This is a genomic window from Bacillus sp. TCT6 (genome assembly GCF_056033845.1).
The window spans coordinates 1,630,930-1,746,272 of the sequence record NZ_JBVYHX010000001.1 but is presented as its reverse complement, the minus strand read 5'-3'; the positions used below and the strand labels follow the sequence as shown (position 1 = coordinate 1,746,272).

Below are 115,343 nucleotides of genomic sequence, written 5' to 3'. Positions count from 1 at the left end.
TTCGGTTTCGTTTCTACGAATGATCCGTTGAACATTTCTTGCTTCGTAAATACGATGCCTAGTTTTTTCGCAAATTGCAGTAATTTACGTTCTTCTTGTTCTGTTACAAGAGAAACTACTGTTCCTTCTTTACCCATACGTCCAGTACGTCCTGAGCGGTGAATGTATTGGTCTACTGTGTCTGGTAACTCTAAGTGAATTACATGTGTTAAATCATCAATATCGATACCGCGTGCTGCAATATCAGTAGCAAGGAGAATCTCTAGTTTCCCACCACGGAATGCACGCATCGTCGCTTCACGCTCTTGCTTACTTGCTTCTGCATGAAGAGCTGCTGCTTTCATTTTACGGAATTGCAATTTCTGAGTAATTTCATCTAAACGGAATGGGTCATTTAAGAAAGCAACTGCTTTTACATCGCCCATATGCATAATTCTTCTTACGTAATCATTTTTTTCGCGTCGCTCACAAATGATATACGTATGTTCAACTAAGCTTTTTGACTCTGCACGTGTTATACGCACTAATTGTGGTTCAACTGCTAAATCGCGTGCAGCATCTTCTGCCGCTTTTGTAATTGTCGCCGAGAAGAATACTAATTGACGATCTCGCATTGTAGATTTAATTACATCTTGTACTGCGCCCATCATCTTTTGTTTTACAATTTGATCAAACTCATCAAATACAATCGTTTTTACTTCATGCATCTTTAACTTTTTCATTCGAATTAATTCTAAAATACGTCCTGGTGAACCGACAATTACTCTCGGGTGTTTCTTTAATTTTTCAACTTGGCGCTTAATATCTGCACCACCAATTAAAGATGCCCCTGAAATTTCAGTTCCTGCTGTAAACTTTTGAACCTCTTCATGAATTTGCATGACAAGTTCACGTGTTGGTGCTAAAACAACAACTTGTGGCTGTTTTACTTCAGGATTAATTTTATGTAAAAGGGGTAATAAGTACGCTAATGTTTTTCCTGTTCCAGTTGGAGATTCAGCTATAACGTCTTGTCCTTCTAAAATAGTTGGAATCGCTTGTTTTTGAATTTCAGTTAATTCTTTAAAACCAGCCTTCTCCCAAGCTTCTTGTAAAAATGGTTGCATATCTTTTATCATTTGTTTTTCTCCTTTATCTCTATTTTTGAAGAAAATGCTGTATTGTTCGCACCGTTTCTATCATGTGTGAAATAACAGCTATTAAATCATCAACATGGTCTTCTGTAATCGCTTTTTGAAATAGAACCTCTACCTTATTATGATATGAAATCGCTTGCTTATTATATTCGTATGAAACTTTCTGCATAATCATTCTTTCTTTTCCCCATATAGAACGCATTAAAGTTTCAATTTCTTCGCATCCTACTTCTGGTTGTTCTAACGGGAATGAAAATGCTAGCTTCATTTCACAACCTGGTGTAAACTGAGGCACTTCTAGTATTTCACCAGACAAGTTCTTTGCATCCACAGATAATGAAAATGTTGCTTCTACTAATGGTTCAAACGGTTCTGTTAATTGAAATGAGATATGATATATACGACTTAATGAAGCAAGGTCCATCATATCTTTTCGATCTGTTACAAGAATATCTCCATGTAGATCAAAATCATACACAGCACCTTCTACGATTACTTTTAAATTGTCAAAAGCAGTTGGATCAAACATAATTTCCTCCAAAAAACAGGCGCCTTTCGATGGAAAGGCGCCACTTGATGTATATATAGTTTACAGATAAACGAGATGAATTACAACCTTTTAGAATAAACCTACTGCTTTTCCATCTTCATTTACATCCATTTGAAGTGCTGCTGGTTGTTTTGGAAGACCTGGCATTGTTAACATTGTACCTGTTAACGCAACGATAAAGCCTGCACCGATAGATGGTTTTAACTCACGAATTGTAACGATAAAGTCAGATGGACGACCTAATTTTGTTGCATCGTCAGAAAGAGAGTATTGAGTTTTCGCCATACAAACTGGTAGGTTACTCCAACCTTCTCCTTCATATTGAGCTAATTGCTTACGTGCTTTCGGAGCAAATTCAATATCTTTTGCGCCATATACTTTTTGAGCAATTGTACGAATTTTTTCTTCTAAGGGTAATTCTAATTCATAAAGTGGTGCGTAGTTGTTTTCACCTTTTTCGATTTCTTTTAGTACTTTTTCAGCAAGATCAACTCCGCCTTGGCCACCTTTCTCCCAAACTTCTGTTAAGGATACTGCATAGCCACGCTCATTACACCACTCTTGTAAGTATGTAACTTCTGCATCTGTATCTGTAATGAATTTATTAATTGCAATTACGAAAGGCACACCGAAGCTTTGAATTGTTTCAACATGCTTCTGTAAGTTTTCCATACCTTTTGCTAATGCATCTACATTTTCTTCTTTTAATTGATCTTTTGCAACGCCGCCATGCATTTTAAGCGCACGAATAGTCGCAACAATAACAACTGCTTCTGGTTTAATACCAGCTGCACGGGCTTTAATATCTAAAAACTTTTCAGCGCCTAAATCAGCACCGAATCCAGCTTCTGTAATAACATAATCACCTAATTTTGCTGCCATTGTCGTAGCGATAACACTGTTACAACCGTGAGCAATATTCGCAAATGGTCCACCATGAATAATAGCTGGTGTATTTTCTAACGTTTGTACTAAGTTTGGCTTTAATGCGTCTTTTAATAATAGCGTTAACGCACCTTCTACACCTAAATCTTTAACCGTCACAGGTTGATTTGCAAAGTTATAAGCAACTACGATGCGAGATAGACGTGCTTTTAAGTCTTGAATATCTGTTGCAAGGCAGAACACGGCCATAATTTCAGATGCTACTGTAATGTCAAAACCGTCTTCACGTGGTACACCTTGTACAGGTCCACCAAGACCAATTACTACATTACGAAGGGCACGATCATTTAAGTCAACACAGCGTTTCCAAACGATTTTACGCGTATCAATTCCAAGTGTGTTTCCTTGTTGGATATGATTATCAATAAACGCTGCTAATGCGTTATTGGCAGTTGTGATCGCATGGATATCTCCAGTAAAGTGAAGGTTAATGTCTTCCATTGGTACGACTTGTGAAAAACCGCCACCTGCTGCTCCACCTTTTAATCCCATCGTTGGTCCAAGAGATGGTTCACGAAGTGCAATTACTGTTTTCTTACCAATTTTATTAAAAGCTTGACCTAAACCAACTGTTACTGTTGATTTACCTTCTCCAGCTGGAGTTGGGTTAATCGCTGTTACTAAAACAACTTTACCGTCTTTCTCATCTTGTAAGCGCTTAAAAATATCAAGAGATAACTTACCTTTATAATGCCCGTATGGCTCTAATTCATCTTCTAAAATATTTAAATCAGCTGCAATTTCTTGAATCTTCTTCATACTCGCTTCTTGTGCGATTTCAATATCGGATTTCACTGTTGTAGTAGTTGTCATATACCCTAGTCCCCCTTTAATTGGTTCTGATGATATTGTATCAGTTTTTTGTATTTTCTGCACTTATTTACCTCCTAAAAATTCTTTCATTTCTTTATACGTTTTTTAACATAAATACCCATAAGAATGTTAACGATTGTTGTAACTCTGTAGGTAGTTGACCTAGCATCTTCTCATTTACTCCGCGCTTATATACGCCGATGCCATCTACAACTTTAAAACCTTGTTCTTTCGCTAACTGTTCAAATTCCCAAGGCATCATTGTATTACAAACAACGTCTTTTCCGTACAAGCGGGGATAACTATTCTCTCGTGGCTTTGCTGTCGGTCCTAAAATTGCAATACATGCATATCCATTTTTCTTTAACACACGCTTTATTTCATTTAACGCTCGTAATGGCTCTTCCGTCCATTCTAAAGAATTAATTGCCATAATTGATTCAAATTGCTCATTTTCAAATGGTAATGCAGAAAGATCTCCTTTTATAAAAGATAAATTCGGTCCTTCTCCGCGCTCCTTACCTTTTTGAATCATCACTTCCGATAAATCTACTCCCACTGCTTTATAGCCTGCGCGACTTAATTTATATGTACCGTAGCCATCACCACAACCAACATCGAGCACTTGTGCTTCTTTCTTCACGTATTGTTCAAAAAATGGAATAATTGTACTTCTGCTCCCGCTGTCCCACATCTCTTGACTATTTTGATTCCAAAACTCTGCACTACTATCCCATTTCTTCTCCGCTGACTCGTGCCAATTAAATTTCGTCATACATTCCCCTACCTTCACGTATTATCATTCATTTCATTCTACATCATTTTCCAAAATTCCTGTTTTATCCCGCTTGCAGTAAGATACCTACCTCAAAATTCAATGGATGCGGACCAGTTAATGGGAGAGAACTGCTCATAAAAATCCAATTGTTGCTGGCTGATAATCAGTCCTAGTGGAAAAAATCCCACACTTTATCTTCACTAGGAGATGGATATGTTAACGATGGAATGCGTATTCTCCAATTTTTGCTTTACTTGGGTTTAACTCATACTCATGCTCTTCTCATTTTGAAAGATACTATAGATACACCCAATTGAAAGAGAGGGATGTACATGCGAAGAAAGAGAAATCATCATTTTAAAAGTGGTGAAAAAAACGAAGAGTATGCTGCTGAAATATCACCAGCTGGCATTCCAATTAGACATAAGCGTAAAGAAATTGCAAATGAGATAGAAGGTACAAATACCGGCGCAATGGTAGGCTATGTCGCTTTATTTCTTTCGTTATTCTCCATTGCTTTTTATCCAGTTACGCTCGGCTCCCTAGCAATTTTAGTTGGCCTATTAGCTGTCAATTTCGGAGCAAGAACACTTGGATATACAGCAATTGGTTTTGGTAGTTTTTCTGTTTTATTTACTTTACTTTATCCGCTTGCTTTGTCAGCGTTTTAAAAAAACACACCAAGTTATACTTGGTGTGTTCATTCATGATACAACATAATATGACCGCATCCACAACAATGTTTCGCTGTAATTTCTTGGAAAACAGGATAATTCTCTTCATCTCGATGCTCAATAAATACTTTTTCAAATCGATACATGTTTGGTGCATATGCCCAATCTTGTTTCGTACGTGCATATAACGTTGAGGAAAAAAACTCCTCACCACCGCAAACGATACATGTGTTCTTCATCGCTATCCCTCCTATGCTTGTCTTACTTCATCTATATGAACATAAGCATAAAAAAAAGACCTTCTATTACTAGAAAGTCTTCTCTGAAACAAAAAGAAATGTACCAAACATTCCTACTCCGCTATATTCTTTTGAAACACCAGCTTCTGTTTTAAATGTTTGCTTTACAGTCATAAAGAATACACCATTTCGTGCATCTGTACTTTCAAATTGTAGTTTTTCTTTTTTACCATCTACATTTTGCGTGCATTCAAAACTACTCTCATTACAATTCAACGCATACTTATCCTCTACATACACTTTAAAATCTGATTCTTTCGGACAAGTTATAAGTAATATTGCCACGAGAATAATACTTATAATACCCACAATTGTATAATATTTCTTCATTTGTACTCCTTTCAAATGACAAGAAAACTTGACTTCATACGCCAAGTTTTCTTAGTCAACAACCCATTGCCACTCTTGTTCTTTCTTATCAAAAATGAGCCAACCTGTTTCTGTTGCTTCCTCTTTCAATTCATCGATATTATCTAACACCTCATCCGTACTTTCATACGAACCAACTACATATACCGGAATTTCAAGACCTCTTCTTGACTCAATTTTCCCTGCTAGATCTATGTAAAGACCATCTTCCATTAGTGGAATAAGTCCCATAATCAATTCTTTTGAAATCGCTGGGAAAATTTTTGATTTTTGGAAGAAAGAAAAACGTTTCTTACCGAAAGCACCGAGTTTATACGGAATGACTTTACTTAACATTCCTACAAAATCAGCAATTCTACGATAATACACTTTGTTGTACCATCCGTCATCATGTGAAAAATAAACAAATCGATTTTTCAACAGCGGAAAGAATGTTCTTGCAAGTGGTTCTTTTTTGTGAGCCAAATATAATAATTCTGCAATTTCTTTCGGCTCTAATTCATCTAAATCGCTTGCATCATCAAAATCTACCCAACAAAATTCATCAAATTCATCAATCTCTGCTTGAATTAACTTATGTATATTTTCTTCCTCAACATATTCAAATAAAGTATGATAATGAAAATCCGTCCATTCAAAGTTGTGCTTCAAAAGCAACACTTGATGAAGCGGTGAAGGGATGTTACTCGCAAACTCTTTAAACGTAATTCCTGATGTAATAAAACAATGACCTCGACGATTACCATTAATATATATCATATTCTTTACTTGGTCAGATCCTCCAGACAAAGCACCTAGCCACCTTCGTTTTATATGTTTCAATTCTATAGCATATTTTAACATGAAAAATTTTAGAAACATAGAAAAAACTTCAAAAACTATTTACAATTTCATGTGTTTTATTACATAGTGATTACAAGAAAAAACGCCTGCTCACAAGCAGGCGTTTTTAAAGGATTTCATCAGGGTTTTGAGGATGATGATTTCCCTCTTTCTTTTCTTCTTTTTGGAACATCGATTGAATTTTATCAATTGTTTGCGGAGCTAATTCAATCATTTTTTCTGCTAAATGTGTCGCATTTTGTAAATGAAGAATATTTACTCCATCTTTATTCACCACAAGAAATGCTACTGGTGTAATCGAAACACCACCCGCGCTACCGCCACCAAATGCAGCGTTACCGTTCGCTCTTTGTCCATCATTCGTTTGGAAATCAGAACCTCCTGCTCCAAAACCGAACGCTACTTTAGAAACCGTTAACACCACACCACCGTCAGCCGTTTGAACAGGCTCTCCAACAATCGTATTTACATCAACCATTTCTTTTAAATTTTCCATTGCTGCTTTCATTAACCCTTGAATTGGATGATCCACCGTTCATAACCTCCTTTGTCATATCTTTCCTAGTTTTTCCGAAAGTTTGTGAACTAAACATAAAATTTTATATTGATTTCAAAAAACTTAAGTTGTAATATTTAGAAAAAATAAAAAAAGGGGCCAATTCGTTATGATGCGAAAATTAACAAAGAAAGATCATGAACAAGTATTCGCTTACCTAAAAGAAGAAGCCGCCCTTAACTTGTTTATTATTGGGGATATAGAAGCTTTCGGTTATGAAACAGACTTTCAAGAATTATGGGGTGTATTTAAAAAGAATGGAACATTAAAATCGATTTTACTTCGCTTCCATGATGCATTTATACCGTATAGTAAAGAAGAGTTTGTAGTAACTGACTATGAGGCATTTCTTTCCGCATATAAGCCGCTGAAACTCTCTGGCAAGTCAACTATTGTTGAACGATTTGAAACCGTTTCAAGTATACAGCTAGGTACGAAAAATGAAATGTATTTTTGTGAATGTCTAAATGCCGACAACTTCCCTAGTACGCCTGCCCAAGAAACAATTAAACTTGCCACACTAGATGATGTAGAGCGAATTATGCAATTACGAAGTAACATCGCTGAATTCCCGACTGCTAATGAATCAGAGAAAATATTAAGACAAGCTCTCGAAACCAATACAGGACGTACATATTATATTGAAAAAGATGGCGCAATCATCGCATCCGCCTCAACTTCCGCTGAAAATTCATTATCCGCTATGGTAGTTGGCGTATGCACACATCCGAATTATCGCGGAAATGGATATGCTTCACTCATACTACAAAAAATGATTCAAGAATTTACGAAAGAAGGCCGAACACTTTGTTTATTTTATAACAATCCAGCTGCTGGACGAATTTATAAACGTCTAGGGTTTAAAGACATCGGGATGTGGACGATGTATCGATAATAAGAGGTACTCTATAAGCGAAAATAGTTGTAACTTTGCAATAAAAGCTGATTACACAAAAACTTCACACCGTTATTATGAAGAAACTACTTGTAAAGCCATGCCCCTAACTAAAACATGTCATGTATTCAAGCTAATTTTAGACAGATAAACGCCCCAATTGTTGCATCTACTCCAGCAATTGGGGCGTTTACCCTCAAATTCTTTCCACTATATTTATGAAACATTTATCACACCTATGTCGCTATTATCTTTACGTGCAAATGCCCTTCTAAATATTACTGCGTCTTATTATACTGTGCTTTAAAATCAATATATTCCTGTTTCGCATCTTTGTTATTATCCTGTTTCCTATTAAAATAAGTTATAATTTGGAACATATTTTCTACTAATTTTCCATCCCCATTCTTTTTCTTATAATCTATATCAATACTTAATTGTAATATCTGTTTTGGATTTTTTGCAGAGTCAAAACTAAGTGAAATTGTTGATCCATCATATTCATCATAGTTAATTTTTAACTTATCATTAATAATACTTTGGAATTCGGATTCAGTTAGTCGATATCCTACTGAATTAGGCTGATCAAACTTTTTTATATCATCCCCGGGCTTCATCTTTAGTTTCCCTATCCCTTTTAAACGATCTACAATTAAGTTTACGTATGAAACATCTAGATTTGAATCCGAACTTTTCACCTGTCCATTTTCATACTTAACATGAGTACTATAAATAGTTTCTTTTTTATAATTCTCATTTGTCCTTTTTCCCTTGTCTTTTTCTATATCAGTCGCAACTGTTTGTATCGCCTCTCCATATAAACTTTTATCTTTTGTATTATATACACCTTCCGTAGTTTGACGAATTGTCTTACTGTGCTCTCCATCTTCTTTTTGCTCAAACGTACTATAAATACCTCTTTGTTCCACAAAAGCATACCCATCATCACTCGCAGACATAACCGTCTTCATATCACCTTCATCCAATGCCTTAACAAATGGCTCATACTCTATCTTTTCTTCAAAAAAACTACATGCTTGTAGTAGGCTGATTGTTATTATGATACTAATCATTTTAAAAACCCTTTTTTTGTTCATTTCATCATCACACTACTCTCTCTACATTTCCAACTAGATACTCTTTTATTCACATTACATAATTAAAATTTCTTTTAGCAATACAAATATTCTTCTTTAAATCATTACTTTTTTTACCATCAAAACTTACAATACACCCTTTCTTTATGCCTTACGTTTCGATTTACCTTTTTTATTTTTCTTTTGATAACTTGGAGTTTCTCTTTTATGTTGCTCCCACGTTTTATTAAATGACGGAAATTTAAACCTGCAATATGCTAATAGCTGAAATTCAGCTGCACCGATTGCTATCGTATACATTAAAAAGGTCCCTACTACATACATAAATAAATCATCAAACCCATAATCGTTATGAAAATATATCAAAATAAGAATAGTTACTGCGTATAGTGTAGCCCACTTCATCATCTTTCCTTTTGTTTTACTAAAGAAAGAAGCAGACCTCTCATCCATACTAAACGCACCTTCACTTGCCAATTTAAATGTATCTATTGTTGTTACGATATGAAAAATTACTGCTCCTAAAAGCAATAAACCCGCATACAGTATTGTAATCCAATCAATTGAATTATTAGCCATTTTAGTAACAGTCAAAGCAATAGGAGCTATTGTTGCCAATTGGAATGAACATAATAATACGACAAGGGTTTGTAGTTTTTGAAATTTAAATTGAGCTATCGGAAATGAATAAATGACGAAAAGAATTATTTGTATAATATATAAGAATACTTCTAACTTAACAATTCCTATATTAAAGAGAAGCATGCAGTAATCCCACCCGGCTGATAAAACAATAGAAAAAATGGTTATTGAACTAAATAGTATTCCTCCAAACATAAATCCTGTAGCCCCCTCAGGACTTAAACGATCATTACATGTCATCCTAAACTTATCTAAATCTTCTTCTTTTATATTCCACACCTTGACATTTCACCTTCTATACAGTTTAAATAATTTCCATTTACTTCAATTCTATTTCACTCTTATTTACTTTTCGATTTGGATTTTGTATTTCGCTTTCGAATTCTCCCTCGCATTCTCTCATTCTCTTCCCATGACATATTAAATGACTTGAATTTAAATCTACAGTACACCAATAGTTGAAATTCTGCCGCTCCAATGGCTACTGTATACAGTAAAACAATACCTACCGCATAAAGAACTAAAACATCAATTCCATAACCATTATGAAAATATATCAAAATAAACAGGATTAGCGCATATATTGTAGCCCACTTCATCACATCTCCTTTTCTTTTACTAAAAAATGAGATGGATCTTTCATCCTTACTAAACGCACCTTCACTCGCTTGTTTAAATGTATCAATTGTTGTCACAATATGAACGATAGCTGCTCCTACAAATAATAACCCTACACAAATTAAAGTCATTTGGTCAATTGAATAATCAGATATCCCAGGAAGAACTAACGCTGTAAATGTTATTGTACCTAATTGAAATGCATATAATAATACAACGAGCGTTTGGAACTTTTGAAATTTATAACGTGCTTTTGGAAATGAATATAGAATTAAAAAGATGAATTGTAAGCTATATAAAACAATTTCAGTTTTAACAATTGTTTTATCAAAAAAAGTATGATAATAATCCAAACCTCCTACAAAAATAAAAAACATGAATACTGAACTATAAACTATTCCTCCAAACATAAATCCTGTAGCACCTTCAGGGCTTAAACGATATTCACATGTCATCCTAAACTTATCTAAATCTTCTTCTTTTATATTCCACATCCTGGCTCTTCACCTTCTATACGTTTCAATTATTTTTCGAGCACTAAAATTTTATTAATATATTATTTATTTTTCGTTTTGAATTTCTTATTTTGTTTTCGAATTCTCCCACGCATTCTCTCATTCTCTTCCCATGACATATTAAATGACTTGAATTTAAATCTACAGTACGCCAATAGTTGGAATTCTGCCGCTCCAATTGCAACCGCATACATTAAAACAGTTCCTACTCCATACATAACAAAAAAATCAATTGAATAATCATTTTGAAAATACATCAAAATAAGTAGTATTAATACATATATTATAGCCCCCTTAATCATAGCTCCTTTTGTCTTACTAAAAAACGAGGTGGATCTTTCATCACTACTAAACGCACCTTCACTTGCTTGTTTAAATGTATCTAACGTTGCTACAATATGAATAATAACTGCTCCTACAAATAGTAGTCCAGTATACATCCTACCAGTTGAATTGTCAGCCATTTCAGAGACAATCGAAACTACAAATAATATCGTTCCAAGCTGAAACGCATATAATAATATAACGAGCGTTTGTAACTTTTGAAATTTAAAACATGCTTTCGGAAATAGATATATAATTAAAAATATAATTTGAATACTAAATAACACAATTTCAGTTTTAACAATAGTTCTATCAAAAAAATTATTGTAGTAATTCAAATCCCCTACAAAAATAACAAACATAAATATTGAAATATAAAATATTGTTCCAAACATAAAACCCGCAGCACCTTCAGGACTTAAACGGCCTTGACATGTCATCCTAAACTTATCTAAATCTTCTTCTTTTATATTCCACATCCTGACTTTTCACCTTCTATACAGTTTAAATAATTTTCAGGCACTAAAATTCCATTACATTCTTAACATTTTTAAGTACATAGATCTTTGTACAACTAAATTCAGATAATCTTTTAGGTATATCATTACCATATTAATTACCATAATCATCTAATCAGAATGCTTTTTGATGGTTCAAGTAGTGTCTTTTTTCCTCAAAAGTTCCAAATATTCTTCTTTCAATTAAGTATAACCGTCTTCTTGTCACCTTCATCCAATGCCTTTATTAGACTCTCATACTCTATTTTGATTTACCAAAACTATACGCGCTCAGTAAAACATAACTGTTATCACAGTAACTATTTTTCACTACCTCTTTACTCATATCTTCACAACATTTATCGTTCTCAAAATTCAATTAAAATATATTATTTTTGATTTATATACTCTTTTTCATAATTTACATATTCTTTTTTGGAACTTTGATTATTATCTTCCCTAGTATGATAATATGTTGAAATCTCTTGATTGCGTTTTATAAGCTTATCTTCTTTTTTTTCTTCATAATTTACCGATATTGTTATTTGTGTTATTCTCATTTGATTTTCTTTTGTATCATTAGGCGTATTAAATTCAATCATCAATATTGCAGAATCAAATTTATCATATTTTAAATTTAACTTATCATTCATGATGTTTTTAAACTGTAATTCAGTTAAATCATAGCTTATTATGCTCGGTTCACTAGATCTTTTTGTATCTTCACTCGATTTCAATTTACTAAGTTCATTTAATCCTCTAAACATTAATTTTACATATGAAACATTCATAGCTTGATCCTGGGCTACTGAACGGGATTTTTCATTTTTTAAATTTGTACTATAGACCGTTTCTTTTTTGTAATTTTGATTACTACCAACGTTTTTATCATTTTTTATATCAGTAACAACCTTTTGAGTTGTTTTCCCATATAAGTCGTCTTCTTTCACATTATATACTCCATGGGTTGTTTGATATATTATCCTGCTATGTTCACCATCTTCTTTTTCTTCATAAGTACTTTCGCTAGTCTCTTCTTTCACATAAGCATACCCATCATCACTTGCAGACATAACCGTTTTCATATCACCTTCATCCAATGCCTTTACTAATCTCTCATACTCTATTTTTCCCCCGAAACTGCACGCGCTTAGTAAAAACGTTACTGTCATTACAATAACTATTTTTTTAACTAACCTTTTACTCATGCCATAACTACACCTTTCCCCTTATTTTATACATTACTTATTATTCAAATATTGTTTTTTATACTCCTCATATCGGGTTTTAGAAGCTTTATCGTTATCTTCTTTAGTATTTAAATAGATTGCTATTTTTTGATCATGCCTTATTAATCGGCCTTCTTTATTCTTTTTTTCATATCCCATTGTGATGCTTATTGTAGTGAATTCCATTGGATTTTCTTTTGAATCTTTCGCCGAACTAAATTCCATTAATAATATTGCTTCATCAAATTTATCGTAGTCCACCTTTAACTTATTATTAATTATTTCTTGAAATTCCGATTCAGTTAAGTAATATGTTACCTTGGATGACTCACTAAATCTTTTTTTATCTTTTTTTGGTCTTAAACTATCTATTCCCTTTAATCTATTAAATATAAATCGAACATTCGAAACATCCAAATTTTGATCTGGACTTTTTGATTGATTATCTTCATATTTAATACTAGTTCTATATACAATCTCTTCTTTTTTTTGCTCACTATTTAATGAACTAGCAATTTCTTGCAAAGTTGTTCCATAGAACTTTTTTTCTTTAATATTGTATACTCCTCCTGTTGTTTGATATACAACGCTAATGCGATTATCATTTTCCGCCCCAAACGTGCTATCCCTAACCTCTTCTTTCACATAAGCATACCCATCATCACTCGCAGACATAGCCGTCTTCATATCACCTTCATCCAATGCCTTTACTAATCTCTCATACTCTATCTTCGTCTCCCCAAAACCACATCCACTTAATAAATTTGCTATTATTGACAGAACTATCATCATCTTGGCTTTCTTCTTTAACTTCATACTGACACCCCGTTGATTTCTCTAGGCATTTTTAAGCTCATTATGTTCCTTTTTGGAAAGTAATACATTTCACCCTTATTTACTTTTCGTTTTAGATTTTGTATTTCGCTTTCGCATTCTCTCATTCTCTTCCCATGACATATTAAATGACTTGAATTTAAATCTACAGTACGCCAATAGTTGGAATTCTGCCGCTCCAATGGCTACTGCATACATAACAACATTACACATAACATAACCAAACATTGTGTTTAATGAGTAATTATTATTTATATAAATCAAAACAAGAAGAATTAACACATAAATTACAGCACCTTGTATAACATGTCCCTTTGTTTTACTAAAAAACGAATCTGATTTGTCCCCACTACTAAATGCACCTTCGCTTGCTTGTTTAAATGTATCAACTGTTGTCACAATATGAACAATAATTCCACCTAATACTAATAGACCTACATAAACACGTGTATTGAGATCAATTGAATGCTCAATCATTCCAGAAAGAACAAATAACGTGCATCCGATAGTTCCAAGTTGAAATGCATATAATAATATAACGAGCGTTTGTAATTTTTGAAATTTATAACGAGCTTTAGGGAATAAATATAGAATTAAAAACATTACTTGCAAACCATATAACACTAATTCAATCCTAACAATTACCTTATCAAACAAGGTAGTATAATAATCTATTCCTCCTATAAAAATAATAACCATAAATAATGAAGTATAAAATATCGTTCCGAGCATAAATCCCGTCGCACCTTCAAGACTTAAACGCCTTCTGCATGTCATCCGAAATGCTTCTAAATCTTCCTCTTTTATATTCCACATCCTGACTTTTCACCTTCTATACAGTTTAAATAATTTTCATTCACTAAAATCCCATTACATTCCTAACTTTTTAAGTACATTTATCTTTGTGTAACTATATTCAGATAATATTATCTCTATATTAATTACCGTACATAATCAGAATACTTTTGATAGTTCAAATAGCCTTCTTTCTCCTCAAAAGCTCTAAATATTCTTCTCTCTTTCACTTAAGCATATCCCTCATACTCTATTTTTGTTTCCCCCGAAACTGCACTCACTTAGTAAAAACATTACTGTCATCACAATTATATCGAGATAATAAAGCTCTTTAATTTTATCTTCAGAAAGGTGATAACCTCCCATCAACAATATGCTAGGAGGTTATTACAGTTATTTTAAATTTGTTTTTATTTTAATGGATTCGATTTTTGCAAATAATAATGTTATTTAATTTGAGCAGCGAATATTAAAAACATACTGCTTAATAACTCGTAATTTTTCTAGTTGTTCATCGGTTGCTACCATCTCATATGAGTTATCTACAACCAAACGAATTTCAGTATCATTTTCTTTTACTTTTCGCAAGTCTTTTTCTGTACAATTAAACTCTCGAATGATTTCCCCTTGTGTGTTTACCAATCTAACGTAAATGTTTTTTTTCTCCTTCTTCTTAAACATCTGAACTCCCCCTTATTTGTTTCCTATCATAGATAACCCTATTGTAATTAAGAGAAAGAAAACGATAATAAGGAAAGTCTTCCCTTTGCTTACTTGTGTTGTACAACCTTCCAAGACAGCCCATATAAGAATTGGAAAAAGAAGAATACCTAGGAGAATATCGACCAACTTGTTGCTACTCTTCTTTAGTGGTTTTTCTTCTACTATCGGTTTTATCTGAACAGCTTCTTTTCTTATTTGTTTCGGTTTCTTTTTCTTACGTCTATGATTCACCCAACTTACTCCGCCACATTTTAAACTTAGCTGCAAATTGATCTTCCATTCTTCAAAACAAATCAGCTCCCTTAGAATGATTTATTATTATGAAAAGACTTTTCATAATTCACATAATCTTGCTTCGCTTTCCTCTTTAACTTCATACTGTCACCAGTTACTCTAGGCATTTTTAGTTTCATTACGTTCCCTTATTGTTCCTATCATAAATCCTAAAGCATCCTCAGGACTCCAACGATGTTTACATATCATCCGAAATTTATCTAAATCTTCTTTTTTTATATTCCATATCCAAGTTTTCCACCTTTAACTACCTTTACTTAAATCATATAGATTAAAAATAAAAACCTTCTCATTTTAACGAAAAGAGAAGGTTTTCTTACTGTTATACATTCATGCCATATTCAAAACTTTCCCTCTTCAAATAACGTATTATAGTTGTTAATCTTTGGAATTTTATTTTTGCTATTAATTTAGGCATTTTTACTTTTCTTAAAAAACACCAAATATGCAAATAATGACGAAATTAAGAGGAATACACCCGCCCCTATACCCTCATATATTTTAAAATAAACAGCAGCAATTATCACAAATATTGACATTATTATTATTAGAATCATTGTATATTTCATTATAAATTCTAACGCTTGATAGATAGATACTATTGTCCTTTGAAAAAAACTTTGCTCTGTTTCTGAAACATTCCGATCCTTAATCAAAATAACACCTTCCCCTCTTTACAAATTGACTTTTGAATAAACTTTCCCCTTCAAACTAGCAACAAAGCGAACTATAGCACGTAACTACTACCAATACAGAATGAGCCCGTTGAAAATCGCATGTCGAAATATTAAGTTAATTACATATAAATTTGAGAACGAAAAACCTCCTCATTCTAACGAGAAGAGAAGGTTTTATTTATGATATTTCCCCAAACCCTATTCAAAACTATCTCTTTTATGATATTTCATGATGTTTCCATATGTTAAAAGCCACAAGCTTAAAATATTATTCTTCATTAAATACAGCAATCTTCACTTCAACATACTGTAAAGACTCATCACCGCTAAACACATGATAAATTGGCGAGGCTAAATTCAGATTATTATCCTCCATATACAGAAGCATTTCACCATATACCTGCTCTGTTAATTTTTCATAATCTCCCGTATATCGTTTCATGAGCATCTCATCAACATAATAATAGCTCCTAAATTGAAGTGTTTCTGATGCTGGAATTTTATCTTCATTCACTGGCATGAATAATTCAACGTACATATTTTCATCAGATGGTATATTTTTCAAAGCATAAAACATCGGACCTTTTACTGTTAAATTCTCTGTTGCAATTTCTGACATAAAATGTTCAATTGCTTCTTCCATATCTTCGTAATGAAAATAGTACTCTTTCGAAACAACATTTGTATATGCAATACTTTGTCCTTCAATTATCATTTTATTGTTTCACCTACTTCTCTAATAGGAGCATAAATATCTAGCCACATGTCACCGTATACGTCTAAACATACGTGATAAAAACCATTATCTAACTTGATATGATGCTGTTCTGCAAACTCATGTATTAAATTATAAGCCTCCTCAATATCACCATCTTCATCAGTAAATCGAACACTTAATGCCTCTTCAATAATTAATCCATCAACGTATTCATATGCAGAATTCTCTCCCAATTTAACACGCTCATTTACTGGAACAGAATACGTATATTCACCGTACTCTGGTTCATTTTCCAATGGCTGATATTTAAAAAGAACAGGACCTACAGCATATATTCCATTATGAACAACTTGATTTCTCAGTGCGATAGCAGGTAATAACCAATCTTCTTTTTTTACAATTTGAGTAATACTAATTAAATTTAAAAGTGATAATGCTTTATATTGAATTTTCATAATACCTACTCCTTTTACTATTCTTTCTCTTGGCTATATATTCTTTTGTTTCTTCAAATGTCACTTACGCTCTCTTTCATATTCCTTCCACATTATAGTAAATGGCGAACATTTAAACCTACTATACTCATTTCCTTTACGCCTTACGTTTTGATTTACCTTTTTTATTTTTCTTTTGATATCTTGGAGTCTCTCTTTTATGTTGCTCCCACGATATGTTAAATGAAGGGAATTTAAATCTACAATACGCTAATAGCTGAAATTCAGCTGCACCAATGGCTATCGTATACATTAAAACAGTACCTATTACATACCCAATAAAAGTATCAAACGCATAATCATTATGAAAATAAATCAAAATAAGTAGGAGTAATGCGTATATTGAAGCAACTTTCATCATAGTTCCTTTTGTTTTACTAAAAAAGGAAGCGGATCTTTCATTCATACTAAACGCACCTTCACTTGCCTGTTTAAACGTATCAATCGTTGTCACAATATGAACAATCACTGCTCCAAAAAATAAGAAACCTACATATACTAATGTAATTCGATCAATTGTATAATCAGACATTCCAGGAAGAATTAGAGCCGTGAATAATATCGTACCTAATTGAAATGCATATAATAATACAACAAATGTTTGTAACTTTTGAAATTTAAATCGAGCTTTTGGAAATGAATATAGAATTAAAAAAATTATTTGTAAGCTATATAACACAAGTTCCATTCTAACGATTGTTTTCTCAAAGAAAGTAGTATAATAGTCCCAACCAAACGTTACTAAAGTACCAATAAGAAAAAACATCATTACTGAAACAAACACTATTGTTCCTATCATAAATCCAAAAGCACCTTCAGGACTTAATCGACGTTTACATGTCATCCGAAATTTATCTAAATCTTCTTCTTTTATATTCCACATTACCTATATGCACCTTTCTTGTAGTCTTATTACCAAAATATAGATCCAAGTTTGTGTGTTACTTTTTTAACTCCTTTTTTAGCAAGATCAATTGCATTGTCTTCTCCTCCTAAAAAAGACCATTTTTTATTAATTGCCCATGTAAGTCCTACGGCAACACCAGCTCCAACCACAGTTCCAAGCGGCGGAAGGAAAAACGACCCTGCTACAGCACCAGTGGCCATCGCTCCAGCATTTGCTCCAATATCTACAGCTGAATCTGTTGCTATATCAGCTACATCATGTAACTGCCAACCATCATCTTTAGTAGCGTCTACAACATTCCCTCCGACTGACACAACAGCCCCAAAAATACCTGCTCCTTTCAATACTGTGGCCGGTTTCCCCATACCTTTAAACATTTCTTTCCATTTTCCAGGATGTAAATCCTTTAAACCGTCTGCATAAGCAGTCTTAAATGCACTCAATCCTCTCTCCCCAATTGCAGTAGGCAATCCTTTCTTCTCCCAATCAACGTGGAAATCTTGATAACTTTGAAACTCTGGTAATTTTAAAATGGTTTTTCTTGCTTTTTTTATTTGTGCATTTGTTGTTTTTAAATCACCAAATTCAAATTCTAATTTATTCTTGATAAATCGAACTAAAACATCATCATTATTATCCATTGTAAGGATTTTTGCTACTTTAACCAAATCTTCTTTCTTTAATGTCGATAGTTCATATACTCCTTTCCCTTTTCGACCTTTAGGATCAAAAAGGACGTCTAAAGCATAATTCTTTTTAACATAATGCATGCGTATATAGGAAGCTAAAAGAGCCTTAGTTCCCTTAACACTAATGTCGAATTTGGTCATTGTATCTGCCATTACCTTAATGATATTTCCAATTGCCACGCTAGATATAAGCTTCCCTATTGCAGCGATAGACAAATTTCCATTATTCACTTTTATTTGTTGCATTCCCTCATCTATTTTATGCATTAATTCATCAAACTCTTGCAGGTCACTTTGTTTACTATTATAAGTCTCTAATTTTTCTAATGTATCACTGATTTCTTTTTGGCTTTTTACAGCGCCTTCAGTGATACTTGATGATGATGGGTATTGAGTTGCGACGATGTCACTAATCGTACCTACTGTTTTTTTTGCCTCTTCACTAGAGTGGCTGAATCCCTCACTATATCCATGAACTTTTTTCTTTACATCATCCAAATAACTTCCATGAATTTTTGCATCTGCATCACTGTCAACCTCACTGTTAAACTCCTCTATTGCTTTTTGAAATTGACTTTTTAACATTTCCGTTGTAACTGTAAATCCAGTGATAACAGCTCCATGAACTGTAGATAAATGATTCTTAATAGTATCAGCAGCTTTTCCTTGAAAAGAGTTAATTTGTGTAAAGTCCTCTATTTTTTGCTGCAATGTTTCCAAATGTTGATTTAACTCTTCAGCACTTGAATTAAAGCGCTCTTGCAGTTCTTTTACTTCTTGTAACTCTATGATTTTGCTCATATTTTCCCCCTCCTTTCCCTTTACATAGCACGGTGAGCTGAACTGTCTTTCAAATCTTTTCCAAGCTTTTCATCTTGCTGAACCATTTCTTGTCCTGTTTGCTGAATTCTACTAATATCTTTTTGTAGTATTTGTTCATATTGCTGCACTTTTTTCGATAACTTTTCAATCGCTTCACAATATTTTTTCAGTTTACTTAAATTCGTACGATGTAACTGCATACCATTAAATTTAGTCTTACCTAAATCACTAGCACCACTTTTCAAATCACTTACTTTCGCATCAAATACCCCTTTATTTAATTTAATTTCCCCCATTTATCATTTCCCCGCCTTCTGTACTTCTACTTGAATACTAGCGTCAACCATTGAAACACTTCTACTTAGAGAAAGAATACTAGACTCACATGTAGCGATTTCTCTTTCAAGCCGCCGTATAGCTTGATCGATGTCTTCTTGCACTCTCCCTAGTTCTCCGATAAACTTCCCTAAATTCGAAATGACTTGTTGTTCATATGTTTCTTTAAAAGTAGTTGCTCTTTGCCCTTTCCAACTACTCTCGTTTATTTCTAAGGACTTAAACTGCTCTTGATTTTGTTTAATTGCTTCAAGATTATTTACAAATTTCCCTTTAGCAGTTATTAGCCTTCTTAGTTTCATTTGTAGTTCAGCCAATTGCCCTTGTTGATGACTTATACTACTTAATAAACCAGATTTTTGACTATTTAATTCCTCTATCCCCATGCAAATCCCCCCTTAAATAGTTGGCACTTTAATTCTAGTAGCAAAACGATTTTCAACAAAATACCCTTCAAATGGATTTAATTTTGTACTACTTAAATCTTTATTAGATACATCGAAGACCATTTGGCCTGATGATTTTCTAAGTAAAATAACATGAGATTGCGTTTTTATTGTTTTTGAAACTAAGTCGTATCGACTGTCAATTGAATCAACATCACAGCCAATTACGAAGTGGATGCCCATAAATGCACCATTTGTTATTAATTCCGCTAAACTATATATATCGCTATCCTCTAAATTACTTAAAATATCATTTACATCTGCAATTACGATTACAATCGGCTTAAATTTCTTAATAAATTCTGCCGGGTTCACTGTTTCACTTGATGCTTCCTGTTCCTCTTTAAACGCCGCTTCTCTCGATTTATAAGCATTTGTAACTTGTTTAATCGTTTTCTCAATTCCTGTTTTTTCAGCTACATATAAAGCAGCGCTCTCTCTATAGTTTGAGAAATTGCGTGTTCTTGTATCAATTAAACCTAGGTCAAAGTGTCCACTGTCTGCTAACTGTTGAAGGAATTGATGAACTACATTTTCAACTTCATCTTTCTTGATTCCCCCTACAACAATATTAGACGCTTCCGTTAAATCTAATTCGAGAGGTGTAACGCTTTCTGTTTCTACACCAAATGTTAGTTTGCCTGCTTCAATAATTTTTCTTGTTTCTGGCCATGCAATAAATTCTTTGTATTCTAGAACTTCAGGTACCATAGGAATTGCTTTCGGTCTTTCTCCATCCCAGAAGGAATCCATCTCTTTTCCTTCAGCTTGTATATTTTCAATTCGAGTAAGGACATCTTCTCCATCTGTCGGTAAAGCTGTTTGGAAGATTGTTGGTTCGTCAATTTTAACTAAACCACGTCCTGCTAATTCTTCAATTTTCAACTCTGTTCTTCCTACAATCGCTCTAGATTCTGCCTCATCTATCATATATAGAGCAATTTGTAGTTTAATATTTGTATTTACTTGTACTCTCAATGCATTTTGACGTGTAGCTGTAAGCATTAAATGAATTCCTACCGCTGCCCCTTCACGTACAATTTGTGCAATAATGCGTTCAAAATCTTCGACAAATCCAGCTTCTCTAACAGCATCATAGTTATCTAATGTAATTAATATTGTTGGTAATACTTCTTTACTAGCTCTCTCATACATTTCAAGACTCGCAACGCCATATTTACTTAGCAATTGCTTTCTATCTTTTAATAGGTCTTCTATGCGACGAAGAAACTTCTCGCATTTTTCAACTTGGTCTAATGTAATGATGTCTGCCACATGCGGTAAAGATTTTAATGGCATTAAACCATTTGTTCCGAAGTCTAATAAATACACATGCAAATGCTCCGGACTATGCTGACGAGCTACATCCATAATGACTGATTGTAAGAATGTTGATTTTCCGTAGCCTGGACTTGAGAAGACCGCTACGTGTCCGTCTTTACTAATATCTAGTGTTAATGGTGTTTGTGATTGTAATTCAGGCTGATCTAGTAGACCAATTGTTGCTTGTAATGGTTTCTTTTCTTTCGTCCATGCTTCTTTGAACTGAATAGCATGTAAGTCTTGTAAATATACGCTTTCTGGAAGTGGTGGTAACCACGGTCTTGCTAATGCTTCAATTTCATTTATTTCTGCGTAATCGTGAATGTAGTCAATAACAGCATCCAGTTCAGATGGTACGCTTATTACTTCTTTACTGCTACCAAGTCCACTTAAGTCTTCACTTAATATTTCATATTGTCCTAGATCATTTATTGCATAGATTGTTGCGTCTAAATGTTCTTTATCCTCTTTGTTTTCTACATAGTCTGCTCCGCTCCAAGCTGATTGGAATAGTTCATAAATTTCATTATTCCCAACTTGTAAGTAAGCACGTCCTGGTAATGTAATTTCAGCAGCATCCGGTGTTTTTAAAATTTCATTACTATCTGACGTATTTTGAACTTTTAGTGCTAGTTTGAATTTCGAGTTACTCCAAATTTGATCATCTACAACACCACTCGGTTTTTGCGTAGCTAATATTAAATGGATTCCGAGTGAACGACCGATACGCGCTGTTGAAACTAACTCTTTCATAAATTCTGGTTGTTCTGACTTCAGTTCCGCGAATTCATCACTAATTAAAAATAGATGTGGCATCGGTTCACTTACTAAGCCTTCTTTATACAGTTTTTGATACTGATTAATATGGTTTACATCATTTTCCCCAAATAATCGTTGTCTTTTTTGTAATTCAGCTTTAATTGATGCGAGCGCTCTCATACTTTGTGCTCCATCTAAGTTCGTAATTGTTCCTAATAAATGCGGTAAGTTTTTGAATAAATTCGCCATACCGCCGCCTTTATAGTCAATTAGTAAAAAGGCTACTTCGTACGGATGGAAATTAACTGCTAGAGATAAAATGTACGATTGTATAATTTCTGATTTACCTGAACCTGTTGTACCTGCTATTAACCCGTGTGGTCCGTGTGCTTTTTCGTGTAAGTTTAAGTTTACGATATCTTCTTTCCCACGTAATCCAAGTGGTACAGCTAAAGATTTATGCGCTGCATTTTTCTCCCAGCGACTTGTAATATTCAGTTCTTTTACTTTTTCAACGCCGTACATTTCTAAAAATGTTACGCTTTCTGGAATACTATTTTTTAAGTTTTGCAAATGATTTAATGGTGCTAATGCCCTTGAAATATCTTCTAAATTGAACCCTTTTGGCACATGATTTAGTTTAAATTGACGGTTAACAAGCTCTCCTTGCTCTAAGATGATGTTCCCTTGTTTTGCATCTCTTATATCTATTACCGTTTTCACATGCTCCGGTAAACTTTGCATAACATCTTGTACAAATACAAGTGATACACCTAATTGACTCGGATCATCATTAAAGAATTCCATAACAACATGGTCTAATATTAGTTTTTCATCTGTAATGAGAACGACATAGTGCGGTGCAAAGTACATTTTTTCATTAGTAGAACTTTTTTCATCTAGTTTTAATTTTCGTTCTTTCAATATTTGATACAAACTATTTAACACTTGATCACGGCTACGATCATGGTATACAAATCCACGTACATTTATATCGCGAACACTTCCATGAGGTAACCAGCGCATCCAATCCCATTTTTCTTTTTCTTCTTCCGGAAAAATAGTAATAAACTGCAAGTCATAATAACTATGGAATAAAGCCGTTTGTGCAACTAATAATTGTAATTGCTCTAACACTAAAGAGCGTTGACCAATATAACCGACTGGTCCATTCATTAAATCTGTTACAACTGGTACATCTTCCAATGATAGATAACGCTGTCTTAGTTCACGTGCTATATCAATTAATTCATCTTTCGTTTGACTAAATTCTTCTTCATTAAATTGAATTTCAAAACTCGTATTAGCTTGTCCTGTTCCAACGCTAAATGTTAAGAAATCATGATGTAACATTGTTTTTTCATAAATTCGAGGATTTACTTGAACTGCCATATTACGTATTACTTCTACATTTGGATTGTGATAATGTAATGCGTGACGCTGTTTTTCACTTTCTGCATGTAAATCTTTCGTTTTTTGTTTTATATACTCTCTATAGCTTTTATCTCGTTCAACAATGTCGACTTTATATTGCTTCAAATTTTTAATATACGATGTGACAGAAACAATGATTGTTACTAATGTCATCGCAATCGATGCGATAATAAACATTCCATATTTCATGAAAATAGCAAGTAATACAGTTACGACAATCATGACAAGTGAAGGTGCAATGATTCTTGCTAAATGCTCCGTTGGTTTTGATGGCATACTTGAAGGCTTTGCAATTGTCATTTTCTCTTCTGGTTCACGGTAAATAATACGTGGTGAACGATGATAGTCTGGATAACCACTTTGATAATTCGTTTCTGATTCTACTAAAATAGGTAACGCAGATTTCACTTTATCTTCTGAAGAAAGTACTTGAATGTCTTCACTACCAATCTCCAATAAAATACCATCAAAATATAATACGTCTCCTGATTCCAACATAACGCTATCTTTTAACTTCGTATAATTATGAAATACATCCCCGCCATACACGTTCACTTTAAAAGAATCGTACAACGTTTCGCGAGATAGCATTAAATCTACACTAGTCCCGGTAATAGAAATATCATCGTAATCGTTTCGACTCACTGTAAGAGAAAGTTTCGTTCCGATATCAAACACTTTAGTTGTGCCAATAATAGATATAAAGATTTTCAAGCTCACATCTCTTGTTTTTCCAATCTCAACTTCCTTATTGAATTCTATTAATTGATCCTGTACCATCCAAGCATTTACTTCATTATTCCACTTTAACTCTATTTCTTGTTCTAAACTTGGATTCGTAATATCATTTGTCCACTCTTTTCCAATCGACACTATTGATTGCTCATTTGGATGTAATGTGCACTTATATATTTTGTCTCCATAAGTCAATACTAATAGTTGCTCCATCCGTGTTCACTGCTCCTTTTCAACTGTCTCATCAAGTGCTTACTCTTTTTTCTCTGTGTCCGACAAATTTTTATCGCTTGATGAATTGCCATATTTCTTTTTATATTCATCTAATTGTTGCTCATATGTTTTTAACTTTTGATCACGTTCTTCTCCTGATAAATCCGGATTATTTTTCAGTGATTCAATTTGTTTAACAAGGCCGTACATAATAAGCTGAGGATCATCAAGTGTCTTAGCTAAATCTAATGATTTATCAAAATTACCTTTTCCGTTATACATCCAATACAGCAAATACTTTTCATCACTTTTCAAACTAATGTTTTTCATAATCGATTTCTTTTGAGCTTCACCTAGTTTTTCAGCTGTAATGTATGCAAATGCTAACTCATATTTAGATGCAATCGGTAATGATTCAAATTCCTCTTCATTTAATTGCGTAATGACTTTGTCATAATCAGTTGCTATGAAACTTGCATTTGCTTCTAACAATTTATTTTGATAAGGAAATTTTATAAAAGTGAAATATATTAAAGGAGCAGCTAAAATAACTGTCGCCGCTATGAAGGAAAAAGCTAAGTATTTAAACGATTTATAGCTTTTTTTAGGTACTAACTGCATATTTTTCTCTGTTTTTGTTTGTTCCTTCTCAAAGCTGTCATCAAGAAACTGCAGTAATGCATCTAAGCTTTCCATTTGAGCAACGGTCTGTTCAAATGTTGTTTCTTTTGCATCTTTTAGTAACCCAGCATACAAATCATCAAAGTTATGTTTTTGGGAGAATAAAGCAATAATTAGACACTTATATTGTGTTAAAAATTGCTCTTCTGATAACGGGGTTGGTGGAACAATATCTCGAATTCCTCTATGTATAATACTTGGTATTAAATTAGCATTAAAAACTATATTGTCTGGATGTAAAAAGAACGTGATTCGTTTATTTAAATATTTACGAAACTGCGCAACATTCCGAAGTAGTCTTAATTTCTCATTTCTTCCAAAACGGCTAAGATTGTCCCACTTATATAATTTTTTATCTACTTGATATAGAAACGTAAACATATCATCCGCTTCTTCTATTGTTAATGGTACAAATTCAGATGATACGCCCGTAATTATATCGAATTGACGGAAGTCTTTTATACGTGTTTGAGATTTGGTCATCTCCAATTTCCAATTTTCTTTTTCTATTTGAAATTGATAGTTCATTGCATCAATTTGAATTATTTTTTCCGTCATGTTTATCCTCTTCTCCTTTTCTTTATAACCCGTAATAACTTATTTTCAAATAACTAAAAGTAAAAAATATTCTTTATAAAACTTGCAAAATATCTCCATCTGTTATTTGGTGATCAATTAAACGATCATTATCTGTTAAAACAATTGACTTATTTTTCACTTTAATTACAAAATGTGAACCTTCATGATTATCAATCTTTAGCGTATCTAATAAGTTTTTCAATAAATATTTAATAGATTGGTGATTCGGAATACGCAAATCGTATGTATTTCCATTCCATTTATTAAAATCTACTGTGACATTAATATGTGTTTGTATTGCCATCGCTTTACCTCCAACTTTTACGAAGAACCGTATAAATACCGATGCAAATAAGTAGAATGCCACCGCCAAATAATAATATTATTGTTATACTAATTGGCTCTTCATTCATTGTTTCATTACTCGCTACTTCATCTGCACTTTTTCTGACAATGTATTCACTGCTAAACAAACTATTTTTCGTATCTTTAACACTATTATTCTCTTTTTGTTTTATAAAAAGAGAATCTCGCAGAGCTTCCATATCTTTTTGTTCTTTCTTTTTCTTTTTCTCAATTTCTTCTTCTATATCTTGGTTAAATAACTCAATTGATGCTTTATCTAATTCTGTTTCCTTATGTTCCTTTTTATTTTTTTCTTGGTCGCTTTCTTCAAGTCGATCCACTTTAAACTTAATCTTCCCATCATCACCAAGATAACTGTCAGCCGCGCTCCTTATCGGTAGCGCGACAAACAGTAAAAGGATAGAGAGAAATGATAACTTAGCCACTATGCTCCATTGTTTGATCATTTACTTCTTTTTCCTCCCATTTCTTATGCCATACAAATAGATTACTAACCAATCCAATAATGGCAATTACAAACAATACGACAAAAATAACTTTCCCAGTATCTTTACCACTAATAAAATCATTTAGAAAACTTTCTATATACTGAAGCGGTGAGAATTGACGTATCTTTCCGACAGAAGACATTTGATCTACTTTACTTCCAACTGCCTCAGTTAAAAATAGGTACATGCTTAAAAATACTAATAGTATAAACATTCCTACCATTTTTATTTGTCGTAATAAGTAGGTTGAGACCAATACAAACGCCATCATAATAAATGTGATGAACGCAATCCATAGTAAACTTTGATCCTGACCGAACTTTAAAAGACGCCCAGAAATGATACCTATACTAATTCCTTCCACAATTGATATACCGAAAGCTACTACTGTAGTTGGTACATTCATATCAATTAATGAGAATTTCTCTTCAAAATGATCCGATTGCATTCGTTTCTTTTCTTGATTCGCAATTGCGTATGCTGTAAATAATGCAACAATGAAACAAGTTAATACAATTAAGTACGGTGTAAAAGCATTACCTGCTACAATTACTCCATCATTTTGCTTTTGAACTGGACTAGCTAAAAAGTCATATAGCATTTCATTTTGACGATCTCCAATACGACTATTCGCTAAAATTTTCGTAAAGTTTTTGGAGAATGATTTATCATCTTCCATTTTCTTTGTAAAGTCATTTAATAATAAATCAGCTTTTGAAACAATTGTCGTTCCGCTGTCTTGAATTTCTTTTGCTTGTCCATTAATTTGATCAAATGTTTTATATACATCGTCTGAAGTTGCTAAACTATGCTTCGAACTTTCGACCAATGACTGACTTTGCATCATTAATGATTTAATACCAGAATCTAACGATAAAACAGCCGTTTGCTCACCAGCATGATTTGTTGTTACTACTTGCTGCTCTTCAACTAGCTTTAAGCTATTCTCACGCCATTTCGCTAAACCTTTTACATACTCTCCTAAATTTTCATTCATACTAGTTGCTTGTTGCGTCGTTCCATTTAATTTCTCCGCTAGTAGCATAGAATTTTGATCCGCACTAGTAATGGATTGTTGGTAAGAGTTTATTTTTTGTTTTAAACCTGACATATCTTGCTTTATTTCTGTAGTAATACTTGATGAAACAAGATTTGAAATTAAATCGATTAAGCTTTGTTTATTTAATACGTAGTACAAAGATTGGTCCGTCGCAATTGCATCTAAACTTCCCTCTTCTAACTTAGGACCTACATCTTTCGTTCTTAAATCAATCCCATAATACATTTCGTAAAGGCTCATTAAACCTTGATAACTTTCAACTGTATCTACTGCTTCTTTTATTAATACACTAGAAGTAATATCTGGTATTTTTTCTGTTTTTTGATGTATAACTTGATTCGTTGTACTTTCAATAACTTTACCGTTATCTGTTCCCGTTTCGCCTCCTGGATTTCCTCCGGTTCCGTTATCTGTTCCCGTTCCGCCTCCTGGGTTTCCTCCGGTTCCGTTGTCTGTTCCCGTTCCGCCTCCTGGGTTTCCTCCCGTTCCGTTATCTGTTCCCGTTCCGCCTCCTGGGTTTCCTCCCGTTCCGTTATCTGTTCCCGTTCCGCCTCCTGGGTTTCCTCCCGTTCCGTTATCTGTTCCCGTTCCGCCTCCTGGGTTTCCTCCCGTTCCGTTATCTGTTCCCGTTCCGCCTCCTGGGTTTCCTCCCGTTCCGTTATCTGTTCCCGTTCCGCCTCCTGGGTTTCCTCCCGTTCCGTTATCTGTTCCCGTTCCGCCTCCTGGGTTTCCTCCCGTTCCGTTATCTGTTCCCGTTCCGCCTCCTGGGTTTCCTCCCGTTCCGTTATCTGTTCCCGTTCCGCCTCCTGGGTTTCCTCCCGTTCCGTTATCTTTCCCTGTTCCGCCTCCTTGGCTTCCTTCATTATTGCCTGTTGTGTTTTCCATTTTTTTGATAATAGGTTTTTTAGCATTGTGTACTAACGGCATTATGCCATACTGTGATTTATGAACCACATTTTCCACCTTGCTATTTTCCGTTTGTGTTCCTTTATCTTCTTTATTAGGTTCTTCTTTCTCAGGACTAGTTTCTTTTGTATGAGTCCCACTCAATTCCCATTGCCACATTACAGGAGAGAAAACATCTATATTGATGTTTGGATCTTTTAACTTCACATGCAGATCAATCTTTATATCCCCTTCATTACGAGGAGCTATTGTAATTTCTCCTGCTTCGCTTTGTAGAAAGTCACTTGTACGATCCACATCATCAATATATAAAGCTTCTGTACTTCCATCTAATTTAAATTCTTCTGGAATCTTTATCTTCAAAATTTGCGGCGATTCCATTTTAATTACTTTCGCAGTATCACTAAATGTAATTCTCTCTGTATAAAGTCTATCCTTCACTTCTTTAATTGCGTTTCCTAAAGATATTTTATTTACAGGATCATAATAAAAATTATTTTCTTTATTATATTTTTTTGTAAATTGAATTACATTTTGCAGTTGTAATTTCGTTGCATCTGGTAAATCACTTTGACCGATTTCTTCCATGTTTAAACTAGGTAATTTCGCAATTAAATTCTCGATTTGTTTCTTTATTCGAGCATCTGGTTGTTTCATTAATGTATTTATGAAGATTTCTTGCTTTCCATCATTCGACATAGATTGCTTTAACTTCTTAATTACCGTCTCTTGAATATCACTTTCTAACTTTCCAGCAAGTTCTGTATCATATTCAGATACTTGTTTTTTTACATCTGCTAAATATTTTTGAACTGCTGAAGCATCAGTTAAAATATTTGGTTCTTTCTCTGAAAACGTAAATTGATTTGAAATACTTTTATTAGCTGATTCCAATGCACTTAATTGCTTTAAAGCATCGCCTGTATTCATATCATTCATATATTGATTGAATTGATTTGTGAAATTATTCGCTAACAAATTGTTATCAGTTTGCATTTTTTGAAAGTTATTAAAACCATCTAAGTACGTACTGTTAGATTTATTCCCTTCATCTAACGCTTGACCGAAACCTTTTAAAACATCCTGAAATCCTTTGAAACTATTAACAGAAACACCTGTATAATCTTGTACTGTTTTAAATTGATTTGTGTAATTTGCTAACGGACTATGTATATCTTTTTTATACATAGTTGTTTGAACGTTTCCTTTTTCAATTATTTTACCTATATTATCTTGTGCACCTTGTAGCTTACCGATAATACTCGCAAAATAAACGTCGATTATTTGCTTATTGAAATCTTCTAAAATAACAGAAGCTGTATTTTCTGCCTCAGCTTTCAAATCCTTATTCCCAGTTGCATTTACTTTGTAGTTTAACGTTAATTTCTCCGGAATCTCTGAATCAATCGCAACTGCTTTCCTAGAAAAATCATTTGGAATAACAATCATCATATTGTAATTATTATTTTTCAATCCATTTTCTGCTACCCCGCGACTAACTACGTACCATTCTTGTTTCGTATTTTTATTTACATTTTTAACAAATTGATCTCCAAACGCTATTTTATTGCCCTCAAAAACAGTGCCCTGATCTTCATTTACCAACGCAACTGTCATTTTTGGTGTAGTATTCTCATTAGCTTTCTTAACATTTTGATTTAATGCTAAATAGGAGACCCCTGTTGATAGTACAAGAGCTAAAATAATAAACAACAAGATGCTCCATTTGAACTTTTTCACAACTTATCACTCCTGCGACTGCGAGTCTATCTAATGAAAGACTTCGTATCTTACTCTAGTTTTAAAGTAATTTAGCCATACAACGTATGGTTGCATGGCTAAATTATATATTTCTTTTTATCTGTCTTATTGTAGACCGAAATTACGAGAAAGATCTTCGTCATGTCTAGCAACAGCTTCTGCAGTTTTATTAAGCTGCATATTAATTTCTTGTAATAACTGTGCGAAGTTTTGTACTTTTGGCTTTAATTGATTGAACTGTTGGTCAAAACCTTCGAAAGCACGACCTTCCCATTCTCCTCTTAATTCATTTTGTAAGTTTTGTAGTTGACGTAAAATGTCCTCAATTTGATTTGCACCCTGTCCATATCGAGTAGCTTTCGATTTAAGTTCCTCTGGTGACATACGAATTTGTCCTGCCATTATTAAATCCCCCTTAAAATTTAAAAATAGTAAAATTAACCAATAATTAATTCTACAAATTGATTATATCAATAATTTAAAAATTTCTAAACAAAAAAATGATATTTTTCCAAAATTTATCTTTTACTATAATAACGATATATTGTATAATAGTAATTTATTTATTTTTTAAGCATACTCTATCAATCTACTATAAAATAAAGGCAAACCATCTATTTTATATATTTATAAAGACTTATTGGCTTTAAATTCCAGCGATAAAGTAGCCACTAAATCATTATTTTCTCTTCTCCCATTCCGACTATAATACTCACTTCAAAGTCATAATTACCTGCCTTTCAACAAACCCAAACTCTTCGTACATCTCTTTTGCAAAATTCCCAGCAAATACATTCAACCTAATTTCTGAATACTTCTCCTTTAATTCCTTAATACCAGCTTCCATCAGTTCTCGCGATAATCCTCTCCCGCGATATTCTGGGAAAACGTACAATTCATATATAAATCCAAGTTTTTCACGAGAAAAATAGTCTGTATTTTCCCCTATTAATATCCATCCCATTACTTTATTTTCTTCTTTAATGATTAAATAGTATGCTCCTTTTTCTACAATCGGCTTTGTAATTTCAATCGCTTTCTCGGTACTTAATTGACAATTCCCTCTCGTCCCTTCAAAAAGCGATTGAGCCGCATATTTTAATATTTCATTGGTATCTTCTTGATTCGCCTTAATTATCATTTTTCACAACTCCCCTTGAATAATAGGCATTACTATCCCTTGTTCAAGATTCTCCGCTTCCATAACAATTGCCGTTAATCCTTGTTCTGTACTTGTTTCATGAAGCTCTCCCTTCTCCCAAAACACAGCTTGTCCCGCCTCTATCTTTACCTTTTCCTTATTTGCCCCACACACATATCCTACTCCGTCCACAATAAGAAGCAGTTGAGATACAACTGCTTCATGACATCCGATTATTCCATTGGCTTGTAAATGCATAGCACCGATATGTACATTTCCTTGATGGTTTACTATTTTCGACATGATGAAATTAGATTGAAATACTGATAAGTGCTTTCCTACTTTTTCACTAAAATCAAAAGTTTTCATTACTAGTCCTCCTTATACGTATAAAACCATCCTTACTGTCTGCATCATATGTCCTTCAAAGTCTTCTTCAAATTGCTCTAATTCAGCAAAACCTTTCGCTTCATAAAAGCGTTTTCCTTTTTCATTTGCAGCTTCTACATGTATGTACAATTTCCGTATCCCATTTAATGCCTTAATCCCTCTTTGTAATAAAGCACTTCCGATCCCTTTTCCTTGCTGATCTGGTAACAAATAAATTGCCCCTAATTCTGCTTCGTTTTGTAGTCTAACAGGTGAAAAGTTCGCAAATCCTATTACTTCTCCCTCTTCTTCCGCAACGAATAAATGTGTATTTTTAAGGCGATATTTCATTTTTTCATCAGAATATGCCTCGTCTAAAAAACTATCTTGAATCTCTCTCGGGATAATGCCTTCATATGTATCATGCCAAGCTATTTTCGCTACTGATTGTACAGCCTGAATATCTTCTTGCTTCATTTCTCTAATTATATATGTCATCTCGATGTCTCCATTCTCTTTAAATTATATTCTGCTAATATACTAGAAGAAACGGCAGAACCATTTTCATAATTGACCTTAATTAATTTTAACTTTTCAATCGAAGCTGTTGTAACATCAAAATTCTCATATATATACTCCATCACACTTAAAAAATGAGTTGAATTCAAATGATTCGCAATCGTGCAATGCGGAACCCATTTTCCTGGTACATAATATGAATTTGAATTATCATGAAAAGTTTTGAAATGATCATGATAAAAATGATGAAGTCTCAATAAATCATCGGTAACAGTCGGCGCTAGAAAAACCGTACCGTTAGTAGGAAAAGTTCCAACAGAAGGAAAAGTGACTGCAGACATGTTTTCTTGAATAGCTACAAATTCCTTTAATTTTTCAATATACAAATTAACATCCAACTCATTATAATCCGCAATCGTTATATGAGGTTCTACTCCAGCTAATTGATTTGTTCCAATTACATTTGTTAATTTATTTTGTAATTCTGTAATTTTATTAGTAAACACACGATCAAATGTAGCAATGATAGCGTACAATCTTTCTCACCCCTTCGTTACACATAGCGCTTCCCATTCTTCACGAATCATGCCCATTCGAATAGAATCATAGTATGTTCCGTTATAATAACGACACTTTCGCATTCTACCTTCTAAGCTCATTCCTATTTTCTCTGCTACTTTCATCATTCGTTCATTGCCAGACCAAGTCGTGATTCCTACTCTACCAATCTCCATTTTTTCAAATAGCAAATCTCTATATAATTTCAATGCTTCTGTACCATATCCACCATTCCAGTATGTTGGCTCATAAATCACAACTCCCATCTCTAACCAACGCGTCATTTTATATTCCCAATAAAACCCGACTGTCCCAATGATTTGACCGTTATTTTCTATAATTAAATTTGACAGTGGTTCTTCTTTCAAACGATTTTGCATCTTCTCTTTATAAGAAGAGTATTCTTGCATTGAGAACGGGAAATATGGCGCATCCCATTTCTTCCATTCTGGGCTTTCTTCTTTAAATATGATATTCCATAATGTTTTTATATCCGATTCTTCTATTGTACGAATTGTAACTTTCTTCCCCTTTAATACAACGTTTTGCATAATTCCCTCCTGCATTCCTCTTTATTTCATATATAATTATAATGTTTTTTCAGAAAAATCAAAACTAATATCATATATTATATTGTATAATTTTGTTATTAGATACCAATTATTGATTTAGAAAGCTGGTGATTCAGTGAATAATCGATTTAGTATTGCTTTATTTCTCACTATTGTTACCACAAATATTATTCTATATTTCTTCTTACCATCAAATATTGTTACGAAATGGGACTTCAATGGAACGCCTACATCAACAATGGATAAAAGCACTTTTGTAATCGTAAATATAATTATATGTTCCTTCTTATTCTTTATATTTTTAGCTTTATCTAAAGCAGCGAGTAACCAGAAATTTCTCCATTGGATCGGCAACACAATATTACTATTCTTATTTTTTGTCGATATTGTCATCGCCCTCATTGCTCTTGGCTTTTCACTCCCTCTTGATCATTTCATATTTTTAGCATTAGGGCTTTTATTTATATTAATAGGTTATTTCAGTTCCAAAATTGATACGACTAAATCAACCGTTTCATTAGAATGGAATGATAAGCACCTTGAAAAAAGAGCTTTAAATATTAGTAGTATTTCAATGATGATAGCAGGGATTTTTTTAGCGATACTTCCTTTTATCGTTTCTGCTCCCTATAGTGGTTATGGCATACTAGCAATTCTTTTAGGAATGACGCTTATCATTCTGCCGACTACGATTTATTTACTTATTAAAGACAGCAAGCAGTCCACTAATTTAAAAGGTTAATTGAAATATGTGATTGTAAAATAGGTAATAAAAAATAGGAGGTTATCCCCTCCTATTTCAGCTCAATATATTATTTCCCTTTTTATTCACCTCAAGCAAAATCCCTTTCTCTATCCAACCCTCTACGCCATCTTTTTTAATTAAATCATATCCTGAACAGCTATCATCAATGAGAGAAACGATATCTCCCTTCCTAACGCTTATTTGCGCACAAGAAATATCGGTTTTCACTGTATATTCACCTGACTCAAGTTGTTTCATATATTCATTTTTTACAGTGAGCAAATTATTCGTTTCCTTTTGCTTACATACGGTGTAATCTTGCATCTTCTCGATAGGCTCTATGTAATAATACGGATATGTCACTCCGCCCTGCATTTCTGAATTCGCATTAAAATCCGCTATTACTTCATACTGTGGGAAATAGTCTACATATGTATAAGAAAATGTATCGCCCGTTTGTTTCCTCTGAATAATAAATGCATTTAATTGTCCTGCTTCTTTAATTGCATTTCCTCCATCAATTGCAATAATTTTTTTCTCCTCATCAATAACTGGATTGTTAGACGGTGCTTCTTCAGAATAGTTCACGACTGGCCAATGACCAACTATTACATACTTATTTGCTTTATGTGATTTATAAAAAAACTCCGGCATTGCTATCGCATTTTTGCGCTCTGTTTCTTTCCAATCTACTCTATCTTCTAGCCCTGCATGCACAAAAATATAATCTTCTGTTTCAATCGCTGTTGGCAACTCCGTTAGCCAATATAGTTCTTGTGAAAATTCACTTAGCAATGCTTCTTTCACTTCACGAATTGAAGTACCTTCATGAACTGAAAAATCCAATTGCTCTAGCCATTCATTAAAAATTGAATGCTTCCTCGTACATAAATAATTAATAAGACGAGGATTTTCATTTAGAAGAGCATCAACTAAAACTTCACAATTCCCTTCAACAACGTGAACCTTTGAATTGTTCTTTACAAGATTCATAACGTAGTTTACTACACCTACGCTATCTCGTCCTTTCTCGCAAAGATCTCCATTAATAATTAAATAATCTTCATCTTTAAAGTTAACTTTATGTAGTGCTTCTTTTAAAAGATTTAATTCTCCATGAATATCCGATATGACAATAACTCTAGCATCATTAGGGATTGATAGTTTCTTTATTTTTTTCAAGTATAAGCGCTCCAATCATTCTCTTTATTATTACTTAAAACAATTCGATACAATAACACTATATAACCTTTTCAAATACATATACCATAACTTACAACCTATTTACGGTTCAATAATAACTTGAGAAATAATAATAAGAAGAAGCTGTTCCCAACTTTTCGAGACAGCTTCTTCTTCTTATTTATAATTCTTTATGAAAAGAATAACTCACCTTATCATACCCTTCTCTTTCATAAAAACGATGAGCATCAATTCTTGAAAATGCTGACGTGAGGGTGATAGACTCACATCCGTTTTCCTTTCCCCAGTTCTCTATATACGAAAGTAATACATTTCCATGTCCTTTTGAACGATGTGCGTCTGCCGTTACAAGGTCATATACGAAAACGTGCTTCTTATTATAAAAGTTCGTACAAATCGCTACACCTGCAAGGCTAACAACTTCATCATCTTCATTACGCAGCGAGAATAGTTTATAATTTTCTTCTTTCATATTTCGAAATAAAGTGCCTGTTTCCTCTTTTGAAAGTTGTGTTCGTAATTGCTGTAAAACAGGTAATACTTCATGTAATTGCTCTTCTGTTACTACTTCTTTAACATTCATTTTTAACTCTCCCTTAACTATTTATTTAATTTTCTAAATGTTATATCATTATTATAGAAAGTGACTGCCCTTTACTTAAGTGGCAGTTTCAGTATTTTTTATAAGGTCAGTTTTAAAGGAGAGTTTTATATGGATTTTACTATCCCATTGCAATTACAAAGTAACACACCTATTTACTTGCAAATTTACGAATATATAAAAGCTGAAATTATACAAGGGACTATTTCTGTTGGCACACGTCTACCCTCACACAGAAATTTAGCATCACAACTTAATATTAGCCGCATTACTGTTGAATCAGCTTATCAACAATTATTAGCTGAAGGTTATGTAGAAAGTAAACCGAAACGTGGTATTTTTGTAGCAAATTTCGATATTGACGTTATCCCAAATAAAAAACGAAATGCAGCAAAGAAGACGAGCAATTTGATAGACGAAAAATTCGAATACGATTGTAGCCAAGGGCTTATTGATCAAAATAAATTTCCGATTACAAATTGGAAACGGGCATTACAAGAATCCATACTTACATACGAAAATGCACTATTTGCCAAAGAAGACCCTCAAGGTGAATTCGCTCTTCGAGAGCATATATCAACATATTTATATCATTCTCGCGGTGTACATTCTTCACCTGATCAAATTGTGATCGGTGCCGGAACGCAGCCACTTCTCTGGTTACTACTTCAACTGCTTGGCCCTACAAAAGAATACGGCATTGAAAACCCTGGATTTCACCGTATACACGCAATCATTAAAAGCTGTGATAGACAAATCCATCCCATACCATTGGATGAAAAAGGGATTAATATTTCTAGCTTATACAATACAAATGCCAATGTCGCATACGTTACACCATCACACCAATTTCCACTTGGGATTATTATGCCTTTACCTAGAAGATTAGAATTGTTAAAGTGGGCTAATGATTGCAATGGATACATTATTGAAGATGACTATGACGGAGAGTTTCGCTACGCTGGTAAGCCGATTCCTTCTTTACAAAGTCTTGATTCAAATGAACGCGTTATTTATATGGGGACTTTCTCAAAATCTTTTTTACCTTCTTTACGAATGGGATATGTTGTTTTACCACCACATCTTTTAAAAATATATCAAGAACTGCATGGAATTTTTAAACAAACAGTGGCTACAATACAACAACTTGCTTTTGCTAACTTTATACAAAGCGGGAATTGGGAACGTCACCTTAATCGGAGTCGTACACTATATAAAAGAAAACATCATGCGTTAGTAAAATCCATTATGAAAGAAATGGGGGCTAATGTTCAAATTCTTGGCGAACAGTCCGGACTTCATATTGTATTATGTGTACATAACAGTATGAATGAAAATGAACTGATTGAATCCGCTAAAAAACAAAGCGTTAAATTATACCCACTTTCTCCATATGATTTCATGAATGATTTACGCAAGGAATCATATGTATTACTCGGTTTTGGTAGTATTCCGGAAAATAAAATTGAGACGTTGGCTACATTATTGAAAGACGCTTGGTTCCCTAGTTGCAAGGAAACTTGTTAACAGTGGGTTTAACTTGTAACATACTAACAATTCAACAAAATAAAAAAGAAGGTTGTTCCAAAATAACTTTTTGGACAGCCTTCTTCTAGTTACTCACCTGACCTAGCTTTCCTTCCCGGACGTTTCACACCAGTCGTTTCTGTTGAATAGGAAGCTTCAATTATAGCGGTTGGATCTACAGAGAGAACGAGATCTTTCATTTTCGGATAAATGAATCGGTTTGTAATGCAATAAATGATTCTCTTATGCTCCCCTAAAAAACCACCTTCTCCATGTAGATACGTAACAGATAGTTGCAATTCTTTCATAAGTAAATCGCCTATTTCTTTATTCTTACCAGAAATAATCATAACGCTCTTACCTTGATTAATACCATCTAATATAAAATCAATCATCTTCGTAACAATATAGAAAATTGCTAATGAGAACATCGCTTGTTCGATTGAAAATAAAATTGCAACAAAGATGAAAATAACTGCATTTACTGCAAGTAAAAATGTACTAATTGGTACATTAAAGTGTTTATTCATCCAAACTGCTAACATTTCCGAACCGTCAATTGCTCCACCCATTTTAACAACAATCCCAACACCAATTCCGAACAGCACTCCACCATAAAGTACAATTAATAACTCAGAAGTCGTAATTGCTGGAAATGGTTTTAAATAAATTAATCCGAGTGTTGTAACTACATTCGCATAAGATGTACGGATAAAAAATTTCTTTCCCATTACTTTTGCAGTAAATAATAAAATTGGGATATTAATTCCTAAGAAAACGCCATAAAGCGGCAATCCTGCAACTTTATTTGCCATAATAGCAATAGCCGTTACCCCGCCATCTACTAATCCATTAGGTGCTAAAATAAGCTCTAATGAACCTGCTACTATAATTGAGCCAATTGTTAATAATACGTATTCAAATACTTTCTTCATTCATTACCCCCAAAGCTTATATATTTTCTTAGTATTATTTTAACGTAATTTTTCTGCTAAGACAAAGATATCAGTTTATATACACAAAAGTTTCACCTTTATCGCTATTTTTATGTAACACATTTAGCGCGTAATACTAGAAACACACTTACCAATTAAAAGTAAGTGTGTTTTTAACATCTATTTAATCTTTACGTACGGCTTCATTTTTAATTCAAGTATTTCCTCAACTGCCCTTTGATATCCACCAGCATTTCTAAGCGACTCTCCCACTTTACGACTATTTTCCTTAAACGTCACATCATCCATTACTTTCTTTACAGTCTCACATAACAATTCAGAAGTTAACTCGTTACGATTAAGTCTTATGCCTGCCCCTACTTCAGTCAATCGTTTTGCAACGAATGGCTGATCTCCTGTTACCGGAATTACAACTAATGGAACACCGTAATATAACGCTTCACTCGAACTATTCATACCACCATGTGTCACGAATACATCAGCATGCTGTAAAACTTCTAATTGCGGGACATAATTATACAACTTAAAGTTTTTCGGGATATTTTCAAATTGACTTATATTTATCTTCTTACCAACGACTAATACGACTGTCGCATCTACATCTTTAAACGCTTCAAAACACTTTTCATACAGAGCAGGTTGCTCATTAAAAACTGTTCCCATAGAAATGAAAATTACTTTTTCATTTTTTAAATCTTCAGTAGGAAAACTCCCCACTTCTTTTCGAGTAGCAATTGATGGACCTACAAATTTATACGATTCATCAAATACATCTGAACGCGGCTGATATTCTTTTGAAGTATATACAATCGTAATATCACCAGGATGGTTCATAATATCATACATACTATTACATTTCATTCCATACTGCTTATTCCATCTTTCCATTCCCGCTAAACAAGATTGATATAATGGATTCATTTCATCTACTTGTCTCGATTCTTGCCCATCATGAAAATTAATGTACTGATTAACAGCAAACGTTGTACAAGATGAAACGCTTGGTAATTGTAAAATATTCGCTATAATACGTCCTACTGGAAAATGATTATCATATATTAAATAATCGTATTTTTCCTCTTTTGTTTCCTCTACAATTTGAGTAACAATACGCTCTGATGCTTCAATCATATGAGATAGCATCGTCAAAGGGCTCCCACCTTCATTTACTCGTTCCATAATATTAATTTGAGAGAGAAAATTCTCAAACACTCGGAATTCCGCACCTGTTGCTTCAACCTTCTTTCTATAATCTTCAATACAATAAGAAACAACTGTTTCCCCTCGCTGAATTAACTCACTTACAATAGCTAAAGTCGGATTAATATGACCTTCCCCAGGGAAATTTATTACGAGTACATTTGCCATAATATTCTCTCCTATCCATTTAATATAATAAAATTAACAATTAATTATATTAATTAATTTAAATCTATTATAAATGAATGCATTCTACTTCTTCATGCTTTTCTCTTCATTTTATTATTGAGAAATATTTTCAATAGTCTACATTATTATGATTCACAATCTTATAAACGAATGCTTAATTCTACTTTTACTCTTCATAGCTTTAAAGATACGAGCTTTACATTCAAATACTATCACTCTGTTTTTTTTGACAATTCACACAAAAATGGAGAAATATAATATTTTTAATAAGTTCTCACTATAAATGTAACTATGATTTCAATTTTTTATCTTTATCCCCATAACACATCACCTGTTATATAATAAATTTACAGAAAAAGAGGTCTTTTCATGTTACAACAACTATTCAATTCACCTATTCTATCCGTTCAAGCCTTGCACCCAGGTTATGAAGATCATGCAAGTGATGTTTTTCTCGTTCAAACAGAAGATACAGAAGTTATCGTTCGTGCTTCTAAAATGAATGAAGAACCAAATAATGATTTTTGGTGGGGATGTAAAAATTTATTTGGAATTGATCCAAGGAACGTCCATCATTTAGAAACGGTACATACATTGTTGCAAGAACATACGAATCTTCCTATCCCAACAATATTAGAAAAACATGTTTTAAATGGCCGTGAATTTGTGGTGGTTGAAAAGTTAGTAGGTAACACAGTTCAATCTTTTATCGAGCAACCAGATTCTATTTTATTCAGCCTAGGAAAAGGACTTGCAGAAATACATAAATTTAAAGCCGATTTCATAGGAAATCCGTCAGGCACGTTCCAAGTTCCACTAGATGAATTCCAATCACATATTTTAAACGTAAGTAAAGAGCTTGTGAATATGTTTTATTCTGATGATGAAAGCATACAAAATGCATTCCCTACCTTTGAATCACAACTTTCTTCCCTGTCCGTACCAAAGGAATCTACACTCGTCTTAATTGATATGGATCCTACTCAATTTTTATCTGACGGTACAACTATTACGGGTTTAGTAGATACTGAAGCTTACGCTGTTGCTCCGCGAGAGCTTGATTTTATCGGACTAGAATATGTACTTACCGAAAAAGAAGCACATGCCTTTCAAAGTGGTTACGAAACAATTATGTCTATTCCTCACTTAGAAGAATATAGACAGCCTTATCGTTATTTATACCGACTGTTATCTGTGCAAGGTAATGTGGAATTAAAGAAATGGTTAAGTCACCCATCCTATTTTTAAATACGAATGAGAGGGATTATACAATGGATATTCGGAAAAAGCGTTCTGTAACAGAAAGTGAAATACAGCAAATGAAGGATTTGGCTTATATTTGTGGGCAACAAGACAACCTTGATTACTCTTCAAATTTACATATCAACTTTTTAAAAAATCGAAATGAAGATTATATAAACGATTTTCTTCTTTATAACAGCACTCAATTAATTGGCGCTTTAAATATGTATGATTTTGAAAGACCAACAAAGCTTGAACTAATAGGCTTTGTACATCCTCATTTTAGAAAACAACGTTTCGGAACTATCCTTTTACAAACTGCAATGAAAGAAATACAAAATAGAGAGACAGATGAAGCTCTTCTTATTATCAATGGGGATTCTATTTCTGGGAATGAATTTGTAAAACATATGAAGTTACCATATTTATATAGTGAATATAGTATGGAGTTCAAGACAAACGAACTTCAAAAAACAACAGATAATAATATACAGCTTACTCTTGCAACTTCAGAATCACTTCTTGATCTTATTGAAATTTCTAGTAAAGCTTTTGGTGATTCAGTAGAAAATACGGCTACATGGTTACAAAAAATGATGACTTCACCTTCTCATAAAGTTTACAGTGCTCTTGTCGATAAAAAAATGATAGGAACGATTACAGTTACTGAGCAAGATCATTCTACTATATTATCAGGATTCGCTGTCCACCCTTCCTATCAAGGTAAAGGCTACGGTAAAGCTATTTTAAACTATATGACACATAAGCTCTTCACAAATGGTGCTACAACAATTGAATTACAAGTTGAAACAAAGAATAACAATGCTTTGAAGCTTTATACACAATGCGGTTTTGAAATTATGATGAAGCATGATTATTATAATTTAATGAATAGCAAGGAGAATATTTATGTCTAAAAAACTTATTTATTCTAATTATGATATTTTCGCATCTATTTATAATAAACATTGGGGGCATTTTTCTGAACACTCCTATCCAGCTTTTGAACAACTCGTTTTACAATATGCACAACCACGTTCTCATATTTTAGATCTTTGTTGCGGGACTGGTCATCTTACTAGGAAACTACTTGATCATAATTTTGTAGTAACTGGTATAGATGGTTCTACTCAAATGATTGAGTATGCACGTAAAAATGCGCCAGATGCAACCTTTATCGTCGATGACGCTCGCTATTTCAATATAAATGAGCAATTCCACTACGTCATCTCTGCCGGTGATAGTTTAAACCATATTATGAATTTAGATGAACTAAAAAGTGTGTTTCAGAAAGTTTACTCCGTATTACATAACGAGGGTATATTCGCATTTGATATGAATATGGAAAAAGGATTTCTTAAAAACTGGATTGCTTCATTTCATATTTCAGAGAAAGAATATGTTTGTACGATTGATTCTACATATAATAATGAAAATAAAAAAGCAGAAATGAACTTTATACTATTTCACCATGACATAGATAATAATTGGACAAGAAGTGACTTTTCTTTTGAAGAAGCTTGTTATTCCAATGAAGAAATAATTTCTTCATTGGAATCCGTAGGTTTTAAGAACATTCAATTCCACGGTACAAATAGAGCATTTTTCACTTGCCAAAAATAAAAAAACTGAATCGAAATGATTCAGTTTTTTCTTAATATATTTACAACTGCAGTTGTTTCGTCATTTTCTTTATAGACACGCGGAATTCTTCTATCTAGCATACATGTAACTTCATAGTTTATTGTACCTAACATATCCGCTATTTCTTCTACTGCGATATTTTCTTCACCTTGTTTACCGTAGAATACTACTTCGTCTCCTACTTGTACTGGCATCGCTTTTGAAACATCCAGCATTAACTGATCCATACAAACACGGCCGATAACAGGTACTCGAATCCCGTTAATTAACGCATAGCCTTTATTAGATAATTGACGATTATAACCATCAGCATAACCAATTGGTACAGTCGCAATCCATTCTTCACCAGTTGTTACATACGTATTCCCATAACTTACACCGCGATTCTTCTTCGCATGTTTAATATGAGCTACTTTTGATTTTAACGACAACGCAGGCTGTAAAGAAACGATTGTATGATCCACTTCTTTTGACGGATACATACCGTATACTCCTATTCCAACGCGTACCATATTTTGAAATGTGTTACTTAATTCCATTGATCCTGCACTATTTGAACTATGAATATATGGTATTTGAATTCCTAATTCTCTCGCTGTATTAACAGCTTTTTCAAATAAACTTGTTTGCATATTCGTATATGATTTATCGATTTCATCTGCCGTAGAGTAATGCGTAAATATCCCTACTACCTCTACATACTCCATACGGTTTAATTCTTCTAAAAATGGTTTAACCTCTTCTTCTTGTAAACCGATACGACTCATTCCTGTATCAATTTTCACTTGAATTTGTACTTTCTTTTGAAGACGGTTTGCAATTTCATTTATACCATGTAAATCTTCTACTCTATAAACAGTCATCATAACGTCATATTGAATTACATCTTCTACAGCCGCAACTGGTGTGTATCCTAAAATTAAAATCGGCACAGTAATTCCTGCTTCTCTTAATTCTATCGCTTCATCTACAAATGCAACTGCAAGTTGATTTATTCCTGCTTCAATTGCAGCTTTGGCAACTTCAACTGCCCCATGGCCATACCCATTCGCTTTTACAGCAGCCATCATCTTAATTTTTTCATCATTTACATGTTTTTTAAATTCGTTTACATTATGTTTTACAGCATTTAAGTCAATTTCTACAATTGTATCTCTTCCATATTTCAAACTCATTGGTCTAACTCCTAACTCAATAATTGCATTCCATTCTATTTCACGTTTCATATGACCTTTTACAATATAATACTTTTCATTATGCTAGTCAAACTACTAGAATTTTCGGAATTTTGAGTATGATATAATATCCTCAAGAAACTATTATATACGGAGACGAGGAGAATTACAATGTTTGTTCAATCTGCATTACATCAACTAAAAGTTGCTATTGATACTTCTATTGATATGCTTAACCAATATAGTGAAAACGATTTAAAAATACAACCGATTCACTCAAAACGATCATTATTTGAAATGTATGCACATCTTTCTCTTATTTGTCATGCTGATTTACTCATTTTAAATGGTATTTCAGAAAAAGAATTACATACCTTTTATATAGAACATACGCCCGTAACAGTTGCTCACATGCAACAAACGATGATTGAAGGATACAACCTTCTCTCTAAAACATTTCTTTCCTACTCCCAAATAGAATTAGCAGAAGTTATGACTGCCTATTGGGGGATTTCTTATTCGCGCTTTGAATGGTTACTTGAAATCGTTGCACACTTTTATCATCATCGTGGACAAATTCATATTTTATTATGCGAGCATATGAAAGATCCTCGCATTCCTTTATTTGAGTGATTTTCCACTCATTCATTAATTATAAATAGAGAAGCTACAAAACCAATAAAAAGTATCATTCCTAATAAAATAAATGTTTGAGCATAACCTCCTATTTTCATAAGATAAATAGAAATGATAGGCCCTATACTAGTACCTAAAAATAAAATAAAAGTATAAATAGATACCGCTATTCCCCTTGCTTTCCCTCCTAATTGACCTACAAGAGAAACTAAAGACGGAACGGATATAGCAATACCTATTACAAAACAGACACTCATCATTACAAGTAGAAATAGATACGAAACAAAGCCCATTGAACTTAGACTAAAAATAGCAATCAACAATCCTCCTTGAAGAACTTTCCTTATTTCAAACCTCTTTGTTAAACGACCTGCAAGTGGTGACAGCAACATACCAAACAGCCCTGCTAAGCGAAAATAAAGGATTTGTTCCGCAGTTAAATTGTACGTAGGAGAGCTCAAATAATTCCCTAAAACAGTATACATATTAACAAAAGCCATTAATAAAACGAATGCAATTATATAGCTTAATACTAAGCTTTTATTTGTAAAAACTTTACCCATCTGTTTAATTGGTCCCAAAATATCAGTATAGGATTGAGACGTCTCTCCTTTCGGAAGAGAATAATAAACCCATATAGCAGTACTTATATAGACAATGCTAAGAAGAAAGAAAACCATATGCCATCCAAAATGCTGACTAACAGCAGTACTTATTACCTGCCCTACAATTCCAGCTACTAAAAACCGGTACTAACAAACCCTATTGTTGTAACCCTTTTTTCTACTGGGAACATTTCTACAACGTAGGCTAACGCTACTGGAGAAAATGTAGCTGCGGCTATCCCCTGTATACCTCTAAAAATAACAAGCCAAAATAAACTATCTACAAACCCTAAGCAAAAAGAAACTATCGACAGTGCAAGCAATCCAATAAAAATCACTTTTTTTCGTCCATATTTATCAGAGATTGCCCCAAATAACAAACACCCTATAGCAAAGCCAACAGAAAATATACTTCCTGTAGCTGCCGAGTGTGTTAATGACGTATTAAAAATGTTTGAAAATAGAGAGATTAAAGGTATTGTTACATATAGGCTAGACATAACTACCATACCCGACCAACATAATACAGCTGTCATTATTGTATAATTCTTTTCACTATTTACTTCCTTTCCTATTTCCATCATAAACTCTCTCCCTTATTACCATTTATTTTTATTAGTTTAAAACCTCTAGATCACTAAAATAGCATTCCTTTAACTCTTATTTATTTTAATTACATAGCAAAAATTATCACCGTACAAAAAGTTAGTTAAACATATAATAAGACAAGCTAATTATATGTCCAAATAAATAAGTTGATCTTCATAATCAACTTATTTACCTACCTTCTCCTAATTTCACCTGCATAGTTGCTTGCATTTTATTTAATAGCTTTTCTAAAACTTGACGCTCTTCTTGATTAAAGCCATCAACTAACGAAGCGCAAGATAACCAAAAAGTTGGTAAAGAATGTGTAACTAGTTCTTTTCCTTTCGGAGTAATTTTCACCTTTAATCTTCTTCGATCTTTAGAATGGTGGAATCTTACGATTAACTCTCGTTTCTCCATCCAATCTAATAAGCCAGTGACAGAAGCACGTGTAATCCCTAATCGACTCGCAATATCCGAAGGACTCATGTTCACTTCTTCCCCATTCGCTTCCATTTCACGCAAAATAAACAATAGTAAAAAATCTAATTTACTCTCTGAAATACCAAGTGGAGCTAAATCTACGTCAACAGCATCAAGAACATTATCAGACGTCCATAACATTAACAAACCAAGTTTTGCTGCGATTGGATCCGTTTCCGCTGATGCTGTCTTTTTGATTAACTCTGCGTACGGCTCAATCCCTAAAGGAAGAGAATCTTTTCTTGAATCCATTCATCTTCACTCTCCTTTCTCGTTAAATAATTAGCTTACCTAATTACTTTCTCATTATACTCATATTTTTCCTTTTATTGCAAGCACATTGTTGAACAAAAAAATCCTATTATTAAAACAGGATTTTTCACACTGACTAGCTATCAGTTTTAAATAATGCGTAACTTCTTTAAGGCATAAGAAATTCCGCCTTCACTCGCCTTCGTTGTAACGAAATCAGCCCTTCTCTTCAACTCCTCTCCACCATTTCCCATCGCAACTCCTAATCCTACATACTGCAACATCTCAATATCATTTCCACCATCACCAAAAGCAATGGCTTCTGATTTACTAATATTTAAATGTTCCAATACTTTTTGAATTGCAGTTAGCTTCGATACTTTACTATCTTCCAATACATTTATAACGTAACCATGAAAACGGTCAAACGTAAGTGCTGGATATCTTTCAATGAATTTTTGAGCTTCTGCTTCATCGGCATACAGACATATGCAATACATCTCATCTGACAAGTTTTTAACTTTGTCAGGATACCGCTCTAAATTTAAAGTTTCATTTAACGCTCGTATGACACGTTCATCTTTGGAGGCAATATCATTCATTGCAAATTCTTCTGTAAAGTAAGAAACACTGTGACCATGTAATTCAGCAAAATTTGAAATATCATGAACGATTTCGCTTGAAAGTACTGATTTATGTATAACTTCTTCCCCACATTTTATATGTGCACCATTTGCAGAAATATACGTATTTATGCCTAACCCCTTAAATTGTGAGCATAAACTATATGGTCTCCCTGTTGTAACAACTACGTGAATCCCCTTATCTATTAATCTTTGTACCGCTTCTTTTGTACTTTCGTGCATACTTCTATCAATCTCGCTTAAAAGCGTACCGTCAACATCAAAAAATGCAACTTTGTACATAAGTCTTTACATCCCGTCCAAATGATTCGTATCATTAATGAAATGCACCGTTTTTTGTTCACCCTCAATTTCAATTAAACTTATTCCCGTATCTCCCATTTTGAAATAGTAGTCCATTGAAATTGGCATATTGAAAAATGCACGTAATAGACTATTAATTACGCCTCCATGGGCAACAATCGCAATTCGATCATATGTATTCTCTGTCACAATTTTAGAAAAAATCCCTTCTATTCTCATTCGAAACTCAATAAATGACTCTCCGTTTTCAAAACGGTCATGAAGAAACTTTGGTTCTGGATATTTCTTTGCTTCTTCAAATGATAAGCCAGCTTGTATTCCATTATTAAACTCCATTAATTCCTCTTCTAATTGAATTGGACAACCAATTACTTCTGCTAATGTTTCACCCGTTTCACGAGCACGTTTTAATGTGCTTGCCCAAATGAAATCTGGTGCAAAATCTTTTTTCACTTTCTGTACAAGTTTTTGTACTTGTTGTCTCCCTTTTTCAGTTAACTCAAAATCAGCTCGTCCTTCATGCACATGTAAAATATCAGCTTCTGATTCTCCGTGGCGTATTAGTAGTATTTGCATGTTTCTCTCTCCCTTTATTTAACATTCATAAAATTCCATTATATCACATTTTAAGATTTCAAAATAAAAAAGGAACGGTCTCCCGTCCCTCATCCATTCACTTTTTCCGCATCATTCCAATAATATTTACTAAACGCTTCTGTTAACACATCAATTGTGTTATATAATTCATCTAACGTATTATCAACACCACCAACTTCAATTAACATCGCATTTTTCGATAAATCTTGGTTATAAACGCCATTTCCATCTTTTTTATACTTTGGAAAAATCCCTCTACTTAATCCGTAGTAGTTTTCATCTAAATAACTATTGATTGCTCTTGCAATTTTTTCATTTTCAGCACGCCTTTCATTTTCCATCCCAATTATAAAATATAATCTTGCATACGATTTCCCGTTAATTACTTTTGTTGTTACTTTCTTACGCTGGTCATCACGATGTATATCAATCGGAAACGCAATTTTATTATTTTGTGCTAATGCTTCTTTTACATATTCATGAGACGCTTTATATGACTGATACCATACCCACTTTTTACTCGCTAATAAATCACCCATATTCGTTTTATCGTGAATTACTGGAATTCCTTGCCCCTCAAGTTGTTCCTTCATACGTTTTCCTAGTAAGGACACATTTACATCTGGGCTAGATGGATCAGTTGCCCCTGGTAATAATGGAAAGAAGGATTCCCAGCTATGTGTATGATAAATATATACTGCACTCTCACCTTTTTTCGCTCCGTTCTTTTTCTGAACCGGATTATTCTTTTCCGCTTCTGTAACTTTATCTTTTGCTACTTTCCGCTCTTTCGTTACTTCTTCAATCGGTACACTAGATTCATTTGGGATATTCGTCAAGTTTGTCCCTTCCCCAGCTACGATAATGTTAGAATAATACTTTGACATACCAGGTACTTCTTTACCGACAAATGTTCTTAAATCTTTAATCTTCAAATCTGTCGCAATAGAGAACATTAAATTCCCAACTGACTCTCGTTTATTCTGCTTAAAATAATCAAATCCATAATAGCGATTCTCACTTTCTATCATTTGAACAAAACCTTGCATCGATACTTTTCCAAACCATTGATTTGCATAATTCGATTTCATTGTATGTAAAAGTGACGTCAGAATCGACGCTATCATAATTACTATTAGCGCATATAAAAGGAGTAACGAAATTAGTTTCTTCCCATGTATTCGAGTTGCATACTTTTTCACTGCATCACCTTCTTTATACATGGATATGTACAAGCTTTTCGGAATATACGCACAAAAAAAGAGAAATGGTATCCCATTTCTCTTCCTCACTTTTATTGTTCTTTTCCTGTATCATTTGAAGGTAGTTTCTTCGCTTGTTTTTCTTTAAATATTTCTCCAATTGCCCCAAGAGTACCAAGTGTTTCAATTGCATTAGACGGAATAAAGACTTTATTTGCTGGTCCTTTTGCAACTTCTTCTAATGATTCAAATGATTTATAAGCAAGTATACGTTCATCTATATTCGCTTCACGAAGCAATTCAATACGGTTTTGTTCTGCTTTTGCGATTTCTTCAATTGCTCTTGCTTCCCCTTGCGCTTCTAATTCTTTCGCTTCTTTTAAACCTTCAGCTTCGCGAATACGCGCTTCTTTATCCCCTTCAGCCATCAAGATTTTACTTTGCTTTTCCCCTTCAGCGCGAAGAACTTTATCTTGTTTTGCTGCTTCAGCTTCTAAAATAATCGCACGTTTATTACGCTCAGCCTTCATTTGTTTTTCCATTGATGCTTGCACATCTTTTGGCGGGTTAATATCAACAACTTCGACACGTTCAATACGTACGCCCCATTTTTCTGTTGCTTCATCAAGCGCTAAGCGGATTTCTGTTGAAATTTTTTCACGACCAGATAACGTTTCATCTAGTTCCATTTTACCGATGATTTGACGCATCGTTGCTGAAGTAATATTACGAACACCATATTCATAGTTTGAAATACCATATGTCGCAAGTTCTGGTTCAACAATTTGATAGAAAATAATTGTATCAATTTCTACTTGAACATTATCTTTCGTAATTACCTTTTGCGGTGGTACATTCGTTTGTTGAATACGTAAGTCATGATATACACGGACACGATCTACAATTGGTATTAAAATATTTAACCCAGGGTGCATGATACGTTGAAACTTACCAAATCTTTCAACAACCCCAACTTTTTGCTGAGGAATAATTTTAATTGTTAATGCGATAAATGTAACTACAATTAGTGCGAATATAATCGTTAACGTTAATGCTACCATATTTATTCACTCTCCTTTTTCACTTGTAATATAGTACTATGCCTCTTTATAACAACGACTTTTTCTCCAGCATCAATTGAAGAATCTGCAATAGCTGTCCAAGTATCTCCATCCACCTTTACAATACCATTCGCTTCATTTGTAATCGCTTGCATAACAATCCCTTTTTTACCAACAAGCATATCTACTGTATCAGTAAAACCTTTTGCTTCTCGAAAGTTTTTTGAAATTCTTTTCGTAAAGAATGTCAAAGTTAAACTTACAATTGCACCAACAGTAACTTGTAACAGTAGTGCATCAGGAGCAAACAAAGCAATAAGACCTCCGACAACAGCCCCAATTCCAAGCCAAAGCATGTAAAATGTAATCGACAACATTTCTGCGATAAATAAAATACCAGCTATTATAAACCAAATTACCCAAGCAGCCATATGCAACCCTCACTTTCTTTCTCATTTTCTATATGTATATGAAGAAAAGAATGGTTTATCCGCCCTTTCTTACACTTGGGCGTTTGCTACAAGCTATTGTACATACTCACTGTTACAATGATTATTAATATAATACTATATCAATATATTCTTCATTATACATGAAAATTCCTTTCAAAAAGTGACAAAAAATGAAATTCTTTAAAAATTTTAATTTTTAAACTACAATTATTCTAATTACTAAATACTATTTTTTAGAGGTGGTATTCTTATTGAAAAACCAGTCACTAACTTACTACTTAGGTTCCAAAATATGCATTACTCTTGCTGACATCGTATATGTAATGATTATTACAACTCATATTTATATAGCAACTAAATCAGCTACTATTACTGCTCTTTTTCCACTATTACAAGTTATCACAAATCTAATTGCTAACATCTCTGCACCTCTTATAGTAAATCGTTTTCCACCTTATACGTTGTTATATACGCTACAATGGCTAAAAACAGTCTTTTTACTATTATTAATGATTTTATTTCCGGTCTTATCCACAAATATTATAGCTCTATTAACTTTTATTTTTTTCATTTCATTATGTAGTGGATGGAGTGCTCCATTACTATACAGCATTCTTCCGCGCCTTACACCAAAAGAAAAATTAGTAAAAGTAAATAGTATCTTTTCCTTTTCAACACAAATTGCGCAAGCCGCCGCTTATTCATTTACGAGTGTTATCGTTCTTCTCATTGGCGCTACATCTACACTCATGATTAATAACATGTTGATGATTTTTGGATGCATTGCATTACACTTTTCATTACATACCATACATACTGAACGAATAGCAGACCCTCCCTCTTCAAAAAGTACTGCTTTATCGGAAGGTTGGAAACTCTTATTTCAAAATCCTTCTCTCCGTACCGTTACATATATGGACTTAATTGAAACTTTCGCAGGGACAATATGGATTGGTGCTATTACAATGGCATATGTTACGTCTATTCTTCATAAAAGCGAAGAATGGTGGGGATATATTAATACAAGTTATTATGTTGGTACGTTAATCGGTGGTCTATTAGCATGGAAAATGAGTTCCTATATTCAAAACAATTTAATACGATCCATGTCGATTGGCTCTCTTATGTTTAGCATTCTTACATTTTTATATGGTATGACGAGCAGCGGATTTATTGCGCTTTTTCTATGTGTTCTAATGGGACCATGTTATCAAATTAGAGATATTTCTCAAACGACAGTTTTACAATCAAGTGTCGCCCCTTCTTTATTATCAAAAATGTATACAGCACATGGCGCCCTTCTTTCAACAACTTCTGGTCTTTCTATGCTTAGCGTTGGCATTATTACTGATATGTTCGGTGTCCGTACAATTTATATAATCGCTTCTATTCTTATTTTATGTTCCGCTTGTTTATCTTTCAGTTTATTAAAATATTATAAACCAGAGTAGAATAATCTATCACTGTAGTCAACACAGCAAAAAGGACAGGAATTCCCTGTCCTTTTTGTTTATTCTGTTCATGACAAGTTCGGGATTTTTCTATGTTTTGTCGCCTGTTCAAAAGCGTAAGCTAGCTTAATTAATATCCCTTCACTAAAGGCAGTACTTGCAATCGTAATTCCAAAAGGTCTCCCGCTTTCCATATACCCTGCTGGTATTGCTATAGACGGATAACCCGCTTTCGCACATATAGTAGAACCTATATAGGAAGGAAACAGTATCGCATCAAGATTATATTTTTCCAATGCAAAATCAATGCCTTGTTCTTGAGAAAAATATATATCTTCTAATCTCGCATTTAAATATTCTGGATTTCGTAACGTATTAGGAAAATCTTTTCTTCCCTCTAACTTAGTTTGTCCATATTTTAAAGCTCTTTCTGCCATGTTTTTATTAAACTCCATTAACTCCGAAATAGAATGTACCGGAATAATAGAACGTAATTTAGAAAGATAGTTATCTAAACTATGCTTCAGTTCATAAAGCGGAACTCCCCAACTCCATTCTCTATGAAAAGAATGAATATCAATATTCTCTACTACTGCCGCTCCCTCATTACGTAATACTTGGATCGTTTCTTTAAACAATTTTTCATCATACTCACCATTTTCGTAATAATCTTTTGGTGCGTCGTTAAACACACCAATTTTCGCTCCATTTAAACCATTAGCATCAAGGTAAGATGTATAATCCTGATATGCCCTACCTTCACTTTTACGAGTTGCTACATCTTTCTCATCCACTCCAGTTAAGCTCCCTAGTAAAATAGCGGCATCTGTTACTGTTCTAGCAAATGGTCCAGCTGTATCTTGCGAATAAGTGAATGGAATAATTCCTCTACGACTAATTAGACCGACAGTCGGTTTAATGCCAACTACAGAGTTTTGAACAGCGGGGCTCAAAATAGAAGCATCGGTTTCTGTCCCAATAGATACTACTGTAAAGTTAGCGGCAACTGCTATCGCAGAGCCTGTACTTGAGCCCCCAACAAACATACCATCCTTACCCGTTCCGTATGGATTAATTGTTTGACCACCTCTTGCACTATATCCAGCCCACATTTTAAAAGACATTGCATTTGCTAATTCTGTCATATTCGTTTTTCCTATTATCACGGCCCCTGCTTCTCGCAGTTTAGTAACGAGAAATGCATCTTCACTACTTATATTTTGTTCTAGAGCAATCGTACCTGCACTTGTATGCATGGAGTCATTCGTTTCAATATTATCCTTAACCAAAACAGGTATACCATGTAGCGGACCCCTTACACCCTTTGTCTTTCTTTCATGATCTAACGCTTCTGCAATAAAAATAGCATCTGGATTGATTTCTAAAATTGAATTGATTTTCGGTCCGTCTTGATCATACTTTGCGATTCTATAGAGATAATACATCACTAGCTCTTTTGAAGTTAACTTTCCAGATTCCATTTCATTTTGAATATCTTGAATTGTTAGTTCCGTTTTTAAGATTGGATTAAACTGAATTTCCATTTATATTCTCCCTTATATGAACTTTTTTAGCGTATACCCCTTACTTTTTCATTTTTTCACCTCAACACATCCTAAATTAATATCCCTTTAAAGAAATTCAATTTCCTTATTTAAACACCTTTAATTTCCCGAAAAATAAAAAAAGTCTGAAACGGATTAACCTTCGCTTCAGACTCTTACATTACTGTGCGTATACTTCATCTAACAAATGTAAAAACTCACCTTGTTTCCCAGCTAATTCAGGGCATTTTGCAATATTAATCCATTCGTAGCAAAATACTAATCCTTTATCTTCCTCACCAGCACTTACAATATGTTCCCAAGTATCCTTTACATCTGTTAGTAAAGTTACATGGAAAAAGTGGCGTTTTTCATATTCCTGTTTTTCTTTCATATGTATAATGTAATCTGCTAAAAAACGCTCTATGCATAAATGACGCAATCCGGATTCTTCCTGTACTTCACGCAATATAGCCGCTTCTAACGTTTCACCTTCATCAACCGTTCCCCCTGGCACTTGAATACCAGCTTCATGTATATCACGATGTTTAAAAACAAGTAATTGCATAACCCCCTCTTTTTCTCTTGTAATATATGCATGTACTTTTTTCTTATATAACATCGTCATTGTACGCCTCTCCCCTCAATTGTTCACTCTGTTACTTCTTCAAGCGTCAGTTGATTATCATACAAATATGTAGCTTGTGGATTTCCCACATACCTTACGTGCCATGGTTCATACCGATAGCCCGTAATCGTCTCTTTCGCTTTTGTGTATCGAATCACAAAACCAAATTTATGGGCATTTTCAGAAAGCCACTGACCTTCTTTCGTTTCCCCAAAAACCGTCTCTAACTGAAATTTAGCAGATTGAGACGTAATATCCATAGCTAGTCCAGTTTGATGCTCACTTGTACCAGGAACCGCGCTAGACATTGCTGTTTTTGCTTCTCCATCTTGTTTTTTATACATCGTATTTAATGCTTTTTGTCGATCAAAAGATCTAAATCCAGAAACTGCAAACAGGAAAATACGCTCGTTGTCAGCCTGCTGAAACATATCCTCAAGCGCCCTCGCTGCCTCTTTTCTCATCTTTTTCTTTTCTTGATCACCTTCACTAGAGTAGCGCACTTTCGGAATAACTAAATCTGGCGGTCTATACCCATCTGGTAAACGCCTACTTTTATTCACAAGTACAAGCATTGAATTCGGATTATTAATTACCGCAATATCCCCATCCATATTAGCAATCGTTTCTTTTGCTTTCGGAAATATGCTATTTACACTTACTTCCCGCGCCTGCTTATCCTTATACATTTTATAATTGATTCCTGCTACTCCAACAATAATTATTGCAGCTATGATACCAAGTAGTGCCCATCTTTTTTTCATATAACGACCTCTTATTTTAATAATTTGGCCATTTCATACTCATCGATGCCCTTTCCATCGATAATAAGAGCAGCTTTTTTGACACCTTCTTTCTCAAATCCAGCTTTTTTATATAGTGCCTGAGCTCTTGTATTGTGGGCCATTACTGTTAATTCTAAACGCCATACATCATGTAATTTTGCCCACTTCTCAACCTCTTTAAACAATCTCGTCCCAATACCTCGCCCGTTATACTCTTGCAAAATACCAATTACAATGGTTGCTACATGCCTCTTTCTTTGAATGTTATTTCCATTCACTAATATAAAACCTACTATCCTCTCATCTTCAACTGCTACAAATATTGTTGCATATTCATTTTCTATAAAGCGATGGATCATTTTTTCTTGTTGCTCAGCTGTAGTTTTTCTTTCTCCTGGTTCATATAACATAAACTTCGTTTCTTCATCTAATTGCTTACTTAATTGCAAAAATGATGCTGCATCTTCTATTTCGATTTCCCTAATCACTTCAATCACCCTACCAGTTTCATAATAAAAAGTTTTCCTTATAAAAAGATTTTCTCTACTTTCCCGAAAATCCCTTTGTAAATCTCCTACTATAAATTGACAAATTTCGATATTACTATAACAACGACAAATTATGTCTATTCTGTGACGTCTCATCATTACAAAGAAAAAACGCAAGCATTACACTTACGTTTTTTCAAAAATACTGTGAACTCATCTTCATCAGGTGAGGTCTCTCACCAATTTAAATTTCACTTTATCCATTCACTTTTTCTGCCTGCCAAAAATATTCACCAAATGCTTTAGCAAGTGCATCAATTGATCGATTCAATTCTTCCTCTGTATTATCTACACCGCCAACTTCTATTAATATCGCTTGTCCTGATAGGTCTTGATTATAGATTCCATTTCCTGTCTGGAACCCTTTTTGAATGACCCCACGACTCACTCCTGGATATTTCTTATTAATCGCCTCATGTAAAGCTGTCGCTAATTGTAAGTTTTTTTCATAGTTTTTATTTCCTTTCCCTACTACAAATGCAAGCTTTGCATATGATTTATCTCCAATTGTTTTTGTCGTTACATTCTTTCGGGCACTATCACGATGCAAATCAAAAAAGTATTGAAGATCTTTATTTCCAGCCATAGCTTGCTGCACAATTTCTCGTGACATCTTATACGAACTATTACTGTTTAAACCTTTACTTATTAACTTTTGACCAACATCACTCTTATCGTTAGTGGCGCCAATTCCTTCACCTTCTAGTTGTTCACGGAAACGGTCTCCTAATATAGAAATATTCGATACAGAACTCGTTGCTTTATTCGGATTCGGGTCATTCGTTAAGTTAAGTAAAGGTAAATAGGATTCCCAGCTATGTGTATGATAAATAAACGCAACTTGTCTTTTCCCGGTCGTTTGGGACGGCTGTTTTTTCTCTTTACTCGTATCTTGTTTAGGTGCTTGTCCAGTTCCACTAGTCCGTTCCTTCACTACTTCTTCAAGAGGGACACTCGACTCTATCGGTAAGTTAGAATAATTTGTACCCTCACCCGCAATAACAATTTCTGTATCGTACTTACCAAACCCAGGGAGCTCTTTCCCGACAAAACTGCGTACATCATTAAAGCGAATATTTGTAGCCATGGAAAAGAGAAAAGAAGAAATTGAAAAATCTTGATTCAAATTTCGATACTCCTGTGTAAAATAATGATTCTCTTTTCCAAGTACATACATGTAACCATTCATCGATAACTCATTTAACCAATTATATAAATACGTTGACTTCGTCTCTTTCATAGAGGTTACCATCATACTAATAAGAAAAAAAGTCGCTAGCACTGTAGTAATAACAAATAAAACTAACTTACGCATGCTTGTAAACTTCATAAAAAAAAAGCCCCGATTCATACTATCACCTCTCTATTTCAAGTTATGTACAAGCCCTAGAGAATAGACCGTTAAAATTTCGGCTATATTGTTAATGAGGTGAAATGAATTGAAGCTATTAATAGGAATATTACCAATCGCTCTATCATTCATTTTTTATTTGTCCGCTAAGCATCCAAAAGTCTCTATTGTGCTACATATTTCTGCGTACTTGGCACTGTATGTAATCGGTACAATTATTTCCATTAATATATACGATGTTTTAATACAAGATTTAGTTTTCATGACAAGCATTCATGGAATTTTACTGAATCCATTTTTCCTTATTGCAGGAGCGTATATAGGAACATACACTTTGTACCTACTTTTGTCTCACATTATTATGAAAATAAAAAATGGAGCGTAATGAAATGCAACCACCATTTATCTGTCATACATGCAAAAAAAGAATTGTAAGAAAGAAAGATCTTATTACAGCCACATGGTGCTTCCGCTTTTATTTATTTCACAGTGATTGTTTTAAACGACAGCAAGTGTTCATCTCACGGTTTCTCCCTGTGAATACACTTTTCAATTTCTTTCTTATTATATATGGACTTATTTTTGGCAGTATTCTTATGATTACAGAACCATCTATTATTTGGCTGACTTTCTTTTTCCCCATTTTTTATCGGTTTCTTTCTTATTATTATGTTGAACGTTTTTTCTCTACATAACGAGTTGACTGTCCTTTAGGAATGCTTAAACATAGCCACTCATTTTCTTTTAACATTTTACCGATGTAAATAATCTGTCCAATATGCAATGCATAATGAGAAATTTGCCTTTCAATTGCTTGCAGGACCGTATGAGCTTCACCACGAATGTATACCGTCTTCAATAGATGTTCCGGCAATATCGTATTCATCGTATTAAAAACGTATTCCCATCCTTCTTGCCACGCTGCAAGGGCTTCCTTCTTTGAAGAATAGCCTCCTTCAAATTCACCATCTCGGTCACGATCAACTTTTTCACCATCAGATGTTAAAAAATCCGTCCATCTAGAACGCATATTACCATGCAGATGCTTTATAATAATCGCTATACTATTTGTTTCTTCATGAGAAGACCATTGTATTTGTTCGTATGATAATTGAGAAAGTGCCCGTTCCCCTTGCTTCTTTGTTGCTTTAAAGTTCGAAATCGCACATTGTAAATATTCTCGTCCGATATCCATATTAGTCCCTGCCTTCACCCTAGCTAATTTTTGTTCCATTTGGCAATTCCATATTAGGCTGAAGCAACACAACATCATCAGCTTCAGGAACGCCGCCAAGCACAAGCACTTCCGATTTAAATCCAGCTACACGCTTTGGCGGAAAATTTACAACAGCAACAATTTGTTGACCGACTAAACCTTCTGGACTATACCTTTTCGTAATTTGAGCACTTGACTGCTTTATCCCAATTTCTCCAAAATCAATTTCTAGTTTAATCGCTGGAACTCTCGCTTCTTTAAATTCCTCTGCATGTATTACAGTTCCAATTCGCAAATCCAAATTTAAAAAATCTTCAAAATTAGCCATTTTATCATTCCTCCCAATTATTACTTAGACAAAATATAAAAATCCCCTTCAAAAAAAGAAAGGTGCCTAAGCACCTTTCTTTTGTAATTCACTTGATTCATTTGATTTATAGAGGAAGAAACCGAGAATCCCGCCAATACATGATGGAATTAACCATCCGATTCCTTCGTTATATAACGGTAACATTTGTAGTACATTAGAAATCACGTCAATTTTAATGTTCGCACTTTCTAAACCGTTAAAGAAACTAATTAACAATGCACCTAAAATAGCTCCAATATAAATTGTATTACGCTTCCCAATCCACTTATGGAAATACGAAAGTACGATTAATACAATTGCAACTGGATAAATGATCATTAACACAGGTAATGTTACGGCGATTAATTGTGTTAAACCTAGGTTAGATACAATTAAACTAAATACACATACCATTGTTACAATCGTTTTATGTGAAAGTTTTGGGAATAAGTTTGTAAAGAAACCCGCACACGCAGATGTTAACCCAACAGAAGTTGTTAAACAAGCGAGTATAATAACAAGCCCCAATAAAATTTTACCACTCGTCCCATATAGCTCATTTACAACATTCGTTAAAATAAGACCACCGTTTTCTGAGACACCAAGTGATGTACTTGTTGAACCAAGATAAGCAAGTGATAAATAAATTAACGTTAAACCAAGTACAGCAATAATACCTGATACGACTGTTATTTTTGCAATTTGACTACTCTCTTTTATCCCTTTAGAGCGAATAACTTGTACAACGACAATTCCAAATACGAGAGCACTAATTGCATCCATCGTTAAATATCCTTGAATAAATCCACCAAAGAAAGCATTTTCTTTGTAAGCAGCTAACGGCGCAGCCGGCTCTCCAATTGGATCAATAATTGCCTTTCCGACAATAACAGCGACAATTAATACCAATAGTGGCGTAAGAAACTTTCCGAACCAATCCACTAATTTAGATGGATTTAATGATAAATACCACGTTATTCCGAAGAAAACTATCGTGAAAAGAAATAGCATGTACCACTCTGAAACCATTGCCTCTGATAAAAAAGGCTTCATACCCATTTCAAACGAAACAGCTCCAGTACGCGGAATTGCGAAAAATGGTCCAATTGCTAAATAACTAATCAATGGGAAAATAAACGCAAATATAGGGTGGACTCTAGAAGACAGCGCTTTCAAGTCCCCCTCTACAAACGCGACAGCTGTTACAGCTAGTAGGGGTAATCCGACTCCCGTTACAAGGAATCCTATTGTAGCAATCCAAACATTCTCTCCTGCTTGTTGACCTAAAACTGGCGGAAAAATTAAATTTCCTGCTCCTAAAAATAATGCAAATAGCATTAAACCAATTGCTACCGTATCACCTGGCCTTAAACGTCCCTTCATGCTCTTCATTTGCATAGCACTTTTCCATTGTTTATCTCTATATTTTACAATATGCTATGCATCCTCCTCTCTGCTCAAGATGATAAAATATGCCCCTTACAAAGCAGTGTCTTTCTCCATAATTTCTCCATTCCCCTTATTTTTACTCTAATCATTAATACAATTGTTATTTTCGAATTTTGATTTTTTTGAATTTTCAAATCATTAGAGTGTTATTACGTGGAGTATAGTTGTCAGACCTCTTTGTTTTTATCACACATATAGTAACATATTTAGTTGCAAAATAAAAACATATTTTCAAATTGATTTTTTTGAAAATCGAAATTATCTACAATTTTTATTCTCTTACACAAATATTGTTACAATCTCTCCTATTATCCTATCGTTATTTTCAAATAACTTTACACACGTAACATAACAAAAGCCATCCAAGATAATTAGATGGCTTTTGTATGTTACTCTATCGTTTCAACTTCACGTGGATTTTTCATCTCTTCCACATACACAACTCTAAATCCGTGATCTTCTAAATCTTTCAATAATGTCTCTAATTCACCGTCGTTAAACTCTTCTCCTAATGTAAACATAATTCTACGAACTAATAAGGCATCATTATCAAAAGTCATCAAACTTTGAATACCAGTGTATTTCTTTAAAACTGTCGATAACTTTTGAATTGCTCCATTATAGTCTTGCGTTCCAATCATGACAGAGTATTTACTAGAGTGAACGCCCCATGCATCCTCTAATAACTCAAAAACTTTTTTATGCGTTAAAATTCCAAGGAAAATCCCTTTTTCGTCAACTACTGATAAATATGGCAATTTTTTTATTGTAAAAAATACTTTAAAGAAAGATGAATCTTCTCTCACAAATCCTTCTTTATCGTTTAATAATTGTATTACACTCTCATCAAGCGATCCTTTATATTCTAAAATATCTACTTTATATATATTCCCTAAAAATTTCTCTTTTTTTTCATCTAAAACTGGTACACAACGATACCCCGTTTTATTTAAATGCTCTAACGCTTCCCCTATCGTAATCGAACTTGAGCACAGTAAAACTTCCCTTTTCGGCACGTAATTCCCTTTAATCCTCATAAAAAGCCTCCTTATGTTAAAATACTTTCTGTGCCATAACTATATTATATTTTCAGAAAAAAATAAATAATTTATTTTATTTTTCTGAAAATTTTCCATTTTCTTGTCATAATTTATTCATGAATCCTTCACTTGCACTTTCTTCAGCATCTAAAACCCTTCCTCTGAATTCTGAATCACTTCAATGTATCATTTGTACGGACCTAGTTGCTTTTTAGAAAAGTAATGATTTGTCTCCTTACTTTTCATTAATATATTTCCTTTTATAATTAAAAAATAGGTAGCTATTAGAAAGTAGATCACCCCAAATAACCAATCCAAATTTGTAGCCAGATTGTGTAAAAGAATATATCTCATATATACATAACCAATTGGAACATGTAGTAATACAACCGCACCTAATCCCGGATTATATATTGTTTTAGCTTTTATATTCGCAAAAATACCATGCCATATGAATTGAAAAAATCCCATTAAAATAGGTGCCAACCCAAGCCATATTATATTTTGAAAGAAAACCGGGAGTAAATAAAAAACATACGTAATCAAAATATTTATTACCATAGCAGATTGCGTATTTAATGGATAGCGATCTGGTATATCACTTTTAAATATAACTACATTAAATAGACCAGCAAAATAACCTGGCCAACGATACTCTTCAAATTGATGCACTAAAATGGCCACAAAACTTAACCATAACAGTACTTTTATTTCACTCATTTCTCCCAAATTCGCGACTAAACAAACTACGACAACAATAGCGACTACTAATCCTATATCACACCAATGCTTTCTAAAGAAACTAGCCATCTCTATCACCCACTATCTCAATTTTTATAAAAATAGCGTTCAAATAGGAAATCAATCTGTTTTTCTACAGATGGTACTTTTATATCTGCCCCTGATTCGAGAATTGGCATCATTAATGTGGGAAGAAAAATAGATCCAAATATTTGTACTGTCATCATCATTAAAATTTCCTGATCCGTTTCATTCGTTATTTCGCTCAAAATATTCTTCACTTTACTAAAACCTAGCCTCTTCAAAAAATCCCCATATTCGTATTGAGATGTAAATGCCGTAGTTCCCATTGCAATAATCTTCCTAACTAACTCCGGATATTGCCGAATTACTAGTACATAATCCAATAAAAATATTTTTAATCTTTCTTTTGCTGGCACTGTAATATTATCTAAAATAGAAAAAGTGCCTTGAAAGCTAATTAATAAGACTCTAATCGTCTCACTAATCAACTTTTCTTTTGAACCAAAATGGTAATTTACAAGCGCGATATTTACATCTGACAATGCTGCAATTTTTCTTATCGTTACCTTTTCAAAACCTTCTTTTTTAATTAATTCCAATGTTGTATTTAAAATCTTTTCTTTCGTTGATACGTTTTCATTCCCCCCCAATTTATCTCCCCCCTCTAGAATGTATCAGTTAAACATCGTTTAATTTTATGGTATCACTTTCCAATTTTAAAAATCTATTTAATCCTTTCAACATTTCCCTACATTCTCTTCATTCCACACAAAAAGCGTGAAAATGCAAAACTGTTCACGCTTTTTGTATTTGTACTGTTACATACCAGTTTCTGCTTTATATTCCACACATAAAATAGATTTCTAAATACAATTTAAAATTATCCATATGCCCATACATGAAGAAAAATATATTGTAACTTGCTCCAAAAACGGCTAAAATAAGAATAAGAATTTTCTGAATATTCCAAGAGTAGGTGGTTATATGTCCTTATTACGCTCACATATATACAAATTAATAATTGGTGTTATTGTTATTTTTGCCATAAGTCCAATTCCAGCTCTTTTTATTACACACAATTACTCTTATCAAAATGGATTTATTAGCATTTTTCAAAACTTCGCACAGCTTTCTTCTATATCAATTCCAAAGGTTGATTGGATGCATGAATCTATCTTTTTCTCAGCAAATCAAATGATACATACTTCTAATCATTCAACACCATTATTCCCTTACATATGGGAAATATATTTTATATCGATTGTTCGTTTTACTTTTACCCTTGCGATCGGATTTTTCATAAGTTTGGGTATCGGCCATTTATTTTTCAAAGTACCTAACTCGTTTAAAAAGTTTACTACTGTATTGAATTGGATACCTTACTCTTTTTGCACTGTAGTATTACAATGTTCAGTCTTATTACTACTTCTATACGTCGCACAATTTATAAACCTTCCTTACTACTCATCTTTTATCATCGTATGTAGTACTTCCATGATTATCGTTATGCAAGCAATAAAAAAATGGATTCCTTTCTTGAAAAACACAAATGAATATGAAATAAAACATGATTCTTTTCTTGTGGATACATTATTTTTGGCGCTTACTTCGAATCATAAATCAATTTTAGGTTCCATTATTCTTTCATTCGTTTTTATGGAATGCGTTTTTCATACAAGTGGACTGTTACAATTTATCGTTCAATTTGGCGGAAATTCACCTATAATTGTTACAGTCGGCTTATTACTACTCTATATCCCATATAGCATACTTTCTTTCCTTCAAACACTATGGACCACAAACTACTCCAAGCAACAGTCATATACTTTAACAAGAAGTGTTCCAAAACCTTAATTTGAAATTACCCTCTATAATCTAAAAGTAGGGGGTTATTCCTTTTGTATAGCGGACAAAATAACAGCAAATTCAAAAACTATTACAGAAACATACCAATATTTACCCTTTTCCTTTGACTATTCTTTTCATTTGGATTTATTATAAAAGTATAACATAATTGCAGGAGGTGACATCTTTATTCCAAACCTTGGAATAGAGAACACACTTGGACATATTAAATATTTTTCTCATATTTGTACTTATTCTTATTTCTGGCTTTTTCGTCGCATCAGAATTCGCTGTTGTAAAAGTACGTAAAAGTCGAATTGACCAACTTGCAAATGAAGGTAATAAACAAGCTTTAGCTGCAAGAAGTGTCCTATCTAATTTAGATGTTTATTTATCAGCTTGTCAACTCGGCATTACGATCACTTCTTTAGGGCTTGGTTGGCTTGGTGAACCGACTGTGGAGCATATACTACGACCGCTCTTTGAAAAAATTAATATTACTGGAACAATGGCTAACACTTTATCTTTTGTTATTGCTTTTAGTGTTATTACATTTTTCCACGTTGTATTAGGTGAGTTAGTTCCAAAGTCTTTCGCAATTCAAAAAGCAGAAGCAATCACACTCAAATTTGCAAGACCACTTATTTTATTTGATAAAATTATGTATCCATTCATTTGGCTACTAAATAGTGCAGCTATATTTTTCACAAAACTACTCGGATTAGAACCTGCGAAAGAAAATGAACTTGCTCATTCTGAAGAGGAATTGCGACTCATTTTAGGTGAAAGTTTTAAAAGCGGTGAAATAAACCAAACCGAATATAAATATGTAAATAACATTTTTGAATTTGATGATCGAGTTGCGAAAGAAATTATGGTTCCTCGTACCGAAATGATTTGCTTATCTACTGAAAATACGTTAGAAGAAAATATGGATATCGTCGCTACTGAGAAATATACACGCTATCCAATCATTGAAAAAGATAAAGATGATATCATTGGGATGATCAATACGAAAGAAGTATTCCATGATCAAACGAAAGGTATTTATAAACCACTTGAATCTTATATACATCCTGTTCTAACTGTATTTGAAACAGTTCCAATTCGTAAAACGTTAGTCCACCTTCAAAAAAATCGCGTTCAGATGGCAATCGTTATGGATGAATATGGTGGCACTGCCGGACTTTTAACGATGGAAGATATTCTTGAAGAAATCATTGGAGAAATTCAAGATGAATTCGATGCGGATGAACCACCTATGATTGAAAAACGTACACCTAAGCTTACTGTTGTAGATGGAAAGGTACTTATTTCTGAAGTAAATGATATGTTTGGCCTACATATTGATGATAGTGATTTAGATACAATCGGAGGGTGGATTCTCTCTCAAGCAGTTGACTTAAATATTGAAGCTGGCTATTCCATTGAATATGCTGGTTTTCAATTTAAAGTATTAGAACTTGATGGACATCAAGTCAAAAAAGTTGCTGTACATAAACTAGATATTAAAAAGGAGCTATAAAGTGACTGTTTTATTAACAATTTGTATCATTGCCTGTTTCATTGTTTCATTTCTCGCCTTTATTTATCCCATTATCCCTGGCATACTAGCTGTCTGGGCTGGATATTTGATTTACCATTTCGGTATAAATGGAGGAGAATTAACAACTTCTTTTTGGATTATTCAAGTCATTTTCACTCTTTTCATTTTCGTTGCTGATTTTATTGCAAATGGATATTTCTTAAAAAAATACGGTAGTTCTAAATGGGGCGAACGTGTCGGAATGATTTCTATCATTGTTGGATCGTTTTTCTTCCCACCATTCGGACTTATTATCATACCGTTCTTATCAGTATTTATAACAGAACTAGTGCATAAAAAAGCGCCAAAAGATGCCTTTCTAGTTGGAGTCGCTACTGTAGTTGGTTTTTTAAGCAGTACAGTAGCGAAAGCAATTCTCCAAATCATTATGATTATCATCTTCGTATGTTATATCATCTTTTAACCATCCCGACTTCGGGATGGTTTTTTAATATGCAATACCTACTCGGCTATTTTCATATATGTTTTTCTTACATAGATCCCATGCAAAGTGTGCCGTATCACCCACTGTAATTTTTGATCCACCTTCTGGCAATATATCTTTTTCAGTTCGATATACCTCTGTCGCCTCACCATCTATTAAATGTGTCGGACAAACAACTGTCCAACATAAATTATTACTATTACTTAGTACCTTATATGCAGCCAAGTGATCTTCTGCTGCTGTTGTCGTTTTCCTTTTGGATTCCGTTGATTGGAAACGATATAAATTTGGATTTGTTCTTGCTTGTAAAATACCGGCTGTTCCTACTGTAATAATTTTATGAACCCCTGCTTCTTCCATTTGCTTTATAATTTGTGGCATACTCTTCGCTAATGTTCTATTTTGATCCGTTCCAAGTGCACTAATTACTATATCACTTCCTTCTATCGCTTTCTTTATATCCTCTTCGTTCAATACATTACCTTCTATCACTCGTAACCTTTCATGTTGTATTTCTATTCTATTTAAATCACGCGCTAATGCAGTCACTTCAGCTGAATCCTTTAATGCTAAATTAATTATATTTGAACCTACTCGTCCTGTTGCTCCCAATATACATACTTTCATTTGTTTTCCCCCTCTTTCATTCTCTTTCTATTTTTCAATAATCTCAATCAATTTACAACAAAAAAGCTTCCTCATATAAAAGAGGAAGCTCTATTATTACATTATTTCTTTTCTTTAGAATCCGTAGACTTCTCAGTTCCGCTTGTTTCTTTATCCTTTTTGTCCTCTTGTTGTGTTGTTGTTTCGTCTTCTTTCTTCTTGTCCTCACCATTACTACAACCTACCATTAATAAAGAACTTGCAAGTGCCATAGCAGTTAATGATTTAACCCATTTATTCATTTGCGCTTCCCCCTTGTGATAGAATATGTACAACCTCATATTACTCTCTATTTTTAAAGAAGAGATTGAAAAACAGTAAATATACGGTAAATTTTTGTAAATTTTCTGATAACAAAATCTAATTTAAATTTATATATTTCATTTCCAATTGATACACAATAAAACTAGTTTTTCCCTCTCAATGGACGTAAAAAAACTAAGGCGCATACCATTCCGCCTTAGTTTCTCATGCAAACTTTTCATTTTCATATAGATGTGTAATCTTATATTCCTTCTTCATAACATATTGCCACACACTATAAGCGTAACGGTTCATTTTCAAGAAACAATTTTCCAAAAATGAGCGAAACTCCGGATTAGCAACTTCCACTGCAACTTGAGCAAACTTTAAAGCTAATCGTTTCAAGTGCGCAATATAACAGGTTGCAATATGAATATCCCCTGTATATTTACTAACTGTCTCCTTTTCCATTTCATGCAAATCAAACTCCGTTGTTTCACAGGTTATATGCTGCACATTCTCTCCTTCTTGAAAATTTACTTGTTCATTATATGCTTGTAACATATATGGTAAATGGTGCTGTAATAGATTTTTTAATTCTTCGTCTCTGACCTTTCCAGCATACTCTCCAACCTTGTATATTAACATATAACTATATCTCATTAATTCTTTCATACAGTCCATTAAAGCGCCTCCCTTCTCTTTTGTCCATATGCTATAAATATGATGCTAAAACATTCGCTATTCTTGCTAAAAACCAATCCCATCCACTAATTTTCTCAAAATCTTCTTCAGAAAATCGTTTTGATTTATGAAAGTCTACCTGTAATCGACTCCATACTTCATCAACAACTGTTTTATCATATATGATACAGTTAGACTCGCAATTTAAATAAAAACTTCTATTATCAAAATTCGCTGTCCCAATATCAACAATTTCTCCATCAATGATTGTTACTTTCCCATGAAAGAATCCATTTCGATATTGATAAATCTCCGCTCCAGCATGTAACATATCTTTCAAATATGGATAGGCAGCTTGTTTTAACAATATGGCATCACTTTTAAATGGCACGAGAATTTTTACATTAACACCACGATTTAATGCAGCTTTTAACTCTTTCACCATTTCTTTACTTGGTACAAAATATGGTGTAGCGATAATTAAAGACTTTTTAGCCTTTTTTAAGAGTGCCCCATACTTTTCCCATAAGCCTTTTCCATTTGAAAATAAATATTGATATTTCACATTCCCTAATGTAGGTATACTTTCATGTATAGGCATTTTTTCTCCTGTATCTTCTTTCCAATCTTCGGCGAACTTTCTTTCCATATCCGCTGCACCATCACCATGGATGCGCACGTGATAATCACGCCATGGCCCAAACTTCGGATCTTGTCCAAGGTACTCCTTTCCGATATTAAAGCCACCGACGTATGATATCTTTCCATCTATGGTAACAATGCGTCTATGATTCCGTTGATGCAAAGAATAGAACACATTTTTCAGTTTCAGTTTTTTACTAAATGTAAACTTCACACCGTTTTCCTTTAATCGGCTAATTACCTTTTTCTTCAACTTATATCCGCCTATCCGATCGACTGACAATTTCACTTCTACTCCGCTAGATGCTTTTTTCTCTAATAACTGTAAAAACTCTTGGCTTATTTCATCTTTTCCTACAATATAAAAATGGATATATATATACTTTTCTGCATCGTTTATATCGTCAAATAATTTTCTATATAACTCTTCACCGTTCGTATATAGTTGAAATTCACCTAATCGAACTTGTCCTAATTCATATTCACTAGCCATTTCCTTCCCCATTTCCACATCGATGTTCATCCAAATGAATACACCTATTAAACAAAGAATTATAGCGAAAAAGTGCTTCATGGATAAATTCCTTTCTCCACTTACTGTTATTTCTATATCTTCCCTTTTTTATTACATTATCATTCAAGAAAATATGTCATTGCATGATATATGTCCATATCAAACAATAGCTCATTTGCATATTGTATGTTGTATCTTAAAATAAAAGGAGGAAATAACAATGGGCTTCGCACATGGTAATGGATTTGCGCTACTAGTCGTATTATTTATCCTCTTAATCATCGTCGGTGCTGCTTGCTTCTGCTAAGTTGCTACTGTCATATGATATGTGGATGAAAAAACTATAAAAGCGGACACCTATTTTTAGGTGTCCGCTTTTCATTTTAAAACCATTTCCGCCTACTATAGTAAATTAAATGGCTAAATATTCATCTCAAAAGGTTAACAATGTGGCTACTTTCTTACTCTCTGCCTTACGTATATGACGCTGTTCTGCACGTAACACAGCAATACGATGTAATTCTTTCTCTTCTTCTGTTTCAGGGATAACACGCGGTACAGGAACTGGATTATTTTCCTTACTAAGTGCCACAAAAGTAACGAATGACGTTGCCGCTATACGCTTCTCACCTGAGATTAAATCTTCAGCCACTACCTTCACAAACACTTCCATTGAAGTTCTTCCCGTCCAAATTACGAAAGATTCATAACTAACACAATCTGAAGAACGAACAGGATGTAAGAAATCGACCCAGTCCATAGATGCTGTGACACATTCCTTTCTCGAATGTCTGGATGCTGAAATAGAAGCAACCATATCCATCTCCGCTAATATCTTCCCACCAAATAGCGTGTTATGATCATTTAAATCTGTTGGGAATACTCGGCTCGTTTTGAACACCCTTGACTCATTGGCTGTTTTCCCCTTTACTTCTGTCATTGTTATCACCCCTTTAATGATTTATCCCTAATATTTCAATAATCACTATACGAAATGAACTACACGTTTAATATTAACAACATTCAGAACTTTTAGTCCACAAAAAAGAACCGATCTTATCAATCGGCCCCTCTAAATACATATTGTTCTTTCGGCTGTTCAACTTTATTCCATTTCGTTACTTCTAATACAGGAATATTCGCATGAAACGGCTGATAAAATTCAGTAGAAATTTCTCCCTCTATTTGAATCCAATCATCATTTTTCCATTCTACACCTTCTGGTTTTTTCACTAACATACCATACACACCAGAATCTGCTACACAATGTATAATACCGAAACGGAATAAGAAGTATTGTTCTTTTTTAGAAGAATCATCTCTAAAAACAAACCCTTTAAAAGATAATTTTTTCCCAGTAAACTCGCCAGGATAATTATAAATTGTTTCCATACCCTTTAGGAAGTCTTCATCTTTCAAATTAATATTGTCTTTCGTAACAAACTCTTTCTTCCCTTTTTCCATTACACCGCGGTATCCTTCTTTCCCGTAATAAATGCTCGTATCAGGTCTTAGAAATTGTCTTGTCATAAATGGATCCTTACTTTCTGCTTGTGCAACAGGAAAATGAAATCCTTTCGCCTTAACAATATCTGAATCTAACGTTGCAATCGGGAAAAATAAGCCTGAGATAATTGGAAAACAAAACAATGAGTACGAAAATGCTTTTTTCCACCATGTATTCTCATCTTTTGAATGATCATGCCCGCAATGGCTATGGTCACAACTGCAATCATTTTTCTCTTTTTCCTTTTGGTGCTCTTTTTGGAAAACGACGATAATTTGTACAATCGTTAAGAAACCTAAAATAATTGCTGCTGTTGTTGATAAATAAGCATACTTCATATTGATATACTTCGTAATGTTACCCGAAATATGAAGCTGCGCAATTAATATTGTAAAACCTAATAATATATACGCTCGAAACATAACCTACCACCCCATCGCATAAATGAGTAGTGAGCTTGCATAAACAACAAGTGTAACTGTAACTGTAACGACAATTACAAATTTCGTTTTAAATGTCGCAAGCATCATAAACATATTTTTAATATCCACCATCGGTCCGTAAACAAGGAACGCGACAAGTGATGCTGTTGAAAATGTACTTTGGAATGATGAAGCAATAAACGCATCCGCTTCTGAACAAAGTGATAATATGTAAGCAAGTCCCATCATAACAGCTGGTGAAGAGAACGGCCCTTGTCCTATAGCAAGAAGTGTTGAAGTTTGTACGAACGTTTGAACTGCAGCTGCAATTAACGCACCTAATACTAAATATTTTCCCATCGAGAAAAATTCCTCAACAGCATGCGTACATACATCCCACATTTTTTTACGTAATGGACGCTTATGATTCACTTCTGGGAAGTGATCATCTCTTAATTGATGTTCTCTAAACATAAATGATAATATAATTCCAACGATAATTGCTACGATAATCGCTACAATAGAACGATACCATACCATGTGCATACTACTTCCAAAGGCAACGTATGTTGCAAATAAAACAACTGGATTAATAATTGGTCCAGTTAACATAAATGCAATCCCCGCATATGGCGGAACCCCTTTTCCGATTAATCGTCTTACAATCGGAACAATTCCACATTCACAACCTGGAAACAACATCCCTAAAAAAGTAGCTACTAAAACAGACAGAAATCGGTTTTTCGGCATCCATTTTGCTACCATATCTTCTGTCACGAACATTTGAATGAATCCTGAAATAAATACACCAATGAGCACGAAAGGAAGTGCTTCGATCAATATGGAGATAAAAATTGTATTCATTTGCAGGAATGCTTTCGGTAATTGAAACAATTCCATGATGTATTTCCTCCAACTTTTCATTAACAATATGTAATTTTAACCCCATTTCATTAATTGGACAAGGTTTATATGGAATACATACCCTTTATATACATTACATTGTACAAGTTATATTCTATTCAAAATTTGAGATTTCATAGCAAAAAAGCTGCTCTAGCGTAGTTATATAACTATGCTAGAGCAGCTTTTTTATCGTTAAAAGTAACGTTTCTTCCAAAAAACAAAAGCTAACGTGAAAGATAGTGTTACACATATGATGAGTACAATTACAAAACCGTGGGCTTCCCCTTCAAACGGAACCTTTACGTTCATCCCAAAGAAACTAGAAACCATCGTCGGTAAAGATAAAATGATCGTAATTGACGTTAACAGTTTCATAACACTATTTAAATTATTTGATATAACGGAGCTAAAAGTATTCATCATTCCACTTAAAATGTGACTATATATTTCCGCCATTTCAATAGCCTGTTTATTTTCAATTAATACATCTTCTAATAAATCTTGATCGTCTTCATACATTTTTAAAAATGTACTATTACGCATTAACTTTTGAATCACAATTTTATTAGCCTTTAATGACGTTGTAAAGTATACTAAACTTTTCTCAAGGCCTAATAATGTGAAAATCTCTTTATTTTTCATTGACTGATTTAATTGATGCTCTAAATCAATTGTTTTTCGATTTATTTGCTTTAAGTATCTTAAATAATAAGTAGAAATCGTATATAAGAGCTGAAGTGCAAAGCGCGTCTTCTTAAACGTATAAAATTCTTTAATACGTTGATTAATAAAACGTTCAAAAATTGGGTTTTCTTCTAAACAAATTGTTACAAAGCAATCTGGCATCACAATCATACCTATTGGAATCGTGTCATAAATCGAATTTCCTTCTTCGTCATGTCTAACTGTCGGAATATCCACGATAATTAAAGTATTATTGTCTTCCTTTTCAATACGAGAGCGTTCTTCATCATCCAAAGGGTCTTTAATGAAATCTAAGTCTACATTTAAAGTTTGTACTAGATATTGAATTTCTTCTTCTGTTGGATGAAGTACATTAATCCAGCACCCCTTTTGCATTTCCTCAATCTCTTGTAGTTTTCCGTTTCGGTCTGTTAAATATATATTTAACATACTATCACCCCGATTCTTTTTACATGTAGGAATCTACCTCTCTTAAATCACAGTTTTTAAACCGCCATTCTCAGCATATGAAACATACGTTTAAATTTCAATAGAAAAATTATTTTGAAAACGTTTTTATAAGAAAAATATTATAAACATAGAAAAAGACAGAGTGCTCTCTGCCTTAAAAGCTTATGTTGCCTTTATAACATATTTAGAAAGCATCCACAAGTTAAACCCAACTGAAATCGTATAGCCCGCGTATGTTGAAATAATAAAACTTACATAATCGAAATACGGAAGCAATACAATATTTAAAACTATTTTCACAATAATTCCAATCACTAGTCCTAGCACCGTCTTCTGCTGTTGATTGATTCCTTGTAGCATAGCAGCCGTTACTGTAAAAAGAGAAAATAGTATGCAAGCAGGAGCATAATACTGTAAAATGATTCTCCCCATCTCTGGATCATTTCCAGCACCGAATAAAAGAGTATATACAGGCTTGGCTAACACAATCATTCCAATTGCAGCCGGCACCGTAATCGCTACTACTAATACATTTGTTCTCGTAAAATGTTTGTACAATAGCTTCGTATTTCCTGCTGTGTAAGCTTTCGTCATCTCTGGTACGAGAGACATACTAAAAGCTGTCGCAACGGATACCGGGATGAGCACAACCATTTGAACAAGACCAATTATCGCATTAATTTTTTCCGCTTCTCCTTGCATATACCCTATTTGTATAAGTAGTTTATTAATTGTAAATGTATCAATAGTCTGATACAACGGAATTGCTAAGCCCACCACAACAAAAGGAATAGAATATGTAAAGAGCTCCTTATACAATGAGAAAAAGGATTTTGTTGTTTGTGGTATACTTGCCATCTCTTTTTTCTTTAAGTGCCTTCTCCTTCTTATATAATATGCACTTAAAACAGTTAATCCACCTACAGCTCCCATAAATGCACCGAACGTTGAAATACCAACCGCTAATGAAACAGACGCTTTTAAAACATATAAAACGACAAAGCTTCCTATTAAAATGGTTAAAACCCGAAAAAATTGCTCTACAACTACACTTAATGCAGAAGGCCCCATCGATTGGAATCCTTGAAAGAAGCCCCTTAATAAACTCATTACTGGCACAAGTATTAACGCAAAACTTACAATTCGAATATTAGTAGTAACCGCTCCTACACTATTCCCCGTTTGATCATTTCCATCGATGACAAGCTTAGCTAAATGCGGAGCTAGCATATATAACGTAAAACACGAAATGACTCCCATTATAAACATAAACACGATTCCACTTTTCAACACTCTCTTAACCGTATGATAATCATTCAGTTGATCATATTTTGATACCATTTTTGAAACTGCAAGTGGTAATCCCATTGTCGCAATGCTGAGCATAATTGTATAGGGGCGATATGCATACGTATATAAAACGTACCCACTCGTACCGACCATTGCTGTAAATGGTATAACATATATAAACCCTAACATTTTTGATATCATCGTTGCCATCGTTAAAAATATCGTTCCACGTATAAACGGTGACCCTTTCATCACATTCCTCCGCTACGCTTTATTATTATACATTATGGACAACTCTTTTTTTTTAGAACCGAAACAAATAAAAAAAGCCAATGAATTATCATTGACTTTAGCGTGTTGTTTTTTTCTTTTTCAAATATTTTAAACCGAAGTATAGAGCAATAAAAAGAACAGCTCCTATAATTATGTAATGTGTGTAATCAGATGCATACTCTTTAATTTGTCGCCAATTCCCACCAAGTTTTTCACCTAAGTATATAAATAGAATTGACCATGGAATGATCGCTACAACCGTATAAAGCGTAAATAGTTTTAATGGCATCTTAGCTAGTCCTGCTGGAATAGAGATTGCATGACGTACTACTGGGATAAAGCGCGCAGAAAATATTACGCCAGCTCCATAACGCTTAAACCAACCTTCCGCTATGTCTAAATGGTGTTTATTAATAAGCAGATATTTCCCATATTTCTCTACAACCGGACGCCCTCCGTAGTATCCAAGCCAGTATAAAAAGATTTGGGCTAAAGTACCACCAATCGTTCCGGCGATAACTGCACCCACAAAACTAATTTTACCATCCGCTACTAAAAAGCCAGCATACGAAAGTACAATTTCACTTGGGATTACTTCAATCATTAAAGCAAGAGCTACTCCAAAGTAACCTAAGCTTGCAAAAAATTGCAATAACTGATCTATTATGTTTGCTAACATGTTCTTTTTTATCTCCTTTTTTCTTCACATACCATCCCATTATTACATAAAGGCTGCAATCTGCCAATATCTTCATTTTAACAATATGTACAATTCAAGCAGGATTAATCTATTAATTTCTCTTTCTGCGGGTCTTTCATGTAGGCAAACATCTCTTTAATTTGGTCTTCTGTATTTCTAGCAATTGATAAATTAGGCAATTCATTTTCACCAAAAAACTCCACCTCTTCTGTTTCAATGCTAGTTTTCTTTTCTCCACCAATAATCTCGCATCCAATGAAAATCTTATATACATGCGTCGCCGATGGAGATGGTTGATGTTTTTCTTTATCAAATATAGCTAGTAACTTAAAATGATCTACCTCATAACCCGTCTCTTCGACAACCTCTTTTGCTGCAACTTCGGTTGGCGTATAACCGACATCAGCCCATCCACCTGGCAATGCCCATTTCCCATCGCTTTTTTCTTTCACAAATAATAACTTTTCATTTTGAAAAACAACTGCTCTTATATCAACTTTAGGTGTTTGATAGCCTGTCTCACTTGCAAATAATTTCTCTACAACTTCCCAATCAGTTTTTGTGTAATGTGACATCATCGAAATCGAAATGTCTCGTAATTGTTGGAAGCGTTCTATATCGTACACATCCTTAGAATACGTTAAACCTGCTTGGGTTATAGATTGTATTTGTTTTACCCAATCAATCCATTTAATCGTCATATATCCGCATCCCCATTCTCTTTCAAATATATTACTTCACTTTTATTGATACATCTTTATTATACAAAAAAAAGAGATTGATAACGTTTCAATCTCTTTCAAAATTAATCCAATTCATATAAGTGGTCTTGTATATACTTTCTTCTTTTATTTATATATTCATAAATCATATCAGCCTCTTGATCAAATGTTTCTAATTTTTCTTTCATATATGGATCTTGTAGTAAATATGGACGAATCAATTCACACAATCCTTCTACTTTCGGCCTCATAAACGAAACTGTAAATTGGTCTTCTAATATTTCTTCTAAAATACTTCGATACTGCTTTCTAAACACAGGTATGTCTAACAATCTTGCACTTAGCGTGTTATACCCTTGAATGCGGATATATTCATGATTAAGCGGTCTCCCTTGTACATCTCGCCCCCAAGTCGCATCATAATCCCACGGTATAACTTCAAATAAATTTGTTTCATCGTTATGATATAGTGCATAGTTATGGACAAAACCATCAAAGTTTTGCGTAAAAATAACTCCTGCTAACCATCGTAAATATTTATCTACATGTAGAAACTTCCCAATCTCTTTTTCATAGGCTTCCCTCGTCAAAGTATTCGCTTGAAATACAAATTCACTCAGTTGTTCTTCACTATTTTCATTCGAATATTTAAATTCATAACCCGCAAAGAGCTCCGTCTTAACATCTTTATCTCGTTCACTCATTAATGAAAAATTCGCATCATCATCTATCGCATAATAAATAGAACCACTCGGTAATCCTCTATTTTTCAAAAAGTTTTCATCAACTGATTCTAACTGTAAATACACACCTTGAATTTGACCATTAATTTTTATAAATACATGTTGTGATTTTGGCGAAAGTACACCAATGTTATGAAAAAAGTCTAGCGATAGTTTATTTCGTATGAGAGACGGATCCATAAACTCAGAATTCAAATGAAACTCTTTCGCACCTTGAAATTTTTTTGGTTTATAAAACATAACATGATAAGATTTTTTCTCAAACTCACGAATATGAGCTCCTCGGTATACGATATCAATGTCATATTTCTTTTTTCCATAAGTTAATTTTGCTGGCACTGGACTATCTGACCAAATGTCTTTTTTCAATTCCACTAAGTACATTGGATGAACAAAAAAATCATATGAAGGTAACATATTTTCTCATCCCTTCTCAGTTCTCTTCATTCAATGTATGCGCCTTGTCTTGTCCATACATCCGCTATCATCTATTTATAGAAAATTACACTCTTGTCCTGTTCAGAAAGACGTCATCTCTCATATCATGTTAAGGAAAAAGAATACCTTTTCAACTTAATACATGATAAGGAGGATTTCTATGAAACGTGATATTAGAAAAGCTGTTGAAGAAATCAAAAGTGCTGGGATGGAGGATTTCTTACACCAAGATCCAAGCACATTCGAATGTGATGACGATTGCTCTTCAAAAATTGAGTGTAGCGACGATTGTAAATGCCCAAGAACAAGATGTACTCGTGTGAAACATTGTACATTTGTTACAAAATGTACTCACGTTAAAAAGTGGACATTTGTTACGAAATGTACTCGTGTACGCGTTCAAAAATGGACGTTCGTTACGAAAGTAACACGTAGAAAAGAATGCGTTTTAGTTACAAAACGTACGCGTAGAAAACATTGTACTTTCGTTACAAAATGTGTACGTTTTGAAAAGAAATTTTACTGGACTAAACGATGTTACTGTAAAAAATGCGAATTCTTCCCTCACGGACACGGCGGCTCTTGCGATGATTCATGTGATCGTGGTAAAGACTGTCACGATGATGGGCACAAATGGAATGATTGCAAAGGCGGACATAAATTCCCATCTTGCAAAAATAAGAAATTTGATCACTTCTGGTATAAAAAACGTAACTGCTAGTTTTTATACCACCAAAAAAAGGCCGTTTTGCGGCCTTTTTTACATTTATTGAAAGTGACTTATATCTGCAAATTGTTTCACTTTACCAATACCCTCTTCAAATTCTATTATGCTCAAACTAGCACTATGCATAAATGGATCATCCCACACATTTTCTATTTCAATTCCCGCGAAATGCCCTACAAGTAATTTTGCTGCTGCCGCATGAGAAACAATCAATATGCTTTGTCCCTTATGCTTCTCTAAAAGAAGCTGCATCCCTTCAATTACTCTTTCATAAACGGCCTCAAAATTTTCGCCTGATGTTGACTGAAAAAGATGTGGCTCATTCCAAAACAGATGTACTTCTTCTGGAAATTGCTTTTCTATATCCGCGATTGTTTGTCCTTCCCATATACCCATGTTGATTTCATAGAAATGCTCATCCGCTATAATAGGTATATCACGTTCCCCCTTTATTAACTCTGCCGTATGAAGTGTTCTTTCGCTCGGACTACTATAGATCGCATGGATTGGTAAATCTTTCATTCGATTCCCTAATTGTTTCGCCTGAACTATACCATTTTCAGTTAAAGCAGAATTTTTCCGTCCCTGCATTCGCTTCGCTACATTCCACTCTGTTTCACCATGCCTTGTTACATATATAGTTGTTTTCATTTCTTACTCCCCCTCACCATGTTGGTCGTAATTCCCACGGTTCAACTCTCCCTACAATCCACTCCGCTCGTTTACTTTCAATCCCTTTTATAACTCCATCAGCTATCTCTTCATGAGTAAGCCATCTTCCATATGTATCTTCTAAAATAAAACCTAAAATAATTCTATGATAAATACATCGCGTACTCCCTATTTTTTGTGCAGGCATACGTGATGCTTTACTACCTAAAATATGAAATAAACTATATGTTTTAGACGACAAATCTAGTTCTTTACAAATATTTGATAGTGCATGCTTTGCACTTGTGTGTACCCATGCAACAACTAATGTGATCGGGCCATTTTTCTTAATTGTACTTTTAATAGCTAGCTTTACATCTTCATCATTATGATAATCTAACGAAAGGCATGTAATATTTTCTGGTGCAGAACTCATTCGCTTAACATTTTCTAATTTCACTTCATCTCGCCCGATAATAGAAACATAAAATCCTTTCTCACAAAGCCACATAGAAACTTTCTTTAGCATTCCTGTTCCACCAATTACAAGTGCATGCAAATGCTATCCCTCCCTAATAAAATGTCATATGAGGTTTCTCATCTCTATAATAATTTAAACGGTCTTGCAGTGTCCCTGAGTGAAACTCAAATTTATGACCGTCAGGATCAACAAAGTATATAGATTCGCAATCTCTTACATCACGTTCTCTTCCTTGTAAAATATGAACATCATTTTCTTCTAATCGCTGTATTAGACATTTAAAGTCTTCTTGTTCAACAGAAAATGCAATGTGCGTATAAGATTGATGAATCTCATTTCTCGGAATATGCGTCTCTTCATTAAGCGCTATCCATACTCCACATATGTTAAAATAAGCTAATTTTCTTCCTTTAACTAGTAATTCTCCTTCTAATACTTTTTCATAAAACATAATAGAGTTTTCTAAATTAGATACCGAAAAACAAATGTGATTGATTCCCCTTAACAACTATAATTCCTCCTTATACAAATAAAAGATGAGCGAAAATTCACTCATCTTTTATTATACTATTTTTTTGTAATATATGCCCATTTATAACTGAAGTCCCCGCCAAACGTATGGTTAGCAATGCCTTTTACAAATGGCTTCTCTAAATAAGCTGTACTTTGTTGGTACGTAGGAGAAATTGCTGCGTCTTGACCAATTAAGATTTTTTCAGCTTCCGCAAGTGCATTCCAGCGTGCTTTATCATCTTTTAATAGCTCTCCTTTTGATTTCGCTACTAAATCATCATACTTCGGATTAGAATAATCCATTTCATTAAATGAGCTTCCAGTAACAAACATATCAATATAAGTCATTGGATCCGGATAATCAGGGCTCCATGCAGATAATGAGAATTCATATTGGAATTTCTTTTCTAAATCTAGCTTCTGCTTGTATGGTTGCTGTTTCAAATTCACTTTAATACCAGGCAAGTTTTTCTCTAGTTCTTCCTTAATAAAGTCGCCTACTTTTTTACGGCTACCGTTATCATCGTTTAGTAATTCAACCGTAATTGTATCTTGACCAAGCTCTTTCTTCGCTTCTTCCCATAATTTTTTTGCTTTCTCTGCGTTATCTTTACTATCACGGAAGTTTTTATTTACAGAGCGGAAATCTTTTCCATCCGGACCTGTCGTGAATTTTTCAGGTACTAAGAAATATGCTGGCAATGAACCGTCATTTAAAATGACATCAGCAATTCCTTTTTTATCGTATGCTAAATCAATCGCTTCACGTACTTTTTGGTTTTTAAATGTTGCATTTTTTTGGTTAAAACGTAAGAAATATATGCGTGGATCTAACTTCGTTTTAAATTCATCTGGTTTATTCTTTTTATATTTATCAACAAATTCAGAAGTTAAAATAACTCGATCTGCTTGATCACTATCATATAAATTTACTCCCGTGCTTGTTTCCTTCACAATACTTACATTAATTTCGTCTAACTTTACAGTATCTTTATCCCAATAATTAGGATTTTTCTTTAACTGATAATTTTGTTCATGTTTCCATTGACTCATTGTAAATGGTCCATTATATACTAATTTATCTGCTTCTAATCCGTATTTATCTCCTTGCTCTTTCACATATTTTTCATTTAATGGGAAAAATGTAGGGAACGACGTAAGCTCAAGAAAATAAGGTGCTGGTTGCTCTAATTCTACTACCAACGTTTTATCATCCTTCGCTTTAACACCCAATTGATCTGCTGGTAATTCACCTTTATTTACTTTCTGTGCATTTTTCACATCAAATAAAATGAATGCATATTCTGCCGCTATTGCTTTATCTAATGTACGTTGCCATGCATATACAAAATCTTGTGCTCGAACTGGATCACCATTTGACCATTTCGCATCACGTAATTCAAATGTATATGTCTTTTTATCTTCACTAATCTTCACATCTTTTGCCATACCTGGTGTTGGTTTATTATCTTTATCTAGACGATATAAACCTTCCATTGCATTTACAAATACACGGAAAGATACAGAATCCGTTGATTTAGATGTATCCATTGAAGGAATTTCAGCTGTTTCTAGCAAATTTAAAACTTGTTTATCGGCCATTCCCTTATTCGATTCTTTCTTCGTTGTCGAAGCCTTCTCACCATTCCCACATCCTGCAACCAATACACTCGTCGTTAACGCAAGTGCAGCAATTGTTGTTGTCTTTCTCTTCATTCTTCCTTCCCCCAATCTATATGTATAAGTTAAATCCTATATAATATATTTTATTATACAAAAGATTCTGATTATTTTAAATATTTATTTTAACAAACATAGAAAAAAGCGATCGGAAATTTCTTTCCAGCCGCTTCCTTGAATAGCATTTACTTGTAATCCATCCTCTATATCAAATGGATTTTGAACTTTAAATATTTCTTCCATCAGCTTCAAAAACTCTTCTTCAGTTTTAGATTCACCATTAACCATAAGTGAGTATGGTTCCACTTCACCTAATTTATAATCGACAACAAATTGAATCTTCACCTTTTGTCTTGGCGTTCCGGTGTTATATCCTTGGAATTCTACTAATTCTAACCCTTCCGTTCCACGATAATATATCCAACCTGAATTTTGAAAATAATTTTCGAAAGATTCACCTATTGAAAAGAAAGGATATTCATAAAGCGAGCTTGTACGAACCTTTTGAATAACGTCTCGATCAGTCGGAAAAAAGAAATGACTAAAAAATATGCTAGCAACTGCTAAAATAGTAACAATTGTCGCTCCCATTTTGCTCGTTCCGCCGCTATCATTGATTAGATAGTTTTCAACTGATTTATCTTTTATTTCTCTTGCTTTTATTCGGTATATACGTCTTTCCGCAAATTGATAGTATAATCCATTTGCAAAAATCCCCATTCCAAACAGAATAAAAATGAGTAATAAAAACGTAAGAGGTACCATATTAATGATTGGCAACGCTACATTAAATCCCATATAATACGAAAATGCATCACACGCTACTAATAACAACATAAATAAAGCAGCTGGTACATAATACTTACGATATCCTAGCCAGCCTATATTGAAAATAGCAGCCCAACCATTCCAACTCCACCTAGCAATCCGCTTATTCTCAAGTTCCCATTTCCTTTTGTAATACGGATATTGTCTCCCTACATATACTTCTAGTTCTTTATCTATTAACGAGCTACCTTCCTCTTGTTCATTATCCAAGTTTCGCTGACAACTTGCACAATTTAACTGTTCCTCCTCGCAAGATTGCCCACAATTTATACATTTCAAAACAATCCCTCTTCCCATACATACGTCATTTCAAAATACCTTCGTGTTTTAATAACCACTCTTTCCTCCATAAACCACCAGCATATCCAACAAGCTTTCCACTCTTTCCTATTACACGGTGACATGGAACAATTATTGAAATTGGATTCCGACTATTTGCCCCTCCTATTGCCCGTACAGCTTTTGTATTTCCAACTTTCTCTGCAATATCTAAATATGAAGCACTTACGCCGTATGGAATAGTATAAAGTGCATCCCATACATTTTTTTGAAATGCTGTTCCCTCCGCAGACAGCGGGACCGTAAACTCTTTTCTTTTCCCTTTAAAATATTCATCTAACTCATTTATACATTGTTCTATCATTTCATTTTTATTTTCTTCTTGTCGTTCATCAACAAATATAACAGACGTAATTCCTTCTTGATTCGCTGTAATTTCAAGCAAACCTACTTCGCTTTCATAATAAGCCTGGTACATATGCCATCCTCCAATTCAGTTCATATTAGTCATTGTAACACGAATATACAAAATTTTTCGTATAAGCGTTTTATTAGAGAAACAAAAAAGAGAATGATACAATGTAAGAAAATTCAATCTAGGAGGCTATTGGATGAATTCCGAACTTTTTTCACCTTATACAATTAAGGACGTTACATTAAAAAACCGGATTGTTATGTCACCTATGTGCATGTATTCATCGGAAAACGGGGATGGCCAAGTAACGAATTTCCATCTCATTCATTATGGAACAAGAGCTGCCGGTCAAGTTGGTTTAGTTATGATTGAAGCAACAGCCGTGTTACCTGAAGGTCGAATTTCAAATAAAGACTTAGGCATTTGGGATGACAACCTAATTGAAGGCTTACATAAAACGACTACTTTTATACATGATAACGGTGCAAAAGCTGCCATTCAACTCGCTCACGCCGGAAGAAAAGCTGAATTAGATACGAATGCTTTCGCTCCTTCTGCAATTCCTTTTAATGATACGATGAAAATACCAGTAGAAATGAATATACAGCAAATCAAAGAGACTATATTAGCTTTTCAGAGGGCCGCGTTACGTTCAAAACAAGCCGGATTTGATGTTATCGAACTACATGGCGCTCACGGTTACCTTATCAATGAATTCCTATCACCACTTACTAATAAACGAACGGATGAATACGGCGGCTCACCTGAAAACCGCTATCGCTTCTTACGCGAAATCATCGACTCTGTAAATAAAGTTTGGGACGGACCAATATTCGTTCGTATTTCAGCAAATGATTATCATCCTGACGGGTTAACAGTTCAAGATTATGTTCAGTATACAAAATGGATGAAAGAACAAGGAGTAGATTTAATTGATTGTAGCTCTGGGGCTGTTGTCCCTGCACGCATCGATGTTTATCCTGGGTATCAAGTACAATATGCTAAACATATTAAAGAGCATGCTAACATTGCAACTGGTGCAGTTGGATTGATTACGACTGGATCTCAAGCAGAGCAAATTTTAAATGATAACGAAGCAGATTTAATTTTCATCGGACGTGAGTTACTTCGCAACCCGTACTTCCCGAGAATAGCAGCCAATGAACTTGGCTTTGAATTGCAAGAACCTCACCAATATAAGCGAGCACCAGGAAAAATTCATACGAATAAATAAAACCGAGAAGTCATTCTTCTCGGTTTTATTTATTCTATCGTTGGAATTTCATTTGAATTATAAGTATGGATACCCGATTCTTCGCGCAGCGCGGTTATATACATCCCTTTCGCCACATCTTTAGCTGAAATTGGTTTATACTTTTTGAAAGCCCCTTTAAAGATAAAAGGAATAATACGAGATAACTTTTCAGCCATTCGTTCGCCGAAACGAAATTCTTGTCGATTTCCTACTAATAATGATGGTCTAAAAATGTGAATACCACCGATCACTAACTTTTGCAATTCTTCTTCCATTCTTCCTTTCACTTGTGAATAAAAGAAAAATGATTTAGGATTCGCTCCCATAGAAGACACAACAAGGAAATTTTGTACCCCTTGTTTTTCAGCTAAACAAGCAGCTCGTAACGTATATTCATAATCTACTTTTTTAAAATTTGCTTTTGTTTTTGCTTTTTTTATTGTTGTTCCTAAGCAACTAAAAACATCATCCACAGCAAAGAACTCTTTATATTCCTCTAATACCGAAAAATCAACTTGTTTCTGCTGTAACTTTTCATGTTGCCATTGCATTGGATCTCTTACAAAAATAGTAACCGAATCATAGTAATCTGATTCAAGTAATAGACGCGTTATCTCTTGTCCAACTAAACCACTTGCACCAAGTATTAACGCTGTTCGCTTATTCATATATGCATATACCTCTTATTTTACTTTTCTCTCCTTCAGTAAAATACAACCTTTAGGAGTTTCCTGATCTTATTTTACCACAAGTAAAACACTATGCGTACGCATAGTGTTTTACTTACTCTTTTTTCTCATCTCTCTCTTGTAATTTCGTTATTGTTGTAGCGTCCCCTAAATTACTTATTAATCTTCTTAAAAAAATTAATACAAAAGATAATGGCAATACTACCGCTAATATTAATAAAATAGCTTCCATTAAGTAACCCAAACGCTCACCCCCCTCTTTAACCTCCTTTTCAATATATGAAAACAGCGTTGTCACATATGCATGCATTTGCAAAAATAATACACTTATATTTGACAACTTTATAACAAAAACAAATCGGAATGATTATTATTTATTGCAACTTTATTAAAGATGTATTATACTAAGTTCGCAAACTAAAACGTAATTATTCCGTTTTGTATTAAAATGATATTTTTCTTCTATAATTGGGGAAAATATATCAGTAAAAAAGAAAAGAGGAGAACTTCATGCCTAAAAGATTGACTATATTTTCATTCTTACTTATTTTCACCTTAATTTTCGCTGGCTGCTCAAATAAAAAAGAAAGTAATGCCAAGAAAGATGGAAAGCTAACAGTTTATACAACGATTTTCCCACTTGCTGATTTCGCAAAGAAAATCGGTGGCGACTATGTAAATGTTGAAGCAATTTACCCACCTGGTGCAGATTCACATACATTTGAACCAAGTCAAAAACAAACAGTACAAGTTGCAAAAGCTAATTTATTCGTTTATAACGGCGCTGAATTAGAACCATTTGCTGAAAAAATGGAAAAAACATTACAAAAAGAAAATGTTAAAATTGTAAATGCATCTAAAGGTATTGAGCTTCGTGCTTCTACTGAAGAAGAGCATCATGATCATGGAGATGGCCATAAAGAAGATGAACATCATCACGATAAAGACCCGCATGTTTGGTTAGATCCTACTCTAGCAATGAAACAGGCGGAAAAAATTAAAAATGCACTTGTAGAATTACAACCTGAACATAAACAAGAATTCGAAAAAAACTTCGCCGCACTTCAAACTAAATTTACTGATTTAGACGATCAATTTAAGGCAGCTGTAGCGAACGCAAAAACGAAAGAAATTTTAGTTTCTCATGCTGCCTATGGTTACTGGGAACAACGATACGGCCTAAAACAAATTCCTATCGCTGGAATTTCAGCTTCTGATGAACCATCTCAAAAGCAGCTTGCTGACATTACAAAAACAGTAAAAGAACATAGTCTAAAATATATTTTATTCGAAACGTTCTCTACTCCAAAAGTAGCATCCGTAATTCAAAAAGAAACTGGTACAAAAGTTTTACGCTTAAATCACTTAGCTACTATTTCTGAAGATGATGCGAAAAATAATAAAGATTACTTCACTTTAATGGAAGAAAACGTAAACACATTGAAAGAAGCAACAAACTAATCCATTATATTTTCTAGGCAGCTGAATCTGGTATTCAGCTGCCTTTTTATGTATTTATCCTTGACTTGACCAAAATAACAAGTAAAATTATCCATATTAGCTTTAAAGCTATATTAATTTAGAAGGTGAGTTGGAATTATGAATCTTCACATTTGTGAAGTAACAGCAAAAAATTGGCGTTCAGTAGTTGCTTTAAACGTCACAAAAGATCAGCAACAATTTATTGAAAGTAACGCGTTTTCTTTAGCAGAATCATTATATGAAGGAAACGGAACGTCAGTAGGTTTATATGATGGAGAAACACTTGTAGGATACGCAATGTATGGATGGTATTCAGAAAAACATAAAAGCGTATGGCTCGATCGCTTTATGATTGACCAACAATATCAAGGAAAAGGATACGCAAAACGTTTCCTTCGCTTACTCATTCAATTCTTACAAGAAAAATTTGAATGCAAAATAATTTACTTAAGTTTACATCCAGACAACAAACTTGCAATGGGACTGTATGAATCATTTGGTTTCCGCTTAAATGGTGATATTGATGATGAAGGTCCAGTTGTAGGTGTTGTAATGGAGTTACTAATAGACGAAAATACAAGCCTGTGAAAACAGGCTTTTTATTATACATTTATCAATTTTTAATTTCTTTCCCTTATTTAATTCTGTTTTGCAATCTAATAGAATGTTCATAAAAAATAAGCCTGCAATTTACGCAGACTTATTTCACACACTCCTGAAAATGTTCTTGGAACCACTCTTTATTAATATCTCTTCCGATGAAAACTACTTCACTTACTCGCTCTTCACCCTCTTGCCACTCTCTATCGTACGAAGCGGCAAATAAAGTATGTACACCTTGGAAAACGATACGTTTATCTACTCCATCTATCGATAAAATTCCTTTGTAACGATATAAATATTCCCCTAGCTCTTGAACGACAGCTGACATCCACTCATTAAGCTTTTGTAAATCCAGCGGACGTTCTTCACGTAATACAAATGATTTCACACCTTCTAAGTGATTATGTTCTTTATGAGGGTAAATTTGCAACGTATCTTTCGTTTTAAACGTTTGGATTTGTAATAAAGATGGTATATCTACCTCACAGTTAGTCGCCTCAATTAACTTTGCAGTCGGGTTAATTCCTTGAATTTCATGCAAGAGATTTTCTTTCTCACTCTCTTCAATTAAATCTAATTTATTTACTAAAACGACATCCGCAAACGCAATTTGCTCTTTTGCCTCTAATCCTTTTTCAAAATGTTTATGTATATGATAACTATCTACCACCGTTACAACACCGTTAATTTGGTATGCAGATTGAATGACTGGATCTAAAAAGAATGTTTGAATAATCGGCCCTGGATTTGCAAGTCCAGTCGTTTCAATTACTAAACCATCAAAATCCATTTTCCCTTCTGCTTTTACGTCCAGTAACTGTTTTAAAGCAACAAGTAAATCTTCACGTACAGTACAGCATAAACAGCCATTTGTCATTTCCATAATTTCTTCTTCTACATTCATAATCAACTGATTATCAATGCCAATTTGCCCTATTTCATTTACAATCACCGCTAATTTCTTACCGTGATTTTCTGATAAAATACGATTTAATAAAGTCGTTTTCCCTGATCCAAGAAAACCAGTTAATATTGTTACTGGAATCATTCCTTACATCTCCTTATAGCTATATGTTTCTACATTATAGCATATAGAGAAAATCATTTTTTTAGCAAAACATATTTATTGTATGTACGCCCCCCAAACTATATAATAATACGTAGTAAGAAAGCCTTTTCAAAATAATAATCATTCATCAAGGGGGTACTTATAATGGAACGAGTTCAAATGAATGAAACGCTAGAATTCTCTCGTATTATTCAAGGATTTTGGCGTTTAGCAGAATGGGATATGACGAAACAAGAATTACTTTCTTTCATTGAAGATTGTATGGATATGGGAATTACTACTTTTGATCACGCTGACATTTACGGCGGATATACGTGTGAAGGGTTATTTGGCGAAGCTTTACAATTAAAGCCTTCCTTACGAGAAAACATGCAAATTATTACAAAGTGTGGAATCGCTCCCCCATCACCAAAATTTCCAGAGCGATATGTTGCTCACTACAATACTAGTGCAGAGCACATTATTCAAAGTGCAGAAGCATCACTAAAAAATTTACATACAGATTATATTGACGTATTACTTATTCATCGTCCCGACCCTTTTATGGATCCAAATGAAGTGGCAAAGGCATTTTCACAATTAAAACAAGAAGGAAAAGTTCGTCACTTCGGTGTATCTAACTTCTTACCTTCACAATTTAATATGTTAAGTTCTTACTTAGATTTCCCGCTTATTACGAACCAAATTGAAGTTTCTGCATTGCAGCTTGAGCACTTTGAAAAAGGGACAATTGATTTATGCCAAGAAAAACGAATCAATCCAATGATTTGGTCACCTCTTGCTGGTGGGGAAATCTTTACTGGTCAATCAGAACGCGCCGTACGTGTACGTGAAACTGTGCAAAAAGTTGCTACTGAGCTAGGTGTTACTAGTATCGATACGGTTATGTATGCTTGGTTACTTGCGCATCCAGCTAACATGATGCCAATCGTTGGATCTGGTAAATTAGATCGTGTAAAAACGGCCGCTCTTGCTACAAAAGTTAACTTAGACCGTCAACAATGGTTTACAATTTTCGAAAGCTCTAATGGACATCCTGTACCATAATGCATAAAAAGAAGAGCTGTTTTCTTACAGCTCTTCTTTTTCATATGTATTTCTAGTCATAGCAAATACACACATATCCCTTAATCCGTTTCCATCTACCGCAACGCTCGCACTTTCTAACGTACCTTCTAACTTAAAGCCTAATTTCTCAGGTATCGCTCTACTCTTCTTATTGAAAGAATCACAACGAATTTCTACACGGTTTGCTTTCAATTCAGAAAAAGCATAATCCGTTATACCTTTCGCAGCCTCTACCATATAGCCTTTTCCACTAAACCTTGTATCAATCCAATATCCGATTTCAAATTGAGGTATATCCCAATTAATACGATGTAATCCGGCTGAAGCAATAAATTCACCTGTTTCTTTCGAAAATACTAGTAATCTTAAATCTTCACGTTGCAAAAATTGAATATGTGATTTTCTAATACTTTCTTCTATTTCTTCCTCTGTTTGCTCTTTTTGTGCAAAAGCCATCCAAGGTTTTAGTTCTTGTATTGAAGCTTGAATTGCATCATATACAACTTTACCATCTCCTGGTTTCGGCATTCGAATAAAAAGCCTGTCAGTATAAAATTCAGAAGGAAAATCGAATAATAACGGATTCACTGTAAACACTCCCTATAATTCTTTTATATATAATAATATCCATCTCAATTTATATAGTAAAGAATTTTCTGAATTAAACACATTTTACTCATTCACTTCCATCGCTACAAAAATTCCAGATTCAATCGCACCTTGAATCCATCCGTGATATAGCGTTGTATGATCTCCAGCGAAGAATATTCTCCCCTCTGGTTTGACAATCGCTGGTTGTAGCTCAGATTCTTGACCTGCTTGAAAAAGCGCAAATCCTCCAAGCGCATACGGATCCAATGTCCAGCTTTTTGATATTCCAGATATGAACTCATCATACACTTGACCTCCTAATATTGTTGCTAAGTTGTGTAAGGCGTAATAAATACGATCGCCTTTTGATAAACCATCCCATAACAATGCATCGTAAGACCATGTATAGCTACCTAACATCATAGCAGGTCCTTTTTCTCCAATTCCATGACTTGGATAATAGGCATAACGAATTGGCAAATCTGTTATAATTCTGCCACCTAATTGCCCTTGTTCTTCCCAAAATCTGCTTTTAAATTGAATTCCTATTTTCGTCGCAGGCATGTAATGCAATTCACGAATTGCTTTCCATTTTTCATGAGATATAGAATCAAACGGATCTACTTCTACAAAACGCATTGTCGAAAACGGGATAGTAACAATAACTAAATCTCCTGTAATACTACTATATTCAAAAGTTTCCTCGTTCCGATAGAAAGCTGTCACACCATTATCGTGTTGATGTAACTTCATTAATTTTTGATTATATATAATATTTTCTTCTAATTGCGGTAAAAATGACTTTGGTAATCTATCATTCCCGCCCATAATTTCACAAAATCCGCTCTCCTCTTGCATAATGTATAGAAATCGTAAAGTCTCTACAAACGACCGCTCTAAAAAACCTTCTAAATCTAATAGAACACCGATCATCTCAATTGTTACTGGCGAAAAGTAAGTATTATACTGATAAGGATGATACTTTAAAAATTGTCCTGTGGAATATCTCCCAAAATCCTTCACTACAACATCCCAATTTTTCTCTGGATTTCTTTTAATAAAATTTATTATCGGCTGTACTGCTAATAACAATAGTTCTTCAGACGTTTTTCCCACTTCGTTCATTTCCACAGGATACCTTAAAATACTCGGATCCTTTTCATATTGTTTCAACGTCGTTTTCCGTCCATTTACATAAATAATATCCGTCTCATTCCTATTAATAAAAGGACTCACCTGTAGCCCAAATTTTCTTATATATGCCATCGTTAACCTATGTGTATACGGAATTCTCATTGCTCCCACATCTAAATATAATCCGGTATCTTCCATTCTAACTGTCTCTATACGGCCACCTACCCGGTTGTTTGCTTCAAAAATTTTCACATCATGTCCTGCAGCCTTTAATAAAGATGCTGAAACTAATCCAGCCATACCAGCTCCCACTACAATAATTTGTTTTGGACTTATCGTCTTCTTCAATCCTTTATCTATAACTTTTAACGCTTCATCCATTTCAGTGTTATACATTATATCTTTCTGCACAATTCCACCCCTTATTTCATCAAATGGACGTTAGTGGTTTAGTGCATTTTATTCATAGATCTCCATAAACATAACACCATTGCAATTTGAATATTCACTAAAAATACATAAGAGACAGATTTCATATTTCTTTATGCTTCGTATAATATAGCAACTGCAAAGAAGGAGTGGTTAAAAATGAAACATACTTATGACTACCATGCTACAAAAAAACATTTAGAATTAAAGAAACAAAACTTATGTAAAAAACTTAGCAATATGACACTATCTGCAAAAGAACGTGAACAGCTAAAACGTGAAATTGACAACTATGAATATATTTTAAATCTAGTCGAAATGAATCATTATGAACGCGGATTTTCTCATTAAAAGCGGAAATAAGATTATCCGCTTTTCATTTTGAGCATTTCACTACGCATTTTTCATAAGTAAATATATAATAGGATGTACATTAAGATTGAGAGGTATATTCTATGATCAAGTTAAGTGTATTAGACCAATCACCTATTTCAGATGGTAGCACAGCAGCCCAAGCTTTTTCACATACAGTTACGCTTGCACAAGAAGTTGAAAAACTCGGATTCACACGTTTTTGGGTATCCGAACATCATAATTCCGTAGGCTTAGCTGGTTCAAGTCCAGAAATACTTATTTCTCATATTGCCGCAAAAACGGACCATATTAGAGTCGGTTCAGGTGGTGTTATGTTACCGCATTATAGCCCATATAAAGTCGCTGAGAATTTCCGTGTTTTAGAAGCACTGTATCCAAATCGTATCGATCTCGGTGTTGGTAGAGCCCCTGGTGGTATGCCAATAGCAACTCGCGCACTTCAAGAAGGGAAAATGGTCTCACTTGATCAATATCCAGAACAAATTGCAGACGTTGCAATGTACATACATGATCAAGTACCAGAAAACCATCACTATGCAAACTTAAAAGCCACTCCAGTTATCCCAACATCTCCTGAAATGTGGATGCTCGGTTCTAGTGGAGAGAGCGCTAAAATTGCTGCAAACAACGGAGCTTCTTTCGCATTTGCACAATTTATTAATGGCTTTGGAGGCCCTGAAGTTATGAGGGCTTACCAAGAACAATATCAGCCCTCATTTTTAGGAGATAAACCAAAGTCAATCGTTGCTATTTTTGTTATTTGCGGAGAAACAAATGCAGAAGCAGAAAAAATTGCTTCTAGTTTAGATTTATCAATCTTATTATTAGAGCAAGGAAAACCAACTACTGGTACACCTTCTATTGAAACTGCTCAAAATTATTCATACAGCGCTTATGATTTATTCCGTATAAAAGAAAATCGTCAACGTATGATTGTTGGTGATCCGTCTTCTGTAAAAGAAAAAATAATAAACTTAAGCAAAGCATACAATACTGACGAATTTATGATTGTCACGATTACTCATCAATTCGAACATAAACTAAAGTCTTATCGCTTACTAGCAAATGCTTTTAATTTATAATTCTAAAAAGAGATGCATCACATATGATGCATCTCTTTTTCTTACTACTTATTGTTTTCATTTCCTATATATTCAATAGCTTCTTTTAATAGCTCATCAAAGTTAATAGGATAATTATGATCTAAGTCAGGCACAACTTTATACTTATGTTCTATATTCTTATCTCTTAATAGTTGTACAAATTGCTGCACGGATTCGAAACAATCTTCATCTTGATCCCCGCATACTATATATCCTTTTATATGTTTATCCTGCAGCACACTCAACAACTCATCCCATTCTTCAATCTTGGGAAGCCAGGGTGCCATAAAAACAAAACCATCTACATCTATATCTTTTTGTAAAATCGTATATAAAGCTACTCTTGCCCCTGCAGAAAAACCACCAATTATTACATTTTCTACTGTATGATTTTCTATAAACTTATTGTAATGCTCTTTTAATTCCCCTTTCCCTCTCTCTAGATCATCCCAAACAAATCCACCTGAAAACTGAATTTGTGAAGACTGTGGTAAAGCTAACGTGTAATCTTGTGTCAAAACTGATTTCCAATATGGCTCTACTATTTGAATATTTTCTTGGTCACCATGTAATGTAAGTAGTAGATTTCCCTCTTTCTTGCTGTATATATATTTCACGTCTGGTCTTTCCGTTTTATGTGCTAATCCTTCTCTTTCTTTACATAATTGAACCATTGTATGAAATTCTTCAAATTTATGTAGTGATTTTAAATCATCGTCCGAAATTAAATACTCATTTCCATACCAGAATCCCTTTTCTATAATGGCCTCTCTCATTAAATGTAATGCTTCTTTTTCAAGTCCCGATGCACTTGCGAGCGCATACTTAAAATTATATATTTGCGCCTCATTCCCTATTACACCTGTAGCATTTTCCATTATATAATTGTACGCTTCAAAACTTCCTTTATTTGCATAACAACGTAACGTTTCATTTAATAATTGAATGTAAGTCATACTATTTTTCATGTACCAATTCCCCCGAAACCTTTTATAATATTTTTTTGCGAATCTTTATACCACTTTGTATAACCTACGCTAACAATATCTTATTCTCAGAATGATGCTTAATAGTTACTCTTCCCTGTCCAATGCATTTAGTATAAATGAAAATAGACTGAAAAATCAATATTTTAACAAACAAAAAAAGACAACAATATATGTATTGTTGTTTTCATTACATCTACCCGCTCTTTTGTTTTTTTCTATCTGGTTTACTTGAAACTAAATAATGTTTTTCTGAAATATATAAGTCTCTTTTTAAGCTACGATTTAAGTAAGGTCCTAGTTTCATTCCGCATATGAGGCGATCTTCGCTACCTTCAACAATTGGGAACATTTCTTTTTCTGTTACGTATTGATCTACTGCTTTTTGTACGACATCAATTTCTTTCACTAGGTTTAAATTTTCTGCTGTATGTTCAAATACCTCAAGCGTTTCCTTCGTTATGAGAAAATCATTTGTTGGAAATGCAGGTAAATACGGTTTTAACAAATCATAATTCACTGTATAATCGTCATTTACTAATACTGTATAAACAATATTAGCATTCGTTTCTAAAAACTGAGCCATCGCTTGTTCTAATTCATCTTTCGTAATTTCCCGCTCTTCTTTTCCAGTTCTGAAAAAGCGAAACATCGCATCGCCTCCTTTTTACTATATTATAGCATAAAAGAAAACTGAAAAATCATAAAAAAACCCATTGAAATAATTTTTCAATGGGTTTCTATATATTTATCGTTATTTTAAGAATGCACTTAGCATCCATACATGTTGTTCTAATGTTGTATGAATTGCTAACAACATGTCAGCTGATGTTTCATCGCCAGCTTCGCCCGCAACTTCCATACCTTCTTTTAATTCTTGAATAAGTGCAGAATAATCATTCACTAATGTTTGCACCATTTCTTCTGCAGATTCTTTGCTTGTCCCTTCGCTGACACTAGATGTTGCGAGATATTCTTTCATTGTCGCTAATGGTTTACCTTCTAAAGCTAAAATACGTTCTGCTAACTCATCAATATACGTTCCAGCTTCATTATAAAACTCTTCAAATTTCTCATGTAATGTAAAGAAGTGTGGCCCTGTCACATACCAGTGATAATTATGTAGTTTCACATATAACACATTCCAGTTTGCTACCTGCTTGTTTAATACTTCAACAACATTTGTTTTCGTACTCATACAACCCACTCCTCTTATCATTTTGTAATGTTTATCTTTTAATAACCTAATTACATTTTACCATACATTCCCTTTCCTTTCGAACAATCGGCTTATATGTAACAAAGTTTTAACACCTTTAATACTTCCCTAATATCATTTAATTCATGTATTTTTTCAAACACTTCATACGTCTAATTGTCCAAGCTCATACATATGCATAATAGTACATCAAGCTCATCATAGTAGAAAGAGGGATAACATGGACAATCAACAATGGCAAGTAGCAAAGAAAGTAGCTGCTACTTATATCGGAACTGTCGTTGGAGCTGGATTTGCTACTGGACGAGAAATTGTTGAATTTTTCACAGTGAATGGATTATATGGGACAATTGGCATATGTGTAAGTGGATTTTTTTTTATTTGGCTCGGCACAAAGATGATGTTACTTTCATCGCAAATTGGGGCATTTTCAGCGCAAGAATTTAACAAATATTTATTTGGGGATGTATTTGGGAATGTTGTAAACACATTATTATTACTCGTTTTATTCGGCGTAACGAGCGTTATGTTATCAGGGGCTGGTGCAGTATTTGAAGAGCAACTTCGCTTACCAAGACAACTCGGTATTCTCATTACAGTTATCGCTTGTCTCATTATAAGTAGCCGCGGATTACAAGGTGTTTTTGAAGTAAATACACTTGTCGTACCTATTATGATGATTTTTATTATCGGACTTGCTATTACAACCTTTTTTCACGGTACACCTTCCATTAATAACACTATTCCTGCAGAGAGTTGGAATATGAAATGGATTACTAGCCCTATTACATATGTCGCCTTAAATCTTTCTCTCGCCCAAAGTGTTCTCGTCCCATTAGCCAGTGAAGTTAAGGATCGAAAAGCCATTTTTTGGGGTGGGATTTTAGGGGGTGCTGGACTTTCTTTAATTTTATTATGCAGCCATTTAGCAATCTTATCAGTCGATCAATTTTATCAATATAACATCCCAATGGCTGAAGTCATAAGAAGATTTAATGCAACTTTTCACTTCTTCTTCGTTCTCATTATTTTCGGTGAAGTTTTCACAACTTTAGTTGGTAATGTGTTCGGAATGACAAAACAGATGCAATCTATTACTGGGTGGAAAAATAACAATATTATTTTCTTTATTTTACTAATTAGTTATTGCTTTAGTTACATCGGTTACAGTGACTTACTTCACATTCTATATCCTATCATCGGATGGGTAAGTATTGTTATACTTCCAATCATTGCATTTAAACAACTTCAAAAAACATAAAAAAGCATCCATGTTATTGGATGCTTTTTTATGTTCATTCACAATCATCACATACTTCCCAGTACGGCCCCATTTCTAATGCTAAATATGGCTTTAATTGCAACCGAATCATTCGACTAGGCATGCGCTCTAAAACAAATTGAATACCCTCTTCATCTTCGTCTAATTCAACTTTTGAAATCGCAATTCTTTGCATAGTCGTAATGGGAATTCCATCTTTATATAAAGTGATTTTCACCTCATCGTATTCATTAAAATACAATTCGACACTCATTTGATTTTTCAGAATTTCATCAACAATTTTATATGTATCATTTTGTTCTTGGATTATATATTTCCATCCGCCTCTATCTTCTTTCGGAGCTGTTTGAAATAATGTCTCCAAATCCTCGTATAGCATAAGATAACCCCTCTCTTACTAAAAACGATGAGTATTTTATATACCCTTTATCTCTATCACTATCCATAGCTATTGTACCATATATCACCGTTCTTACCGTATTCATTTGCTTCATACATACTTATAAAACAACTAATTCTATCTCCATTATTATGTATATTACCTCATTACTCCATACTCTCTTACAAGTTCAAATAACATCAGACTTTAATCAATGCAAATATTCTCTACTGTCCGCTTTTATTAGCTTACAGCATTCACACTTTTACATATAGTAAGACTAACACAAATAAAAAAGGAGAGTGACTTATACCACTCCCCTTAAAAGAACTTCCCTATAGCTGCTAAAACTAATACGATTATTAAAATTGCGAATAATAATGAGACAATGAAACTAAAAATAGGTAACGCTTTCTTTTCATTCTTCTTAAATAGTAACTTTAAACTAAGAAAAATATTTACTGGTACAAGTATAAAATAAAAATATTTAACAATTTGCACCGAGCTATTCGAAAGTGTTTTTAATATAAACACTTCAATTAGAAAAACAATAAAAAATGAAATACTTAGCCAAAATGAAACGTAACTAAGCCAAGAATGTCTTTTTGTCCCCCAGTACACTCCCATAATACTCTCCTTTTATTTGTATTCTATAGGTTAACAATTATACACAAAGCTAACAAATACCTCTATTTTTCGACAAATATTATGCAAAATACCATTTTAAACGTCATAAGAGGACTCTACATCCCACATTTAAATTTACATAATAAAACAGACTCTCCCAATACATACTTCTATTTTAGGGACAGCCTGTTCTCTGTTAAACTTTAAATCTGTCAATTAGTCCTTGTAACTCTTCAGCCATTTGAGATAACGTGCCCGCTGCGGATCCAATTTCCTCCATCGAAGCTAGCTGTTCTTCAGCTGAAGCCGCAACATTTTGTGTGCTTGTTGCATTATTTTGTGCTGTCATTGCAATTTGTCCTACCGAAATAGATACTTCATTTGCCCCTTTTGACATTCCATTAGCCGTTTCAACCATCGTCTTAATTTGATTAGCTATTTCATTTGTAGATTGTAAAATTTCAGCAAAGTTTTGCTTCGTTTCATTTGCGATAACAAGTCCAGATTGAACTTCCTCATTTACATGATTCATAGATTTGACTGTCTTACCCATATCATCTTGTATTTCACATATTAATTTACTAATTTCACTAGAAGATACGCTAGACTGCTCTGCCAATTTACGTACTTCATCTGCAACAATCGCAAAACCTCTTCCATGCTCACCGGCTCTTGCAGCTTCAATCGCCGCATTTAGAGCTAGAAGGTTTGTTTGATCTGCAATATTTTGAATTACTTCTAAAATATCACCAATTTGTTTTGATTTATTATTTAGTAATTGTATAACTGCATCTGATTGTGACACAGATTCTGCAATAGACTGCATCTGGTTTACTGTTCTTCCTACTAGTTTCCCACCATCTTCTGCTTTTTCACGAGTATGTGCGGAAGCCGTATTAATAGATGATGAACTATTTGCTACATGCTGAATTCCTTCCGTTACATCAAATAGCAACATAGCACCATTTTCTACGCTTGTTGTTTGCGTCGTTGCCCCACTTGATATTTCATCCATTGCGATTGTGATTTGCTCAGTCGCTTCACTTGCTTGCCTTACACTTGCAGTTAGCTCTTCTGATGCCGCTGCAACATGCCCAGCTGAATCGTTAATTCTTCCGATTAACGTCCGTAACGAATTCGTCATCTCATTAAAGCCTTTAGCAAGTTGGCCGATTTCATCATTAGAATGAATTTCAATTGTTTGCGTTAAATCCCCTTCACTTATTTCTTTAGAGGTAACAACTAATCTCTTTAAAGGCTTCGTAATTGAAAGTGTTACAAAATAAATAAGTGCTCCACCTATTACTAATGAGATAAGCATAACAATTAACATATTATAAAATACAGGTTGAGCAGCTTCAATTACTTCACTTGAGTACATAGTCCCACCAATTTTCCAACCTGTTTTTACATTTGTAGCAAATACCATATTCTTTTCACTACCACCATAAGAATATGAAAAAGCACCGTGATTATCTTCATAAATTTTCTTTGCCCAAGAATCAGTCGCTTTTTCTCCTGATTTTTCTTGTGGATGAGCAATTATTTTTTGCTTTCCATCTAAAATGAAGGCATATCCTTTTTTACCAATATTAATTAACTTTGATGTTTTTAATAAATTATCTAAACTTAAATCTAGCGCAACAACCCCATTTTTATCTTCTGTTTGTTTTGCGATTGTTACGACAATATGTCCATTTCCTTTTGCCTTATACGGCTCAGTAACAACAATACCACCTTGTTTTGCCACTGCATCTTTATACCAAGGTCGTGCTGTTGGATCATAATCTGCTGCCATTTGTATATTTGGTTCTTGCACAAATTTTTTATCATTTCCGGCAACATATACTTGTTCAACATCTTTATTTAAATTTATATATTGAGATAATATTTTTCTTAATTCATCCTGATTATCTCCTTGATACATATTCCCCTGAATCACCCGTGCAAAATTATTCACATCATTAAATTTTGCATCAATCATTTGATTGATTAAATTATCCAGTATTTTTATATTGTCGTTGGCACTACTCTTAATTTGTGATTCAAAATTCTTTTTGGCTGTTTGATAAGACATGCCTCCGATAATAGACACAGCCGCAATTAAAATTACAAAGAATGAAATTAATAGCTTTTTTGCTACTTTCATATCACGAAACAAATTTAATAGTTTACCCATTATGAACCTCCTAATTTTCAAATTTAAAAGTTAAATTGAGTTAATTATTAATATTTCCCAATCCCTAATTATTATTTTCATAACCTACTATGATGAATACTTTGTAAAGTTTAAACAATTAATTTCTCTTTGTCTATATATATAAATAATATTATTATAAAATTTACAAATAGAAAAAACCAAAGGGCACCCTTTGGTTTTTACATTTTTTTATGTTGTTTAGAAAGCTTTTTCCACTTATCACGCTCTGCTCTGGCAAGGATTGCATCTTGTTTTCTCATAAAATACGCCAGTTCTCTTTGTAATTTTTTATAGCTTTTCAAACGATCTATCGTAATAAGTCCGTTATCAATTGCACTATGCACCGCGCATCCTGGTTCATTCTCATGCTTACAATCACGAAAACGGCATGTTGTCGCGAGTTTTTCAATATCAGAGAATGTTGTTTGAATCGCTTCGCTTCCTTCCCAAAGTTGCAATTCCCTCATGCCGGGAGTATCAATAACTAAACTACCACTCGGTAATCGGAACAATTCACGATGAGTTGTCGTATGTCTTCCTTTACTATCTTCCTCACGAATATCTCCCGTTTTTGCTACTTCAATTCCTATAAGTGCATTTAACAAAGTGGATTTCCCAACACCGGATGATCCGACTAAAGCAATTGTTTTCCCTGAAGAAACAAATTGCTGCAACGATTCAATACCAGTATGCTCTAAACTATCAACGACGAAGATTGGAACACCAATTGCCACAGCTTCCGTTTCAACAATTTTCTGTTCCATGTCCTCACATAAACTACTCTTTGTTAAAACAATTACAGGCATTGCACCGCTTTCATACGCTAAAAGTAAATAACGTTCCATTCTTCTTACATTAAAATCATGGTTAAGTGCATTCACTAAAAATAGATAATCTACATTCGCTGCTATTACTTGTTCTTCCGTTCGAGTACCAGCCTCTTGTCTAGAAAAAGAGCTTCTTCTCGGAAAAATACTATGAATGATAGCTTTCTTTTCATTCTCTATTTTCTTTATATACACCCAATCACCAACAGCTGGATAATCTCCCTTCGTTACTGCTTCATGCCGAAACTTTCCAGACAGTTCTGCCATATATTCACCATCGTTACAAATAATGCGATATATATGCTTACGCTCAAGTAAAATACGACCTACTTCAAATTTCTCTACAGCTTGTTCCTCAAAAAAAGAATCCCAGCCATACGATTCTAAAATATTTTGATTCAAATTGATATCCTCCCTAGTTTTAGCTAAGTGGAAGGATAGTGCGCTCACTTATATCGTTTCGCCCTTTCCATCCACCTTTGTATTTGGTTTATTATTCATATAAGTTATTTTCGCCATAACACATCACCCCGTTCTTATTTTAATTACTCTCATTATATGGAATTCTCCTATAAAAAGCTACATCATTTAACGTAATTTTCAAATAATTTGTTTTTGAGCATTCTAATTTGTCCTCGGTGACTAATTTCATCTTCTAGCACATGAAACCAAAGATAGTGCTGGTTATATACTACACCGTTAGGCCACTTTCTTTCTGACATGAGCCACTCATCACCTTGTTCACTTAAATACTTCAGAGATTCTTCTCGAACACTTTGTAGAAGTTGTACATAATACTGTATTTCATGACCACGGATCGCTCTATCCGCTTCCCCTAAATACAGTGCATCTTCCCATATTTCTAATTCTTCTTTTGTAAAGTCACGATCTTGAAATGAAATAAGCTGATGAACTTTTTCAATAGCTGCTATATGTTTTAATAAGGCACCAATTGAATTCCCGCTACTCTGCATAATTAAATCTAATTGCTCAACTGATAAATTTCTTACTTCACCTAATGTTACAGCTCTCGTATGCTCAAGCATGCTTACTAATTCCCCTATTTTTTTTGTATAACCATCTACACTTCTTATTCGATAATCTATATTCATATCACGCACCCCTTTCTGCATTCATATTATTGTAAAAATGATTCATATAATAGACTGAAATATATCTGAATTTTCCGTTATAATTAAATTGAATACAAAATATACCCAAACAAACTTTCTCAATATGCTTATATGAAATATTAAAAGGAATCAATATAAAATAATCGAATCTTATTCACTAAAAGGAGTGGATTCGATGGAAATGTATCAATGGCTAACCGCTGTTCTCGTTGGTGGCATTACTGGCTTCGTTTCCCATCTAATCAATAACCAAGGTAAGTTATTGCTTCCACGCCGTTTGAAAACATTTTTTCATTTTGGATTTTTAACTGATATTTTTACGGGTAGCCTAGCCGCACTTCTCGGACTCGTTTTATTCGATGTCACCGCAATAAAAGAAATTATAAAAGTATCCATTGTAACTGCTATTTCCGGTCAAACTTTCTTACTACATCAAGCTCTTGGTGGCGAACAGGCTAAAAATACGCAAATTGGGAAAGCTGATGAGAAGATTCAAGAAATTGACAAATTATTGCGACGTTAGTGTATACTTTCTTTTAAAATTATTGTTATAATGAGAAATAAATATTTTCTATTGCGTCGTTTGTCAGGAGAAAGGGTGTTTCGTATGACAAAAAAGAAAATAGAAGATTTCTTAACAAACTCCGAAAAAGAGGAACTGCTAGAAAACTATAAATGTTTACGAGAAGCCCGCACAAAAAGCGAAGCTAACTATTTTGGTGAAGCAGTGAACCATCTATTAAATAAAGCAAAACAACGAATTATTAAAGATGCAGGTATACATGATGAAAATGCAGCAACTGTTCAATCAAAAAGAAAAGCACTGTTTTAGTTACATTAGCTAAAACAGTGCTTTTTGTTACAATATTTTTCACATTACTTTCACATCTATTTCACAAATATAAGTACTTCTATATGTTAAACTAGGTATATCCTTTTCCGAGGAGCTATATGCCGATATATAAATCCCTATCACCATAGGGATTTTTTATTTCCCCATAATTTTATTACAATTCTTTTTCAATAATATAGCTGAACAACGAATTATTAAAGATGCAAGTATACATAATGAAAATGCAGCAACTATGCAATCAAAAAGAAAAGTACCTTTTAGACTTAACCAAAAAAGTGCTTTTTGATTTACTAAAACTTTATGATGCAATTCCTTTTTCATTATCTTTATTAATGTTTTCACTTTTTCTAAACAGAAATAAAGCTAAAACATATAATAACGCAGTAAAGCTACCTACTAATATAAAATTATGAGATGTTGCAAATAACATTCCTGCTATTGCCGCACCAATCATTTGGCCAATGTACATCGAGGCATTTGCAAGAGCAGCACCTGTTCCTCTTGCTATAGTAGACATGTTTTGTAAGTGTCCCATCATTAATACAAACAAAATTCCTGTCACAAAAAATAAAACAAAGAAAAATAATTCAACAAATATAATACTCTTTAAATAAGGGAGTATTACATATAACACTGCTGTAAATACAATTCCACCATAGAAAGAAAAATTGTAACCAATTTTATTTACGAGTCTAGGGCCCAAAATATTACCAGCTAAATTTCCTAATCCTAGTACAAGCATAGCCGTACCTACTTCATGAACCTGTAACCCAAATTGAACGAAAAGCCATACACCAAAGAATGAAAATGCAGCAAAATTTCCGGTTTGAAAAATAAAGTAGGCAAAATAGGAAAGTGAAACCTTTGAATCTGTAAGTAATTGTTTATAACGCTTTAAGATAGATTTTTTATTTCCACTTATATAAACAGAGGGTACTATCCCTCTGTTTCACTAATCTTCTAAAATAGATTGGATTTCTTTCATGACTCTTTTATTCAATGAAACGTCTACCGCTTTCACACTTTCTCTTATTTGCTCTGCCCGCTTTCCACCAGGTATAACTGTATCAATTCCTTCTTTATTTAATAACCATGCTAACGCTAAATGAGACACTTCAATATCATTTTCTTTAGCTAGCCCTTTTAACTTTTCCACTTTCTTAAAATTACTCTTATATGTATTTTCTTCAAATAGATTTACATTTTGGCGCCAATCGACTTCGTTCAATTTAAAATCTTCTGTATATTTTCCGCCTAATATTCCAAAAGCAAGAGGCCCATATGGAATAAATGAAATACCCGCTTCTATACAATGCGGCAACAGTTCTTCCTCAGCCGTACGTTCTAACATATTGTACGGAGATTGTACAACATCTATATGACCATGTTGGTTCGCTTCTTTTAATTGTTCTATGTTTACGTTCGATATTCCAATTGAACGAATTTTCCCTTCTTCTTTTAAACGAGTAAGCTCTCCGATTGAATCTATGTAACTTGTTTCAGAATTTGTAAAATGCAAATAATATAAATCAATATAATCAGTCTGTAACCTTCTTAAGCTATTCTCCACAGCATTTCTTAAATAACTTGGTTCATTGTTAATATAAGTTTCTCCATTTAATAACGGTTGAATTCCACCTTTTGTAGCAAGTATAAGCTTATGGCGTTTTCCCTTTAATACTTCTCCTACCATTTCCTCAGATCTACCGACACCATATGAATCTGCTGTATCAAAAAATGTAATCCCTTGCTGAATAGCTTCTTCTACTAATTGCTTTCCTTCTTCTTCATTCACATCAGCATATAAATTATGTCCCCCTACTGCATTTGTACCTAAACCCAACTTTGAAATATTTAATCCTGCCTTTTGCAATTTTGTATACTTCATTTTTTCTCCCCCTATATTTCTATTGTTCGAATATATTCGAACAATAGAAATATACCACTTTATATGTTATAGTGCAAATATCTCAACTTATACAAGCAGGTGAAATATGCGTACACTCTATCATCCAAATCGAGAAGAAATTCAATTTTCTTCTGTCTTATATGCACTTAGCGATCAAATTCGTTTACAAATTGTAAATATGTTACTAGAGAAAAACGAACAATCTTGTGGCGCTTTAAACATTCCTATTGCGAAATCAACTTTATCTCACCATTTCAAAGTTTTACGTGAGTCAGGTGTTATGTACACGCGCCTTGAAGGAACACAACGTTTCATTTCAATTCGTGAAGAAGATTTAAATGCTAGATTCCCAGGTTTGTTACAAGTTGTATTACATGCGACAGAGCCATATTAAAAAACATCTCATATGAATATGAGATGTTTTTTAATATGGCTATTCTTTTAATAAATCTATTAATCCATTTCCTTCAGATGTACGTTCGTACCCTAAAGGTACAGTTCTTTTAATGAGTTGTGCATATATTTCCGGCTCCGATAACTTTCGACCATATTCTTTCTCACACTGTTTAATGAGCAAGGCGAGCGCTCCAGCAACATGCGGCGTCGCCATGGAAGTTCCACTTAACACAGCATATTTCCCATCTGGATACGTAGATAATATTTCATCACCTGGCGCTACTAGATCAATTTCTTGATTTGAATTACTAAAACATGTAATCTTCCGCTCTAAATTAACAGCACCAACTTCAATTACCTCAGAATAAGCACCTGGGAAATCTAATTCCTCTGTTTCATCATCGCAATCTCCATTATTTCCAGCAGCACATACAACGAGAACATCCTGATTTACCGCATTTTGAATTGCTTCATGTAATTCTGGAACATCTTGCGGACCACCAAGTGACATTGAAATAATTCTCACTTTCTCTTGATTCGGCCCTCTCCAATTTACAGCATAATGAATTGCCTCAATAATTTGCTCATAACTTCCAGAACCATCTCCCGCTAAAACTTTTAATACTAACATTTTAGCAAGTGGTGCAACTCCCAATACACCGACACCATTTTCAGTCGCGGCAATCGTGCCCGCTACATGAGTACCATGTCCGTTATTATCAAGATACACATTTGGATCAGCTTCATAATCTTTTGTGAAATTTCTTCCGCCGATAATACGATCCTTTAAATCTATATGATTGGTATCACACCCTGTATCTAATACGGCAACGACTACATCTTGCCCCTTCACACTCTTTTCCCATACTTGTGGAGCGTGAATCAGTTGTACACCTGGTGGAATTTCATTTACTTGCTCTACCACCTTATTTACGGTAAACGGAATCAATTGTATACCTTTTTGCTTATTCACTGTACTACTCATCGTAATCCCTCCTGAAAATGTATTATTTTCATTTCAGACCACTTTTGAATACTTGTAAATGTAACATTCGTTTTATTCTTTTTGTTTTCCTTCTTTTCAAATATTTCTCAACATCATTAACTAACTCTATACTACTTTTTTATTTCCCCTATGATTTGTAGGAAGTAACAGCCCGTGTCGTTCAACTAATAACCAAAATAAGAGGACCAATTAATGGTCCTCTTACAGTCTTTTAAAAAAATGATATGTAATTTGAAAAATAATATAAATTAAGACTAAACCTCACTCTTGTTTAAAAACTTTTCTATTTCTTTTACTAAATATTCCGCTCCCTCTATCCCAACAGTAATATTTCCATTTGCTAATGATATGTTCTGTTCTGAAACATCACCTGTGATTTGGCAAGCATTGTAAGGTTGATATTTTTGCAAAATGATTTTATCTGCTTCTACAAAAATTTCAAGCGGTGATTTGATTTGTATTCCCAATACATCGCGTAATTCTTTAGGGATAACAATTCGTCCTAATTCGTCTACTTTTCGAATAACTCCTGTTGCTTTCATAGTTCTCCCCCCTTACTCTCTATTAATTTTTCCACCTCGCTTTTTCCATTTTATCACTTTTTGACAATACTTGCCTCTTTTTAGAAAATTTTGTACTCGAGTTAAAAAAACACATTTAATGCATACGTAATCTCTCTTTCAATTGTTTTACATAACGGGATCTTATAAGTAAGAAGTATACAACTTGAATACCTATGAAAATACTTAATACAACTGTATTTTCTTTAAACAATGAGTACTCAAACATTTGCCCTAACGCCGTTAAGGCTACTGCCCCATGTAATGTTGCAACACCAATTGGAACGAAGAATAAAAGCGCCAATCGAATTGTAACTACCTTCGATAATTCCCCACTCGTCAATCCAACTTTTCGAATCATTTCGAACAAGCGAACATCATCCTCCAAATCGGAGAATAAACGGAAGTAAAGGAAACTTCCTGCGCAAACGAAAAATACTATACCAATAAAGAAACCTACAAATAAAATCGGTCCTGCAATTTGTAAACTTTGGTTTTGTTCGTACTCTTCCGCACTAAACGTTGAATGTTCTTGATGCGGTTTAATTTGATGCGTAAGCTCTTTACCAATTTCAATCTCATCTTTCATTCTTTCAGTTTTATACATATAATCTTTTGTCTCTATAAATCCATCTTGTAATGAATCATATTGATTATTAGAGATTACATAAACATTTCCTCTTAATATTTTCCCCAATGAAGATGAAGTAACTTTTTTCACCTTTAAATGTTCATTCATATTGGGTAAAGTAATTTCTTTTCTTTCTTTCATCGCCGGTCCTGGTATATTAGCTGACAAAAATACAACCTCTTTATTTGCTACAGTATTAAATGGTTCTCCTGTTAACTTTGCATATTCCTTATAGTCTGATTCTTTTATAAAAGTGGCGCTTCTTAACGACTGTTCCTCCGTTTTCTTTGTCGAAATATTAGTTTTTGAAGCTGCTATATTATGTTTCTTTAATCCTTTGTCAATCATTTGTATATGTTGTGATTCGTTACTATTCCCTTGCTTAGAATGGTAATGAAACGCAATTGGTCTCTCCATTATCTCTTTCGTCATGGATGCGAAGCCAACTAATGTCCCTATTGCTGAAAATGCTACAGTAGAAATAATGGTTACAATAAAGAACATTCTTGCGTTATCTCTCATGCGATACGCTAAATCTGATAACGTAATAATATTAGTCTGTGTCCAATAGAAACGTTTACTTTTTTTACATAATCGAATAATAAAGACACTCAGCTGCTTGTACAACAAATACGTCCCAATAGTAACTACCGTTGTAACAGGAATCATCATAATAAATACCATTGCGCCATGCGATAGAAGAGCTCCTATATAGCCAGCACTAAGCAACACTACTGCTAATATTGAAAAAATGATTGATGCTTTCGGTTCCGGTTTTGCCTCTGCTGATCCTCTAAACAACTTCATAATTTTATTTTTACGAATCATTCCTGCACTAAACAATGATATGATCATAAATAATATGAAAAACATAATACTCGTTACAACAATTGCTTTCATCGGTATGTAATAGGATAAGGAGATATCTAGTTTTAATATCATCGGGGCGGCAAATATTAATACCCCTGAAAATAACATACCTGAAAGAACACCAAAAATAATTGCCCCTATTCCAATCATAATATTTTCAAAAAAGATAAGACGCTTTAATTGATATTTCGTCATACCTAGCATCATTAAAATTCCTAGCTCACGCTTTCTCGTTTTTAAAAACATTCCCATCGAATATAAAATAAAGAAGAATGTAAATAAGTAAATAATAGACTGTGCAAAAGACATACTTACGAATACGTACTGCCCCAATTCTCCTGCACTTAATGCCGGATGAAACGCAAAAAATGAATACACAAAAAAGGCCATAATTGCAAATGCACTACTTAAAAAATAGGCTGAGTATGTCCGTCTATTTCGCGTTACATTCCGATATGCGAGTTCTCTAATGTTCATATTACTTCTCCGCCCTTCTTTCTACTAACTATGTTTTTATATTAGTAAAGTACGGAAATACCTTCCATCGATTCAAATGACAAAAACCTTACATTTTTGAAAGGTTTAAAAAAATTGATTATGCGTAGTACTTTATTTATAATGACTACATTCATATTCATACACACATCCTATTGTATATTCGTTAGTTTTGCGAAATAATAAAGGATAGAAGTATGTACCAATATAATACATAATTTTTTTTACCGCTTTAATATGAATAGGAGGAAAATATAATGACATTACAAGAACAGATTATGAAAGCATTACATGTTCAGCCTGTAATTGATCCAAAAGTTGAAATTCGTAAACGAGTTGATTTCTTAAAAGATTATGTAAAAAAAACAGGTGCAAAAGGATTTGTACTTGGGATTAGCGGCGGCCAAGACTCTACATTAGCAGGACGCTTAGCACAACTTGCAGTTGAAGAAATTCGTAACGAAGGTGGTAACGCAACGTTTATCGCTGTACGTCTTCCTTATAAAGTACAAAAGGATGAAGATGACGCACAATTAGCGTTACAATTTATTCAAGCTGATCAATCAACTGCATTTGATATCGCTTCAACCGTTGATGCTTTTTCAAATCAATACGAGAACTTATTAGGTGAATCATTAACTGATTTCAATAAAGGTAACGTGAAAGCTCGTATCCGTATGGTTACACAATATGCAATTGGTGGACAAAAAGGGCTACTTGTTATCGGAACAGATCACGCTGCAGAAGCTGTAACAGGGTTCTTTACAAAATTCGGAGATGGTGGTGCAGATTTATTACCATTAACGGGATTAACGAAGCGCCAGGGACGTGCATTATTACAAGAGTTAGGTGCAGACGAGCGACTGTACTTAAAAATGCCAACAGCTGATTTATTAGATGAAAAACCGGGTCAAGCTGATGAAACAGAGTTAGGTATTACTTATGATCAATTAGATGATTATTTAGAAGGTAAAGCAGTTCCAGCTGACGTTGCAGAGAAAATTGAAAAACGTTACACAGTAAGTGAGCATAAAAGACAAGTACCAGCGTCAATGTTTGATGATTGGTGGAAATAGAACATAAAAAAAGAAGCTAATCTTTTAGCTTCTTTTTTTATGTTAGCGATATACCCCTACTCTTTTCTCCAATAAATCTTGCAAGCAATCTTCATGTTGTTTACAAAATAACGGTGGCATGTCGTCTAACGGGAAAAACTTCAAATCTAACGTTTCATCACCATCTACTTTTTTGTCGCCTCCAACTATTGAGCATGAAAAACACATCACAATTGACTGTGCCTTATCTCCATTTGGATATGATTGAAAATATTTTGTATACACTCCAATAAGCTCATTTATTTCTACATCATACCCGGTTTCTTCTTTTATTTCTCGAATCGCAGTTTCCGCAGCCGATTCTCCTATCTCCATTGCGCCACCTGGAAATCCCCAAGCGTTAAAGTCTCCTCTTTTTTGCAATAATACTTCTCCCTCTTTATTAAATACACAACCACCGGCAAAATTTAAGAAAACATAATCATGCCCTACTTTTTCACGTAATTCTTTTATATAGTTGGCCATTCTCTTTCCCCTTTTCATACTTCTATCGCTATTTCTTATCTTTTTCAAGCAACTCAATAATTCGATCTAGCTTCTGGTTCATATTAATTACATAGTGTTTCTTTGCAGCGCTGCTTTGTAATACTCTTCTAATAAACAAAGTAAATGATATGAAAAACAAAACGATAAGTCTGATTACTAAACAAGTATATATCAATGTAAATATATTACTTTCGAACAAGTTCATTCAGCATTCACATCTTCTCCTTTTTATTTTATCACATAATTAACAATTTTTTAAATTAAACAACAAATATAAAAAGAGCATCTTTTACAGATGCTCTTTCTCATTACTTAATACGTAAATGTAATTGTCGCTAATGAATAACCGGCCATTGCACTATATGGTGCTACTTGATAAGACACACGCTTTGCACCTTTTGGCCAATTTATTTCATTTAATACTTTCTTTATATCTTGCATCGCTCCATCCATGGACTGCTTATATCGTACTTCTACTTTTTCTGGTTTGGCTGCAAACTGTTGCTGTAACTTTTTCTTAAATTCATTATAATTTTCTGCTCCGTATTCCGCAGATAAGTATTGTAAATTTGTTTCTTTTAACATTTGCTCATATACGACAGTTTTTGAGCTACCAGCTTTTATTTTATTTGTTAATTCACCAAAATAACTTGTAGTTGCTGCTGGGTATTTACTACGATCCCAGTCGTGATCTTTACTTAACTGTTCGTCAGACATATTAAAATATGAGTAAGTTACACGCCCTGCTTTATCTGGTACTGGATCATCAAATGTAGTATCTAGGTGATACCATTTGTTTTCAATGTTTACTAAATTCCACGCGTGAGCTTGTCCGTTTCCTGTGCCTGTTACAATATGATTTTGAATACCTGCCTCTTTTAACAACTCATACGTTAATAGTGTATATCCTTGGCAAACGGCAGAACGATTCGCTAATGCTTCATATGCCGTATACGCTTGATAAGACGTATCATAAGACACATGCTTAACAACGTAATCGTGAATAGCTTTTACTTTCTCATGCTCATCCATCCCTGGTTTTACAATTGATCCAACAATTGCTTTCGCCTGAGCTTTTACATATTGAGTTTGTTCTTTTGATTCACGGTATTTTACTTGCAGTGTAAACGTATAGTCCCCTGGCATTCCTTTAATAGAATATCTAGTAGACGCTACATTATATTTTACATACTCATCAGCATCTACAATTTTATTAAACTCACCATACAATTGATCCATAATATTTCTAGCATTTCTATCTTTTGTTTTATATGTGATTGTAATATTTTCTTCTCGATTATCAATCTGTTTTTTTAATTCTTTTCTGAAATCATCTAATAACTTTACATCTGATTGTGCTGTCACTGTAGTCGGATTTGTAGCTGCATAAGATACAGATGACGCTTGTAAGCCTCCCATTACTATAGTTGAACAAAGTGCGGCAGCTGTCACATACTTACTTGTCTTTCCCATCTTGTCACTCCTTATATTCTATAACTATACGAAAAAGTATCGTATAGTTTCAGAGTATACAATACTTTTTCGTATAGGTCATATGAGATTATGCATATTAACTAATTCACATAAAAAGGTTGTTCTTTTAAAAAGAACAACCTTTTTTCATTAGCAAGTTTGTAATACGCAGCATGTATTTTCAAAACGTCGATTTTTCAAATCTTCATTACTAATGCAGAAATATAGCATTCCTAGTTCTCCCCAAACCATATTACAATTTTTATGATCTGAATCAATTTGGAATAAAAGAGTCATTTGCTGCGGGTCTACTCCCATATATTCTCCTGTCTCATATAACACTTCTTCTTGTACAGAGAATGGCTCACCAAACATTTGATGGTTATCGTAGTTATCCGGAATTAGCTCTTCAAGTAATTGCAAGAAATGATCTGAATCAGCCTCATCTTCAATGAAAAGTTCTGGTAATTTGTATGTCAGTTCAAAAGTAATTGCACACTGGTTATATTTCGCTTGTATTTGATTTTCTCTTCGTAATTGCTCTACAGGAATATCATAATAAAGTACATGCCCAGCTTCTGTTAGGTTCACATTTTCTTCAAAATAATTTTCAATGCAAAAGAAATACAGCATCCCCGTTTTAGGAAGATTGTGATCCATACCAACATTTTGTATATCACTTAAGTTAAATTGCGCGATAAATTGTAGTGGATTTCCTTTATGCTTTGGATATTCAAATAAAGCTGGTAAATCTGGAAATCCCCCCATTTTCGAACTACCTATCGCAACAGTTTCCTGCTGCTTTGGCACAACTTTTATACAAGGAAATATAGTATTAATAAGTTCCTCTTTCAAGTGTGTTAGTTCATATTTATCAATTAATACTTCAATTTTTTTATTCATAAATTCTCCTTACATTTACATACTTATTTGTATCTTAGTACAAAGATTATACTTCATTCTTTACAAAATCAACAAGCCTCCAAAAAACGGGCTTATCCTTCGTACGCGAACAAGTTTAAATAAGCATACTATACATTGTTCCTACAAACACGATAATTCTTTAGTTCTTCCAGTACATTTTCCCCTCGTTCATTTTTAAATATAAGGAGGAATTCCACATGGGTTACGGATATAGTTGCTGTGGTTACGGATACGGTGGTGGCGGCGGTTGTGGTTACGGAGGTTTCGCTTTATTAATCGTTTTATTTATCCTTCTAATCATCATCGGAGCTAGTTGTTGGGGCGGCTTTGTAGGCTGCTAGTAAACTTAAAAACTATTGCAAAAAAAGCACGTACAATACGTGCTTTTTTGCCATTTCCAAATCTTTTATTCGAAAGGAAGTATGTTTAATGAAGATTGATGGTGTTTTTGAAGGAGGCGGTGTGCGCGGTATTGCGCATGTTGGGGCAATTTGCGCGTTAGCCGAAAAAGGTTATGAATGGGAACGTGTAGCTGGTACATCGGCTGGTTCGATTATTGCAGCGCTCCTAGCGGCAGGATATTCTTGTTCAGAGTTAAAAACGATTATAACTGATATTGATTATAATAAATTTATGAAAAGAACTTTTATTGATAGAATTCCTTTTATCGGTAAGGGACTAAGTGCATGGACTACTCTAGGTATATACTCTAATGTATTTATAGAAGAATGGATTGAAGAATTACTTCGGAAAAAAGGTGTTCATTTATTTACTGATTTACCAGATCTAAACAAACTCAAAATCATCGCCTCTGATATTAGTAATGGTAAAATGGTTGTCTTTCCTGACGACTTACCAAACTACGGATTTTTAAATTATCGCTTCTCTATTGCTAAAGCGGTAAGAATGAGTAGTACAATCCCCTTCTTCTTTGAACCCGTAAAATGGAGAACTCCAAAATGGAAGCAGCCTTGTTATATGGTTGATGGAGGAATTCTAAGTAATTATCCAATTTGGATCTTCGATTCACCTACCGCTCCTCGCTGGCCGACTTTCGGATTTCATTTTGTAAAGGATGAAATTCAAGCTGACCCTGCTCGCTATAACGAGCCTATTTCCATGTTCAAAGGACTATTTAAAACAATGATGCAAGCCCATGATTTACGTCATTTAGATAAGGAATCAAAAGCAAGAACCATTACAATTCCAACAGGAACGATTACAAGTACTAATTTTGAACTGACAAAGGAAGAAAAAGAATGGCTTTACAATTCTGGTTATAACTCTGCTAATAAATTTTTACAAGCTTGGAACTTTAGGCAATATATTGATGAATATAGAAAAGGGAATCAAGACCGAAAGACAAATCGATTTTTCCGTCAACTTGACTCATAATATTATTACTTTGCATATAAATACGAGAACGTTTAACAACCTAATAGTAAATAAGCCTAGTAATTTCTTATATTACTAGGCTTATTTACTTCCTATATAATCTCGTACATTGTTTAAGGATACGTTAACCCTTCGGCTTCTTCTGCAGTAATAACTATGTAACGATTTCCCGTTCTTAATCCTAACAGTTCTGCTTTTTCAATCGCCTCTTGCTTCGTCTCCGCATAAGCAGCTAAGTATTTATGTCCACCAATCATTTGGCAAATTACATATTGTTTCATGACTTTCTCCTCTTACTTTTTCATTAGTTGTGCAAGTTTTTTTATACCTATTTCAATTTCTTCTAACGTTGCATATGAATATGATAGGCGCAAAAATTGATTTGCACTTCTATCATACAAAGTACCTGGGTTTAATAAAACCTTTTCTCGCAGAGCTTTATCAAATAAACTACGATATGAAATGGGTACTTTTATATGTACCCATATATAAAACCCACCTGTTGGTTCATGCCAAGTTGCTATTTCACGAAGATATTTATCTAACATTAGTAACATAAAATCTCTTCGTTTTTTCAATTCACTTCTTACAAATCGTAAATGCTCATCATATAGACCATTTGTAAACCACTCTGCTGCAATTTGCTGGGATATAGAGCTTGAACCATAATCTGTTTGCATTTTTATGTCTGACAATCTTTGAATTACTGGCTCGGGTCCAACAATCCATCCAATTCTTAAACCTGGACTAATTACTTTGGACATGCTTCCAATATGTAATACGATTCCATTTTTATCATAGGCTTTTAAAGGTTTTGAACAAGGTGCATCAAACCATAAGTCTTGATACACTGCGTCCTCTATAATAGGTAATCCAATTTCATTACATACTTCCATTATTTCTTTTCGCCTCTTAGTATCCATACTAAAATTCGTCGGATTATGAAAAGACGGAATTGTATATAAAATAGAGGCATTAAATTGCTTCTTATATTTCTCAATAAATAATGGATGTAAGCCACTCTCATCCATTGGGATTCCAATTAAACGTATTCCTGCTGATTGAAAAACATTAAGTGAATATAAATAAGATGGTTTCTCTAATAAGATTGATGCCCCTTTCGAAAGAAGCCCCATAGAAATAAGTTGCAGCGCTTGAATTGCTCCCGAAACAATTAATATAGAGTCAGGAGATACATATACACCATGCCCCTTTAAGTATTCGGAAATCTTTTCCCTTAAATAAAGATTTCCTTTCGGCTCTTCATACCCAAGCGTCACATTTGACTTTAAAAGCTTATTCATAATTTCTTTCATCTTTGTCTCAGGTAAGAGACTCGGCGCGAGCTCACCTGTTCCTAACCGAATTACATGTGGATAAAATTCAGCTTGATTAATCTCTTGAATAGCTGGGAGATTCGGATAATGAACTCCTGTTTCTACATAAGACTGCCAATTAGGCGGGGGTGCGTAAGTTGAAGCATTCTCATTATTATTTACAACAATTGTTCCTTTCCTGCCATTCCCTTCAATATATCCCTTCGCAACTAGTTCATCGAAAGCCATTACAATTGTGCTTCGATTCACACCAAATGTATGGGCCAAATCTCTTTGTGAAGGTAATTTTGTTCCAACGGTCCATTCTCCATTAACGATCCTTTCTTTTATATACGTTTCTATTTGTTTATACAGCGGCGTCGCTAGAGACATATTCGGTTTCCAAACGAATCTTTCCATCATATCACCTTATATTCTTTTTGGTTGGTAACCTCCCCAACCATATGGATGGATACAAATTTTCATTTCTTCTATACAATATACACTATCATAATGAATTAAAATAGGAGGTAATATGATGAGTGAAGCAATTATTCATGGTATCATTCTTGCATTTGGACTTATCATTCCATTAGGTGTACAAAATGTTTTTGTCTTTAACCAAGGTGCAAGCCAACCAAACATTTGGAGGGCAGCCCCTGTAGTATTAACTGCCTCTATATGTGATACGTTACTCAT

The 115,343-nt window shown here is 33.8% G+C and carries 128 protein-coding genes and 3 pseudogenes (2 of these 131 only partly in view); 30 read left to right on the top strand and 101 right to left on the bottom strand.

Features of this window, described 5'->3' with window-relative positions:
- The 4 genes from AC0ONG_RS08945 to AC0ONG_RS08930 all read right to left on the bottom strand — a co-directional run.
- Nucleotides 1-1,118 carry the 5' portion of a DEAD/DEAH box helicase gene (locus tag AC0ONG_RS08945; protein WP_000588599.1) on the bottom strand. Its footprint begins 52 nt before the window's first position, so 1,118 of the gene's 1,170 nt are visible here — the first part of the coding sequence; its start codon is at nt 1,116-1,118; its stop codon lies beyond the left edge, outside the window.
- Nucleotides 1,119-1,137: 19 nt separating this feature from the next.
- On the bottom strand, nt 1,138-1,665 hold the full coding sequence (locus tag AC0ONG_RS08940; RefSeq protein WP_000460216.1) for a hypothetical protein: 528 nt from the start codon (nt 1,663-1,665) through the stop codon (nt 1,138-1,140).
- A 90-nt stretch (nt 1,666-1,755) separates the two neighbouring features.
- On the bottom strand, nt 1,756-3,444 hold the full coding sequence (locus tag AC0ONG_RS08935; RefSeq protein WP_014482011.1) for a formate--tetrahydrofolate ligase: 1,689 nt from the start codon (nt 3,442-3,444) through the stop codon (nt 1,756-1,758).
- A 94-nt stretch (nt 3,445-3,538) separates the two neighbouring features.
- Complete coding sequence (locus AC0ONG_RS08930) at nt 3,539-4,219, bottom strand: class I SAM-dependent methyltransferase (RefSeq protein ID WP_136997007.1); 681 nt, start codon at nt 4,217-4,219, stop codon at nt 3,539-3,541.
- Between the two features lie 335 nt (nt 4,220-4,554).
- On the opposite strand from AC0ONG_RS08930, the gene AC0ONG_RS08925 reads away from it, so the two are divergent.
- Entirely contained in the window at nt 4,555-4,893 is a 339-nt protein-coding gene (locus tag AC0ONG_RS08925) for a hypothetical protein (protein ID WP_001253201.1), read from the top strand.
- 29 nt (nt 4,894-4,922) lie between these two features.
- Here the strand turns inward: AC0ONG_RS08925 and AC0ONG_RS08920 are convergent, their stop codons facing one another.
- The 4 genes from AC0ONG_RS08920 to ytfJ form a co-directional block, all read right to left on the bottom strand.
- Entirely contained in the window at nt 4,923-5,135 is a 213-nt protein-coding gene (locus AC0ONG_RS08920; RefSeq protein WP_000798747.1) for a hypothetical protein, read from the bottom strand.
- A 69-nt stretch (nt 5,136-5,204) separates the two neighbouring features.
- On the bottom strand, nt 5,205-5,525 hold the full coding sequence (locus AC0ONG_RS08915; protein WP_000761171.1) for a hypothetical protein: 321 nt from the start codon (nt 5,523-5,525) through the stop codon (nt 5,205-5,207).
- Nucleotides 5,526-5,576: 51 nt separating this feature from the next.
- A complete protein-coding gene (locus tag AC0ONG_RS08910) occupies nt 5,577-6,353 on the bottom strand; it encodes an oxalate:formate antiporter (protein WP_000014087.1) in 777 nt (258 codons plus the stop codon).
- Between the two features lie 160 nt (nt 6,354-6,513).
- Nucleotides 6,514-6,939, bottom strand: a complete 426-nt coding sequence (gene ytfJ, locus AC0ONG_RS08905) for a GerW family sporulation protein (RefSeq protein ID WP_000349986.1) — start codon at nt 6,937-6,939, stop codon at nt 6,514-6,516.
- Between the two features lie 133 nt (nt 6,940-7,072).
- Between ytfJ and AC0ONG_RS08900 the strand changes: the two genes are divergently transcribed.
- The gene (locus AC0ONG_RS08900) at nt 7,073-7,858 is read left to right on the top strand and encodes a GNAT family N-acetyltransferase (protein WP_136997005.1); all 786 of its coding nucleotides are present in this window, start codon (nt 7,073-7,075) and stop codon (nt 7,856-7,858) included.
- A 278-nt stretch (nt 7,859-8,136) separates the two neighbouring features.
- Here AC0ONG_RS08900 and AC0ONG_RS08895 read toward each other — a convergent pair whose 3' ends face one another.
- The 28 genes and pseudogenes from AC0ONG_RS08895 to AC0ONG_RS08760 form a co-directional block, all read right to left on the bottom strand.
- Nucleotides 8,137-8,931 (bottom strand): DUF3952 domain-containing protein, encoded by a 795-nt coding sequence (locus AC0ONG_RS08895; protein WP_000623464.1) that lies wholly within the window; start codon nt 8,929-8,931, stop codon nt 8,137-8,139.
- 168 nt (nt 8,932-9,099) lie between these two features.
- Nucleotides 9,100-9,876 (bottom strand): hypothetical protein, encoded by a 777-nt coding sequence (locus AC0ONG_RS08890; protein ID WP_000267123.1) that lies wholly within the window; start codon nt 9,874-9,876, stop codon nt 9,100-9,102.
- Between the two features lie 62 nt (nt 9,877-9,938).
- Complete coding sequence (locus tag AC0ONG_RS08885; protein ID WP_000267113.1) at nt 9,939-10,709, bottom strand: hypothetical protein; 771 nt, start codon at nt 10,707-10,709, stop codon at nt 9,939-9,941.
- A 62-nt stretch (nt 10,710-10,771) separates the two neighbouring features.
- Nucleotides 10,772-11,533, bottom strand: coding sequence for a hypothetical protein (locus AC0ONG_RS08880; protein WP_000267133.1), 762 nt, complete (start codon nt 11,531-11,533; stop codon nt 10,772-10,774).
- Between the two features lie 218 nt (nt 11,534-11,751).
- On the bottom strand, nt 11,752-11,799 hold the full coding sequence (locus tag AC0ONG_RS08875) for a hypothetical protein (RefSeq protein WP_229163603.1): 48 nt from the start codon (nt 11,797-11,799) through the stop codon (nt 11,752-11,754).
- A 141-nt stretch (nt 11,800-11,940) separates the two neighbouring features.
- On the bottom strand, nt 11,941-12,759 hold the full coding sequence (locus tag AC0ONG_RS08870; protein ID WP_153599298.1) for a DUF3952 domain-containing protein: 819 nt from the start codon (nt 12,757-12,759) through the stop codon (nt 11,941-11,943).
- Between the two features lie 33 nt (nt 12,760-12,792).
- Complete coding sequence (locus AC0ONG_RS08865) at nt 12,793-13,596, bottom strand: DUF3952 domain-containing protein (protein ID WP_000768458.1); 804 nt, start codon at nt 13,594-13,596, stop codon at nt 12,793-12,795.
- Nucleotides 13,597-13,671: 75 nt separating this feature from the next.
- Nucleotides 13,672-14,430: a hypothetical protein gene (locus AC0ONG_RS08860; protein ID WP_000267149.1), complete on the bottom strand. Its 759-nt coding sequence runs from the start codon at nt 14,428-14,430 to the stop codon at nt 13,672-13,674.
- A gap of 474 nt (nt 14,431-14,904) precedes the next feature.
- Nucleotides 14,905-15,090 (bottom strand): annotated as a pseudogene (locus AC0ONG_RS08855) (hypothetical protein); the annotation flags it as partial.
- 12 nt (nt 15,091-15,102) lie between these two features.
- Nucleotides 15,103-15,363 (bottom strand): hypothetical protein, encoded by a 261-nt coding sequence (locus AC0ONG_RS08850; RefSeq protein WP_002083293.1) that lies wholly within the window; start codon nt 15,361-15,363, stop codon nt 15,103-15,105.
- Nucleotides 15,364-15,836: 473 nt separating this feature from the next.
- Complete coding sequence (locus AC0ONG_RS08845; RefSeq protein ID WP_000588631.1) at nt 15,837-16,082, bottom strand: hypothetical protein; 246 nt, start codon at nt 16,080-16,082, stop codon at nt 15,837-15,839.
- Nucleotides 16,083-16,371: 289 nt separating this feature from the next.
- Nucleotides 16,372-16,818: a DUF5085 family protein gene (locus AC0ONG_RS08840; RefSeq protein ID WP_000582719.1), complete on the bottom strand. Its 447-nt coding sequence runs from the start codon at nt 16,816-16,818 to the stop codon at nt 16,372-16,374.
- Nucleotides 16,815-17,276: a DUF5085 family protein gene (locus tag AC0ONG_RS08835; RefSeq protein WP_000701786.1), complete on the bottom strand. Its 462-nt coding sequence runs from the start codon at nt 17,274-17,276 to the stop codon at nt 16,815-16,817. Before AC0ONG_RS08835 ends, AC0ONG_RS08840 begins: the two co-directional genes overlap by 4 nt.
- A 136-nt stretch (nt 17,277-17,412) precedes the next feature.
- The gene (locus AC0ONG_RS08830; RefSeq protein ID WP_000267116.1) at nt 17,413-18,198 is read right to left on the bottom strand and encodes a hypothetical protein; all 786 of its coding nucleotides are present in this window, start codon (nt 18,196-18,198) and stop codon (nt 17,413-17,415) included.
- 29 nt (nt 18,199-18,227) lie between these two features.
- The gene (locus tag AC0ONG_RS08825) at nt 18,228-19,712 is read right to left on the bottom strand and encodes a T7SS effector LXG polymorphic toxin (protein WP_000034621.1); all 1,485 of its coding nucleotides are present in this window, start codon (nt 19,710-19,712) and stop codon (nt 18,228-18,230) included.
- A 20-nt stretch (nt 19,713-19,732) separates the two neighbouring features.
- Nucleotides 19,733-20,029, bottom strand: coding sequence for a TIGR04197 family type VII secretion effector (locus tag AC0ONG_RS08820; protein WP_000503886.1), 297 nt, complete (start codon nt 20,027-20,029; stop codon nt 19,733-19,735).
- Nucleotides 20,030-20,032: 3 nt separating this feature from the next.
- A complete protein-coding gene (locus AC0ONG_RS08815) occupies nt 20,033-20,455 on the bottom strand; it encodes a YwqH-like family protein (RefSeq protein ID WP_000510565.1) in 423 nt (140 codons plus the stop codon).
- A 12-nt stretch (nt 20,456-20,467) separates the two neighbouring features.
- Nucleotides 20,468-24,979, bottom strand: a complete 4,512-nt coding sequence (gene essC, locus AC0ONG_RS08810) for a type VII secretion protein EssC (protein WP_136996967.1) — start codon at nt 24,977-24,979, stop codon at nt 20,468-20,470.
- Between the two features lie 39 nt (nt 24,980-25,018).
- Nucleotides 25,019-26,218 carry a type VII secretion protein EssB gene (gene essB / locus AC0ONG_RS08805; RefSeq protein ID WP_000136616.1) on the bottom strand — a complete coding sequence of 400 codons (1,200 nt, stop codon included), beginning with the start codon at nt 26,216-26,218 and terminating at the stop codon, nt 25,019-25,021.
- A gap of 73 nt (nt 26,219-26,291) precedes the next feature.
- Complete coding sequence (locus AC0ONG_RS08800) at nt 26,292-26,543, bottom strand: EsaB/YukD family protein (RefSeq protein ID WP_001007566.1); 252 nt, start codon at nt 26,541-26,543, stop codon at nt 26,292-26,294.
- A 4-nt stretch (nt 26,544-26,547) separates the two neighbouring features.
- On the bottom strand, nt 26,548-27,051 hold the full coding sequence (essA, locus tag AC0ONG_RS08795) for a type VII secretion protein EssA (protein ID WP_000595661.1): 504 nt from the start codon (nt 27,049-27,051) through the stop codon (nt 26,548-26,550).
- Complete coding sequence (gene esaA / locus AC0ONG_RS08790) at nt 27,023-30,799, bottom strand: type VII secretion protein EsaA (RefSeq protein ID WP_086398531.1); 3,777 nt, start codon at nt 30,797-30,799, stop codon at nt 27,023-27,025. Before esaA ends, essA begins: the two co-directional genes overlap by 29 nt.
- A gap of 126 nt (nt 30,800-30,925) precedes the next feature.
- Nucleotides 30,926-31,222: a WXG100 family type VII secretion target gene (locus AC0ONG_RS08785; protein WP_000918601.1), complete on the bottom strand. Its 297-nt coding sequence runs from the start codon at nt 31,220-31,222 to the stop codon at nt 30,926-30,928.
- 310 nt (nt 31,223-31,532) lie between these two features.
- Nucleotides 31,533-31,961: a GNAT family N-acetyltransferase gene (locus tag AC0ONG_RS08780; RefSeq protein ID WP_000584237.1), complete on the bottom strand. Its 429-nt coding sequence runs from the start codon at nt 31,959-31,961 to the stop codon at nt 31,533-31,535.
- A 3-nt stretch (nt 31,962-31,964) separates the two neighbouring features.
- Nucleotides 31,965-32,330 (bottom strand): cupin domain-containing protein, encoded by a 366-nt coding sequence (locus tag AC0ONG_RS08775; protein ID WP_000846433.1) that lies wholly within the window; start codon nt 32,328-32,330, stop codon nt 31,965-31,967.
- A gap of 12 nt (nt 32,331-32,342) precedes the next feature.
- Nucleotides 32,343-32,828: a GNAT family N-acetyltransferase gene (locus AC0ONG_RS08770; RefSeq protein WP_000221053.1), complete on the bottom strand. Its 486-nt coding sequence runs from the start codon at nt 32,826-32,828 to the stop codon at nt 32,343-32,345.
- A complete protein-coding gene (locus AC0ONG_RS08765) occupies nt 32,825-33,385 on the bottom strand; it encodes a 2'-5' RNA ligase family protein (RefSeq protein WP_000270898.1) in 561 nt (186 codons plus the stop codon). The genes AC0ONG_RS08770 and AC0ONG_RS08765 overlap by 4 nt, the downstream gene beginning before the upstream one ends.
- A 6-nt stretch (nt 33,386-33,391) precedes the next feature.
- Entirely contained in the window at nt 33,392-33,958 is a 567-nt protein-coding gene (locus tag AC0ONG_RS08760) for a GNAT family N-acetyltransferase (RefSeq protein ID WP_001181851.1), read from the bottom strand.
- A 136-nt stretch (nt 33,959-34,094) separates the two neighbouring features.
- Here AC0ONG_RS08760 and AC0ONG_RS08755 point away from each other — a divergent pair, with 136 nt between their 5' ends.
- Nucleotides 34,095-34,721: a DUF1648 domain-containing protein gene (locus AC0ONG_RS08755; RefSeq protein WP_001065176.1), complete on the top strand. Its 627-nt coding sequence runs from the start codon at nt 34,095-34,097 to the stop codon at nt 34,719-34,721.
- A 57-nt stretch (nt 34,722-34,778) separates the two neighbouring features.
- Here AC0ONG_RS08755 and AC0ONG_RS08750 read toward each other — a convergent pair whose 3' ends face one another.
- Nucleotides 34,779-35,906, bottom strand: coding sequence for a metallophosphoesterase (locus AC0ONG_RS08750; protein WP_000721389.1), 1,128 nt, complete (start codon nt 35,904-35,906; stop codon nt 34,779-34,781).
- A 181-nt stretch (nt 35,907-36,087) separates the two neighbouring features.
- Nucleotides 36,088-36,510 (bottom strand): GNAT family N-acetyltransferase, encoded by a 423-nt coding sequence (locus tag AC0ONG_RS08745; protein WP_001101124.1) that lies wholly within the window; start codon nt 36,508-36,510, stop codon nt 36,088-36,090.
- Nucleotides 36,511-36,639: 129 nt separating this feature from the next.
- Here AC0ONG_RS08745 and pdxR point away from each other — a divergent pair, with 129 nt between their 5' ends.
- On the top strand, nt 36,640-38,055 hold the full coding sequence (gene pdxR, locus AC0ONG_RS08740; protein ID WP_081143887.1) for a MocR-like pyridoxine biosynthesis transcription factor PdxR: 1,416 nt from the start codon (nt 36,640-36,642) through the stop codon (nt 38,053-38,055).
- An 89-nt stretch (nt 38,056-38,144) separates the two neighbouring features.
- Here pdxR and AC0ONG_RS08735 read toward each other — a convergent pair whose 3' ends face one another.
- Nucleotides 38,145-38,990 (bottom strand): YitT family protein, encoded by an 846-nt coding sequence (locus AC0ONG_RS08735; RefSeq protein ID WP_000755126.1) that lies wholly within the window; start codon nt 38,988-38,990, stop codon nt 38,145-38,147.
- A gap of 180 nt (nt 38,991-39,170) precedes the next feature.
- Nucleotides 39,171-40,379, bottom strand: coding sequence for a macrolide family glycosyltransferase (locus tag AC0ONG_RS08730; protein ID WP_000024469.1), 1,209 nt, complete (start codon nt 40,377-40,379; stop codon nt 39,171-39,173).
- A gap of 390 nt (nt 40,380-40,769) precedes the next feature.
- Here AC0ONG_RS08730 and AC0ONG_RS08725 point away from each other — a divergent pair, with 390 nt between their 5' ends.
- Genes AC0ONG_RS08725 through AC0ONG_RS08715 form a run of 3 tightly spaced genes read left to right on the top strand, consistent with a single transcriptional unit; the run spans nt 40,770 to nt 43,265 of the window.
- Nucleotides 40,770-41,648 carry a protein kinase family protein gene (locus tag AC0ONG_RS08725; RefSeq protein ID WP_000941370.1) on the top strand — a complete coding sequence of 293 codons (879 nt, stop codon included), beginning with the start codon at nt 40,770-40,772 and terminating at the stop codon, nt 41,646-41,648.
- A gap of 23 nt (nt 41,649-41,671) precedes the next feature.
- Nucleotides 41,672-42,559, top strand: coding sequence for a GNAT family N-acetyltransferase (locus tag AC0ONG_RS08720; RefSeq protein WP_000354635.1), 888 nt, complete (start codon nt 41,672-41,674; stop codon nt 42,557-42,559).
- Nucleotides 42,552-43,265 carry a class I SAM-dependent methyltransferase gene (locus tag AC0ONG_RS08715; RefSeq protein WP_000038499.1) on the top strand — a complete coding sequence of 238 codons (714 nt, stop codon included), beginning with the start codon at nt 42,552-42,554 and terminating at the stop codon, nt 43,263-43,265. The genes AC0ONG_RS08720 and AC0ONG_RS08715 overlap by 8 nt, the downstream gene beginning before the upstream one ends.
- Nucleotides 43,266-43,285: 20 nt before the next feature.
- On the opposite strand, the gene alr is transcribed toward AC0ONG_RS08715, so the two are convergent.
- On the bottom strand, nt 43,286-44,461 hold the full coding sequence (gene alr, locus AC0ONG_RS08710; protein WP_014895227.1) for an alanine racemase: 1,176 nt from the start codon (nt 44,459-44,461) through the stop codon (nt 43,286-43,288).
- A gap of 171 nt (nt 44,462-44,632) precedes the next feature.
- Here alr and AC0ONG_RS08705 point away from each other — a divergent pair, with 171 nt between their 5' ends.
- Nucleotides 44,633-45,094 (top strand): DinB family protein, encoded by a 462-nt coding sequence (locus AC0ONG_RS08705; protein ID WP_000497993.1) that lies wholly within the window; start codon nt 44,633-44,635, stop codon nt 45,092-45,094.
- 8 nt (nt 45,095-45,102) lie between these two features.
- Here AC0ONG_RS08705 and AC0ONG_RS08700 read toward each other — a convergent pair.
- From AC0ONG_RS08700 to AC0ONG_RS08670, 7 genes and pseudogenes are all read right to left on the bottom strand, one after another.
- Nucleotides 45,103-46,283, bottom strand: a pseudogene (locus tag AC0ONG_RS08700) (MFS transporter).
- Between the two features lie 196 nt (nt 46,284-46,479).
- Complete coding sequence (locus AC0ONG_RS08695) at nt 46,480-47,025, bottom strand: MarR family winged helix-turn-helix transcriptional regulator (protein WP_000378334.1); 546 nt, start codon at nt 47,023-47,025, stop codon at nt 46,480-46,482.
- Nucleotides 47,026-47,174: 149 nt separating this feature from the next.
- Nucleotides 47,175-47,951 carry a Cof-type HAD-IIB family hydrolase gene (locus AC0ONG_RS08690; protein ID WP_000278724.1) on the bottom strand — a complete coding sequence of 259 codons (777 nt, stop codon included), beginning with the start codon at nt 47,949-47,951 and terminating at the stop codon, nt 47,175-47,177.
- Between the two features lie 6 nt (nt 47,952-47,957).
- The gene (locus AC0ONG_RS08685) at nt 47,958-48,548 is read right to left on the bottom strand and encodes a histidine phosphatase family protein (RefSeq protein WP_001166447.1); all 591 of its coding nucleotides are present in this window, start codon (nt 48,546-48,548) and stop codon (nt 47,958-47,960) included.
- 89 nt (nt 48,549-48,637) lie between these two features.
- On the bottom strand, nt 48,638-49,843 hold the full coding sequence (gene spoIIP / locus AC0ONG_RS08680; RefSeq protein WP_374058747.1) for a stage II sporulation protein P: 1,206 nt from the start codon (nt 49,841-49,843) through the stop codon (nt 48,638-48,640).
- 20 nt (nt 49,844-49,863) lie between these two features.
- A complete protein-coding gene (locus AC0ONG_RS08675) occupies nt 49,864-50,832 on the bottom strand; it encodes an SPFH domain-containing protein (RefSeq protein WP_000226256.1) in 969 nt (322 codons plus the stop codon).
- A 2-nt stretch (nt 50,833-50,834) separates the two neighbouring features.
- Entirely contained in the window at nt 50,835-51,263 is a 429-nt protein-coding gene (locus AC0ONG_RS08670; protein WP_000741974.1) for an NfeD family protein, read from the bottom strand.
- A 272-nt stretch (nt 51,264-51,535) separates the two neighbouring features.
- Between AC0ONG_RS08670 and AC0ONG_RS08665 the strand changes: the two genes are divergently transcribed.
- Entirely contained in the window at nt 51,536-52,735 is a 1,200-nt protein-coding gene (locus AC0ONG_RS08665) for an MFS transporter (protein ID WP_000795939.1), read from the top strand.
- A gap of 68 nt (nt 52,736-52,803) precedes the next feature.
- Here the strand turns inward: AC0ONG_RS08665 and AC0ONG_RS08660 are convergent, their stop codons facing one another.
- From AC0ONG_RS08660 to spoIIP (AC0ONG_RS08640), 5 genes are all read right to left on the bottom strand, one after another.
- Nucleotides 52,804-54,279 carry an amidase family protein gene (locus AC0ONG_RS08660; RefSeq protein ID WP_000405403.1) on the bottom strand — a complete coding sequence of 492 codons (1,476 nt, stop codon included), beginning with the start codon at nt 54,277-54,279 and terminating at the stop codon, nt 52,804-52,806.
- Between the two features lie 181 nt (nt 54,280-54,460).
- Entirely contained in the window at nt 54,461-54,907 is a 447-nt protein-coding gene (locus tag AC0ONG_RS08655) for an NUDIX hydrolase (RefSeq protein WP_000178282.1), read from the bottom strand.
- Nucleotides 54,908-54,930: 23 nt separating this feature from the next.
- Entirely contained in the window at nt 54,931-55,671 is a 741-nt protein-coding gene (locus AC0ONG_RS08650; protein ID WP_000747643.1) for a M15 family metallopeptidase, read from the bottom strand.
- An 11-nt stretch (nt 55,672-55,682) separates the two neighbouring features.
- Nucleotides 55,683-56,180 (bottom strand): GNAT family N-acetyltransferase, encoded by a 498-nt coding sequence (locus tag AC0ONG_RS08645; RefSeq protein ID WP_000617571.1) that lies wholly within the window; start codon nt 56,178-56,180, stop codon nt 55,683-55,685.
- A 256-nt stretch (nt 56,181-56,436) separates the two neighbouring features.
- Nucleotides 56,437-57,591, bottom strand: coding sequence for a stage II sporulation protein P (gene spoIIP, locus AC0ONG_RS08640; protein ID WP_001079284.1), 1,155 nt, complete (start codon nt 57,589-57,591; stop codon nt 56,437-56,439).
- Between the two features lie 88 nt (nt 57,592-57,679).
- Between spoIIP (AC0ONG_RS08640) and AC0ONG_RS08635 the strand changes: the two genes are divergently transcribed.
- Both AC0ONG_RS08635 and AC0ONG_RS08630 read left to right on the top strand, forming a co-directional pair.
- A complete protein-coding gene (locus tag AC0ONG_RS08635; RefSeq protein ID WP_086398527.1) occupies nt 57,680-57,976 on the top strand; it encodes a hypothetical protein in 297 nt (98 codons plus the stop codon).
- Between the two features lie 4 nt (nt 57,977-57,980).
- Nucleotides 57,981-58,286: a permease gene (locus AC0ONG_RS08630; protein WP_136996445.1), complete on the top strand. Its 306-nt coding sequence runs from the start codon at nt 57,981-57,983 to the stop codon at nt 58,284-58,286.
- Here AC0ONG_RS08630 and AC0ONG_RS08625 read toward each other — a convergent pair.
- The 6 genes from AC0ONG_RS08625 to AC0ONG_RS08600 all read right to left on the bottom strand — a co-directional run bounded on the left by AC0ONG_RS08625 (nt 58,259) and on the right by AC0ONG_RS08600 (nt 63,060).
- Nucleotides 58,259-58,825, bottom strand: coding sequence for a DUF1572 domain-containing protein (locus AC0ONG_RS08625; protein WP_016077827.1), 567 nt, complete (start codon nt 58,823-58,825; stop codon nt 58,259-58,261). The genes AC0ONG_RS08630 and AC0ONG_RS08625 overlap by 28 nt on opposite strands.
- Complete coding sequence (gene csaA / locus AC0ONG_RS08620) at nt 58,806-59,135, bottom strand: chaperone CsaA (RefSeq protein ID WP_001263021.1); 330 nt, start codon at nt 59,133-59,135, stop codon at nt 58,806-58,808. The genes AC0ONG_RS08625 and csaA overlap by 20 nt, the downstream gene beginning before the upstream one ends.
- A gap of 66 nt (nt 59,136-59,201) precedes the next feature.
- The gene (gene brnQ4, locus AC0ONG_RS08615; RefSeq protein ID WP_396135568.1) at nt 59,202-60,539 is read right to left on the bottom strand and encodes a branched-chain amino acid transport system II carrier protein BrnQ4; all 1,338 of its coding nucleotides are present in this window, start codon (nt 60,537-60,539) and stop codon (nt 59,202-59,204) included.
- A gap of 455 nt (nt 60,540-60,994) precedes the next feature.
- On the bottom strand, nt 60,995-61,642 hold the full coding sequence (gene cbpA, locus AC0ONG_RS08610) for a cyclic di-AMP binding protein CbpA (protein WP_001220522.1): 648 nt from the start codon (nt 61,640-61,642) through the stop codon (nt 60,995-60,997).
- A gap of 189 nt (nt 61,643-61,831) precedes the next feature.
- Entirely contained in the window at nt 61,832-62,455 is a 624-nt protein-coding gene (locus AC0ONG_RS08605; RefSeq protein WP_153599244.1) for an HXXEE domain-containing protein, read from the bottom strand.
- 17 nt (nt 62,456-62,472) lie between these two features.
- On the bottom strand, nt 62,473-63,060 hold the full coding sequence (locus AC0ONG_RS08600) for a TetR/AcrR family transcriptional regulator (RefSeq protein WP_306692067.1): 588 nt from the start codon (nt 63,058-63,060) through the stop codon (nt 62,473-62,475).
- Nucleotides 63,061-63,394: 334 nt separating this feature from the next.
- Here AC0ONG_RS08600 and AC0ONG_RS08595 point away from each other — a divergent pair, with 334 nt between their 5' ends.
- The 3 genes from AC0ONG_RS08595 (at nt 63,395) to AC0ONG_RS08585 (ending at nt 66,264) form a co-directional block, all read left to right on the top strand.
- On the top strand, nt 63,395-64,264 hold the full coding sequence (locus AC0ONG_RS08595; protein WP_000055307.1) for a hypothetical protein: 870 nt from the start codon (nt 63,395-63,397) through the stop codon (nt 64,262-64,264).
- A 208-nt stretch (nt 64,265-64,472) separates the two neighbouring features.
- Nucleotides 64,473-65,780: a hemolysin family protein gene (locus tag AC0ONG_RS08590; protein ID WP_000353734.1), complete on the top strand. Its 1,308-nt coding sequence runs from the start codon at nt 64,473-64,475 to the stop codon at nt 65,778-65,780.
- Nucleotide 65,781: 1 nt separating this feature from the next.
- On the top strand, nt 65,782-66,264 hold the full coding sequence (locus tag AC0ONG_RS08585) for a DUF456 domain-containing protein (protein WP_000217335.1): 483 nt from the start codon (nt 65,782-65,784) through the stop codon (nt 66,262-66,264).
- A gap of 24 nt (nt 66,265-66,288) precedes the next feature.
- Here the strand turns inward: AC0ONG_RS08585 and AC0ONG_RS08580 are convergent, their stop codons facing one another.
- The 4 genes from AC0ONG_RS08580 to cls all read right to left on the bottom strand — a co-directional run bounded on the left by AC0ONG_RS08580 (nt 66,289) and on the right by cls (nt 69,094).
- Nucleotides 66,289-66,912, bottom strand: coding sequence for an NAD(P)-dependent oxidoreductase (locus tag AC0ONG_RS08580; RefSeq protein ID WP_000861641.1), 624 nt, complete (start codon nt 66,910-66,912; stop codon nt 66,289-66,291).
- 101 nt (nt 66,913-67,013) lie between these two features.
- Nucleotides 67,014-67,193: a hypothetical protein gene (locus AC0ONG_RS08575; RefSeq protein WP_001045969.1), complete on the bottom strand. Its 180-nt coding sequence runs from the start codon at nt 67,191-67,193 to the stop codon at nt 67,014-67,016.
- 226 nt (nt 67,194-67,419) lie between these two features.
- Nucleotides 67,420-67,878, bottom strand: coding sequence for a spore coat protein (locus AC0ONG_RS08570; RefSeq protein ID WP_000340541.1), 459 nt, complete (start codon nt 67,876-67,878; stop codon nt 67,420-67,422).
- A gap of 31 nt (nt 67,879-67,909) precedes the next feature.
- Nucleotides 67,910-69,094: a cardiolipin synthase gene (cls, locus tag AC0ONG_RS08565; protein WP_002083284.1), complete on the bottom strand. Its 1,185-nt coding sequence runs from the start codon at nt 69,092-69,094 to the stop codon at nt 67,910-67,912.
- A 160-nt stretch (nt 69,095-69,254) separates the two neighbouring features.
- Here cls and AC0ONG_RS08560 point away from each other — a divergent pair, with 160 nt between their 5' ends.
- Complete coding sequence (locus AC0ONG_RS08560; protein ID WP_000505094.1) at nt 69,255-69,341, top strand: YjcZ family sporulation protein; 87 nt, start codon at nt 69,255-69,257, stop codon at nt 69,339-69,341.
- A 126-nt stretch (nt 69,342-69,467) separates the two neighbouring features.
- Here AC0ONG_RS08560 and AC0ONG_RS08555 read toward each other — a convergent pair whose 3' ends face one another.
- The 8 genes from AC0ONG_RS08555 to cotH form a co-directional block, all read right to left on the bottom strand.
- Nucleotides 69,468-69,974 carry an acyl-CoA thioesterase gene (locus tag AC0ONG_RS08555; RefSeq protein ID WP_000141164.1) on the bottom strand — a complete coding sequence of 169 codons (507 nt, stop codon included), beginning with the start codon at nt 69,972-69,974 and terminating at the stop codon, nt 69,468-69,470.
- Between the two features lie 119 nt (nt 69,975-70,093).
- Nucleotides 70,094-70,963: a TIGR03943 family putative permease subunit gene (locus AC0ONG_RS08550; RefSeq protein ID WP_000488058.1), complete on the bottom strand. Its 870-nt coding sequence runs from the start codon at nt 70,961-70,963 to the stop codon at nt 70,094-70,096.
- Between the two features lie 3 nt (nt 70,964-70,966).
- Nucleotides 70,967-71,863 (bottom strand): permease, encoded by an 897-nt coding sequence (locus tag AC0ONG_RS08545; RefSeq protein ID WP_000418726.1) that lies wholly within the window; start codon nt 71,861-71,863, stop codon nt 70,967-70,969.
- A gap of 198 nt (nt 71,864-72,061) precedes the next feature.
- The gene (locus AC0ONG_RS08540) at nt 72,062-73,003 is read right to left on the bottom strand and encodes a magnesium transporter CorA family protein (RefSeq protein ID WP_000932389.1); all 942 of its coding nucleotides are present in this window, start codon (nt 73,001-73,003) and stop codon (nt 72,062-72,064) included.
- Nucleotides 73,004-73,186: 183 nt separating this feature from the next.
- The gene (locus AC0ONG_RS08535) at nt 73,187-74,566 is read right to left on the bottom strand and encodes a putative polysaccharide biosynthesis protein (RefSeq protein WP_000678844.1); all 1,380 of its coding nucleotides are present in this window, start codon (nt 74,564-74,566) and stop codon (nt 73,187-73,189) included.
- A 97-nt stretch (nt 74,567-74,663) separates the two neighbouring features.
- A complete protein-coding gene (gene uptA / locus AC0ONG_RS08530; RefSeq protein WP_000880690.1) occupies nt 74,664-75,266 on the bottom strand; it encodes an undecaprenyl phosphate transporter UptA in 603 nt (200 codons plus the stop codon).
- A 104-nt stretch (nt 75,267-75,370) separates the two neighbouring features.
- Nucleotides 75,371-75,988 carry an NUDIX hydrolase N-terminal domain-containing protein gene (locus AC0ONG_RS08525; protein ID WP_000153595.1) on the bottom strand — a complete coding sequence of 206 codons (618 nt, stop codon included), beginning with the start codon at nt 75,986-75,988 and terminating at the stop codon, nt 75,371-75,373.
- 104 nt (nt 75,989-76,092) lie between these two features.
- Nucleotides 76,093-77,169, bottom strand: a complete 1,077-nt coding sequence (gene cotH, locus AC0ONG_RS08520; RefSeq protein WP_000938005.1) for a spore coat protein CotH — start codon at nt 77,167-77,169, stop codon at nt 76,093-76,095.
- Between the two features lie 181 nt (nt 77,170-77,350).
- Between cotH and exsB the strand changes: the two genes are divergently transcribed.
- The gene (gene exsB / locus AC0ONG_RS08515; RefSeq protein ID WP_000817481.1) at nt 77,351-77,911 is read left to right on the top strand and encodes an exosporium protein ExsB; all 561 of its coding nucleotides are present in this window, start codon (nt 77,351-77,353) and stop codon (nt 77,909-77,911) included.
- A 45-nt stretch (nt 77,912-77,956) separates the two neighbouring features.
- On the opposite strand, the gene AC0ONG_RS08510 is transcribed toward exsB, so the two are convergent.
- From AC0ONG_RS08510 to AC0ONG_RS08485, 6 genes are all read right to left on the bottom strand, one after another.
- A complete protein-coding gene (locus AC0ONG_RS08510) occupies nt 77,957-78,568 on the bottom strand; it encodes a phosphoserine phosphatase 1 (RefSeq protein ID WP_000858828.1) in 612 nt (203 codons plus the stop codon).
- A gap of 13 nt (nt 78,569-78,581) precedes the next feature.
- The gene (locus AC0ONG_RS08505) at nt 78,582-79,127 is read right to left on the bottom strand and encodes a short-chain dehydrogenase (protein WP_000543118.1); all 546 of its coding nucleotides are present in this window, start codon (nt 79,125-79,127) and stop codon (nt 78,582-78,584) included.
- A 13-nt stretch (nt 79,128-79,140) separates the two neighbouring features.
- Nucleotides 79,141-79,557, bottom strand: coding sequence for a FosBx1 family fosfomycin resistance bacillithiol transferase (gene fosB, locus AC0ONG_RS08500; protein WP_000943769.1), 417 nt, complete (start codon nt 79,555-79,557; stop codon nt 79,141-79,143).
- A 59-nt stretch (nt 79,558-79,616) separates the two neighbouring features.
- Nucleotides 79,617-81,278, bottom strand: a complete 1,662-nt coding sequence (locus tag AC0ONG_RS08495) for a peptide ABC transporter substrate-binding protein (RefSeq protein WP_000824273.1) — start codon at nt 81,276-81,278, stop codon at nt 79,617-79,619.
- Nucleotides 81,279-81,362: 84 nt separating this feature from the next.
- Nucleotides 81,363-82,367, bottom strand: a complete 1,005-nt coding sequence (locus tag AC0ONG_RS08490; RefSeq protein ID WP_080117667.1) for a DUF2628 domain-containing protein — start codon at nt 82,365-82,367, stop codon at nt 81,363-81,365.
- 7 nt (nt 82,368-82,374) lie between these two features.
- On the bottom strand, nt 82,375-82,827 hold the full coding sequence (locus tag AC0ONG_RS08485) for a methylated-DNA--[protein]-cysteine S-methyltransferase (protein WP_000283913.1): 453 nt from the start codon (nt 82,825-82,827) through the stop codon (nt 82,375-82,377).
- Nucleotides 82,828-82,960: 133 nt separating this feature from the next.
- On the opposite strand from AC0ONG_RS08485, the gene namA reads away from it, so the two are divergent.
- Nucleotides 82,961-83,998 carry an NADPH dehydrogenase NamA gene (gene namA, locus AC0ONG_RS08480; protein WP_016077831.1) on the top strand — a complete coding sequence of 346 codons (1,038 nt, stop codon included), beginning with the start codon at nt 82,961-82,963 and terminating at the stop codon, nt 83,996-83,998.
- Between the two features lie 29 nt (nt 83,999-84,027).
- Here the strand turns inward: namA and AC0ONG_RS08475 are convergent, their stop codons facing one another.
- Together AC0ONG_RS08475 and AC0ONG_RS08470 are read right to left on the bottom strand one after the other, a co-directional pair.
- Complete coding sequence (locus AC0ONG_RS08475) at nt 84,028-84,687, bottom strand: oxidoreductase (RefSeq protein WP_001042731.1); 660 nt, start codon at nt 84,685-84,687, stop codon at nt 84,028-84,030.
- A gap of 115 nt (nt 84,688-84,802) precedes the next feature.
- Nucleotides 84,803-84,952 carry a hypothetical protein gene (locus AC0ONG_RS08470; protein ID WP_000540932.1) on the bottom strand — a complete coding sequence of 50 codons (150 nt, stop codon included), beginning with the start codon at nt 84,950-84,952 and terminating at the stop codon, nt 84,803-84,805.
- A 266-nt stretch (nt 84,953-85,218) separates the two neighbouring features.
- Here AC0ONG_RS08470 and AC0ONG_RS08465 point away from each other — a divergent pair, with 266 nt between their 5' ends.
- Together AC0ONG_RS08465 and AC0ONG_RS08460 are read left to right on the top strand one after the other, a co-directional pair.
- A complete protein-coding gene (locus AC0ONG_RS08465) occupies nt 85,219-86,169 on the top strand; it encodes a metal ABC transporter substrate-binding protein (RefSeq protein ID WP_001126157.1) in 951 nt (316 codons plus the stop codon).
- A 138-nt stretch (nt 86,170-86,307) separates the two neighbouring features.
- On the top strand, nt 86,308-86,778 hold the full coding sequence (locus tag AC0ONG_RS08460; RefSeq protein ID WP_127725767.1) for a GNAT family N-acetyltransferase: 471 nt from the start codon (nt 86,308-86,310) through the stop codon (nt 86,776-86,778).
- A 112-nt stretch (nt 86,779-86,890) separates the two neighbouring features.
- Here the strand turns inward: AC0ONG_RS08460 and AC0ONG_RS08455 are convergent, their stop codons facing one another.
- Nucleotides 86,891-87,841 (bottom strand): CobW family GTP-binding protein, encoded by a 951-nt coding sequence (locus AC0ONG_RS08455; RefSeq protein WP_000613427.1) that lies wholly within the window; start codon nt 87,839-87,841, stop codon nt 86,891-86,893.
- A gap of 165 nt (nt 87,842-88,006) precedes the next feature.
- Here AC0ONG_RS08455 and AC0ONG_RS08450 point away from each other — a divergent pair, with 165 nt between their 5' ends.
- Entirely contained in the window at nt 88,007-88,909 is a 903-nt protein-coding gene (locus AC0ONG_RS08450; RefSeq protein WP_136996449.1) for an aldo/keto reductase, read from the top strand.
- A gap of 24 nt (nt 88,910-88,933) precedes the next feature.
- Here the strand turns inward: AC0ONG_RS08450 and AC0ONG_RS08445 are convergent, their stop codons facing one another.
- Both AC0ONG_RS08445 and AC0ONG_RS08440 read right to left on the bottom strand, forming a co-directional pair.
- Nucleotides 88,934-89,518, bottom strand: coding sequence for a GNAT family N-acetyltransferase (locus tag AC0ONG_RS08445; RefSeq protein ID WP_001068738.1), 585 nt, complete (start codon nt 89,516-89,518; stop codon nt 88,934-88,936).
- An 84-nt stretch (nt 89,519-89,602) separates the two neighbouring features.
- On the bottom strand, nt 89,603-91,066 hold the full coding sequence (locus AC0ONG_RS08440) for a flavin monoamine oxidase family protein (protein ID WP_001168122.1): 1,464 nt from the start codon (nt 91,064-91,066) through the stop codon (nt 89,603-89,605).
- 177 nt (nt 91,067-91,243) lie between these two features.
- Between AC0ONG_RS08440 and AC0ONG_RS08435 the strand changes: the two genes are divergently transcribed.
- Together AC0ONG_RS08435 and AC0ONG_RS08430 are read left to right on the top strand one after the other, a co-directional pair.
- Nucleotides 91,244-91,435 carry a DUF3896 domain-containing protein gene (locus AC0ONG_RS08435; RefSeq protein WP_000683363.1) on the top strand — a complete coding sequence of 64 codons (192 nt, stop codon included), beginning with the start codon at nt 91,244-91,246 and terminating at the stop codon, nt 91,433-91,435.
- Between the two features lie 104 nt (nt 91,436-91,539).
- Entirely contained in the window at nt 91,540-92,541 is a 1,002-nt protein-coding gene (locus AC0ONG_RS08430) for an LLM class flavin-dependent oxidoreductase (RefSeq protein WP_127725766.1), read from the top strand.
- A 44-nt stretch (nt 92,542-92,585) separates the two neighbouring features.
- Here AC0ONG_RS08430 and AC0ONG_RS08425 read toward each other — a convergent pair whose 3' ends face one another.
- The 3 genes from AC0ONG_RS08425 to AC0ONG_RS08415 form a co-directional block, all read right to left on the bottom strand.
- Nucleotides 92,586-93,530, bottom strand: coding sequence for an alpha/beta hydrolase (locus tag AC0ONG_RS08425; protein WP_000798312.1), 945 nt, complete (start codon nt 93,528-93,530; stop codon nt 92,586-92,588).
- Between the two features lie 214 nt (nt 93,531-93,744).
- Nucleotides 93,745-94,200 carry a DUF3939 domain-containing protein gene (locus AC0ONG_RS08420; RefSeq protein ID WP_000488205.1) on the bottom strand — a complete coding sequence of 152 codons (456 nt, stop codon included), beginning with the start codon at nt 94,198-94,200 and terminating at the stop codon, nt 93,745-93,747.
- Between the two features lie 102 nt (nt 94,201-94,302).
- A complete protein-coding gene (locus tag AC0ONG_RS08415) occupies nt 94,303-94,746 on the bottom strand; it encodes a Dps family protein (RefSeq protein WP_000105199.1) in 444 nt (147 codons plus the stop codon).
- A gap of 241 nt (nt 94,747-94,987) precedes the next feature.
- On the opposite strand from AC0ONG_RS08415, the gene AC0ONG_RS08410 reads away from it, so the two are divergent.
- Nucleotides 94,988-96,028 (top strand): YkvI family membrane protein, encoded by a 1,041-nt coding sequence (locus tag AC0ONG_RS08410; protein WP_000370209.1) that lies wholly within the window; start codon nt 94,988-94,990, stop codon nt 96,026-96,028.
- 34 nt (nt 96,029-96,062) lie between these two features.
- On the opposite strand, the gene AC0ONG_RS08405 is transcribed toward AC0ONG_RS08410, so the two are convergent.
- The 5 genes from AC0ONG_RS08405 to AC0ONG_RS08385 all read right to left on the bottom strand — a co-directional run bounded on the left by AC0ONG_RS08405 (nt 96,063) and on the right by AC0ONG_RS08385 (nt 101,194).
- A complete protein-coding gene (locus AC0ONG_RS08405; protein WP_000965064.1) occupies nt 96,063-96,428 on the bottom strand; it encodes a DUF3979 family protein in 366 nt (121 codons plus the stop codon).
- 321 nt (nt 96,429-96,749) lie between these two features.
- A complete protein-coding gene (locus AC0ONG_RS08400; protein ID WP_000539571.1) occupies nt 96,750-97,055 on the bottom strand; it encodes a hypothetical protein in 306 nt (101 codons plus the stop codon).
- 196 nt (nt 97,056-97,251) lie between these two features.
- Complete coding sequence (locus tag AC0ONG_RS08395) at nt 97,252-99,234, bottom strand: HAMP domain-containing methyl-accepting chemotaxis protein (RefSeq protein WP_127725765.1); 1,983 nt, start codon at nt 99,232-99,234, stop codon at nt 97,252-97,254.
- A gap of 200 nt (nt 99,235-99,434) precedes the next feature.
- Nucleotides 99,435-100,484, bottom strand: a complete 1,050-nt coding sequence (gene rsgA / locus AC0ONG_RS08390) for a ribosome small subunit-dependent GTPase A (protein WP_136996451.1) — start codon at nt 100,482-100,484, stop codon at nt 99,435-99,437.
- A 182-nt stretch (nt 100,485-100,666) separates the two neighbouring features.
- The gene (locus AC0ONG_RS08385) at nt 100,667-101,194 is read right to left on the bottom strand and encodes a DinB family protein (RefSeq protein ID WP_136996453.1); all 528 of its coding nucleotides are present in this window, start codon (nt 101,192-101,194) and stop codon (nt 100,667-100,669) included.
- Nucleotides 101,195-101,390: 196 nt separating this feature from the next.
- Between AC0ONG_RS08385 and AC0ONG_RS08380 the strand changes: the two genes are divergently transcribed.
- Both AC0ONG_RS08380 and AC0ONG_RS08375 read left to right on the top strand, forming a co-directional pair.
- A complete protein-coding gene (locus tag AC0ONG_RS08380; RefSeq protein ID WP_000426317.1) occupies nt 101,391-101,738 on the top strand; it encodes a DUF4257 domain-containing protein in 348 nt (115 codons plus the stop codon).
- 84 nt (nt 101,739-101,822) lie between these two features.
- Entirely contained in the window at nt 101,823-102,047 is a 225-nt protein-coding gene (locus tag AC0ONG_RS08375; RefSeq protein ID WP_000162602.1) for a hypothetical protein, read from the top strand.
- A 319-nt stretch (nt 102,048-102,366) separates the two neighbouring features.
- Here the strand turns inward: AC0ONG_RS08375 and AC0ONG_RS08370 are convergent.
- Nucleotides 102,367-103,005, bottom strand: a pseudogene (locus AC0ONG_RS08370) (MFS transporter); the annotation flags it as partial.
- Between the two features lie 15 nt (nt 103,006-103,020).
- Entirely contained in the window at nt 103,021-103,956 is a 936-nt protein-coding gene (locus AC0ONG_RS08365; protein WP_098577923.1) for an aldo/keto reductase, read from the bottom strand.
- 106 nt (nt 103,957-104,062) lie between these two features.
- Here AC0ONG_RS08365 and AC0ONG_RS08360 point away from each other — a divergent pair, with 106 nt between their 5' ends.
- A complete protein-coding gene (locus AC0ONG_RS08360) occupies nt 104,063-104,371 on the top strand; it encodes an ArsR/SmtB family transcription factor (protein WP_001259903.1) in 309 nt (102 codons plus the stop codon).
- 39 nt (nt 104,372-104,410) lie between these two features.
- Here AC0ONG_RS08360 and AC0ONG_RS08355 read toward each other — a convergent pair whose 3' ends face one another.
- From AC0ONG_RS08355 to AC0ONG_RS08345, 3 genes are all read right to left on the bottom strand, one after another.
- Entirely contained in the window at nt 104,411-105,358 is a 948-nt protein-coding gene (locus AC0ONG_RS08355; protein WP_000099758.1) for a serine protease, read from the bottom strand.
- Nucleotides 105,359-105,633: 275 nt separating this feature from the next.
- Entirely contained in the window at nt 105,634-105,921 is a 288-nt protein-coding gene (locus AC0ONG_RS08350; protein WP_000648324.1) for an AbrB/MazE/SpoVT family DNA-binding domain-containing protein, read from the bottom strand.
- Between the two features lie 115 nt (nt 105,922-106,036).
- Entirely contained in the window at nt 106,037-107,917 is a 1,881-nt protein-coding gene (locus AC0ONG_RS08345) for an ABC transporter permease (protein ID WP_127725763.1), read from the bottom strand.
- Between the two features lie 275 nt (nt 107,918-108,192).
- Here AC0ONG_RS08345 and nadE point away from each other — a divergent pair, with 275 nt between their 5' ends.
- Nucleotides 108,193-109,011: an ammonia-dependent NAD(+) synthetase gene (nadE, locus tag AC0ONG_RS08340; RefSeq protein WP_000174897.1), complete on the top strand. Its 819-nt coding sequence runs from the start codon at nt 108,193-108,195 to the stop codon at nt 109,009-109,011.
- Between the two features lie 42 nt (nt 109,012-109,053).
- Here nadE and AC0ONG_RS08335 read toward each other — a convergent pair whose 3' ends face one another.
- The 4 genes from AC0ONG_RS08335 to AC0ONG_RS08320 all read right to left on the bottom strand — a co-directional run bounded on the left by AC0ONG_RS08335 (nt 109,054) and on the right by AC0ONG_RS08320 (nt 111,912).
- Complete coding sequence (locus tag AC0ONG_RS08335; RefSeq protein WP_000024996.1) at nt 109,054-109,515, bottom strand: NUDIX hydrolase; 462 nt, start codon at nt 109,513-109,515, stop codon at nt 109,054-109,056.
- Between the two features lie 28 nt (nt 109,516-109,543).
- Entirely contained in the window at nt 109,544-109,741 is a 198-nt protein-coding gene (locus tag AC0ONG_RS08330) for a DUF4083 domain-containing protein (RefSeq protein WP_014894789.1), read from the bottom strand.
- 107 nt (nt 109,742-109,848) lie between these two features.
- Nucleotides 109,849-111,009: a transglutaminase domain-containing protein gene (locus AC0ONG_RS08325; RefSeq protein WP_000520849.1), complete on the bottom strand. Its 1,161-nt coding sequence runs from the start codon at nt 111,007-111,009 to the stop codon at nt 109,849-109,851.
- A gap of 150 nt (nt 111,010-111,159) precedes the next feature.
- Nucleotides 111,160-111,912 (bottom strand): YwqG family protein, encoded by a 753-nt coding sequence (locus tag AC0ONG_RS08320; protein ID WP_001034828.1) that lies wholly within the window; start codon nt 111,910-111,912, stop codon nt 111,160-111,162.
- 218 nt (nt 111,913-112,130) lie between these two features.
- Here AC0ONG_RS08320 and AC0ONG_RS08315 point away from each other — a divergent pair, with 218 nt between their 5' ends.
- Together AC0ONG_RS08315 and AC0ONG_RS08310 are read left to right on the top strand one after the other, a co-directional pair.
- Nucleotides 112,131-112,274, top strand: coding sequence for a YjcZ family sporulation protein (locus tag AC0ONG_RS08315; RefSeq protein ID WP_000540420.1), 144 nt, complete (start codon nt 112,131-112,133; stop codon nt 112,272-112,274).
- Nucleotides 112,275-112,362: 88 nt separating this feature from the next.
- Complete coding sequence (locus AC0ONG_RS08310) at nt 112,363-113,328, top strand: patatin-like phospholipase family protein (RefSeq protein ID WP_000686798.1); 966 nt, start codon at nt 112,363-112,365, stop codon at nt 113,326-113,328.
- A 113-nt stretch (nt 113,329-113,441) separates the two neighbouring features.
- Here the strand turns inward: AC0ONG_RS08310 and AC0ONG_RS08305 are convergent, their stop codons facing one another.
- Together AC0ONG_RS08305 and AC0ONG_RS08300 are read right to left on the bottom strand one after the other, a co-directional pair.
- Nucleotides 113,442-113,609, bottom strand: coding sequence for a DUF3933 family protein (locus AC0ONG_RS08305; RefSeq protein ID WP_000816388.1), 168 nt, complete (start codon nt 113,607-113,609; stop codon nt 113,442-113,444).
- Nucleotides 113,610-113,621: 12 nt separating this feature from the next.
- Complete coding sequence (locus AC0ONG_RS08300) at nt 113,622-115,064, bottom strand: aminotransferase-like domain-containing protein (RefSeq protein WP_002083275.1); 1,443 nt, start codon at nt 115,062-115,064, stop codon at nt 113,622-113,624.
- Nucleotides 115,065-115,182: 118 nt separating this feature from the next.
- Here AC0ONG_RS08300 and AC0ONG_RS08295 point away from each other — a divergent pair, with 118 nt between their 5' ends.
- On the top strand, nt 115,183-115,343 hold the 5' end (the start) of the coding sequence (locus tag AC0ONG_RS08295) for a LysE/ArgO family amino acid transporter (RefSeq protein WP_001287302.1). It continues 454 nt past the right edge of the window; 161 of the gene's 615 nt are visible here — the first part of the coding sequence; the start codon lies at nt 115,183-115,185; its stop codon lies beyond the right edge, outside the window.

What these genes read in the sequence shown, in the direction of transcription:
- AC0ONG_RS08510 (WP_000858828.1), bottom strand. Translation starts at nt 78,568, where the DNA reads ATGAAAACAACTATATATGTAACAAGGCATGGTGAAACAGAGTGGAAT.
- AC0ONG_RS08380 (WP_000426317.1), top strand. Translation starts at nt 101,391, where the DNA reads ATGGAAATGTATCAATGGCTAACCGCTGTTCTCGTTGGTGGCATTACT.
- AC0ONG_RS08715 (WP_000038499.1), top strand. Translation starts at nt 42,552, where the DNA reads ATGTCTAAAAAACTTATTTATTCTAATTATGATATTTTCGCATCTATT.
- AC0ONG_RS08415 (WP_000105199.1), bottom strand. Translation starts at nt 94,746, where the DNA reads ATGAGTACGAAAACAAATGTTGTTGAAGTATTAAACAAGCAGGTAGCA.
- AC0ONG_RS08660 (WP_000405403.1), bottom strand. Translation starts at nt 54,279, where the DNA reads ATGGAAATTCAGTTTAATCCAATCTTAAAAACGGAACTAACAATTCAA.
- AC0ONG_RS08360 (WP_001259903.1), top strand. Translation starts at nt 104,063, where the DNA reads ATGCGTACACTCTATCATCCAAATCGAGAAGAAATTCAATTTTCTTCT.
- AC0ONG_RS08300 (WP_002083275.1), bottom strand. Translation starts at nt 115,064, where the DNA reads ATGGAAAGATTCGTTTGGAAACCGAATATGTCTCTAGCGACGCCGCTG.
- alr (WP_014895227.1), bottom strand. Translation starts at nt 44,461, where the DNA reads ATGAGTTTGAAATATGGAAGAGATACAATTGTAGAAATTGACTTAAAT.
- AC0ONG_RS08375 (WP_000162602.1), top strand. Translation starts at nt 101,823, where the DNA reads ATGACAAAAAAGAAAATAGAAGATTTCTTAACAAACTCCGAAAAAGAG.
- AC0ONG_RS08455 (WP_000613427.1), bottom strand. Translation starts at nt 87,841, where the DNA reads ATGATTCCAGTAACAATATTAACTGGTTTTCTTGGATCAGGGAAAACG.
- AC0ONG_RS08830 (WP_000267116.1), bottom strand. Translation starts at nt 18,198, where the DNA reads ATGTGGAATATAAAAGAAGAAGATTTAGATAAATTTCGGATGACATGT.
- pdxR (WP_081143887.1), top strand. Translation starts at nt 36,640, where the DNA reads ATGGATTTTACTATCCCATTGCAATTACAAAGTAACACACCTATTTAC.
- AC0ONG_RS08475 (WP_001042731.1), bottom strand. Translation starts at nt 84,687, where the DNA reads ATGAATAAGCGAACAGCGTTAATACTTGGTGCAAGTGGTTTAGTTGGA.
- AC0ONG_RS08630 (WP_136996445.1), top strand. Translation starts at nt 57,981, where the DNA reads ATGCAACCACCATTTATCTGTCATACATGCAAAAAAAGAATTGTAAGA.
- cbpA (WP_001220522.1), bottom strand. Translation starts at nt 61,642, where the DNA reads ATGAGGATTAAAGGGAATTACGTGCCGAAAAGGGAAGTTTTACTGTGC.
- AC0ONG_RS08405 (WP_000965064.1), bottom strand. Translation starts at nt 96,428, where the DNA reads ATGCTATACGAGGATTTGGAGACATTATTTCAAACAGCTCCGAAAGAA.
- AC0ONG_RS08485 (WP_000283913.1), bottom strand. Translation starts at nt 82,827, where the DNA reads ATGTACCAGGCTTATTATGAAAGCGAAGTAGGTTTGCTTGAAATTACA.
- AC0ONG_RS08425 (WP_000798312.1), bottom strand. Translation starts at nt 93,530, where the DNA reads ATGAAAAATAGTATGACTTACATTCAATTATTAAATGAAACGTTACGT.
- AC0ONG_RS08330 (WP_014894789.1), bottom strand. Translation starts at nt 109,741, where the DNA reads ATGAACTTGTTCGAAAGTAATATATTTACATTGATATATACTTGTTTA.
- AC0ONG_RS08920 (WP_000798747.1), bottom strand. Translation starts at nt 5,135, where the DNA reads ATGAAGAACACATGTATCGTTTGCGGTGGTGAGGAGTTTTTTTCCTCA.
- AC0ONG_RS08350 (WP_000648324.1), bottom strand. Translation starts at nt 105,921, where the DNA reads ATGAAAGCAACAGGAGTTATTCGAAAAGTAGACGAATTAGGACGAATT.
- csaA (WP_001263021.1), bottom strand. Translation starts at nt 59,135, where the DNA reads ATGGCTAATTTTGAAGATTTTTTAAATTTGGATTTGCGAATTGGAACT.
- AC0ONG_RS08930 (WP_136997007.1), bottom strand. Translation starts at nt 4,219, where the DNA reads ATGACGAAATTTAATTGGCACGAGTCAGCGGAGAAGAAATGGGATAGT.
- AC0ONG_RS08800 (WP_001007566.1), bottom strand. Translation starts at nt 26,543, where the DNA reads ATGGCAATACAAACACATATTAATGTCACAGTAGATTTTAATAAATGG.
- AC0ONG_RS08335 (WP_000024996.1), bottom strand. Translation starts at nt 109,515, where the DNA reads ATGGCCAACTATATAAAAGAATTACGTGAAAAAGTAGGGCATGATTAT.
- AC0ONG_RS08365 (WP_098577923.1), bottom strand. Translation starts at nt 103,956, where the DNA reads ATGAAGTATACAAAATTGCAAAAGGCAGGATTAAATATTTCAAAGTTG.
- AC0ONG_RS08435 (WP_000683363.1), top strand. Translation starts at nt 91,244, where the DNA reads ATGAAACATACTTATGACTACCATGCTACAAAAAAACATTTAGAATTA.
- AC0ONG_RS08580 (WP_000861641.1), bottom strand. Translation starts at nt 66,912, where the DNA reads ATGAAAGTATGTATATTGGGAGCAACAGGACGAGTAGGTTCAAATATA.
- AC0ONG_RS08685 (WP_001166447.1), bottom strand. Translation starts at nt 48,548, where the DNA reads ATGCAAATACTACTAATACGCCACGGAGAATCAGAAGCTGATATTTTA.
- AC0ONG_RS08540 (WP_000932389.1), bottom strand. Translation starts at nt 73,003, where the DNA reads ATGTTAAATATATATTTAACAGACCGAAACGGAAAACTACAAGAGATT.
- AC0ONG_RS08705 (WP_000497993.1), top strand. Translation starts at nt 44,633, where the DNA reads ATGTTTGTTCAATCTGCATTACATCAACTAAAAGTTGCTATTGATACT.
- AC0ONG_RS08305 (WP_000816388.1), bottom strand. Translation starts at nt 113,609, where the DNA reads ATGAAACAATATGTAATTTGCCAAATGATTGGTGGACATAAATACTTA.
- AC0ONG_RS08900 (WP_136997005.1), top strand. Translation starts at nt 7,073, where the DNA reads ATGATGCGAAAATTAACAAAGAAAGATCATGAACAAGTATTCGCTTAC.
- AC0ONG_RS08870 (WP_153599298.1), bottom strand. Translation starts at nt 12,759, where the DNA reads ATGAGTAAAAGGTTAGTTAAAAAAATAGTTATTGTAATGACAGTAACG.
- uptA (WP_000880690.1), bottom strand. Translation starts at nt 75,266, where the DNA reads ATGTTAGCAAACATAATAGATCAGTTATTGCAATTTTTTGCAAGCTTA.
- AC0ONG_RS08770 (WP_000221053.1), bottom strand. Translation starts at nt 32,828, where the DNA reads ATGACATATATAATTAGAGAAATGAAGCAAGAAGATATTCAGGCTGTA.
- AC0ONG_RS08775 (WP_000846433.1), bottom strand. Translation starts at nt 32,330, where the DNA reads ATGAAAACTTTTGATTTTAGTGAAAAAGTAGGAAAGCACTTATCAGTA.
- AC0ONG_RS08450 (WP_136996449.1), top strand. Translation starts at nt 88,007, where the DNA reads ATGGAACGAGTTCAAATGAATGAAACGCTAGAATTCTCTCGTATTATT.
- brnQ4 (WP_396135568.1), bottom strand. Translation starts at nt 60,539, where the DNA reads ATGAAGGGACGTTTAAGGCCAGGTGATACGGTAGCAATTGGTTTAATG.
- AC0ONG_RS08885 (WP_000267113.1), bottom strand. Translation starts at nt 10,709, where the DNA reads ATGTGGAATATAAAAGAAGAAGATTTAGATAAGTTTAGGATGACATGT.
- AC0ONG_RS08725 (WP_000941370.1), top strand. Translation starts at nt 40,770, where the DNA reads ATGTTACAACAACTATTCAATTCACCTATTCTATCCGTTCAAGCCTTG.
- AC0ONG_RS08400 (WP_000539571.1), bottom strand. Translation starts at nt 97,055, where the DNA reads ATGGGAGTGTACTGGGGGACAAAAAGACATTCTTGGCTTAGTTACGTT.
- cotH (WP_000938005.1), bottom strand. Translation starts at nt 77,169, where the DNA reads ATGTTACCTTCATATGATTTTTTTGTTCATCCAATGTACTTAGTGGAA.
- spoIIP (WP_001079284.1), bottom strand. Translation starts at nt 57,591, where the DNA reads ATGAATCGGGGCTTTTTTTTTATGAAGTTTACAAGCATGCGTAAGTTA.
- AC0ONG_RS08835 (WP_000701786.1), bottom strand. Translation starts at nt 17,276, where the DNA reads ATGAAAATTCAATATAAAGCATTATCACTTTTAAATTTAATTAGTATT.
- AC0ONG_RS08535 (WP_000678844.1), bottom strand. Translation starts at nt 74,566, where the DNA reads ATGAAAGGGTCACCGTTTATACGTGGAACGATATTTTTAACGATGGCA.
- AC0ONG_RS08545 (WP_000418726.1), bottom strand. Translation starts at nt 71,863, where the DNA reads ATGGAATTGTTTCAATTACCGAAAGCATTCCTGCAAATGAATACAATT.
- AC0ONG_RS08560 (WP_000505094.1), top strand. Translation starts at nt 69,255, where the DNA reads ATGGGCTTCGCACATGGTAATGGATTTGCGCTACTAGTCGTATTATTT.
- AC0ONG_RS08355 (WP_000099758.1), bottom strand. Translation starts at nt 105,358, where the DNA reads ATGAGTAGTACAGTGAATAAGCAAAAAGGTATACAATTGATTCCGTTT.
- nadE (WP_000174897.1), top strand. Translation starts at nt 108,193, where the DNA reads ATGACATTACAAGAACAGATTATGAAAGCATTACATGTTCAGCCTGTA.
- AC0ONG_RS08860 (WP_000267149.1), bottom strand. Translation starts at nt 14,430, where the DNA reads ATGTGGAATATAAAAGAGGAAGATTTAGAAGCATTTCGGATGACATGC.
- namA (WP_016077831.1), top strand. Translation starts at nt 82,961, where the DNA reads ATGAATTCCGAACTTTTTTCACCTTATACAATTAAGGACGTTACATTA.
- AC0ONG_RS08785 (WP_000918601.1), bottom strand. Translation starts at nt 31,222, where the DNA reads ATGGCAGGACAAATTCGTATGTCACCAGAGGAACTTAAATCGAAAGCT.
- AC0ONG_RS08345 (WP_127725763.1), bottom strand. Translation starts at nt 107,917, where the DNA reads ATGAACATTAGAGAACTCGCATATCGGAATGTAACGCGAAATAGACGG.
- AC0ONG_RS08825 (WP_000034621.1), bottom strand. Translation starts at nt 19,712, where the DNA reads ATGAGCAAAATCATAGAGTTACAAGAAGTAAAAGAACTGCAAGAGCGC.
- AC0ONG_RS08940 (WP_000460216.1), bottom strand. Translation starts at nt 1,665, where the DNA reads ATGTTTGATCCAACTGCTTTTGACAATTTAAAAGTAATCGTAGAAGGT.
- essC (WP_136996967.1), bottom strand. Translation starts at nt 24,979, where the DNA reads ATGGAGCAACTATTAGTATTGACTTATGGAGACAAAATATATAAGTGC.
- AC0ONG_RS08310 (WP_000686798.1), top strand. Translation starts at nt 112,363, where the DNA reads ATGAAGATTGATGGTGTTTTTGAAGGAGGCGGTGTGCGCGGTATTGCG.
- AC0ONG_RS08550 (WP_000488058.1), bottom strand. Translation starts at nt 70,963, where the DNA reads ATGTTTCGAGCGTATATATTATTAGGTTTTACAATATTAATTGCGCAG.
- AC0ONG_RS08605 (WP_153599244.1), bottom strand. Translation starts at nt 62,455, where the DNA reads ATGGCTAGTTTCTTTAGAAAGCATTGGTGTGATATAGGATTAGTAGTC.
- essA (WP_000595661.1), bottom strand. Translation starts at nt 27,051, where the DNA reads ATGATCAAACAATGGAGCATAGTGGCTAAGTTATCATTTCTCTCTATC.
- AC0ONG_RS08915 (WP_000761171.1), bottom strand. Translation starts at nt 5,525, where the DNA reads ATGAAGAAATATTATACAATTGTGGGTATTATAAGTATTATTCTCGTG.
- AC0ONG_RS08490 (WP_080117667.1), bottom strand. Translation starts at nt 82,367, where the DNA reads ATGGGAAGAGGGATTGTTTTGAAATGTATAAATTGTGGGCAATCTTGC.
- AC0ONG_RS08895 (WP_000623464.1), bottom strand. Translation starts at nt 8,931, where the DNA reads ATGATTAGTATCATAATAACAATCAGCCTACTACAAGCATGTAGTTTT.
- AC0ONG_RS08650 (WP_000747643.1), bottom strand. Translation starts at nt 55,671, where the DNA reads ATGAAAAAAAGATGGGCACTACTTGGTATCATAGCTGCAATAATTATT.
- AC0ONG_RS08695 (WP_000378334.1), bottom strand. Translation starts at nt 47,025, where the DNA reads ATGGATTCAAGAAAAGATTCTCTTCCTTTAGGGATTGAGCCGTACGCA.
- AC0ONG_RS08395 (WP_127725765.1), bottom strand. Translation starts at nt 99,234, where the DNA reads ATGGGTAAACTATTAAATTTGTTTCGTGATATGAAAGTAGCAAAAAAG.
- AC0ONG_RS08690 (WP_000278724.1), bottom strand. Translation starts at nt 47,951, where the DNA reads ATGTACAAAGTTGCATTTTTTGATGTTGACGGTACGCTTTTAAGCGAG.
- AC0ONG_RS08760 (WP_001181851.1), bottom strand. Translation starts at nt 33,958, where the DNA reads ATGCAAAACGTTGTATTAAAGGGGAAGAAAGTTACAATTCGTACAATA.
- AC0ONG_RS08495 (WP_000824273.1), bottom strand. Translation starts at nt 81,278, where the DNA reads ATGAAGAGAAAGACAACAACAATTGCTGCACTTGCGTTAACGACGAGT.
- AC0ONG_RS08320 (WP_001034828.1), bottom strand. Translation starts at nt 111,912, where the DNA reads ATGAATAAAAAAATTGAAGTATTAATTGATAAATATGAACTAACACAC.
- AC0ONG_RS08820 (WP_000503886.1), bottom strand. Translation starts at nt 20,029, where the DNA reads ATGGGGGAAATTAAATTAAATAAAGGGGTATTTGATGCGAAAGTAAGT.
- AC0ONG_RS08730 (WP_000024469.1), bottom strand. Translation starts at nt 40,379, where the DNA reads ATGGCAAATGTACTCGTAATAAATTTCCCTGGGGAAGGTCATATTAAT.
- AC0ONG_RS08430 (WP_127725766.1), top strand. Translation starts at nt 91,540, where the DNA reads ATGATCAAGTTAAGTGTATTAGACCAATCACCTATTTCAGATGGTAGC.
- AC0ONG_RS08925 (WP_001253201.1), top strand. Translation starts at nt 4,555, where the DNA reads ATGCGAAGAAAGAGAAATCATCATTTTAAAAGTGGTGAAAAAAACGAA.
- AC0ONG_RS08460 (WP_127725767.1), top strand. Translation starts at nt 86,308, where the DNA reads ATGAATCTTCACATTTGTGAAGTAACAGCAAAAAATTGGCGTTCAGTA.
- AC0ONG_RS08410 (WP_000370209.1), top strand. Translation starts at nt 94,988, where the DNA reads ATGGACAATCAACAATGGCAAGTAGCAAAGAAAGTAGCTGCTACTTAT.
- AC0ONG_RS08575 (WP_001045969.1), bottom strand. Translation starts at nt 67,193, where the DNA reads ATGAATAAATGGGTTAAATCATTAACTGCTATGGCACTTGCAAGTTCT.
- cls (WP_002083284.1), bottom strand. Translation starts at nt 69,094, where the DNA reads ATGAAGCACTTTTTCGCTATAATTCTTTGTTTAATAGGTGTATTCATT.
- AC0ONG_RS08720 (WP_000354635.1), top strand. Translation starts at nt 41,672, where the DNA reads ATGGATATTCGGAAAAAGCGTTCTGTAACAGAAAGTGAAATACAGCAA.
- AC0ONG_RS08325 (WP_000520849.1), bottom strand. Translation starts at nt 111,009, where the DNA reads ATGGGAAAGACAAGTAAGTATGTGACAGCTGCCGCACTTTGTTCAACT.
- AC0ONG_RS08595 (WP_000055307.1), top strand. Translation starts at nt 63,395, where the DNA reads ATGTCCTTATTACGCTCACATATATACAAATTAATAATTGGTGTTATT.
- AC0ONG_RS08655 (WP_000178282.1), bottom strand. Translation starts at nt 54,907, where the DNA reads ATGACGATGTTATATAAGAAAAAAGTACATGCATATATTACAAGAGAA.
- essB (WP_000136616.1), bottom strand. Translation starts at nt 26,218, where the DNA reads ATGACGGAAAAAATAATTCAAATTGATGCAATGAACTATCAATTTCAA.
- AC0ONG_RS08385 (WP_136996453.1), bottom strand. Translation starts at nt 101,194, where the DNA reads ATGAATATAGATTATCGAATAAGAAGTGTAGATGGTTATACAAAAAAA.
- AC0ONG_RS08315 (WP_000540420.1), top strand. Translation starts at nt 112,131, where the DNA reads ATGGGTTACGGATATAGTTGCTGTGGTTACGGATACGGTGGTGGCGGC.
- AC0ONG_RS08815 (WP_000510565.1), bottom strand. Translation starts at nt 20,455, where the DNA reads ATGGGGATAGAGGAATTAAATAGTCAAAAATCTGGTTTATTAAGTAGT.
- AC0ONG_RS08525 (WP_000153595.1), bottom strand. Translation starts at nt 75,988, where the DNA reads ATGACGATTAAATGGATTGATTGGGTAAAACAAATACAATCTATAACC.
- AC0ONG_RS08840 (WP_000582719.1), bottom strand. Translation starts at nt 16,818, where the DNA reads ATGATAATTGAAGGACAAAGTATTGCATATACAAATGTTGTTTCGAAA.
- AC0ONG_RS08555 (WP_000141164.1), bottom strand. Translation starts at nt 69,974, where the DNA reads ATGACAGAAGTAAAGGGGAAAACAGCCAATGAGTCAAGGGTGTTCAAA.
- AC0ONG_RS08625 (WP_016077827.1), bottom strand. Translation starts at nt 58,825, where the DNA reads ATGGAACAAAAATTAGCTAGGGTGAAGGCAGGGACTAATATGGATATC.
- AC0ONG_RS08935 (WP_014482011.1), bottom strand. Translation starts at nt 3,444, where the DNA reads ATGACAACTACTACAACAGTGAAATCCGATATTGAAATCGCACAAGAA.
- exsB (WP_000817481.1), top strand. Translation starts at nt 77,351, where the DNA reads ATGAAACGTGATATTAGAAAAGCTGTTGAAGAAATCAAAAGTGCTGGG.
- AC0ONG_RS08570 (WP_000340541.1), bottom strand. Translation starts at nt 67,878, where the DNA reads ATGGACTGTATGAAAGAATTAATGAGATATAGTTATATGTTAATATAC.
- AC0ONG_RS08735 (WP_000755126.1), bottom strand. Translation starts at nt 38,990, where the DNA reads ATGAAGAAAGTATTTGAATACGTATTATTAACAATTGGCTCAATTATA.
- AC0ONG_RS08465 (WP_001126157.1), top strand. Translation starts at nt 85,219, where the DNA reads ATGCCTAAAAGATTGACTATATTTTCATTCTTACTTATTTTCACCTTA.
- AC0ONG_RS08865 (WP_000768458.1), bottom strand. Translation starts at nt 13,596, where the DNA reads ATGAAGTTAAAGAAGAAAGCCAAGATGATGATAGTTCTGTCAATAATA.
- AC0ONG_RS08880 (WP_000267133.1), bottom strand. Translation starts at nt 11,533, where the DNA reads ATGTGGAATATAAAAGAAGAAGATTTAGATAAGTTTAGGATGACATGT.
- AC0ONG_RS08420 (WP_000488205.1), bottom strand. Translation starts at nt 94,200, where the DNA reads ATGTTTCGCTTTTTCAGAACTGGAAAAGAAGAGCGGGAAATTACGAAA.
- AC0ONG_RS08675 (WP_000226256.1), bottom strand. Translation starts at nt 50,832, where the DNA reads ATGGTAGCATTAACGTTAACGATTATATTCGCACTAATTGTAGTTACA.
- AC0ONG_RS08780 (WP_000584237.1), bottom strand. Translation starts at nt 31,961, where the DNA reads ATGATAATTAAGGCGAATCAAGAAGATACCAATGAAATATTAAAATAT.
- AC0ONG_RS08670 (WP_000741974.1), bottom strand. Translation starts at nt 51,263, where the DNA reads ATGGCTGCTTGGGTAATTTGGTTTATAATAGCTGGTATTTTATTTATC.
- AC0ONG_RS08745 (WP_001101124.1), bottom strand. Translation starts at nt 36,510, where the DNA reads ATGAATGTTAAAGAAGTAGTAACAGAAGAGCAATTACATGAAGTATTA.